Below are 102,112 nucleotides of genomic sequence, written 5' to 3'. Positions count from 1 at the left end.
TTGACCGGATCCGAGCCTGGGAGTACGCTTGGTTCGTCTTCCGACTTCTAGTATAATGGTACGAGTAACCAATCGATAGGACAGGAGACAGGGACATGGAAGCTTTTGACCGAAGTCTGGAAAAATACGCGGAGCTTGTCGTCCGGGTCGGAGCGAACGTTCAGCCCGGACAAGTGCTTCACATCGAATCGCCGCTGGAAGCTGCGCCGTTCACCCGCAAAGTCGTGCAAAAGGCATACGAAGCGGGAGCGAAATACGTGCAGGTTCAATGGGATGACGAGGAAGTGACGAGAAACCGTTTCTTATATGCGCCCGACGAATCGTTCGACTATTACCCGCAGTGGATCCCGGCGATGATGGAGCAGCTCGCGGAGAACGGCGGGGCATTGATCAACATCAAGGTGCCCGACCCGGAATTGTACAAGGGCATCGATTCGGACAAGGTGACGCGGGCGACGAAAGCGATGGCCGTGGCGAGGGAGAAATTCCAAAGCTACGTGCGCAACAAAAAGTTCAGCTGGTGTCTCGTGAAGGCGCCGACGCGCGCTTGGGCGGCCAAGGTGTTCCCCGAGCTTCCGGAGGAAGAGCGGGTCCGGGTGATGTGGGATACAATCTTCCAAATGAACCGGGTCGACGCGGAAGATCCCGTGGCGGCTTGGCAAGAGCACATCGGCCGGCTGAAGCAGGTCAAGGAGAAGCTCAACGAGAAGAAGTACAAAAAGCTGCATTATCGGGCTCCCGGCACCGACTTATCGGTCGAGCTGCCCGAAGGGCATGTTTGGCACGGCGGCGGGACGACGGACGATCAAGGCGTATACTTCGTAGCCAACATGCCGACGGAGGAAGTGTACACGATGCCGCTGCGGACCGGCGTGAACGGAACGGTGACGAGCACGAAGCCGTTAAACTTGAACGGCCGGCTGGTCGACAAGTTTTCGCTCACGTTCGAAGGCGGCAAAGTGGTCAGCTATACGGCAGAGGTCGGGCTTGAATATTTGGATGCCCTGCTGAAGACGGACGAAGGGGCGAAATATTTGGGGGAAGTTGCGCTCGTTCCGCACGATTCTCCGATTTCGAACCTGAACCGCGTGTTTTACAACACCGGTATTGACGAGAACGCGTCCTGCCATTTCGCGGTCGGCAGCGCCTATCCGTTTACGATCGAGAACGGGACGAAGATGAGCAAGGAGGAGCTGCTGGCCAAGGGCGCGAACGTCAGCCTGACGCACGTCGACTTTATGGTCGGCTCGGCGGAGCTGGATATTGACGGCGAGCTGCCGGACGGCACCCGCGAGCCTGTGTTCCGTCAAGGCAACTGGGCGATCGGGTAATCTCCGCCGTAAGAAGCGGAAGGCGGTCAGGGAGCACGAGCAAGAGGAACGAACGGGTTCCATTGTGCCGGCGTTCCGCGGCCGTTCCTCCGGCGGGCAAACGCAAGGGCCTGCACATAAAAAGAACGTCCGACTTAGCGAAGTCGGGCGGTTTTTTTTATGAAATAGGAGTGACATGCATTTTATTTCTTACAATAAATATGGATTTTGAATTAATACCTATAAAAAAGAATATTTCACCTATTCATTTCGGTTAAATATAATCGGATTGTAACCTGAAAGGAGGTAGATCAGATGAACTATCGAAGATTGGGCGCGAGCGGCTTGTCTGTAAGCGAGATTGCTTTTGGAAACTGGATTACCCACGGCGCGCAAGTGGACAACGACACGGCCTATGCTTGTGTCCGAGCCGCGTTGGATGCAGGAATTACGACCTTTGACACAGCGGATGTTTACTCGGATACGAAGGCGGAGACGGTGCTGAGCCAAGCTTTGAGAGGAGTGCGCCGCGAAAGCGTCGAGCTGTGCACCAAGGTTTTCCATCCGACAGGAACCGGACAGAACGACAAAGGGCTTTCCCGCAAGCATATTATGGAAGCCTGCCATGCTTCGTTGAACAGATTGCAGACGGATTATATCGATGTCTATTATGCGCACCGCTTTGATGAGAGGACGCCGCTTGAAGAAACCTTTTTGGCTTTTTCGGATCTGGTTCGGCAAGGAAAAGTGCTGTATATCGGGATAAGCGAGTGGACGGCGGGACAAATTGCGGAGGGGGCGGCATTGGCACGGGAATTGAAGGTTCCGCTGATCGCGAGTCAACCCCAATATTCGATGTTATGGCGCGTTATCGAAGCGGAAGTCGTCCCGGCCTGCGAGCGGGAAGGAATCGGGCAGGTAGTCTGGTCGCCGCTTGCACAAGGAATTCTTTCCGGGAAATATATGCCGGATAAGCCGGTTCCCCAAGGCTCCCGTGCTTCGACGCCGGCCGGTGCTTCCTTTTTCGAGCGATTGGCAGGGCGGTGGATGCGTACCGAAGTGCTGCAGGCTGTCTCCAGGCTCTCTTCCCTTGCGCACGAAGCCGGGTTGACGCTGCCGCAGCTTGCCATAGCATGGGTGCTGCAAAATCCGCAGGTGTCAGCCGCCATTATCGGGGCATCCAAGCCGGAGCAAGTGCAAGAGAACGTCAAGGCTGCAGGGCTTCGTCTTGACCCTGAAATGATGAGGGAAATCGATCATATTTTGGAAGGACTGGTTGAGCGCGATCCAGGAAAAACCGGTTGATTGGCAGGTTATCCGCGAGCCATAGCCGCCGAACATACGGCTTCCATGGTCTCGAGAAAGGCTGACAAGACAGCCTTATCCGTATCGGTTCTCCAAGCGGCATAAAGAGGGACCGGCGGTGCGCTTTCCTTAAAGGGCCGGAATACGACGCCGCTGCGCCGAAATTCGGCAACGGAAGAAGGCACGATGGAAACGCCCAGGTTCGCGGCCACCAAGTTTACAATGGTGTACATCTGAATAGCTTCTTGTACGACATTCGGATAAACGCCATGTTGGGAGCAAAATTCCATGATCAGGCGATGAAAACCGACTCCCAGATGACGCGGAAACAAGACGAACGGTTCACATTCCAACGAGCTGACGGACAGAAGCGGCTGCCTGGCTAACGGATGCTGTTCGGGCAGTACGGCAAAGAGCGATTCTATTGCGAATGTACGATAAGCCAGATGCTTCGCCGGTTCAATGGCGCGGAGAAAGCCGACATGAACGCTTCCGTCAAGTAAGGCCTGCTCTTGCTGGGCGGAAGTCATCTCGCGCAATGTAAGCTGTATTTGCGGGAAATGCTCCCGAAACCCTTTTAGAATATCGATCATTAAACCGCCCGCGGCCGAGTCCACGAACGCAATAACCAAATGACCGCTTATGCCTCGACCCGCAAGCTGCGTCGTCTTAATAGACCGCTCCAATTGAGCTAAAATCGTTTTGGCCTCTTCTAAAAAAACGGCCCCCGCCGGCGTAAGACGAACCTGTCTTTTGCTGCGTTCCAGCAATTTCACGCCAAGTTCCTTTTCCAGCGCTTGAATTTGCTGGCTGAGGGGAGGCTGTGTCATGTTCAATTTTTCCGCGGCACGGTTGAAATGAAGCTCTTCCGCCACGGCAATAAAGTAGCGCAATTTCCGTATATCCATTCTTTTGCTTCCTTCGCACAAAGGATTGTTTCTCCTGATAAGTATACATCAGAATCGCCCGCGCCGGAGCCATGGTTTCCGGCGTTTTTTCGCACGCCTTTCAGAACGCCGCGGGGAGACGGCTTAGAATAACGCGCGGAAGCTTTGCCAAGCTTGCCACATTCGTTCTTATCCCCGATCCGGCCAATGGCCGGTCTGCGCATGGTGCTGGCATAAGAAGCCGATAAACTGCTCCATGATCTGGTTCAGCGACATGTCTTTCAAATAAATCAGCTCGAAATTGCGGTTCAGCTGCGGCAGTCCGGCGACTTCCACCTCGCGCAGCTCGTCCCTCTCTAAATCGTGGAGGATCGAGAAGCGGGGCAGAAACGCGATGCCCAGCCGTTGCTTAACCATCCGCTTGACCACCTCGATGTTATCCGCCTCCATGACCACGTGCCGGTCCAGCCGGAAGTGGCTGAACGCCCCGTTAATCAGCGTCCAATCGAGCGAGCCGCGATTGAATAAAATGAGCCGCTCCTTGGCGACATCTTCAATCGTCACCTGCTTGCGGTCGTGAAACGGATGGCCCGGATAGACCGCCAGCAGCATATCGTCCTTCAGGATCGGAATGCGCCGGATCTGCGGATGATTGACGGCCCGGGCGATCCCGAAGGATACCTCGTGGTTTAACACCATATCAAGCACCTGATGCGAATGCCCGGTCAAAATCGTCAGCTTCACCTTCGGGTAGAGCATTTGGAACTGCTCCACGAGCTGAGGCAGCAGGTAAAAGGCCGCCCCGAAAACGGAAGCGACGGACAGCTCTCCTTCCAATTTCCCGTGAATCCGTTGGATCGCCTGCTGCCCGTCCTGAAGCGATTGCAGCATGCTTTTCGCATAGGGAAGGAAGCTTTCGCCTTCCTCCGTCAAGGCGATGGCATGGCCGGTTCGTTGAAACAGCCTGCAGTTCAGGTCGGCTTCGAGCGCTTTGATCCTCTGGCTTACCGTAGGCTGGGACAAATACAGCAGGTTGGCCGCTTTGCTGAAGCTTCCGGTCAGAGCCACCATGACAAAACATTCAACGTGATCCGTATTCATAAAACGCCTCCCATCCTCGTATTATATTTTTTTATACCCACTATGTCATTATCCTATTGGACCGGCCTGCGGAAATCAATTAGTTTGTTAGTAACATGAGACATTAACCAGGGAGGGCTGCATCATGGCTTTGGCCTATTGTAACGGGAGCTTTATTCAATCGGACGAACCGGCCGTTCCGATCGACGAACGGGGACATCAATTCGGGGACGGCGTATATGAGGTGATCCGCGTTTACCAAGGGCGGCCTTTTATGCTCGACGAGCATTTGGACCGCTTGTTCAAGAGCGCCGCGGCGATCCGTCTGGAAATCGGGCACGACGGCGAGTCGTTGAAGCGAATCATCGGCGAATTGACGCAAAAAAGCGGGCTGTCGGATCTTGATCTTTATGTGCAGGCAACGCGCGGTATCGCCCCCCGCAATCATTTGTTTCCGGCATGCCCGGCGTCCGTCTCGATGACGGCGAAGCCGTTTCGGGAAATACCGGCCGACGCAAGGGCCGCCGGCATCAGCGTCATGCTGCATCCGGACGAGCGCTGGCTGAACTGCTGGATCAAGTCGCTCAACCTGCTGCCCAACATTTTGGCCAAGCAAGCCGCGTCCGAACGCGGATGCCTTGAAGCGGTTCTCGTGCGGGACGGGCAAGTGACGGAAGGAACAAGCTCCAACGTCTACATGGTCAAAGACGGAGCGATCCGGACGGCGCCGCTGTCCAATCAGATTTTGGCAGGCATTACGAGAATGGCGGTGCAGCGGATCGCGCACGAGCTGCGTATCCCGTTCATCGAGCAATCGTTTACGCCGGAGGAGCTGCGGCAGGCGGACGAAGCGTTCATCACCAGTACGACGACGGAAGTGATGCCGGTCGTCCGTTTCGAGGACGGAAGCTTGGTCAGAGACGGCAAGCCGGGACCGGTCGCGCGGGCGCTGTACGAGCGGTTCCGCGCAATGACGGGACAGGACTAGGAAAGGCTGGATGAAAGAAATGGGGCAAAACATCGAAATCATCGACTTTCATTGCGACGCGCTGTATAAGCTCTGGAAAAGCGGCGGACAGCTGTCCTACGGCAGCTCGGAGGAGCTGGCGACGAACAAGGCTAGGCTGCAGCAGGGCGGCGTGAAGGTCCAGTGCTTTGCGGTCTTCGTTCCGCCTCAACTCAAGGCGGAGCAGAAGTTTCAAGCGGCGCTGGATCAGATTCATTATTTCTACGACGAGGTCCTCGGGAAGCATCCGGAAATGAAGCAGATTCGCAGCTGGACCGATTTTGACACGCTCGAACCGGGGCAGATCGGAGCCATGCTGACGCTGGAAGGCGTCGATCCCATCGGCAACGACCTGCGCCAGCTGCACATTTTATACCAGCTTGGCGTGCGTGCGGTCGGCTTGACCTGGAATTACGCCAATCTCGCTGCCGACGGCGTGCTGGAGCCGCGCGGCGCCGGACTTACCACGTTCGGCCGGGACATTGTGCGGTTCAATAACGAGCACCGGCTGCTGACCGATGTGGCTCATTTGTGCGAGCGGGCGTTCTGGGATGTGGTTGAGCTGGCGGAATATCCGATGGCAAGCCACGCCAACGCGCGGGCGGTTTGCGATCACCCGCGCAATTTAACGGACGAACAGGTTAAGGCGCTGTTTGCGAAGGGCGGGACGGTTCACGTTATTTATTGCCCTGCCTTTGTGAAGCGGGAAAGGCATGTAACGATCGCCGATTTGTTAAAGCATATCGATCATTTGTGCGCGCTCGGCGGCGTGCGGCATATCGGGCTCGGTTCGGATTTTGACGGGATTTCCGAGTTTGTCGCAGGCTTGGAGCACGCGGGCAAAAGCCAGAACTTGATCAACGAGCTGCTAAAATATTATAAGGAAGACGAAGTGCGCGGATTTGCCGCAGGGAACTTTTTGCGCAACCGTCCGAAGTAAGAGGACTGCGCAGTCTATGGAGGTGCTGTCATGACCGGCAACTGGTCCGGATTCGAAGCCTATGTGAAAGCGATGATGGAGAAAGAGGCGATCCCCGGCGCAGCCGTGGCCGTCTCGCTGCACGGGGAGACCGTCTACCAGCAGGGGTTCGGCGTTAGAAGCATGGCAACGGGAGAGCCCGTTACCCCGGATACGGTGTTCGGCATCGCGTCGGTCACCAAGTCGTTCACGGCCTTGGCGATCATGCAGCTTGCGGAGGAAGGCAAGCTTTCGTTGGACGATCCTGTCACGAAGCACCTTCCCGGGTTCAAGCTGCGCACTTCCGGCGGCATGCGGAGCGACGGCATCCGCGTGAGGCACCTGCTTTCCCATACGGCGGGCGTCCCGCCGCTGCGCCGCCGGGAGGAGCTTCGGCGGTTCGCCGAGCACCTCGACTATTTGGCGAGCGAAGAGATGGAGCTATTGGGAGCGCCGGGGGAATATTTCAGCTACTGCAACGACACATTCCTGCTGCTCGGGGCGATCATCGAGCGGCTCACGGGCCGCCCGTTCCGAACGGCGATCGCTGAGCGGATTATGGAGCCGCTGCAGCTGAGCCGGTCCACATTCAGCTTGGAAGAGCTGGCCGCTTGGGATAACGTCTCTGTGCCGTATGTGAAGCGCGGCGGCACACGAACGCTGGACGAGGTGCCATGGCCCAAGCTGGGCAACTATGAAGCGGGCGGAGGCATTCGGTCGACGGTGCGCGACCTGCTGAAATACGGGCAAATTTACGTGAACGATGCCGAGCCTTCGAACGGCCGCTCCGTGGCGCGGAGCGAAAGCTTGAGGCAGATGCGGGAGCCGATACACCGGATCGGCAGAAATGTGTTCTACGGCTGTGCGCTGCGGATCATCCCCGACTATTCCGGCGTTACGCTTGTCGAGCACGGAGGCGGCCAGCCCGGGGTATCGTCGTATTTTGGCTTCGTGCCCGAACGCGGGCTGGTGGCCGCCGTCTTGACGAACGTGGCGAACGTGCCCGCAAACGAGCTGTGGTTGGCGGCGGTCAATACGGCGCTCGGCTTCCCCTTGGGGCAAAAGAGCAGCGTGGAGCCGACGTACGAGGCCTCTCCGGAGGAGCTGCTGCGCCTGACCGGCGCTTACCGATCCGCCGAGGGCGGCAGCGTCGACATCGTGCTTGAAGGGCATTCGCCCGTCGCTGTCATTGACGGCAAAGTCTTCGCGCTGCGGGCCAGCGACGACCGTACGCTGGTCATCGCAGAAAGCGGCTATCCGATCCGGTTCTTCTTCAAGGACGAGCCGAAGGCTTGGGCCGCCTTCTACGGCTCACGCATGCTGAAGCGCGTAAACGAATAAAGGGAGAATAGCTTATGAGCAGAAAGCGATTGCGCGATTACGGATTTACCGTCGGAAAGCTTCCGACCGGACAGCTTAACAGTATCGCGGATGTCCCGGGAGTATCCGTAGGGCATGTGACGTTACACGAGGACCGCCCCGACGCTTGCGTCCGGACGGGGGTCACGGCGATTTTGCCCCATCAAGGCGATTGGTTTCGCGAAAAAACGGTTGCTGCGGCGCATGTAATCAACGGCTTCGGCAAAACGGCCGGTCTCGTTCAAGTGGACGAGCTGGGCGTCATCGAATCGCCGATCATGCTGACGAATACGTTCGGCGTACCGGCGGTGACCGAAGGCACGCTTCGTTATATGCTGGCACAGGATGACGGAATCGGAGACCGCGACGGCTCGCTGAACGTCGTCACCGGAGAATGCAACGACTCGTCGCTAAACGACATGAGAGGACTTCATGTCCGTCCGGAGCATGCGATGGAAGCGATCCGGCAGGGATGGGCAGCCAAGGACCGCCGCGTCTTGGAAGGGGCGGTTGGAGCCGGAACCGGGATGGTCTGCTTCGGCTACAAGGGAGGAATCGGGACATCATCCAGACAGGTAGAAGTGGGTGGGGAAACTTACCATTTCGGCGTGTTGGTGCTGACGAACTTCGGCCTTGGGGAAGATTTGACCATCCTTGGGAAGCCTGTGGGCGAGGCCCTTCGTGCGAAGCCGGAGGAGGCACGGGACAATGACGGCTCGATCATCATCGTAGCCGGCACCGACCTGCCGATGGACGCCCGCCAATTGAAGCGGATTGCCAAGCGGGCGGGCTTCGGTTTGGCGCGCACCGGCTCGATCGCGCATCACGGAAGCGGCGACATCGTGATCGCCTTTAGCAACGGCAACCGCATTCCGCATACGCCGGCTTCCGGCGTGCTGGAGCTCCGCGTCGTTCGCGAAGACGGGCGTCTGATGTCCGAATGCTTCCGCGCCGTCGCAGAGGCGACCGAGGAAGCAATCTACAACTCCTTGTTTATGGCGGAGACGACCACGGGGCGCAAAGGAAGAACGGTCGCCGCCTTGCCGGTTGAGGAAGTGCTGGCTGTACTCAGGCGCTGATCGGGTTAAGGCTCATACCCGACCAGCCAGTCCAGCCGGCTGATTTGCATTTGGGCGGGGAGAAGGCGAAGCAGCCGGTTTCGGACGGCCATGGCGGCGGGGTGCGCGAGCTGCACCATCCGGCCCATCCCGCGCGACCTGCGGACGACCAGCGCGGTCCGCCGGAACCGTTCCCGCTCGTATTGACGCAGAGCGGCGGCGGCATCAGGCGTGCCCGGGGTGCCGCATGCCTGCCGCAGGCAGCGGGCTAGCGCAAGGGCGTCTTCCATCGCCTGCGCCCCGCCTTGCCCGAGGTTGGGCAGCATGGGGTGCGCGGCGTCGCCAAGCAAGGTCACGCGTCCCCGGCTCCAGCCGGCGAGCGGCCGGCGGTCGAAAATATCGTGCGAAAGGATGGAGGCCTCGTCGGTCGCGGAGATCAGCGCCTCGATCGGCTCCATCCAGCCGCGAAATTGGCGCAGCGCGGCCGCCTTCCTCTCGGCGGGAGGGAGCTCTTGGCCTTGCGGCGCATTGACGGCAGCGAACCAGAAAATGCGTCCCTGCCCGATCGCCGAGACGCCGAACCGCTTGCCTGGCCCCCAAGCCTCGAAGCCGCCGCCCCGCTCGAACGGAAACCGTTCGTCGTGCCAATGCGCGATGCCTCGCAGCGCGGAATAGCCGGCATAACGAAGCGGGGCGGCCTCGCCGAAGAGCTGCGCCCGAACGGCAGAGTGGAGGCCGTCGGCGCCGATCAGCACGTCTCCTTCCGCGGTGGTGCCGTCCTCGAAGACGGCTTCGATGCGCCGCTCACTCTGCTTCCAGCGGCGCAAACGCTTATCCGTGCGTACTGTCCCGGGCTCCAGGCGGCCGAGCAGAGCGGAATGCAAATCGGCCCGGTGAATCAGGTAGCTCTGCACCCCGTATCGCCGGGCTTGCTCGTCTGTCGGCAGCGATACCAGCAGCCGTCCGTCCGAAGTATAAATGTCCGCTTGCCGTACGGGGGCTCCGAGGCGGCTTACCTGCTGGTCCGCTCCAAGCTGCCGCAGCGCTTTCATGGCATTGGCGGCGAGCACGATGCCTGCGCCGATGCCCGACAGGGCGCGTGTCCTCTCGTAGACCGAGACGTCCCACCCGGCGGATTGCAGCGCAATCGCTGCCGATAATCCGCCGATACCGGCGCCGATAATGACCGCCCGGGGACGGGATGAAGCCGATGCCATGCGGTCACCCTCCTTTCGGGCAGTTAAAGTGTAGGTTGAACGATACCCTGATTATAAGGCGAAGCCTTAGTTCAAACAATGGTACAGGTCCAGCAGGCCCGCCATAGAAAAAAAGCCGTCCTCCGTTGGCTGTTCAACGGAAGAACGGCTTTCGCTTTTTTGGGGCTCGAACTTACTTCACATACGCCCACTTGAGTTCGTATTCAAGCGCATACGGCGGGAAGACCACGCCTTGCAGTTTCGGGTCTTTGAGCCAGCTCAGGGAGCGGAAGTAGTTCGGGATGATCGGCATTTCCTCCATCAGTATTTTTTCGCCGTCAACCATCATCTGCGAACGCTTCGCTTTATCCAACTCGCCCTGCGCGCCTTTAATAAACTTGTCGTACTCGGCATTGGACCAACCCACATCGTTGAATTCATTGCCGGTCACCCACATCTCAAGGAACGTCATCGGATCGTTGTAATCGGCGCTCCAGCCGGAGAGAGACGCTTCGTATTTGTGGTTGTTCTCGTTATCTACGCGCAGCTTGTGCGGAACCGGCTCGCCGATCGCCTCGACGCCGAGATTTTGCTTCCATTGGGCGAGAATGAATTCGACGGATTTCGGTCCGACTCCGTTGTCGTCCGCTTGAAGCTTGAACTTCGGCAGCTGCGCCACGCCCAGCTCCTTCAAGCCTTCTTGCAGCAATTGCTTCGCTTTGGCCGGGTCGAATTTCGGCCGCAGCTCGCCCGCTTTTTTGCGGAACTCTCCGCCGTTGCCGTCGCTCGTTCCGTTCGGTACGAAGCCGGTAGCCGGCACGGGGCCTTTGCCTGTAACGGTTTCGATGAATGCTTTGGTGTCGATGGCAAGCGCAAGCGCTTGACGGATTTTTTTATTCTTGAAGGCCGGGACGTTCTCCTGGCTCAGCTTAATATACCAGGAAGACAGCTCGGGCTGCAGGACGAATTCCGGCTTTCCTTCCCACTGGTTAATGCTCTCGCGGGTGATGTTTTGCAGCTGGGTCGCTCCGGTTTGGAACAGGTTCAGACCGGTGTTCTCGTCTTTGACGATGTTCAGCGTGATTTTTTCCAGCTTGACATTATCTTTGTCCCAATATTTATCGTTTTTGACTAAGACGAGCTGCTGCTCATGATCCCATTGGGCCAGCTTGAACGGTCCCGGTCCGATGGCGGATTCTGCGTCTGCGCCGTTTTTGTCGCCATACTTCTCGACGATATCTTTGCGTTGCGGGAAAAATTGCAGGAAGGATAATTGCTCGGTGAAGAATGGAATCGGGCGTTCCAAGGTGATTTCCACCGTTTTTTCATCCAGTGCCTTAACGCCGAGCGCTTTCTTCGCCGCTTCGAGCTCTTGGGGGGTTTTGGCTTTCTGCACGTCCGCCCCGCCTTTAATCCAAGCTACCATAAATGCATACAGCGCTTTAGTCGAAGGGTCCAGCGTACGCCGGTACGAGTAAACGAAGTCTTCGGCTTTGACCGGCTGGCCGTCGGAATAGACCAAATTGTCTTTCAGCTGGATCGTGTACGTTTTACCGTCCTCCGAAATTTTCGGCATGTCTTTAGCAAGCCCCGGCTCGGCCTTCCCGTCCTTATTCAGACGGTACAGCCCTTCACTGACGGCGTTCATGACGGTAAACGCTGCCACCTGTGTCGATTTGGAGACGTCCATCGCCCCCGGCTCCGTCCTGAAATTAAGGGTGATTTCCTGCTTGGGGGCAGCGCTCTTCTCGCCGCCTTCGGTTCCCGTACCGGGAGTCGTACCGCTGCCGCCGGTACATCCGGCTGCCGTTGCGCCGACAACAGTCAAGATGACCGTTGTAGCCAGCCATTTGCGAATCTTCATAAGCTCGCTCCTTTTTCATGATTTTGTATAATCAAGAACGACGATGAATCGTTCTGTGATTCCGTTGCAAAAATACGCAAGTCGCATCGACTGCTGCGTTGTTATGCAGGTTCAATGAAGTAAGGGAGACAGAGCAGCAGAGTTGGCGGCTCGGGGACGGCGGGAGCATGAGGAAGGCCCGGATGGAAGTGAGTGCTCGTCCCAAATTCTAGGTGTGGTAAAAGATTAATGGATGATTTGTAATATTAAGATTGTAAAAATATATTACCAAGCTACCACAATATACCAGTGTTTTCAATACAATTTTAATAAAATGTATTCGTTTTCAAAAAGAAAATACCGGGAAGGCTGCGAATGAAATAACCATAGGTTAAACCGGTGAAAAGCGGCTGCAGAATTAGTCGGTTGGCGTGCGACCGGGAGGAGGATAGCGTAGGCCAAAAGGACAGCGTTCCCGGGGAAGGTTCGGGAGAAAAGTTGATAGCGGGAGGGTCAATTCAGCTTTTGGGATAAATTGTATAAAAATGTCGAAGGTGACCGTTATTGAAAGTTGCCGCCCGAAAGTGCGACTCGCGCGTATGCATGACGGTAATGGCTGAACGAGGATTTTTTTCGAAACACTGAAACCTAACTGCGCTCTCGCCGGTCTAAAGGGTATACACAGGAGGGGAAACACATGAACCGAAGCGACCGGGCCAGAGCCGCCCAGGCGGGCACTCGCGCAGCCTTCCCGGCTCTGATCGAGGGACAGCAGGACCGCCTGCGGCTGGTTGCCTATTATTACGGCGGCAGGACATGGACGCGGAGGATGTGGTCTATGGGGCTACAAGGTGCTTGTCGGACTGCCGGGGCCGAAGCCGCCGCAGTTTTTTGCTACTTGGCTAATCCGCATCGTCATCAACTGCGTGCTGACGGTGCTGGACAAACGGCAGCGGCTGGCGCCGGACGACGACCGTGCAGCCGAACGTCAGCGGGCTTTCGCGTCCGATTCCGATGACCGTCTCGATCTGCGTTCCGCGGTCCGGCAGGCACGGTCAAAACCATTTTGCCCAGGGGGGTTGAAGGAATTGCGCAAACGATACGCCAATCCGGAAGAACCGGCAGGCTCGGCACCGTCTCCGGCGGCCGGGGCATCCGAATTATCGGCTGAGGAAGCCTTGCGGCACAAGCTGGCCGAATTGAAGCTGCGGACGGAGGAGCTCTTCGATATCCCGGAAGCGTACGAGCTTACGATTGCGGATTATCGCGATGATAAGCGCGAAGGGGGACGGGCGATGTTCGTCTGGACCAAAGCGGGAGAGGATCCCATATGGAGCAAGTCCGGCAAGGATAGCGGCCTGTCCGTGGAGCTTAACGCTCAAGGGGATCTGATTGAGTATACGATCGATGTGGAGGAGTCGGCCGGCGATTTGCCGGAGCTGTCTGTGGAGGAATTGCGGCTCCGGGCGGAGAAGTTTGCGCTCGATCATTATCCGGGCGCGCTGAAGCCGTTTTCCCTGACGGGCACTAAGTTTGCAGAGTCCGGGACGCTTTTCTTCTATGAGCAGGAGGTTATGGGGATGCCGCTGCCGATGTCGGGCTTCCGGGTCAAGGTTCACCGGAGCGGCATAGTCAGCGACTTCCGGTATTTCGGCCGGCAGACGAAGCCGAAAATCCCGGAGTCCCTTGTTCCGAAGGAGCAGCTTCTGCGGCAGATTGCGGATACCGCCAGGCTGGACCTGCGGCTGGCCTTCCTTTACAAGTCCGTTGACGATTCGGATAAGGATGAGCTGAGGCTGGTCTACGAGCCGACAACCCGCTGGATGCATTTCCGCGCGGACGGAGTGGAGGAGGCCCGCGAAGCGGCCGACGAAGACACGGAATCCGAAGAGCCGGCCGTATGGCTGCCCGTTCCGGTGCCGGCGGTCGAGGCCCCGCCCGTCCGGACGGCGGAGGATGCTCTAAAACTGCTCGGCCTCGATCCGGACCGGTATGAGCTGCTGAGGGAAGTGGAAATGGACGACCGCCTGACCGGGTTCGTCTGGCGAAGGCGCGATTGGCAGCCGGATGCGGCAGAGGACCTTTCGCTGGATGCTTTTATGCGGGAGCGGTCGGAGGAGACCGTGAAAGCGAAGATCGATCCGGCCGGCGGGAGGCTGGTGTCGCTTTTTCGTTTTGAAGAGGAGCTTCCGGGGGAGCTGAGGCTGACACGGGACGAATGCTTGGACATCGCGCTTGGATTTATGGCCCGTGCGCAGCCCGGTTTGGCGCCATTTATGCAGCTGAGGCAGCGGGAGGAAGAAGCTGATTCTGGCAGGGAGCATTTCGAATTCCGCATCGGGAAGCAGGGCGTCTGGATGGAATTCGACCATTTCCGGTTATCCGTCAACAAGACGACGGGGCAGATCGGATCCATGATGGGCCCGTCCGTCGACCCGGCGCAATTGCAGGCCGTCGAGGTTACGGCGCTCATGGACGAGCCGGAGGCGCGCCGGATTTATGCGGAAGCGCTGGATCTGAAGCTGGGGTGGGAGACGGATTACTCGGGCAGCGGCAAAAGGCGCCGCTACCGTTTGATGTACCGTCTGGTGCATAAGAAAAAGGGCCGGGAAATTCGTTGGATCGATGCCCGGACGGGCGAGTTGATTTGTTCGAAGCCGGATTAAAGGGGATGGTGCGGCGGGATGAGCAAAAGAACGGGGCAGGGGGACGGCATGCGCTTGCTGAAGCTGTGGATTCGCATGCCCCGGAAGCTTCGTTACTTGGCGATTATCGTGTCTCTGGCCGTCTTGCATTGGTTCTTCAAATGGCTTAACGGGTGATTCTACGGGTTCAAGCGATGCCCTCCCAGGGTAAGGAAGGACACATCTTCCTTTTCCGAAGGAGGGCTTTTTATGGCGGATTTTGCTTATATTACCGTCAAGCTGGCGGCCGGACTTGCAGGGCTGTGGGTCATTACGAGGCTGCTCGGCAAAAAGGAAATTTCCCAGCTTACCGCATTCGACTTCGTCTCCTCGTTAATGCTTAGCGAAATTGTCGGCAATACGCTGTATGACCGCGACGTCGGGCTGGAGCAGCTTCTTTATGCGCTCGCGCTGTGGACCGTGATGTCGCTCGCGCTGGAGAAGCTCGTGCAGTTCGTCCCATGGCTGTCCAAGCCGCTGAACGGAACGGCCGATCTCATTATCGACAACGGCCGAATCGATTGGCAGGCGATGAAGCGCAACAATCTCGATTTCGATCAATTGCTCACGATGCTCCGGGAGCAGAACGTCTTTTCCGTACGGGAAGTCGCTTTCGCCGTGTTCGAGACGAACGGCAGCATCAGCGTGATGAAACGATCCGACGCGGAAAGCGTGACGCGGAAGGATCTGCGCCTGCCTGACGTTCCGGTTTCCCTGCCGGCCATTCTGATCGAGAACGGACGCATCCAGCGGCAAAGGCTCGAAGCTCTGGGCCGCGACGAGTCGTGGCTGCTCGGCGAGCTGCAGGCCGCAGGAATCGGGCGGCCGCAGGAGGTGCTGTACGCCGAATGGACAGACCATGACGGGCTGTATTGCCAGATGAAGCCGGAGACGGGTCAGTAACCGTCCGTTTTCTGCCCCATCCGCTCCGCCAGGTCTGCGCCTTGCTGCGCGGAAACGGATCCGAGATGCGGCGAACCGGCGTCCGCCTGGGCCAATCCTTCCGCAACGCGCCGCCCATACTCGGGATCGGCTTGCGTAAAATAGCCGATCATCCGCTCGCGGACCGGAGGCCGGCACACTTGAAGCGCAGCGACCAGATTGCGGATCAATTCGTCGCGTTCCCAATCCTCGAATTTCCGGTACGTTTCTCCCGCCTGCTTGAAATCGTTCGTCCGGTCGATCTTCTGCCGCACGAGCTTCGCCTGATAAGCGGGCTCGTGGTCTTTGCCCTGCGGCTTCGCTTCGGTCAGCCCGTCCAGCAGCGAGGGCTCGTAGTTCACGTGCGGACTTTGCCCTTCGGCGCGATCCACGTAGTAGGTCATTTGTCCGTCGCGCTGATTGGTGGCGACGTGCTTCTTGGGCGCGTTGATCGGAAGCTGGAGGTAGTTGGTGCCGACCCGGTGGCGCTGCGTATCCGAATAGGAAAACGTTCGTCCCTGCAGCAGCTTGTCATCGGAGAAATCCAGGCCGTCCACCAAGACGCCCGTACCGAAGGCCGCCTGTTCGACCTCTGCGAAGTAGTTCTCGGGATTCCGGTTCAGCACCATTTTTCCGACCGGCAAAAAGGGAAAGCGCTCCTGGTCCCACAGCTTCGTCGGGTCCAGCGGATCGAAGTCGAGCTCGGGATGCTCGTCATCGCTTAAGATTTGGACGCAGAGCTCCCATTCCGGGAAATCGCCGCGCTCGATCGCCTCGTACAAGTCCTGGGTCGCATGGCTGTAGTTTTTCGCTTGAATTTCCTCGGCTTCGCGCTGGGTCAAATTTTTGATGCCCTGCTTCAGCGGTTCCCAATGATACTTGACCAGCACCGCCTCGCCTTCGGCGTTGACCCATTTGTACGTATTGACGCCGGACCCCTGCATCTGTCTGTAATTCGCCGGAATTCCCCAAGGAGAGAAGACGAAGGTCACCATATGGGTCGCTTCCGGCGTGCCCGCGAGAAAATCGAACATGCGCTCCGGGTCGTTCAGATTCGTCACGGGGTCCGGGCGGAACGAATGCACCATGTCGGGAAACTTGAGAGGGTCGCGGATGAAAAAGATTTTCAGGTTGTTCCCGACCAAATCCCAGTTCCCGTCCTCCGTATAAAACTTGGTCGCGAATCCGCGGGGATCGCGAAGCGTCTCCGGCGAATGCCCGCCGTGAACGACGGTGGAGAAGCGGACGAAGACGGGCGTCCGTTTGCCGGCTTCCTGAAACAGCCTCGCCCGCGTGTACTTCGCGACCGGCTCGTCTCCGACTTTGCCGTAGGCCTCGAAATAGCCGTGAGCGCCCGCGCCGCGGGCATGAACGACCCTCTCGGGAATGCGTTCGCGGTCGAAATGCGAGATCTTCTCGAGAAAATGATAGTTTTCGAGTGTGGACGGTCCGCGACTGCCCACGGTTCGGATGTTCTGGTTATCCGTAATAGGATGGCCCTGACGATCCGTCAGCGTCGTATCGGTCTCGCCCGGCGAGCGCCGCCCGTCCAGCGATCCTCCGGCGCCTTCAACCGAGGTTCCGTTCGGATGATGATCCTTCATTGCGCTTTTCCTCCCAGCAGTATAAACTGTTTGCGACATATCCATTATTTGACTTGTTTTCTGAAAATATGCGCATGATCCTGCCTGAAGCGCGGGAGGCTTGCACGACTCGTTCGGGAGAGACGGCAGCGGCTGGACCGAACGGAGCGTTCCACGGTTCTGCAGCCGGGCCTCCTCTTACATACGGCGGCCCGGCCCTGCTGCGGGCTTGCGGTAGGGCGCGATCCACCGGCCGAGCGTAAACCCGATACCGATCAGAAGAAATACGAGTGGGAGGACGATGGCGATGCCGAGCCACAGGGCGGATGTCTCTACCAGGTCCGCCTCATAAAAGCGGTAAAGGGCGTAAGAGGCGTACGGAATTTCCACCAGCGCCGCCGTTACGGCCCCGACGGTGTAGCACCGCTTCTCTAGCGATAAGATGACATGCTTGATGCCGTCCAGCAGCATGACCGCCACCATGCCGACGAAGACGGGGCCCAGCTTCCCGCCGTCCTGCACGGCTGCCGCGGCAATGCCCGTCCCAAGGCAGATGAGCGATCCGATCAGCGTGACCGCTGTCGCGAATTGAACGGTAATGCTTTTGTCCCAGTTCAGCGCCCGCTGTATCAACGGGGATAGCGTGTGCTTGCGCGGCCGTATCCAGCGTTCCACGGCGGCGATTTCCTCGCCGTCATGAAGGAAGAAGGCGACCGGCAGGAGCCAGATCAAGAGGTGCAGGGAAATCCAGTCGTTCAGAAAAGCAAGCATGTGCGGTTCCTCCTTTATTTTGCTTCTAAGATGGAGTCAGAATTGAGTAATCACTCAAAAATTGCGTAAAAAAAATTTGGCCTTTCGATAGAGCGCATTACGCATCAACCTTGTAAAGGCCGTGGAGCAGCAGACCGACCAGTTGGCGAATGTAAGCTTCTTCATCGCCCAGCAGGGCCATCTCGCCGCCGAAGCGGGAATGCAGCGCGAAATAAAGCAGAATCGACGCGTTAAGCATCGTAGCGGCAGCGTGATAGGTCTGCTCGCTTATGAATCCAACGGGGGTTCCCTGCTTCAAAATGCTGCTGCCGGAGGCGCCGATGCTTCCGATGAGCCGGAGCACTTCCTGAGAAACCGCCGTATCCCGCATCATCTCCGGGGACCAAATCAGCAGCAGGTATTCCCGGTTCTCCTTCAAAAATTGCAGGTACCGGCATCCGTATTGGACCAGCGCTTCGTCCAGCGGCAGCCGCTTCCACCGCTCCGAGCCGTCCTGCGCCAGCAGCGCGAAGGAGAAGCTGTGGACGATATGCATGAGCAGCTTGCGCTTGCCGCCGAAGTAGTAGAAGATTAAGCCTTCCGTTACGCCGCTTTCCTCTGCGATCTCCTTGGTCGTTGTCGCATGGTAGCCTTTCCCGGAAAAAAGGCGGAGGGCCGCCGTGACGATTTTTTGTTTTTTCAACTCGGGATCGTTCTTTTCGCCTCTCGCCATGCCATCATCCGCCCTTCCTTCTTGAAATTTGAGTATTTACTCAAAATTATAGTCGAAGCTTCGCGATTGTCAAGCCGTGCAGTGCGCGGGGGCTCTGAAACACAAACGGCGGCAAACCGCCTCCGGAGGAGGGATTGCCGCCGTGCCGTGCCATTTAACTCGAAGTCCGTTACACCGTCTAACCGGCATTTCAAAACGCGCCGTCTGTGCTCAGCCTTTGATGGCCGCGATGACGAGGATCATTCCGACCAGCGCAAGCGGCGCCAGCATAACGACCCAGGCCAGCGGCCGGGCTGCGTTGATGGTCCAGCCGATGCCGACCCGCTTCTCGATAAACAGCGAAGGATCGTCGGGGTTATAGTAGAACGCTCCCAGCTTCCAATACTTGTCGTCGTCGGCTGCGCCAAGCACTGGCTTTTCGCCCGTTGCGCTTGACCCGCCGAGCCGGCTCCCGCCTTGCCCGGTAATGAACGAGACCGCGAGAACCAGAATCAGCGTCAATGCCGGTATCGTGATCGAGACGGTGACGAGTACCGAGCCGTCAAAAGGGAACAGCAAGAAAAACTGGATGAACGAGAACAGCACGAGCATCAAGAAGCCCATGACCATGATCACGAGAGACCAGATCCGGCGGAACCGGATGTTCTGCTCGCGGGATTGCTCGGGCGCACTCGCGTCGATCTGCTGCTTGCTTTTGCGGATCACCGTATTGATGGACGCGAAGATGAAGATCTGGACCAGCTGAATCACGTTCGGGAAAAAGACGTTCCAATACGTTTTCGGCTGGGTTTCTGTCGGGTTGCCCTGCATATCATACCGTGTCACGAGAGTGTCCGGAAGCCGGTCGTAATGCCACAAAGCAATACAGGCGCACAGGACGACGAAGGCCAGATGAATCAGGTACCACCAATCGGAATACGTCGTTTTCCGGCTCCGAAACGAGGTGTCGACGGCAATGAACCGGGCGCTGGCGTTCTCCGCGGGACGCGCGGCCTTCCACTGCTTCATTTTGTTGTAGTAGACGAGAAAGCTTACCGTCGACACCGTAATAAGCGCGAGCGAAAATCCGATGATGAACAGCCCCTGCTGCGTCTCGTCCGTCCGCTGGATGCCGAAAAGCAGAACGATGAGAAGAACGGCTCCGATCGCCCCGTTCCACCAAGCATAGCGGCGGCGCATGGATTGCAGCTCGGGATCGTGATAATGCCGCGAATCGATCGATACGCCGAAGTGATTCGTCGTTCTTGTAAAATACGGCAAGCCGGCCAGCATCACAATGACCGGCACAAAAATGGCCGCAACCAGCAAAGCGATTCCAATATGCATGTAGCCCCCTCCTTAGTTCCCGTTACCTTTGATTCCGCTGAAAATGCTGTGGATAAGCCCGAGCAGTTCCTCCTCGCGCATTCCGCGGCATATGGCTTCGGCGGCGATCGGCGACAACTGCTCGCGCAATTTATGTTTATACGCTTCGGTTACCTGGGGCATGCCGTCCGGTTGGACGACCACCCCTTTTTGGCGGTGAATTTGAATGAAGCCTTCCTGCTTCAGGAGCGTGTAGGCCTTATTCACGGTATGCAGATTGATACCGATATCCGAAGCGAGACTGCGCACGGACGGAAGCGCCTCGCCGGGCTTCAGGGCGCCGCTCGCGATGCCTTCGAGAATCTGATTCATCAGCTGGGCATAAATGGGAGTCTCCGATTGTAAATCCAATTTAATAATCATGGAATCTCCTCGCACCTTGGGGTTCCGGGGTTAACTCCGGAGTCCGTCCTCGAAATTAGTTTTTGCCTGTCAGCCATCCGGCGATATCGTCAATCACGTAGGACGGCACGTTGCCGGGAAGGGCGTATTCCTTACCGGTGGAAGGAAGGTCGGACTCGACGAAATAGTGGTTCAGCTTCGGATAAAGCTTGGAAACGACGTCCCGGCGCGCAGACAGGGCGGATGTCCAGCCGTCCAGATTGCTTGCGGTCACTTGAAAATCGTTGTCGCCCTGCAGGACGAGGAGCGGCGTCGATTGACGCTTGGCGATTTCGCCGCCCCGATAGTTCCGGAAGTCGAACCACCAGACCGGACTGCCCAGCGCAAAATCATTCGGTACGTTCGACGCGGAATATTGCGGGTCTTTCAAAAGAGCGACTTGCTGCTCCATCGCTTTGACCTGCCGCTCCAGCCCTTCGGTCGGCTGTCCCGCTTCCTTCGCCCAGGCGAGCGCTTGTTTATTTTGCTCCAGAATAATGTCCTCTAACGGCCGGGAAGGGCCGGCCATGACAATCGCTCCGGCAATGTTTTTCTGCGTATCGGACTCGATGATGGCCGGGACCAGCATTCCGCCTTGGCTGTGACCAAGGACAAAGATGCGCTTCGCATCGATACGGCGGTCTTTTTCCAGCGCGCGTACTGCGTCGACCGCATCGTCAACCGTTTCTTCCTTGACGGTAAAAGCCGGATCGAACGAGCTCTTGAGCGTGTGTACCCGCGTCCGCTTCTCGTAGCGCAGCACGGCGATGTTTTTGGCGGCCAGACCGACGGCCAGATCACGGAACAGCTTATAGCTGCCGAGCGCTTCGTCGCGATCGTTCGGCCCGGAGCCGTGAACGAGCACGACCGCAGGGAACGGCCCTTCGCCCTTCGGCAGCGTCAGCGTGCCGGGAAGCGGCGCTTCGCCTTCGCCGACCGTCACCTCCTCCTCTGAATAAAGCTCCGGCTTGTCGTACTCCGGCTTGCGGTAATCGCCTGCGGGAGGTAGCGGCAGGAAAATGTCGTCGATTTTGCCGTTCGCGTCGAACCGGACGGCGATGCCCAGCGGCGTCGATTTATCCGTCATATAGCCGAGCAAGGCGTTGCGATGGACCGCCGTGATTTCCCGCTTGAGCGATAGGAGCCGTTTCGGCGCCCCCAAGATGCCGGTATTGCCGGTCCAGTACCCTGCAAGCTTCGCTTCCGGCAGCCGCGCCCGCAGCTTGTCGCTCAGCATCAGGCTTGCCGCTTGAAATTGACCGTTTTGCAGCAGGGAAACGAAATGGCTCCCCGCTGCCGTCACATCGGAAGGATCGACGGTCAGCCCGTTAACGTCGTCCCAATCGATGGAGACTTGAAAGGCTTCCCGGATCGTCTCCAGCGGAATCAGCGTCGTATCGTTAACGATAGCGGCTTCCTCCGTCATGGAGATCGTTGTGGAATCATCGACTTTTGCGTTCCGTTCGCCGATTTTTACGGAGAGCTTGACGATGCCGCGGGTGACGGTAACCAGCCTGTTTTCGGCGTCCCATTCGACTCCCGCGCCAATGGCTTCGGCGACGGCCCGCAGCGGGACCATCCGTGCGAGTGCGCTTGAAAAGCCGGCATCGGCCCCCTTGGCTGCCGCGGAGGCTTGGGTGCTCGTCTGCTCCGCCGGCGCGCTTTCGGCCAAGGCGTGTACCGGTTGGACGATCGTCGCCGCTAGCAGCGAACCGACGGCCAATTGTTGCATGCTGCGATTCCATCGTTTGCTCATGTCCTCTTCCCCCAAGTGTGTAAGTGTGTAGTTATAACTGTTATACTATATATATAACAGATAGAGAGGTGAGTCAAGGGGAGTGCAACGGCACAATGCCCAATTTCCCGCCTTCCTGCAATTCGGAAGGACGGGAGTTCGCGAGCAGGACCGCCGCGTCTCATCAATAAATTGTAATTATTATAATTAAGACCGGAGGAGATCCGGCAACCCGTTCGGTTTTCTGTTATAATGGGATCAACGGATAAGCTTGATTAGGATGAAGGCGGTGTTGTGTCTTGGAAAAAGTGCTGCAAGATCAATGCGATGAGACCTGTGAAGGCACCTCTCAGATCGACGATTTGAAGGAGAGTCTGATCCCGGAAGCGACGGCGGCCGGACTGGCGGACGTATTTAAAGCGCTGGGCGACCCGACGCGGGTGAAGATCATATATACGCTGCTGCAAAAAGAGCTCTGCGTGCACGACCTGACGCTTGTGCTGGAGATGGGGCAGTCCGCGATTTCGCATCAGCTTCGCTATTTGCGCAATTTACGTATCGTGAAGCGGCGCAAGGTAGGGAAAACGGTGTTCTACTCGCTCGACGACGAGCACATCGAGCAAATTTTCGTGCAAATGCTGCAGCACGTCAAGCACGGCTAGCGATAGGGGAGCATAGTAAAGCAGGGGGGGATCCTCCTGCTTTTTATGTTTTCTTTTGATCGTTGCTTCAAAATAAGGGCGGGACGACGGTTGACAGATCTCCAACGGATGACATAAGATGGTAATAAACGTATGAACAATTAATCATGTGTTGTATAGAGGAGATGGAGATATGTCCGGCAAACCATCCTGCTGCGGTGCCGAAGCGTCGCGCAGCAGCAAGCCCGACGTTTGTGGAAACGGCGATCCCCGGCGCGACCAGGAGCTTAAGCACACGCATGATGCCGGGTGCGGACACGAACACAGCCACGATCACACGCATGGTCACGATCACAAGGACAATCACGGCGACGTTTACGATCACGGTCATCACCATGACGCTTGCGGATGCGCGGATCATCACGATCATGACCACAGCCATAGTCATAGCCACGATCACGGCGCCTGCGGCTGCGGAAGCGAGACGGAGGATGCGGCCAACGCCGCCCTGGCCGCGGCGGCGGGAGCGATATCCAGCATGTACCGCATCGAAGGAATGGATTGCGCGGATTGCGCGCGGAAGCTGGAGAAGCGGGTTGGGGCGCTGGCGGCCGTCCGGATCGCTTCGGTCAATTACGGGGCCGCCAAAATGACCGTCATCCACGACGGGACGGCCGGGCAAGCCGTCATGCAGACGGTAAGGCAGGCGGGCTACACGGCCATCGCCGACAACGGTATGCCACGCGGGACCCATGAAGAGCAGCCGTTCTGGAAGCGCAACAAAAAAGCGGTGCCGACGGCGGTGTCCGGAGCGGTATTTTTGTTTGCTTGGATGCTCGCCTTAACCGGCGCTGCGCCGGAGCCGGTCGTTACGCTGCTGTACGCCGCGGCCATGGTGATCGGCGGCTTCCGCATCGCGCGTACCGGCATCTACGGGCTCAAGTCGGGGACGATCGGCATGGATCTGCTCATGACCGTAGCCGCGATCGGCGCCGGTTGCATCGGGCAGTGGGAGGAAGGGGCTGCCGTCGTAGTGCTTTTTTCGCTCGGCGAGACGCTCGAAGCCTACACGATGGACCGGACCCGCAGGTCGATCCGCGGATTGATGGATTTGTCGCCCAAGGAAGCGCTGGTCCGCAGGCAAGGCAGCGAGATGAAGCTGCCGACGGGGCAGATCGAAGTCGGGGATATTCTGCTCGTGAAGCCCGGCGAAAAAATCGCCATGGACGGGATGGTCATCCAGGGGACTTCGTCGGTGAATCAAGCTCCGATTACGGGCGAATCCGTTCCGGTGCTCAAGGAAACGGGCAGCGAAGCGTTCGCCGGCACGATCAACGGGGAAGGAGCGCTGGAAATCCGGGTGACCCGGCGCGTGGAAGACAACACGCTGTCCCGCATCATCCGCATGGTCGAGGACGCTCAGGCGCAGAAAGCGCCGTCGCAGCGGTTCATCGACGCGTTCGCCAAGTACTATACCCCGGCTGTTCTCCTGATTGCGCTTGGCATTGCGGTGATTCCCGCGCTGGCGTTCGGCCAGCCGTTCGAGCCGTGGTTTTACCGCGCGCTGATGATGCTCGTCGTATCTTGCCCGTGCGCCTTGGTCATTTCTACGCCTGTGAGCATCGTATCGGCCATCGGCAATGCGGCAAGACACGGCGTATTGATCAAGGGCGGCGCCTATTTGGAACGGCTCGGCGCCGTAGAGGCCGTCGCCTTTGACAAGACCGGCACGTTGACGGCCGGTGTTCCCGAGGTGACGGAATGCATTCCGCTGGGAGGAAGAACCGCAGAAGAGGTGCTGACGATCGCAGGAGGAATCGAGGCGCGGTCAGGGCACCCCGTCGGCGAGGCGATCGTCAGAAAAGCGAAGCGGGAAGGCGTGCCGCTTGCGGATATCGCGGATTTTGCCGCCGTTCCGGGACGGGGAGCCAAAGCACAAGTCGGAGGCAGCCTATTCTTTATCGGCAGTCCCCGGTGGTTCGTCCAAGAGCTGGGTATTTCCCTGGAACCGCTGCAGGGAGAGCTGCAGCGCCTGGAAAGCCAAGGGAACACCGTTATGGTGCTGGGGACCGAGAAGGAGCCGTGGGCCGTTTTCGCAGCCTCCGACGAGCTTCGTCCGAACAGCCGCACGGCATTGGAGCAGCTTCGCGCCGCAGGCATCCGTCAAGCGGTGATGTTGACCGGCGACAACCGGGGAACGGCGGAGGCGACCGCCTCCAAGCTGGGGGGGATCGCCTACCGCGCCGAGCTGCTGCCCCAGGATAAAGTAACCGCCGTCCGCGAGCTGATGACCGAGCACGGGCATGTCGCGATGGTAGGGGACGGCGTCAACGATGCGCCTGCGCTGGCTACCGCCACCGTAGGCATCGCGATGGGGGCGGCCGGTACCGACACGGCGCTTGAAACGGCCGATGTCGCCCTCATGGCGGACGATCTGTCCAAACTGGCGTACACGGTGCAGCTAAGCCGCCGCGCGCTGCGGATCATTAAGCAAAATATCGCCTTTTCCCTGCTTGTAAAGGCGGTCTTTCTTGCACTCATTTTCTTCGGAGCTTCGACGCTCTGGCTGGCGGTGCTTGCCGATACCGGCAGCTCGCTGATCGTGATCGCCAACGGCATGCGGCTGCTCCGCATCAAGCCGTAAAGCCCCGAGGCTCTTTTTTCGGCCGTCTTTCCCTGCGAAAGACGGTTTTTTATGCTCTTCTTTTTGCTTATCACGATTTAGTAGATGAGACGCCGCGCAGTTCGTTGCCCTCCGCTCCGTCTTTTTCCCGGCCGTCCCGCATAGGCTGTAACAGACGGGCCGTACAGGCCGGGGAAGGGGGAGCCGCGGTGCTGAGGCGCAGATGGAGAAGCAGTCCCTCGGGCAAAAGCAAGCTGAAGCGCACGCTGTTGATCGTGCTCGTCGTTCTGCTGCTTCTCTGCATGCAGGCTTATTTGTACGTCGAGCGAAATTTAAAGGAACCGCTGGTGCATTTAGCGCGGGTGCGCGTGAAACAAATCGCGACGGAAGCGATCAATTCGGCGATCGCGGACCGGATGGCGCAAAACACCAATTTCGAGAAGCTGATCGATTGGCGTACCGACAACAACGGCAAAATTACCGGCTTCATGCTGAATTATGCGGAGCACAGCCGGATTACCGCCGATACGGTCAATATTGTGACCAAGCAGTTGGAAGCCGTAGGCTCCGTTCCCGAGCATATTCCGCTCGGTCAGGCGATGCATTCGCCGCTACTCGCTTCGTTCGGGCCGAATGTTCCGATCCGGCTCGTGCCTGCGGGCACGGCCAAGGTGGAGCTGAATACGCGCTATCAGAGCGCCGGCATCAATATGATTTTGGTGGAGGTATACGTTCATGTGACGGTCGAAATGACGGTCATTATTCCGTTCGATTCCGCACCGGAAGTGGTGGAAACGGAACTGCCCGTTTCCTACTCGCTGGTGGTCGGGGATGTGCCTACCTATTACTTCGACGGCCGTGGCAATCCCGTCGGCCAGTCGGGGCCGCTGCCCCCGGGCATCTCGCTGCCGAATGTAAGCGTTCCGGCGGCAAAGCCGGACGCGTCGGAAGCGCGAAGCCAGGGGACGTCCGCCGAGCCCAAAGCAAAATAAATCCGGTACGGGATTCGCGGAAGCTTCCGCGTTCTCGCACCGGATTAATGGCAAATAGATACCGTCCCGGGCAGAAGGAAGCTCCGTTACGATGCCGGCGTCTTGCGCCGCATGCGTTCTTCCCGCTCCCATTTGCGCAAATGGGGGTAGGGATCGAACGACCATTCCGTCAGCCCATTGTCCCGGTACAACCCGTAATGCAGATGGGGCGGGAACTTACCGGACGTGCCGGGCTTGCCATAGCCGGAGCTGCCGACCCAACCGACCACTTGGCCGGGCTTCACGATACTGCCCTGCTTCACTTCTTTTTTGTTAAAGCCCGACAAATGTGCGTAATAATGATACACGTTGTTTAAATCGCGGATCCCGATGCGCCAGCCGCCGTACGGATTCCAGCCCATCACTTCGACGACGCCGTAAGCGGCGCTGCGCACCGGAACGCCGTGGCCGGCGAAGATGTCGGTTCCTTCGTGGATGCGGTACCCGCCCCAGCCGCGGCTGGCGCCCCATGTGCTGCGGTAGGAATAATCGGCGCCAAGCGGCATCACGAAGCAGTGCTCGTGCAAATCGAGCGTATCGAAATGGGCATAGATCCGGGCGAATTGCTGAATCCGCTCGACGCTCCGGGTATTCTGATAATAGTCCCAGAGTCCGATTCGAAGGTCTTCCTCGGCGCTCCCTTTTTTGAGCAGGTTAGCCGCCATCGAATACAGCCGGTCAAGATCGTTCATCCGGTCTGCCAAGCCATCCCCCGAGCCGTCCCTGCCGATTCCTCCGAACCATTGAATGCTCTTCACATTTTTATCCTCGTGATCGGGGTTAAGTATGCCCCCCCACTGCAGATCGGTAAAATAAATGGCAATCATTCCGTCAGGTGCCGGGCGCTTTTTAGCCAGGTTGATCGTCCGCTCATATTGATCTACCGCTGCCAAATAGTGCCAGGGAATGCCGGTAACCGCACTGACTTTGTCGAACAGATCCTTGCGCTCGGCGAACACGGCTTTCATTCCATTCGCCGTCTTGCTTGCCTTCGACAATGCAGGAGTCTTGGTTGCAGGAGCATGGGCGAACCCCCGGTTTGCCAGTCCTCCCTCTACCGGACCAACGAGGAGCGCGGCACACAGAGCCGCCGCGGTTAACGCTCGTGCTGGGAATGCTGCCATACGATATAGCTGCCTCCTTCGTTCGGGTATCGATACGCTGGGTTCTTTTAACTGTAGCATGTGCGGACGGCTGCCTTTTTATCCCTTGTCCGGTTTGATATGATGGAGACGTGGGGGGATGCCGGATGCCGTTTGATCACCGGGAAGAGCATGTAGATGACCGCATGCTCATTTTGCAGGCCAATATCGACGACATGAATCCGGAATACTGCTCGTACGTGACCGACCTGCTGCTGGAGCAGGGGGCCAACGACGTATACTGGATTCCGATTATTATGAAAAAAGGACGTCCCGGCGTCATGCTGAACGTACTTACCGACGATGAGGGCGCGAAGCGAATGGAGGACGTTATTTTCCGGGAAACGACGACGCTTGGCTTGCGTTACTTGCGGGCCTCTTGCCACCGCTTGGGAAGAGAGCTTCACAAGGTCGATACGCCTTGGGGGCCCATTCAGGTAAAAGCGGGGTTCCACCAAGGACAGCTCGTCCAGTTCGCCCCGGAGTTTAAGGAATGCGAGCAGGCGGCCAAAACGCACGGCGTGCCGCTCAAGCAAGTGTACGACGAGGTGCGGCGGCGGTTTATGGAGCGGGACCGCGGTTAAACAAGCAAACGGACGGATCTCTCGAAGCAGCCCTTGCGGAGCTGCCGGCGGAAGCCGTCCGTTTGAAACGAAAAGCGGCCCTTTCCCGGAGGGAATAGCCGCTCGATGAACCTATTGCCGTATGCAAGTATGGTTCGGACCGTCATTGTCATGCTTGTGATGCACGTGGGGGTGATCCTCCTCGTGCGCGTGATCGTCATGGGCATGTTTTTCGTGCCCGTGCTCATGCTCGTGCGAACGTTCGTGATGATGGTGCCCGTGCTCCTGCTCGTGCGAAGGCCCATGATGATGGTGCCCGTGCTCATGCTCGTGCGAATGCCCATGATGATGGTGCCCGTGCTCGTGCTCGTGCGAATGCCCGTGATGATGGTGCTCCGGCTGATGATGTCCGTGAACGTGCTCGTGCGAGAACTCCTCGTGGTGAACCTGCCACTTGTTCAAGTAGGGATCGGCTTGCCCGACGACGACGCGCAGCACGTTGGGCTGATTCGGCAAATCGCGCGTTCCTGCCCCGTATCCGATCGACTCCACGATCATCGGCGGAAGGCCTTTGGCGAATTCGTCGACGAGTCCGGAGACAATGCCCGCGCCTGTCGGCGTCGTCATCTCCAGCGAATACGAGGTCGGCGCGATGGGAAGCCCTCTCATCATTTCCAGCGTAGCCGGGGCTGGCACCGGATAAATGCCATGATCGCAATGCACCGTGCCGGAGCCGAGAGGTACGGCCGAGGACAAAATTTTCTCGATCTCCAGCGAATCGATGGCCAAAGCCACACCGATGACATCGACAATCGAATCAATCGCGCCTACTTCGTGGAAATGAACGCGTTCGATCGGAATGTTATGGATTTTCGCTTCCGCTACCCCGATCTTCTCGAAAATCGCGAGGCTCAGCTTGACGACGCGCTCATTGAAGCCGGCACGGTGAATCATCTCCACGATTTCCGAGTAATGGCGATGGTGCGCCGGCGGCGTATGCGGATCGAGCACGACGTCGAGCTTCAGCGCGGATATGCCGCGCTTGTTCACGCGTCTCCACTCCAGCGTGAACGGCTCGATCTGAATTTTGCGCAGCTCTTCTTCGATATAGTGACGGTCTGCGCCGGCGTCGACAAGCGCGCCAAGCGTCATATCGCCGCTGATTCCGGAGAAGCAGTCCAAATACAAGATTTTCACTTTTCATCCCTCTTTGTCCCGTTTTGGTGGATTAGTGCGGCGTTATATCCGGCGCCGAAGCCGTTGTCGATGTTGACGACGGAAATGCCGGGCGCACAGGCGTTAAGCATGGATAACAGCGCGGCGACGCCTTGAAAGCTGGCACCGTAGCCGATGCTCGTCGGTACGGCAATGACCGGTACGGCCACCAGGCCGCCCAGGACGCTGGCGAGCGCCCCTTCCATCCCGGCGACGACCACGACCGCGCTCGCTCCCCGGATGACCGGGAGCCGACGGAACAGCCGGTGAATGCCGGCCACGCCGACGTCGTAGACGCGCTCCACGCGGGAGCCCAGGCACTCGGCCGTCACGGCGGCTTCCTCTGCGACAGGCACGTCCGACGTGCCTGCGCAGACAACGGCGATGTAGCTTCCGTCGTCCGGGACGGCTTCGCCGCTCCGCAGCCAGGTCAGCGCCCGCGCCTCGGGGTGATGCTTCACCCCCGGGATGCGCCCCGCGACATAGGCGGCTTTATCCGCATCGACGCGCGTCGCCAGCACGCGGTCCGTATGGGCGGCCAGCCGCTCGAAGATCGCGGCGATTTGCTCCGCCGATTTGCTTTCCCCGTAGATGACCTCGGGGAAGCCGGTCCGCGCCGGACGGCTCAGATCCAGCTGCGCGTAGCCGAGACTGTCGTCAACGGCGTCTTCCGACAGCGGCGGGAAGGAAGCCTTGCGGCGTATCGGCGTTTCTTCGGCCGATTTCTCCCCGGCGTCTGCGCTTGCATCGTTCACTCTTCTATCGTTTGCCCGCTGCTCCGGCGTTCTTCCGGCCAAGGCGGTATGCGCCCCGGATAGCCCTTCCTCCAGCAGCCGTTTGGCTTCGGCGATATCGAGATCGCCGGATTGCACCAGCTTAAGTATGTTGTCGATGTTCATCATCGTGAATGCTCGAACCTCCTGCTCCCAAAAACCTTTCTTCAGTGTACCATATTTCCAAACCCAAAGTAATTTCGAAAGTGGATTGTTGGCCTATTCGTGATATAATAGCTTCAAATCCAAGCGCAAGAAGAAGCTTGTTGCGGAACAGGAGTGCAACCATGGCGACTCATCAAATAGAACGCAAGCCCGACTGGCTGAAAATCAAGCTGACGACGGGAGACAACTACAAAGAGCTGAAAAACATGATGCGCGGCAAAACGCTGCACACGGTATGCGAGGAAGCGAAGTGCCCGAACATCCATGAGTGCTGGGCGGCCCGGACCGCCACCTTTATGATTTTGGGCGACATCTGTACGCGGGCCTGCCGGTTCTGCGCCGTGAATACCGGGATGCCGACGGAGCTGGATTTGCAGGAGCCGGAGCGCGTCGCGGAGGCGTCCGAGCAGATGGGGCTGCGGCATGTCGTCGTCACTTCCGTCGCGCGGGACGATCTGAAGGACGGCGGGGCTTCCGTGTTCGCCGCGACGATCCGGGCGATCCGGGGGCGTCTGCCGCTAGCCGGTGTCGAGGTGCTTATTCCCGATTTTCAAGGGGACGAGGAAGCGCTTCGCACCGTGCTCGATGCGAAGCCCGATATTTTGAACCACAACGTGGAAACGGTGGAGCGGCTGTCCGACAAGGTGCGGGCCAGGGCCAAATACCGCCGTTCGCTGGAGCTGCTTGAGCGCTCCAAGCGGATCGCCCCTTCGATTCCGACGAAATCGAGCATCATGCTCGGCGTTGGCGAGACGTGGGACGAAATTTTGCAGACGATGGACGACTTGCGCGCCGTCGATTGCTCCATTATGACGATCGGCCAATACTTGCAGCCTTCGCTCAAGCATTTGCCGGTATCCAAGTACTATACGCCGGAGCAATTCGCAGAGCTGAAGCAGGAGGGATTGAAGCGCGGGTTCAGCCACGTGGAGTCCGGTCCGCTCGTACGCAGCTCGTATCATGCGCATGAACAGGTCCAATCGGCGAAGCAGTCGTAAAACTCGGGGAGGCTGATACGGTGATTCATATTGCGGGCAAAACGTACGAAGTGGTCGTTGACCATAAGAACGGCTGGCGTTTCGAGGCGTTCCGCGATCGGTACAGCGAGGTGCTGGAGCGGTACGATTACATTGTGGGCGACTGGGGCTACAGCCAGCTCCGGCTGCGCGGTTTTTTTAAGGACAACCATCCGAAAGCGACGAAGGACAGCATGATCTCTACGCTTCAGGATTATTTGAACGAGTACTGCAATTTTGGCTGCGCCTATTTCATCCTTGAGAAGGTGCCGAACAAGAGCGGCGTAGAGCCGACCGGCGGACCGGGGGACTTCTACGAGGATAGACCGGCAGCGGAGGCAGGCGCAGGAGCGGAACAAGACGCGCAGCCCGCTGTAACGGCCGAAGCTTCCGTCCGCCAGCAGGAGGAGACCGCCGTTCAGGCGGCCCCCCGGACGCCGGCGCCCCAGCATCATCGGCATAACCCGTCCGGCAAGACGTATGGTTCCCGGCATGGGCAAGGCCAGCAATCCGGCGGCCAAAGCCAGTCCAAACCGCAGCACGGTTCCGGGCGGCAGGGCGAGGGAAGACCAGGGGGACGGCATCAAGGCCAAGGCCAGAACAGGCAGCAGGGGCAGGGGTCCAAGCCGAAAAGCGGACAGCCCTCCCATAATCCGCCGAAGCCGAAGCCGGAATCGTCCCGCGTGGAAGCGTAAGCTGCCGCAGGTTCGACGACCTTCGTTAACGACAAATAAAGACCCGGTGCTCCCGTCTCCCTGCGAACGCGCGGGGAGGGCGGGGCATCGGGTCTTTTTGCGCCAAGTGCGGCACGACTAGACCATGTCATATCCAATGAACGCTTCGCGTACGCGGCTCCAGAACGGAAACGGGCGGAAGCGGGCGAACTTGACCTTTTTGCCGGCGGCGACCAGGCTGCGGATCGAGATGATATCGTTGCGCTGCATGTACAAGTGATCGAGCGACAGCAAAATATTTTGGTTCTCGCGCGGATAAATATCGCAGTGGTGATGCTTCGGCAGCAGGATCGGCGAACCCAGCGTGCGGAATACGCGGTTGTTGATCGAAGCGATCTCCGCAATCTGAATGGCGTCGAGCGATGGATGCACGATGGCGCCGCCCAGGCTTTTGTTGTAGGCGGTGCTTCCCGACGGCGTGGAGATGCAGATGCCGTCGCCGCGGAACGTCTCGAGCAGCTCGTCGTTAATATGAAGCTGGGCGACCAGCGTGGCGTCGACGCCTTTGAGCGTAAATTCGTTCAGCGCAAGCTCCGTTTCGATCCCCTGAGGTGTCGTAATCTGGATCTCGACCAAGGGATATTTGACGGCGCGCAGGTCGTTTTGATTGGCGCTCTCGCCCATCAGCTGGGCAAGCAGCTCGACTTCATCCGGCTTCCAGTCGGCAAAAAAACCGAGTCTTCCGGTGTGAATTCCGGTAAATGCAATGTGATCGAGCTGGTCCTTATATTGATGAAACGCATGAAGCAGCGTCCCGTCGCCGCCAATAGACAGTACGATATCGGGGGACGCCTCTTCGTGAATGAGCCCGTACTGACGGATCAATTCGTGAAACCTGTGCATCAATTGGATAGAGATGTCATCGCCGCGGTGTATCACATTGTATTTCAACCGGTTATCCTCCTATAACTATCCGCTTCGTCAGCTGTCGGCTCCCGAAGCGGAGCAATACTCCTCCATAAGCGCGGCAGTGCTGTCCGGAACACGATGGAACCGAACGGCGACCCGGTAAGCATCGCTGCTGAAATGGGCTACGCGCACGATTTCCCCATAGACCGTAATCTTCTGGGCAATGCCGGGAAGAACAAAAGATAATTCCAATTCGAGCGGGCAAAATACGCGGGTCGACGTCATAAACGCCATCCCCCCGCCGGACAAATCCAGAATTTGTCCCGTAAACGCCACGTTCTGATGCGATATTTGCTCCCGGACCCCGACGATCCGGGAGGTGACCGGCGTGCGGGTAGGCAGAGCAATACGCGGATGGCGCCTTTTCTGCGACAGCTTCAGCTCCAGCGGCGCGGTTAAGGTTAACGTGCATACATTGCGCTTTGTTTCCAAATGCAGCAGATCAACCAAAGCATAATAAAGAATGCCCTGCTCGCGGAAAGAAAATTCAATAAAGCATACATGATGCAGCTTCTCCAGCGGATGGATCGATGCGGCATCCAGCGTGACCGTCATATCCTCCGCGGAAGCCTTGAGAAGCGTAAAGCTGTCCTCGTAGCAAAAGGGCGAGCCCTCTTTGGTTTCGCCTACGACGATGAGACTGCAGCTTCTGGGGAAAACAACCGTTTCGTTTGCCAAGGCCAAGGTCCAGTTCATCAGTGATCACCACACGGTATGATTTTCTGAAACTTTCATTACCGTTTACATCCATAATAATCAATAATGTAAAATAACACAATGCCGAAGCGCGTAGCCCGAGCTCGATTAAGCGTCTTACCGGCTTTGTGCGCGAGAGCCTGTTCCCTGACTTCCGTCGGAGAGCAGGCTCTATGAATTTGCGCCGTTTTGTACACCGGATGATATTTATCACCCGAAAGAGATGATACGAATAACTACAGCGCCGGACCCCGGCATTATATGATTTAACCAAGGAAGTGATCCCGAACAGACAAAGGTGATGAAATCATGAAGCACGCGATCGAACTCGAACATGTAACCAAGCAATACCGGGACAAAAAAGCCGTGGACGACATGACGCTGCATATCGGGGAAGGAAGCATCGTCGCGCTGCTCGGACCTAACGGCGCGGGCAAATCGACGACCGTCAACATGATGTTGGGACTGACCGCTCCCACGGCCGGCACCGTGCGGTTGATGGGCGGCAGTCCGCGGGATCGGGCCGTCCGCAACCGGATCGGCGCCATACTGCAGGAGGTAAGCGTGATCGACAGCCTGAAGGTGGAGGAGACGATCAATCTGTTCCGCAGCTATTATTCCAACCCGTTATCGACCGGAGAGCTGCTGCGAATGTCCGGACTCGAAGCCGACCGGGACAAGTACGCCACTTCGCTGTCCGGGGGACAGAAGCGGCGTCTGGGCTTCGCGCTGGCGATGGCCGGCGACCCGGAGCTGATTTTCCTGGACGAACCGACGGTGGGGATGGACGTGACGTCGAGGCAGCTGTTTTGGCGGATGATCCGCTCCTTTGCCGGCAGCGGACGGACGATTATTTTGACGACCCACTATCTGGAGGAAGCCGACAGCATCGCCGACCGGGTCGTTGTGGTCAATCAAGGGAAAATCGTCGCCGACGGAACGCTGGCCGAGATTAAGGAAAGCGCCGGCAGCCGGCACGTGTCTTTCACGGCCGGAGCGAATGTCATGACGAGCGAGCTGCTTGATCTCCCCGGCGTCACTGACTTGCAGTGGACCGGCAGCCGCGTGAAGCTGTATGGCAGAGATACGGACGGCCTGCTGTATGCCTTGATTCGCAGCGGTCTGGACATTCAAGATATCGAAACGCACAAGGGCGGGCTGGAAGACGCTTTTCAATCGCTGGTCGGCCCGCCGGAAACGAAAACAATGGACTAAAGCACCCGAAAGCACAGGAGGACTACGGATATGAACATGTTTATTGCCCAATGCAAGGCAGAGCTCTTGCGCTCGCTTCGCAACAAAAAGGTCGTTTTGTTTTCCATCGGATTTCCGATGCTGTTTTATCTTATTTTTACGAATTCCGGCGGGGGAGATGCCGATATGGGCGGTATCGCCTGGAAGACGTACTATCTCATGTCGATGACGGCCTTCGGTCTGCTGTCCGTCAGCATTAATACGCTCGGAGTCCGCATGTCCCAGGAGCGGGCGCAGGGCTGGGTGCGCTGTCTCCATGTGACGCCGCTGCCTTCCGGCGCGTACGTCGGCGCCAAAATCGTCTCCATGTCGCTGGTGAATACGGCGATTATCGTCGTCCTGTTTTTGGCGGGCGGCTTGATCAAAGGGGTGCGGCTCAGCATGGCGCAATGGGTCGGCTGCGGCTTATGGCTTCTGATCGGCTCGCTGACGTTCCTTGCGCTCGGCACGCTTGTCGGCATGGTCAAAAAGGCGGAGCTTGCCCAAGTGATCGCCAGTTTGCTGCAAGTCGGCCTGTCGCTGATCGGCGGCCTATGGCTGCCTGTCGATGCGATGCCGCCGTTCATGAAAACCATTGCCGCGTGGACGCCCTCCTACAATTTCGGAAACGGCACCTGGTCGCTGATTGCCGGCCGCCTGCCCGAATGGACGAGCGTGGCTGTTTTGGCTGCGTATTTGATCGTGTTTGTGATACTATCTTCTTATCTCGCTAAAAAACAGGAAGCGGTGTAAATGAAGCTGCGTTTGCCATTCCGGTTGTTTCCGGACAATCTTAAGCATTTCGGCTTGATTTGGGTCATCAACATGACGGTCCCTGTCTATTTCTTGCTGCAGCTGCCTTTCCGCGAAGCGTGGATCGGATATGTGGCTGTCGCCATCCTGGCGCTTGCCTTCCGGCAGGGGCTTTGGAACACGGACAGGCGCTTCGCCTATGCGTTGATCCAGATTACCTCCGTTGCCGTTTTGGGGTACCTGTACAACCCCTCTTTTTTATATTTCGGCTTCTACTGCATTATGGCGGTCGGCATGCTTCCAACCGTCCGCAAAGTGGCGTTTTCCGTTGCGTACATGGTGATCGCTTTCGTTTTGGTAATGTATTTGTTTTACGAAAAAGCGGGCGAGGCGGTGCATCTCGATTTTATTCCCAGCCTGATCATTCTTGCCGTGCTGCCCTTTGCCATGAACTCCCACCGGAAGGCGGAAGAGCTGCGCAAGCAGCTGCGGTATGCGAACGACGAGATCGAGCGGCTGATCAAAAACGAGGAGCGCCAGCGGATTGCCAGAGACCTGCACGACACGCTCGGCCACACGTTGTCTTTGATTACGCTGAAGGGCGAGCTGGTAGAGCGGCTTATCCCGCACGATCCCGAACGGGCGGTGCGGGAAGCGAAGGATATCCAGACGACGTCGAGAACCGTGCTGAAGCAGGTCCGGGAGCTGATCTCCGATATGCGCTCGGTTCATCTTGCGGACGAGCTGCGGCATGCGGGGCGAATTTTGAGCTCGGCCGGGATCGGCTTCGAGACGGCGGGGGATGCGGAGCGGCTTCGGACGACCCCTGTCGTCATGAACATCTTGAGCATGTGCTTGCGGGAAGCCGTGACCAATGTGGTCAAGCACAGCAGGGCGAAGCGTTGCAAGGTCGAGCTGATTGAGAATGCCGGGACTTATGTGCTTAAGGTGCACGACGACGGCATCGGGATCGACGGAGCGGGAAGCAAGCTCGGACAGGCGGGAAGCGGCCTGCTGGGCATGAAGGAAAGGCTGTCGCTCATTGAAGGGACGCTGGAGTTCTCCAAGCGGGAGGAGACGGGAACGGCGTTGACCATTACTGTTCCGAACGTTGTTAAACGGCAGCAAACGGAGGGAAATCGATGAAAATCATCATTGCGGAAGACCAGGGCATGCTGCGGGGCGCGATGAGCACGCTGCTGTCGATGGAAGAAGATATCGAGGTCGTCGGTCAAGCCGGGGACGGGGAAGAGGCGCTGCGGCTTATTTTGAGCCTGGACCCCGATCTTTGCGTCATGGACATTGAAATGCCGGTGCTCAGCGGACTCGACGTGGCCGAGCGCTTGAAAGCGGAGGGCAGCCGGTGCCGGGTCGTTATCGTGACGACCTTTGCCCGGACCGGCTACTTTCAACGAGCGATCAAAGCTGGGGTGCAGGGATATCTGCTGAAGGACGCTCCCGTATCCGAGCTGGCCGGCGCTCTGCGCACCATTCATGCGGGCGGCCGGGTCGTCAGTCCCGAGCTCGCCTACTCGATGTGGGAACAAGAAAACCCGCTCACGGAGCGGGAGCAGGATATTTTGCGGCACTTGGCTCAAGGATTGACCGTGGGCGAAATTTCCGGCGCCTTATTTTTATCCCAGGGCACGGTGCGCAACTACATCTCGGAAATTATGCAGAAGCTCGAAGCGAAAAACCGGATCGATGCCGTGGCGATCGCCCAAAACAAAGGCTGGATCGAGACTTGACCCGGCGTTCCGCTAAAAGGTCGTAACCAGCGGCAGCTCGAAGCGGCGGGCGAAGTTCGCGCTCACCGGATACACGCGCACGCTGTAATGGGGGCCGTGCTGGAGATGGGGCGGAATGGATGCCCGGTACAGCACGGTATTGTCTCCAAGCTCGCGTACAGGCTCCATCGTTACGGTCACCGGGTCCCAGCGGTCCGCTTTTTCCTCGTAAAAGACGATCTCGACCGCCGTATCTTTATACCAGACCGGTCCGAATTTCACCGTGGCCGTGACCTCCTTGGGGGAGGTCGCATTCGCATGGGCCGGAGGATCGTTCAGCTCGGCGACGCGGACGTGGTGCCAGTTTTTCCGGATAAACCTTTTGTAATCGGCGACTTTGGTCGCTTCGTCATAGCGGTTGGCTACGAAATGCTGGGTCCGCGTCAAGGCGGGGACGTAAAATTCGTTCACATATTCCATGACCATGCGGTCGGAATTGTATACCGGCGCCAAGGTGCGGATCGAGCGCTTCATCCGGGCGACCCATTGGGCGGGCAGCGGGCGCTGATTGTAATAGAGCGGCACGATCTCCGTTTCCAGCAGCCGGTAGATCGATTCGGTGTTCTCGCGCTCCTGCGTACCGGCATCCGCCCCGTCGCTCGCTTCGATGCTCCAGCCGTTGGCGCCGTCGTAGCCTTCCTCCCACCAGCCGTCCAGCACGCTGAAGTTGATGACGCCGTTCATCGCCGCTTTTTGGCCGCTGGTGCCGCTCGCCTCGTACGGCCGCCGCGGGTTGTTGAGCCACACGTCCACCCCTTGCACCAGATGGCGCGCCATGTTCATGTCGTAATTTTCGAGCAGCACGATTTTGCCGCGGAACCGGTCCATCTCGGATACCCTGTAGATCTCACGGATCAGCTCCTGTCCCGGCCGGTCGGCCGGGTGCGCCTTGCCCGCGAACACGAACTGCACCGGCCGGTTCGGATCGTTCACCAGGCGGTCCAGCCGTTCCAAATCGTTGAAGATGAGATTGGCCCGTTTATAGGTCGCGAACCGCCGGGCGAAGCCGATGGTCAGCGCCTCCGGGGACAAGTAATCCCGGACCTCCTCGATCCGGTCCGCAGGCAGGCTGTTGCGGCGGCGCTGCTCGCGCAGGTTGGCGCGGGCAAGCCGGATCATCCGCTGCTTCAGCTCCATATGAACGGACCAGAGCGATTCGCTTGGCACCAGATCGACGGTCTTCCACACGTCTTTATTGGCTTGATGGCTCAGCCAAGTTCCCGGCAAAAAGCGTCCGAACAGCTCCTTGAGCTCGGGAGCGAGCCATGTGTGCAGGTGGACGCCGTTCGTTACATGCCCGATCGGCACTTCCGGGATGTCGATGCCGCCGTGGAACGCCCGGAACATCTCGCGCGACACGTGGCCGTGCAGCTTGCTGACTCCGTTGCGCAGCGCGGAGGTGTTCAAGGCCAGGTAGGTCATGTTGAACAGCTGCTTCGGTTCGTCGAGTCCAAGCTGGGTCCATTCCCGCCGCGCGGACGGATAATCGGCGAACAGGCGGCTGAAATAATATTCGAACATCGGGAGCGGGAACGCATCGTGTCCGGCCGGTACCGGCGTATGCGTCGTAAAGACGGTGCTGGCGCGGATGACTTCCAGCGCGACGTGAAACGGCAGCCCTTTGTCGAGCTGCTCCCGGAGCCGCTCGAACGATAGAAACGCCGCATGCCCTTCGTTGATATGGAACGTGCCGGTCGGAATCCCCAGCGCCCGCAGCGCTTTGACACCCCCGACGCCAAGCAGCACCTCCTGCGCAATCCGGATATCCTGGTTCCCGCCGTACAGCTGCGCCGTCAGCTCGCGGTCCCAGGGGCTGTTTTCCTCCAGGTCGGCGTCGAGCAAATAGACCGGCACGCGGCCGACCTGCACCTGCCATACCTTCAAGCGGACGGTCCGGTCGGCCAACGGCACGTCAACCGTCAATTCCCGCAGCGGAGGCACGCCATCCCCTTCGCCTGCGGCCGGCGTTTGGCCTTCCAGCACCGGAACATAGGCGGGGACGATCGGCAGCTTATTGAAGTCGTAGGCGATGTTTTCGGCCAGCTGCCCTCCTTCCGTATCGAGCTTTTGATCAAAGTATCCCTTCTTGTAAAGCAAACCTATGCCGACGAGCGGTACGCCCAAATCGCTGGCGGATTTGCAGTGGTCGCCGGCCAGCACGCCAAGCCCTCCCGAATAAATCGGAAGCGATTCATGAAAGCCGAATTCCGCCGAGAAATAAGCGATCGCCTGGCGGGCGTACTGCGGGTATTCCCTCTGAAACCATGTCTCCGCTTCGCGGTAAGCGTCCCACTCGGCCATCACGTCACGGTATCGCTGCAGGAAAGCTTCATCCTCCGACCGCTCCTTCAGCACGGCCGCATCCGTTTCCGTCAGCAAGCGCACGGGATTGTGCCGGAACTGGTCCCACAGCTTCGGCTCGATCGCCGCGAACAGCGCCTTGGCCTCGTCGTTCCAGCTGAACCACAGGTTGAAAGCCAGCTCGGTCAATCGCCCAATCGCAGGCGGCAGCGCCAAATCTCTTCGATGGAACATGGTATACATCATTTCACCTCGACCCTGAATTTGTTTCCCCGACTGCGGAAGCAGAGGGAACCGGATACGCTTCTGTTAGCTCCTAGTAGTATCTTATGATCGAATCCGCTTCATACATCTTTTGCCTATGAGAAAGCAGAACGACACGAGCAGCGAAGCGCCCAGCGCCGCAGCGAACGTAAGCCCTGCCGCCGGGAGCGTATGCTGCGCCAGCGTCGACAGAGGTCGGGTCACATCCGGCTCGGGAAAAAAGGCGGCCAGCGCGGCATGATAAGGGGCAAGCGGCCCCCACAGGACGATGACAAGCCCTGCCGCCAGCAGGCCGTGGACGAACCGGGCCAAGGCGAACGGCGCATAGCGCAGGTTCGTATGGTGCAGCAGGCTGATAATTTGCGCATGGACCGAAAGACCCGCCCAGGACAGCACCCAGGCGGCGATCGCTACCTGATACATCAGCGGAACGCCGGCTGCCGCACCGGCGGCTTTCGCCCCAAGCGTCACCTCGAAGAAGCCGCTCGCTACCGCTTCGGCGAGCGGCAGCGGCAGTCCGAAGATGCCCAGCACCGATTCGATGGCCGCGTAGAACAAGCTCATCACCTGCGCGGAAGCCATCACTTCCATGACGACGGAGAAGAAGACGACGAGTCCGCCGATCACGAATATCATCTGCAGCCCCGAGGCGAGCGCCTGCTGCAGCATCGTACCCAGCGTCCGGCCATCTTTCATCCGGGCATGATGCATGGCTTCGAAAGCGCGGCGCCACAGCGGCTGGTCGGGGGTGGCTTCCGGGAGAGCCATAAATGCCGGCTGGCGGTGTTGGCCGGCGTCCTCCCCGGGTCTGCCGTGAAACCGCATCAGGAGGCCGATCAGCAGAGCCGAGCCGTAATGCGCTGCGGCCAGCACGCCCGCAAGCGCGGCATCGTGAAAAAAGCCGACGGCTACGGCGCCGATCAGAAAGATCGGGTCGGATGATGTCGTAAAAGCGACCAGCCGTTCGCCTTCCTCCCGGCTGACGAGCCGCTGCGTCCAGAGCTGCGACGTCAGGCGCGCGCCGATCGGGTAGCCGGAGGCGAAGCCCATAGCCATGACGAAGCCCCCGATGCCGGGAATGCGGAATACGGGCCGCATCATCGGATCGAGCAGCATGCCGAAAAAATGCACGATGCCCAGCCCGAGCATAATTTCGGCAATGACGAAAAACGGGAACAGCGCCGGAAACAGCACGTCCCACCAGATGGACAATCCTTTCAGCGAGGCTTGAAATGCCTCCGCGGGGAAAGCGAGCATCAAGCAGGCCAACAGGAGGGCGAGCGATGCGGCGATATGGACGGATATGCGTTTGCCAAGCAAAGGGATCACTTCCTTTCGAGAAAGGCCTGTCATTCTGATATATGAGCCGCAGCGGGGAGACATGCCTCGCAGACGCGCGGGCACAGGGGCGAAAATATTGCCGGGCCGTCAGAAAAAGGCTGAATTTTCGAGTTATGTATGGTACAATAGTACCAATATGAGAATGGGAGTGATTTCAGATGATGGGTATCATTGCTGGAATTCTCGTATGCGCTTTTGTGTATGTCATTAGGGAGACGTTGATGACGTCGGGCGAAGAGGATGTATAAAGCGTTTTACAAAATAACGATGCTAAGATGCAAGGCAGCTTAGCATCTTTTTTCGTTAGGAGATGAACCGCATGACCCGGGGAGAACGGGAGTTGACTTTTTACGAAGCGATCGGTGGGGAGGCGGCCATCCGCAGCATTGTGGAGGCTTTCTACCCGAAGGTGCAGGCGCATCCGCTGCTGGGGCCGCTGTTCCCGGAAGACATTACGCCGGTCATGGAAAAGCAGTATTTGTTCCTGACGCAGTTTTTCGGCGGACCGCCGCTGTATTCCGCGCAGTACGGACACCCGATGATGCGTGCAAGACATTTGCCGTTCCCGATCACGCCGGAGCGCGCGGACGCCTGGCTCGGCTGTATGGCGGAGGCGCTGGAAGAAACGGGAATGGACCGGGAGCTTCGGCTTGCCGTACTGGAGCGGCTGAAGGGCCCGGCGTATCATTTTATCAACAGCAACGGCTAACGAAGCTTATCGAAACCAGATAACGAAGCTGATCGAAGGAAGTGTGTTCCGTGGTCGAACCTTTATTTCAAGTCAGCGTCAGATGTCATCACTGCGACGCCGTATTTCAAACGTCCCGCGTTCGCCCGAGCTTCAAGAAGGCGTCCGGCACCGACACCGATTTCTGCGTTCATTATAAGGACATTAATCCCGATTTCTATGTCGTGCGTATCTGCCCCCACTGCGGGTTTGCAGGGACGGAGAATTCCAAGGACCGGCTGACGCCCGCGCAAAAAACGGCATTCCGCGAAAAGATCGCCGACCATTGGACGTACAAGGACTACGGGGGCGAACGGACGTGGGAGGATGCGCTCTACGCCTACAAGCTTGCGCTTGTCACGGCCCAGACGGTCAATGACAAAGGACGCATTACCGCAGGGCTGCTGCACCATATCGCCTGGCTTTACCGCTATCGGAACGACCAAGCGCAGGAAACCCGGTTTTTGCAGCATGCGCTGGACGAGTATACGCGGGCGTTCGAAACGGAAGCGGCGGAGATGAACAATGCCCGTCTGATGTACCTGATGGGAGAGCTCAGCCGTCGGCTGAAGCAGTATAACCAAGCGGTCAAATGGTTCTCGCGCGTCATTAACGACAAGCGCATCATGGATGCGGGCATGATCCGGGCATGCCGCGAGCAATGGGCCGTGACCCGTGAGGATATGCTGGCGGATTCGGTCGTTCTCGAACCCGAGGCCCAGGAATCGACCTAACGCCCTCAACTCAAAAACGCTTCAAGCTTCCCGGCATCGATCCGAGAACGCTTCAAGCGTTTTTTTGCCGCATTTGATCCGCCCGATAGAACGTAAAGCGGTTTTTGCCCGATTGCTTGGAGACGTACAGCGCCTGGTCCGCTTCGGCGATGAGCCGGCGGAGCTCGTCTCCCGGCATGCGGGAGATGGAGATGCCGATGGAAATCGTCGTTCCGGCTACGGCATCCCCGTAAAAGCGGTGATCTTCGATGGTCCGCCGCATCCAGTCCGCATAGTGCGACAGCTGGGCTTCGTCTGTCATATGGCTCAAGACAATGAATTCTTCGCCGCCGTATCTGGCGATGTAGTCCTGCTCATGGACGGCCGTTTTCAGCAGCTGTCCGGCCTCCCGAAGAAGCTGATCTCCGTGCAGATGTCCGAACGTATCGTTGTACCGCTTGAAATTGTCGATATCGACCATCATGATGGCGATGCGCCGGCTGCGGACGGTCCGCTTGGCGATATCCATAAAGCCGCGCAGATTCGGCAGCCGGGTCAAGCTGTCCTGCTTCGCTTCCAGCTCCAGCTTCCTTTGCATCATCCAGATTTTGTTCTCATCGTTGAACATATAGATCAAGGCCATGATCGCTAGCCCCGAGAAGACGAGCATCAGCAGCTGCGACAGCCAGAACAGCGAGGTTTCGGCCGTCTCCAGTTGGACATGTGAAGCCAGGCGTGCCACGGTGAGAATCGCGCAGACGCTCCACCCGTCGGTAAGCCGGATGAAAGAATAGCCGGAATCGTATTCTTTCCGATGAAACAGCGAGCTGATGATGGCGGGCAGCAGAAGCCCTTGAACCGCTTCAATGCCCCAGTTCGGCTTGTGCTCCAGCAGCAAGTACCCCGCGGGAAGCAAGGTGGACAGCAGAGAGGAGACCCAGCCGAAGCGAAGGCCGGCCATGACGATCGGCGCGAATTTCAAGTCGCTGAACAGGGATTCCCCCGGCAAGGGCAAGAGCATCATAACGATGCTGGCGAATCCCGTCAGCAAAGGCACGGCTAATGCTTGTAAGCGTTCGATAACCAGCAGATTGCGTATCTTAAGAGCCATATAGCTGAGAGCTATCAAGGTACAAGCATGCGTAAGCGCAGTGAAATCCATGAAGATGTCTCCTGGGAAGGCGGGAACGCTTACTCTTTGCCGTATCGGCGCAGCGGACGGCCCGCAAGCAAATAATCTTGGTCGGCATCGACCAGAGTCTCTTTATTTCGGCAGCAGGGGAAGACGAGCAGTTTTTTGACGCCTTCGCGAAGTTCCGAGAGGTCTTTAGGTTTGAGCGGCAGCAAAACATTGGCAGCGTGGCAAAAGGGGCAGCTTTGCACATACACGTCTTGTCCGATCCGTTCATAGGGCCATGTATTTTCAAATGGAATCATAGGTTTACTCCCGACCGGAATCGCCGGAATCTTTATCCGGTGCCGGGGCGGTGGAATTGTCCTTCGCCTTTTCGGCAAGCTCGGCCAGCTTCTGCAGAAGAATATGCTGAGGCATATGCATCAGGTGTTCGATCGGAACGTTCAATTCCTTCGCGAGTTTCTGCGCCGTCTCGGGTGAAATCTGCAAAGGTCTCATTCGCAGTCCCTCCAGTCTATAGATCTACAGTCTCCATTTAATCATATCCGAGACCTAAAATTCAACCAAAAAATGGAGTCGCGGCATTTTGGTTTTGCTCTAAATTGTGGTTTAATGGAAAGAGATACATAATGTATAAATAAGGAAGGTGTTTAGCCATGCGTAATCCTTTGCCGCAAACTTGGAATTTGGAGCGTTTTTTTCCGGGAGGCAGCGGGTCTGATGCTTTTATTCAATTTTTGAAAGAGCTGCAATCGAACATTGCCGAGCTGGACGAGACGTTAAGCGGGCTGGCCGTACCGGAAACGGCAGAGCAATCGGCATCGCTGCTCCCCATGATCGTGCTGGTGCAAACGGCCTTATTGAAAATACGCGAAGCGGAATCGTTCACCAGCTGCCTGACGGCGGAAAATCAAAACGACAAGCGCGCCGTCCAGCTCACCGGGCAGGTGAAGTCGATTCAAGCCGCTTTCGCCTCCGCCTTGACGCGGTTCGACGATTTCCTGCGGCGTATTCCCGAACCGGCATGGCAAGGCTTGCTTGCTCAAGCGGAGCTTAGTGAAATCGCTTACCCGCTAGAAGAGCGGCGCCGGCTCGCTTCGGAGAAGCTGCCCCCGGAGCAGGAGGCGCTCATCCATGACCTTGCCGTGGACGGGTACCACGGTTGGGGCGAGCTGTACAACACGACCGTGAGCAAGTTCAGCATCCCGTTCGAAGAAAACGGGACCGTTACGGAGCTTTCGGCGGGACAGGCCGCCAACAAAATGTACAGCCCGGACCGCAGCGTACGGCAGCGGGTATTCGAGCTGTGGGAGCGGGAATGGGCGAAGCATGCCGATTACTGCGCCGACGCGCTCAATCACCTGGGCGGCTTCCGGCTTAAGCTGTATGAGCGCCGGGGCTGGGATGAGATTCATCGGGAGCCGCTGGCCATCAACCGGATGTCGAAGGAAACGCTGGATGCGATGTGGGGCGTGATTGAGCAGGGCAAAGACGTGTTCGTCCGTTATCTGGAGCGAAAAGCCAAGCTGCTGGGCGTCGAGAAATTGGCATGGCACGATGTCGATGCGCCGGTCGGCAATGGCAATACGACGTTCAGCTACGACCAAGGCGCGCAGCTCATCGTAGAGCAGTTCCGCCGCTTCAGCCCGAAGATGGCCGAATTCGCCGTCATGGCGTTCGAGAATGGCTGGATCGAAGCGGAGGACCGCGCAGGCAAGCGTCCCGGCGGATTCTGCACGTCGTTTCCGATCTCTGAAGAGACCCGTATTTTTATGACCTATGCGGGCACCGCATCGAATGTATCGACGCTTGCGCATGAGCTCGGGCACGCGTATCATCAGCATGTGATGAACGATCTGCCGGCCCTTGCTCAGGAGTATGCCATGAACGTTGCCGAGACGGCTTCCACGTTCGCCGAGATGGTCGTCTCCGATGCGGCGGTGAAGGGGGCGGCCACCGACGAAGAACGCTTAACGCTGCTGGAGGACAAAATTCAGCGCTCGGTCGCTTTCTATATGAACATTCATGCCCGGTTCTTGTTCGAAACGGACTTTTACGAGGCGCGCCGCCACGGGCTCGTGAGCATCGAGCGCTTGAACGAATTGATGGAGGCCGCTCAGAAAAAAGCGTACCGGAATACGCTAGCCGAGTACCATCCGCACTTCTGGGCGTCCAAAATGCATTTTTACTTAACGGATGTGCCGTTCTACAATTTCCCGTACACCTTCGGCTACATGTTCAGCACCGGTCTGTACGCCGAAGCGCTCCGCCGGGGTGCAGCGTTCGAAGATCAGTACATCGCGCTGCTCCGGGATACTGGGCGGATGACGGTCGAGGACTTGGCGAGCAAGCATCTCGGCATCGACCTCCGCAAGCCGGATTTCTGGCAGCAGGCGATGGACGTCTCCATCGCCGACGTCAACGAGTTCCTGCGCTTGACGGAGTAGTTTTTAGCCCCGCCTATTTTAGGCGGGGTTTGTTATTAATAGGGTCCCTTGAGCTGAAGAATTGGATAAACGGGTCCGCCGGAGAGTTTACGTGCCCCCTTTGATATCGGGTCAATACCTTTAATCTAAAATTGAAATACGCGATATCAACAGCGGCCGGAGGCGGACCTGTTTATCCCTCATTTCCAGCGCAGGCCAATGATCACCCCGGCACAAAAAGCCCCGCTTAACCCTATAATTTAAAGATACTCATCGTCTGCTGGAGCTTCGTCACCAGCTTCGTCATTTCCTCCGACTGAGCCACGATCGCCTGGACGGCCGAAATTTGATCGATCATCGAGGCGGATACTTCCTCGGTCCCGGCGGCGGACTGCTGCGTAATGGCCGAAATATTTTCCATCGTAGCGGAAATGCGCCTGGCTCCGGCCAGCATTTGCTCCGTCCCGTCGGCGAAAGCGGCGATTTGCTCGGAGATGAACCGGACGCTGCCGACGATTTCCGCGAAGACCCGTTCCGTGTCGCCAATAAGCTTCGTCTGCTCCGCGACGATTTGCTCGTTTTCGGCCATGGACGCAAGCGCATGCTGTATGCCTTGTTCGATACTGCGAACAAGGACGAACACCTCTTTGGTCGAGGCGGTGGCTTCCTCCGCCAGCTTACGGACCTCCTGGGCGACGACGGCAAAGCCTTTGCCGTGCTCGCCGGCCCGCGCCGCTTCGATGGAAGCGTTCAGCGACAGCAGATTCGTTTGTTCGGCAATATCCGAGATGGCTCGGTTCATTTGCGAGATGCTGCCGGTCTGCCGGGCGAGCGAATCGATCGTTTGGGATACGTTGGCCGTCGCAACGACATTTTTGCGCATGCCTTCGCTCTGGGTTTCGACCGATTGAAGCCCTTTGTTCACCAGCGCCATCATTTGTCTGGCCCGCGAGTTCATCTCCCGGGTCGATTCCGTATATTCGGTTACCCGCTGCTCGATATCCTTCGTCGCCGAGGAGACGCCGCCGATCTCTTCCGAGATCTGATTGGCTCCGGCCGCAAGCTCTCCGGCGGCGACAGACGCTTCCTCCAGCACCGTCTTCATCTTTTCGTTCTTAAAATAAATATCCCGGCTGGAGTCGAAAACATGCTTCGAGGCCCGTCCCGTTTCCTGCAGAAGCTCGCGAAGCTTCTCCGTCATACGGTTAAAGGCCGTCCCCAGCTCGCCAAGGGCATCGTCGGAGCGGATGTGGATCTTTTGCGAGAAATCGCCTTTGGAGATGCTCAGGGCGGCACGGGAGATGTCGCTAATCGGTTCTGTAAGCGCTCTCTCCAACCAGCGTATAAAAGGATAGCTGAGTCCTGCCATCGCAGCCAGAAACACGAACCCGAGAATGGGACTTAAGGAGGATTCGAACATAAGCAGAAGCATGGCGGCGGAATAGACGACAACGAGGGTGTAGCAGCCGATTTGCAGCTTCCTCTTGAACGAAAGACCCAGAAACCAGTTCATAAATTAACGACTCCTTTGAAGGTATAGGATAAAATGCTTACGTCATCGCCCTGATTGTATGGGTAATTATACCACCTGTGAGAACGCCGGGTCCATACTTTTCCAAAGAGGGAGCCGTTTGTTAGCCGGAATGGAAACGATGTCAATTTTATGGCGTCTTGTAATGTAAAATTTTGTTGAATTATTGTGTATTTTATGAAAAAAATTTGTTGTCAACGTGGTTATATTGTCCTATAATGGGTCTAGAGCCTCAGATATACATAATATTCCAATTATACTACTTGAAAGGAGGAATTCTGTGATTTTAGAACAATTGCCTTTAGCCAGACAGTTGGATTTGGTGTTTCGGGAATTGAGAGAGGAGCTGGCTCAGCTTACCTCGGGGACGGTTTTCGTCCAGATTCGAAATAACATGGTCGGGAAGTTCGGCATCCGGCATTTTCCTCTGGAGAGCAAGGGTACGGAGATCAAGATGGCAGAGCGCGGCTTGTCCGAAAGCCAGCAGCTTTCATTCCGCCAGACCGCTCTGGAATCGTTGAAGCTGAAACGTTGGACGCACGGAGAGATTCAGTTTGAATTCGCGATGCGCCAAGACTTGCTTTGCACCAGCGTGACCTTCGAATCGAATTATAATATGGCGAATTTGATTGGCGAGTCCAATAAAAACAAGCGTGATTTTTGATTGACCAAGCTTACTGCACTCATACCAAGGTTTACCTTTTATCCCAATTGTAACTTTCTTAATTGTTTTGTGTTTCAACTAAATTTAATCCTTCTGATGCTCTAATTGTTCGATATAACTTACAGCCTCCCTCGATCGCTTGATCGGGAGGTTTTTTTGATAAGGATATCATTTCGAGAAAAGCTTCCTCTAGGACACGAATGGTTCTTCTTCGAATTTTAAGAGGGGGGTCGTATGGAACTTTTTGGATTTCGGAGCGTATATTCAGGACAAGAAGAATAACAAGCCTAATCCGCCTGATGACACACCTCGTTAAGCGCTGCGGTGTGTGTTTTTGCGAATGAAGGAAAGGGGAAAATCGATTATGATCGTGCTCGAAACCGACCGGCTGCTCCTTCGCCACCAGACCATAGAGGATGCGGCGTTTATTCTGGAACTGATGAACGATCCTTCCTGGATCCGGTACATTGGCGATAAAGGCGTGAGAACGTTAGATGACGCGCGGAGCTTTATTCGAAAAGTACCGCTGGACATGTATGCCCGTTTGGGGTTCGGATTTTACTTGACTGCATTGAAAGATGAGGGCACGCCGATCGGCATCTGCGGATTTGCAAAACGGGATTTCTTAGAGGACGTGGATATCGGATATGCTTTTCTTCCCGAATTCCGGGGAAAAGGGTACGCCTTCGAGGCCGCTTCCGCCGCAATGGCTTATGCCCAATCCGAACTGGGGCTAAAACGCATCGTGGCGATTACCTCTCAAGATAATCATTCGTCGGCCAAGCTGTTGGAAAAGCTGGGATTGCGTTTTGAAGGCGTGATCCCTTATGCGGGCACGGACGAGGAAGTCCGGCTCTATGCGATTAATGTCTGACAGGTGAGGCCGCCCGATGAACGTTGCGCAGGCGAAATGCAGGCTATAACCATAGAAACGTTCCCCCCACTAATTCTGGCCGGTGGGGGGATCTTGCCATTTGCTGGACAGGCGGGCGTATTCGTTCAAGGCATCGTCCAATTTTTTACTGGCTTCGATTACTTCGGGATCTACCAAGGATGTCTTGTTCCGGGATAGGGCATTGAGCCCTATTCTAAGCTGTTCTATTTCTTTCAGTATGTCTGCAAGCAGCTTATTGATCTCGGACATTGTTACCGTTTTCGGCTCGACTTAAGCTATAGCTTAAGTTTGTGGCCGGAGAATGAGCAAAGCTAATTTGCTCTTTACCGTTTACCTGTCTCCCATTCCCATTCAAAAAGATCATCCATATAACAATTGAGGTAATCCGCCGCCATCTTCATCTTGAGAACGGATAGCTTGCTTTTCCCTTTGATGACTTGTGAAATGTAAGATTCAGTAACTCCCAAATGCTTTGCTAGATCTGCCTGTGTCCTGTTTGTCTGAGCCAGCAATTCAGGCAAACGGCTTCTCCCGAACCGGAGAGCCAAAAGCAATCCTCCTTTTGAGGGACTATGCTTCAATTATACTTAAGTCATAGCTAAAGTGGCAAATAGAAAGCAAATGATAGTTTTGTTATAATGAATGGCAACGGAAAAAGGCGGTCCCAAAGGAGCCGCCCGGTTAAGTATTGAGGTCGTGCATTATCTTGTGAACTTGCCTGCCAGCTGCTGCTCGGCGATTTGAACCAGACGACGAGTGATGTGGCCCCCGATTGCTCCAGTGTCACGGGTTGCCATGAAGCCATAGTAACCGTCTTGAGGAATCTGAATGCCCAGCTCTTGAGCAATTTCATACTTCAGCTGATCCAAAGCTTGGTTCGCTTGAGGTACGACCAATTGGTTGCTGCTGCGGGATTGTCCTGCGCCCATCGATATCACCTCCGTTCACTAGGTAGTATGTTCCACGCGAAAGAATATACACGGACTGAAAATTGGTAAATATGACCACCGGGTCGGGGAGGGATTGTCTTGGGATTTTTGCTAAAGTGCAGCAATTGGTCCTTTGATGCGGACCTGCAAATCGTACATGCCGACGTTAAACTGGAGATTGACGGCGAGTCGCTGATCGACGAACCGCTGTGCATCGACGTAGGGCTTCCGGCGCTGCTGCTCAGCGTCCATGAGGATGTGGAGCCGTTTCGGTGGGCGCCGGCGGACGAGTGGCAGCGCATTCCGTTCTTCTGCTGCGGCTGCGGCGATCCGGAATGCCGGGCGTTCTCGTTTATCGTACGGCACAAGACGGACGGCCGGTTGCAGTTGATTGAAGTAGAGGAGCGGGAAGGGAGAGCCCCCCGCCAATTGGGCACGTATGATATCGATCGGTTGGCTTACGCCAAGCAGGTAAGGGAGATCGGGGAGACGTTTTTGCGTTTTGTCGAGCATTTGGATTACCGGCCGTATTTCAAGAATACCGTCGAAACGGTAAAGCGGCAGCTTGCCCGGGGTTAATCGTTATTTTTCGGCTTCTTGAGCGCTTCCATCTGCTTCATTAAGGCCGTCATTTCTTTTTGCAGTTTTTCCATGTCGCTGAACATGGTCTTCATCGCTTTGTCCTCGGTCAATAATTTGGTAATTCCGTCGAACCAATCGGATTTGCTGATGCTCATCTGTCCACCTGCCTTTCTTCGTTCTTTTTATATATCGTACGAAGAAGAACGGGGCAGGTGTCTGTTTTGGACTTGTAAAGGAGAAAAAGGCTGATGCCCGAATCGGCGGCTCAGCCTTGTCCTTCTTCTTCCGCTTAATCGACGAGCAGGTCCGGGACCCACCGCCGCATATGGCTTGCGATCTCCTCCCGGATGCCGCGCACGCCGGGCAGCTCTGCACCGGAAGCTTGGCTTAACGGAATGACCCGATATCCCCGCCAGTTCTGAAACCGGACATAGGTCGGCAGAAAGCGGACTCCGCCGATCATGACCGACGCTTTGCCGCCGGCCGCTCCGCTTGGCTTCCGAAGCTCCGCCTTCAAAATGCCGCCGATCCGTACATACGGATGGGGCTTTTTTTGCGCAGCCAGAAAGTTGCCGAGGGAGTAAGCGACAAGCGTCCTCCCGCCGCTTCCGTTATCGATCCATTCCGGCGGCTGGAGCACGTGCGGATGATGGCCGAGGATCACGTCGGCACCGGCGGCTGCGGCCAGGCGGGCCCATTTTCGCTGCTGCTCCGACGGAAGCCGGGCATATTCGGTTCCGAAATGAAGGCTTGCTACGACGGCGTCGGCTTGTTTTTTCGCCTCGGCGATTTCTTGCTGGAAGGCCTGCTCTTGTTCGAGCAAATGCACCAAATAAGGCTTGCCCGAAGGCCGGGGAATCCCATTCGTTCCGTAAGTCCAAGCGACGAAAGCAAGCTTCAGCCCGTTGCGCTCCACGATCCGGAGACGCTTGCGGTCCGCCTCGTCTTCGCTCGCGCCTGCATATTCGACTCCAAGCCGTTTCCAATGCCGGATCGCCAGACGCACCGCCTGTTCTCCGCGGTCAAGCGTATGGTTATTGGCCATCGAGACGATATCGACCCCTGCGTCACGAAGAGCGTCGGCTGCCTCGAACGGACTGTTAAAGGCCGGGTAATCGGACAGCCCGAGCCCCGTGCCGCCGGTCATGCTTTCCTGATTGGCGAACGTGACGTCGGCCCCCTCCAAATCCCGCCGCACCGCCTCAAAGATCGGCCGGAAATCGTAGCCAAGCCGCGTACGTGCGTCCTCGTAGATCGTACGGTGAATGAGCACGTCGCCGGCGGCGGCCAAGGTAACCCGGCGTTCCGCAGGGGCAGCCGGTTCGGATGATGGCAGCGGGGGAGGAGCAGGCGCAGGGGGCGCTTTGGTACCGGTCCCCGTCCGGAGGCCGGTTGGAGAAGGCCCCGAAGGCGCGGGTCGGTCGGCCGCAGGAGAGGCGCATGCCCCCGAGAGCAGCACAATCAGTAGAACGGCATAACGGCAATATCGTTTGGTCATCGGGCGGGTCCTCCGGATTGCATTGTCCATGCTATTAGTTACTATTTGCTTACGGACTTGGAATTATAGACCCGCCTGGTTTGATCATTGGAAAAGGCCCGCGTCGTCCGGTTTCGTTCCGGGCTGCCCGCGAGCCTTTTTGCCGTTTGATAAGCAAGTTATTTGTAAGCTACCTCAAGCTTTACTTCCAGCTCCAGCGATCCTCCCGGCTCGATGGCGCGGAAGCCCGTTACCTCGGCCGGCTGATCGATATTCGGCGCGTTGGTGACCCAAGTGTAAGGCTCCAGGCAGATGAAATCCCGGGCTTCGCCCTTCGTATAAATGACCCATTGCTTGAACAGCTCGGAACCGCTGTAACGGATATCCGCCTTAGGGCCGGACAGCACGGCAAGGCAAGGGTAGTCCCCGATTTGGAACACGGTGTCCATGTCGTAGCCTTTCAGCACGTCGCCTTCGGGCAGCTTCCCGTACTTGTCGCCGAGTGGCGCGATATGGCCGAGAGGAACGTTCGTTTCGTCCAGTTCCCAGAAGCCGATCGCGGGCAGCTGCAGCGTCCAGTTCTCCGGCTCGCCGTCGAGCAAAAACCACGTATGCAGCCCGTAGCCGAACGGAGCGGACGTTTCGCCGCGGTTGGTTGCTTTCAGCAGGTGACGGAGCGTGGTCCCCTGCAGCACGTATGTCACTTCAAGCTCGAGCTCGTGCGGGAACTGGTGCTGCACGTGTGCATCGTCGGCCAGACGAAAAACGGACGTGATGTAAAGAGCCCCGTCCTTTTCGCCGGTTGCAAGAACCGTCCAGGGCTGGCTTTTGATCATGCCATGAATATGATTGCCCTGCACGTTGTTGATCTCAAATTGGTAGCTGCGGCCCTCGAACGTGAAGCGGCCTTCGCGAATGCGGTTCGGCGGCATCAGAATCGGCGTGCCGTACTGCACCGGCTCGGCGGCCATTGCGGCCGGAGAGGCCGGGACGCGAAGCATTTCGCGCTCCAGCGTTTTGTCCCAAATGCTGTAGACGTTGTTGCCGACGGCTGGACAAATGCTGACGATCAGGTGGTCGTTTTCGAGCGTGTAGGCCGGCGTTCCCTGCCAGTCGATTTGCTTAATGATCATTCTGTAAGATCTCCTTTGCCCGGTAAAATAATCCGATCGTAAATCGCTTCCATTGTACCAGAGGAGCCGGGGACTGTCACCCCGGGAAAATCGTCGGGATCAGGCGCCGAAATCGAAGTTCGGGTATACGTACGGCGCTTTGGCCGGCTCGGCTTTGGCGATTTTCTCCACCTTCAGCACCATGATGTCGGTATCGTTCAGCTTCGTTTTTTGAATCGTGCCGGTGACCGTGACCCAGCTGTCGTCCGCGAGCGTATTGGCCCGGTCGTATTCGGCCAGCACCCCGAACGGGGCGGCATCCGCGGAGCAGCATTGGATGGAGAAGCGCGCCACGACGAATTGGTTGCTCTTCATCTCTTCCTGCCGGTAAACGAAGCCGGTGAGCTGCAGCTTTTTGCCGACGAACCGGTCGAGATACAGATCGACGGATGTCAGCGTCTCGATGAACAATTCTTCTTTCACCGTAATCAAATCGGATTTATAGAGCTGCTTCGCATACTTGGCGTACTGCTGGGTAAATTTATCCGCGGGAAAAAGTTCCCCGTCCGCAGGCGCTGCCGCTTGGGCCCCGGGTGTTTGAGCGTTTGGAGCAGCGGGGGCTGCATCCGTTCCAGCGGGAGTCGGTGCCGGGGCGCTTCCGGTTCCATTCTCCGCACCGCTTCCTGCGGTGGCTTCGCTGTCTTTTTTGACCGAGCTTGCGCTGCTGAGGTTCATTCCTTTCTTGGCGGCAAGACTGCTGCCCATCGTGCTGTCCGGAAGCAGAAAGCCCAGCAGCAGCGGGAAGAAAAACAACCCGTACACGACGATGTTCTTGAACAGCGACCGCGACGGAGTGTGATCATGGTCGCAATCGCAGACGGCGGCGCCCCGGCCGCGCCAGGCGCGAAGCGTCAAGTAGAGCTGATAGGCGGCGACGGCATACAGGGCGACGGCCGACCATTTGACGTAGTCGACCATACGGGGTGCTATGTACAGCAAAATGGCGTCGGTTTTGACCAGATAGGCGATGTAGACGGCAAAGCCGAGCAGAATAGCGGTTTTCAAAGCATGATGCAGGGCAAGGACCCGGGAATTCACGGCACACACTCCTTTTTGCAGTTGGGTGTCAGCTTACATGAAAAAAATCCGTTCGTACAGCAGCGATGCGGCGAGCACGACCATAACCACCAGTGCGGACAGCAGGAGCACGAAGCGGGCGCGGAAGGCCGACAGCAGCATCAGCGTGCTTTTTAAATCGAGCATCGGGCCGAAGACGAGAAACGTCAGCAGCGAGCCGGTCGAGAAGGTTGCGGAAAACGACGAAGCGACGAAAGCATCCGAGGTGGAGCAGAGCGACAGAACGTACCCCAGCCCCATCATGAACAGATGGGAGGTAAAATCTCCTTGGCCGATCGACACGAGACTTTCGCGCGCGACGAGCGTTTGAATGAGTGCGGTCAGAAACGCGCCGAAAATCAAATATTTGCCCATATCGAAAAACTCGTCCGAGGCGTGTCCGAGCACGCCGAGCAAACGGCCGGCGCGGCTGCGTCCATGCCCGTGGTTGTGCGTATGGTCGTGATGCGTGTGGTCGTGCGCATGACCATGATGCGTGTGGCTATGGAAGTGCATATGATCTTGTGCATGATCATGATGCGCTTGGCTGCGGGCATCCGTATGCTCGCGATGGACATGATCATGGCTGTGGTCATGCTTATGTTTATGCTCGTGCTCATGCGCGCTATGCCGGGGCTCATGCCCGCCTTGAGGAGCGCCGTATCCGTTTGCGCCAAGACCGGTTGCCGCCCCGCGGATCGGATTGCGCTTCACGAACCGGTATACGATAAGGCCGATCGCCGCCGCAACGACGAAGGCGAGCGCCATCCGGGAATAGGCGATCTCCGGACGCGAGCGGAACGCCATGAAGGTCGCCGCGTACACCACGGGATTGATGATCGGACCGGCGAGGATGAAGACGACGGCCACATAGACCGGCATTCCCTTCAGCACCAGCCGGCGGATAACGGGCACCATGCCGCACTCGCACAGCGGAAAAATGATCCCGACAACGCAGGCGAACAGGATGCCGAGCACCGGATTTTTGGGCGTCAGCCGGCGGATGGTCTGCTCGGAAACGAACATTTGCAGCAGGGCGGACACGAGCACGCCGAGCAGGACGAACGGCAGCGCTTCGAGGATAATACTGATGAACAGCGTCTTGAAATTTTGCACGCCCGCGCTGCTTACAAAGGACAAGTCCGGCGGTTGCTTTTGCGTATAAATAAGAACCAGCATCAGAATGCATAAGACGGCGAGAATGTTCGTGACCCACCGTTGGACGATTGTTTGCAAGGGGCATGTCTCCTTCTTGTTCGTAATTATTATTATATAGTATGCTTTCCGCTTCGTACATAGGACAAGATTTTAGAGTTTGTGAAGGCCGGAAAAGCGCATGGCTGCGGCAGTTGTACGCTCCTGTTCCGATTCCGAGGTTGACAAGGGGGAGGGCGTTTAGGTACAATGACGTCTAATAAGAGCGATGACGGGAATAAGTAGGCGGCAGGCAAGCTCTGCAGAGAGCCGGTGGGTGGTGCGAACCGGCGGGCGGCGGCCGAACGAATGGGTCCCTGAGCTGAAGGTTGAACGTGCGCAGATACACCCGGGCCCGGGGAAGCTTAGTCAGCGTTGCGCGCCGGTAGGCCGATCCGGTTTCCTCCCCGTTACAGGAGGCTGAAGGCCCGAGGTGTCTGTCTTGGATAGCACGGTTGGGTAAATTAGGGTGGCACCACGGTCTCTCGTCCCTTGCGGCGGGAGGCCTTTTTGTATTTCGGGATGCTTACAGGCGAGATAAGAAAAGGAGGCGGACAGCGAAATGTCCAAATTAAGAGTATTGTCCGGCATGCAGCCCAGCGGTCAGCTGACGCTCGGCAACTATATCGGCGCATTGAAAAATTACGTGAAGCTTCAACATACGCACGATTGTTATTTTATGGTGGTGGACCTGCACGCCGTCACGGTGCCGCAGGAGCCGGAAAAGCTGAAGGATCAGTCGGAGGCTGTCGCTGCGCTGTACCTGGCGGCAGGCATCGATCCGAACGTAGCGACCGTGTTCCTGCAATCGACCGTTTCTGCGCATGCCGAGCTCGCCTGGCTGATGACGACGCTCACCTATATGGGCGAGCTGGAACGCATGACGCAGTTCAAAGACAAGTCCGCCGGCAAGGAATCCGTCGGAGCCGGTCTGTTCACTTATCCGTCGCTGATGGCTGCCGACATTTTGCTGTATGATACGGCGCTTGTCCCGGTCGGCGACGACCAGACGCAGCACTTGGAGCTGACGCGCGATCTGGCGCACCGGTTCAACCAGCGCTACGGCGACACGTTTACGATTCCGAAGGGCTACTTCCCCGAAGTGGGTGCACGGATCATGTCGCTGGACGACGCGTCCAAGAAGATGAGCAAGAGCAGCCCGAACGCCGGCAGCTACATTGCGATGCTGGATGCCCCGGACGTGATCCGCAAAAAAATAAGCCGGGCCGTGACCGACTCGGGGCGGGAAGTGAAGTTCGACCCGCAAACCAAGCCGGAGGTCAGCAATTTGATCAGCATCTATGCCCAGTGCGCGGACAAGACGATTGCGGAGATCGAAGCGCAGTACGAGGGGCAGGGCTACGGGCCGTTCAAGAAGGATTTGGCCGAAGCGGTCGTGGCCGCCTTGGAGCCGATCCAGCAGCGGTATGCGGAGATCCGCAGCTCGGGCGAGCTGTACGATATTTTGCGTCGAGGCCAAGAGCGGGCGGCTGCGCAAGCGGAGCAAATGCTGAAGCGGGTTAAAGAAAAAATGGGCTACGTGGTTTTGTAGCCCTTTCCTTAGGGCTTGTCCGGACGAACCTTCCTTCGTCCCGGGCAAGCTCTTATTCGTTTCGTTTTCTCAGTTTGGCTTTCACGATAAAGCCGGCTCCGATAAACAGCACCGACAACAAGCCGAACAGTGCAGCCATCCAAGGCTTGCCCGTAGCCATAAAGAAGCTGATGCACGCGAGAAGCGCCGTGCCTCCGAAGGCGAAAAACAATCCTAATCCTTTGGTCATGACGAGACCGCACCTGCCTTTCCGATAACATTTGAAACTGCGATTGATTTTTTCAAAAGGGAGTATAAGTTCAGGCATACGACACATAATAAGCTTGCAAGCTTGCAAATACATCAAAGACATCATCCCGTTGAAAGGAGTGCTGAACATGGGTGCAGGACAATCCCGCAGCAGCAATCAATTAGTTGTACCTCAAGCAAACCAAGCTTTGGAGCAATTGAAATTTGAGGTTGCTCAAGAACTGGGTATTCAAATTCCGCAAGACGGCTACTACGGTTACATGGCTTCCCGCGACACAGGCGCAATCGGTGGTCACATTACCCGCCGTTTGGTCCAAATCGCCGAGCAAGCCATCTCCGGCGGCGCAGTCCGCTAACCGCAAGCTTTGGAACAAAGCTTCATGAATATAAGCTCAAGGAGAAATCCTTGAGCTTTTTTCCGTGGCAGCAAAAAAGAGGAGGATGAGCCCGCTGTTAAGCGCCGCCCATCCGCAGCTTCTTTTCGAGCCGGGAATCGCTGACCCAGCCTACATACGAATCGATCGGATTCAGCTTTTTGTCCAGCAGCAGCACCGCGACGAACGGGTACTGCTTGCGGTGCCGGTAGCGCACGTCGGCCCAGCGCACCTCGTACCCCCAGGCGTGCTCCTTCAGCTCGGCACAGGCAAAGGAGGTAAAGTATAGGAAGCAAGCGACGTTCGGGTGCGTCTTGGACGCCTCCACGGCAGGGTGGACGGCGCAGGAAACCCGGTCGATCCAATTGATTTTGCGGTTTCTGAGCTCGCCCAGCTTGAACGAACCGTCCGGCTTCCGCTTCACGACCTGCCATTGATGGAGATGCACCGTCGGGATCAGCGTATACCGGTCGCCGGGCTCGTAAGTCGAATCCTGCAGGCGCAGCCCCGACTCGAGCCGATAATGGGTCCAGGAGCGCCATATATAATAGAGGGCGATGAATGCGTATAATATAGGAAACAGAATTTCCGGACGCATCAGATGAACCGACCATATAAAAATGGCAAGCACGTGAGAAGAGAAAATGATCGGATCGAAAATGTGAATGATATTCCACGAGACCCATCGCTCGGAAATCGGCCGAAGCGCCTGGGTTCCATACGTATTGAACAAATCGGTGAATACGTGAAACGCGACCGCGATAAACACCCACATCGTCACATGCGCCATAGGCAAATCATCAAAGATAAGCCAGAGAATGCCGGAGATGAGCGCCGTCCAAAGCACCAAAGCAGGCAGCGAGTGGGATAAGCCACGGTGATTTTTAATATAAACGGCGTTGCTTTTCAGCCGCAGCAGCGTATCGGCATCGGGTGCCTGCGAGCCGGCCACCGTTCCGATCAGTACGGCTGTCGAAACCATCGGATCTGCTGCCACAACCGGATCGACATAAGCCAGGCCTGCAAGGCCGAGCCCGATCACTAGGTGTGTTCCGGTGTCCATGGACTAACCTCCTGAACGTCTAATTTTTCAATAGTCTACTCTAGCCCATTACTATTAGTGTATCATTTTCTTGTCCAAAATAAAGCAAAGGCTGTGAAAAAAATGTGTATCGTTTTTGTCGAATACCGAATTGATGCGTCATATCGCCCTCAATACTTGGCATGGTCTCAGCGGCTGCGCGATGATTTCCCCCAGATGGAGCTGTACGAGGGGGCGGATCAGCCGGGGCTGTTCGTGGAGCTGTGGAGCGGGCTTAGCGACGAACAATACCGTTTCATGCGGGCAGTGCGTACCCGCAAGGACGAATATGCCGCTGAACCGGGAGCGTGGAACGGGACCGATCCCGAGCGATGGGCGCCACTCGAACAATGGGTGCCGGGCGGGTGCCCCAAAATTCATATTTGGCAATTCCAAAAAGTCAAATAGTCCATTTTTTAAGATAAACATATCCATGGCTTCTTCTTCCCGATCGCGGTACCCTTACAATAGTCTTCAATTGCGACGGAGGAAAACGGATGGAGAATAACAATATATTCTGGTCTCATATCAAGCGGAACCGTCTGCCTTACCTAATGGGCTTTGCATTATTGTCCATATCGTCCATCCTGCAGCTGATCATTCCCTGGCTGCTCGGACGGTTTACGGACAGCCTCCAAGCGGGAGGGCTGACCTACGATCAGGCGGTCCGTTTCGGCGTCTGGATGATTGCCGCAGGGTTTGGGATCGCTTTCTTCCGGTCCGTCTCCCGTATTTATTTGTTTCGGCTGTCGCGTCAACTGGAGATGCGGGTGCGCGGCGAGCTGTTCGTCCACTGGGAGAAGCTGTCGGCGCAATATTTCAACAATCAGCGGATCGGCGACTTGATGTCGCATGCGATCAGCGATGTCGGGGTCATCCGCGAGGTGACGATGCAGGGGTATTTCAACGTGATGGAAGCGGTGTTTCTGATCGTCGTATCCGTTGCGGCCATGACGAGCTCGGTCAATCCTTGGCTCACGCTCCTGACGATGCTGCCGCTGCCGCTGCTGAGCCTGCTCGCTTACCGGTTCAACAAGCGGATCATGCAGCAGTCGGCGGATATGCAATCCGCCATCTCCGATTTGACGAGCCGCGTGCAGGAGTTTACCGCAGGCATCCGGGTCGTGAAAGCTTTCGTACAGGAAAAAGCGGAGCGGGAGCTGTTCACCCGGGACAACCGGCGGGCCGTCGAAATGAACCGGCGGTACGTGCGCTCGAACTCGTTATTCGGGGCCCTCAGTGCCGGGATTGTTGGGTTCAGCTTTCTCGTTTCGGTCGTGCTCGGCGGCATGATGGTATTGAAGGACATCATTACGCTCGGTGAATTCGTCGCTTTCAATACTTATTTGTCGCTGCTCATGGGACCGATCGAAAGCTTGGGGCGGGTCGTCAATTTGCTTCAGCGCGGGAAGGCTTCGGAGCTGCGGCTGCTGGAAATTTTCAATACGCAGCCGGACGTGGTGGACGACGTGATGGCGAAGCCGGAGATTGAGACGATCGAAGGCGAGATCGATATCCGGGATTTGACGTTCGCTTATCCGGAAGCGAAACGGCCGTCGCTGCGAAACGTTTCGCTCAAGGTGCCGAAGGGCTCCAGTCTCGCCATCGTGGGCCGGGTCGGCAGCGGCAAAAGCACGCTGGTGCATCTGCTTGTCCGGCTGTACAACCCGCCGAAAGGGACGGTGTTTATCGACGGGCATGACATCCACGAAATTCCGCTGCGCACGCTGCGCGGCCAGATCGGCATCGTGCCGCAGGACCAGTTTCTGTTCTCGTCTACGATCCGGGACAACATCGGGTTCGATCCGAAGCCGTACAGCGACGAGCAGGTCGTCGAGGCGGCCAAAATCGCCCAAGTCTACGAAAATATCGTCGAATTTCCGAACCAGTTCGATACGGCGCTCGGCGAGCGCGGTATTTCGCTTTCGGGCGGCCAGCGCCAGCGGGTAAGCATCGCGAGGGCCGTCATCAAGAAACCGTCGGTGCTGATTTTCGACGACAGTTTGTCCGCGGTCGATACGATCACGGAGGATTTGATCCTCGAAGGGCTCAAATCCGTGATGAACCGGCGCACGACGATCATTATCGGGCACCGGATTTCGTCGGTGCAAAGCGCCGACCAAATCGTCGTCATGGACGAAGGCCGCATCGTCGAGCGCGGCAATCACGAGCAATTGCTGGCCGTAAACGGAATTTATGCCGACATGTATCATAAACAGCTGTTGGATCAGGAGGCCGAACGGGAAGACGGACAGGAGCAGGATGCTGCCGCTTCGCGGCTGATGCGGGGAGGGGCGGGCGCATGAATATACACGCGGAGAAAACCGTGAAGACGATGAAGGATACGCAGCTGCTGACGAAGCTGCTGTCCTACGCCAAGCCTTATTGGCGGATGATCGCGCTCTGCGTCGTTCTGGCCTTCCTGATCGTCGTCGCCGACTTGGCGCGTCCTTATCTGATTAAGGTGGCGATCGACGGCCATATCAACGGACTGCACAAGCCGATGCTGTCGGCGGTAGCGTCTCAGTCCGACCGTCTTCGGAGCTACGGAGATGTGACGGAGTGGAACGGCAGGGCCTACGTCCGGCTCGAACCGGATGAAGCCGAACGGGCGGCCCGCGAGCCGGAGCTTGGCATGCGGCAAGCCCAGGTTGTCCGGGTCGACGGCAAAGACTGGCTCATTGCCGGCTGGATCGCCAAGCAGCCGGAGCAGGCGACCGTAGCGGAAGCGGGCGGCAAGGCCGAGCTACGCGCCGGGGGACAGACGTTCGCCGCCGAACCGCTGGACACTGCCGCGCTGGAAGCGTTCCGCAAGCAGGATTACGCCGGATTCCTCTGGCTGGGCGCCGCTTTCCTTAGCGCGGTTGTCATCGCGGCGCTGCTCAGCTATCTGCAAAGCAATCTGCTGCAGTACACGGGGCAGACGATCATTTTCAATATCCGGCAGCAGCTGTTTCAGCATTTAAGCCGTATGTCGATGTCTTACTTCGACCGCAATCCCGTCGGAAGGCTGGTCGTCCGCGTCACGCAGGATACGGAGTCGCTCAACCAACTGTATTCGCAGGTCGTCGTCAACTTGATCAAAGACGTCATCGTGCTGATCGGCATCGTCGCCGTCATGCTTCAGCTCAGCGTCAAGCTGGCGCTGCTGTCGTTTGCGGTGCTGCCGTTTCTGGCCGTGCTGACGTTCTGGTACCGGTCGGTTATCCGGGACGCTCAGCGGAAATCGCGGGTGATTCTGTCGCGGCTCAATTCGTTTCTGGCGGAAAACTTGTCCGGCATCCGGATTACGCAACTGTTTATCCGCGAAGAGCGGCAGTGGGAGCAGTTCGATCATCACAATACGGAATATTACCGGGCAGGCATGCGGGGAACGGTCATCAACTCGATCTTCCAGCCGGCGATCGGGTTCCTCGGCAATTTCGCTATCGCACTGCTTCTCTGGTACGGCGGCGCCAGCGTCATCGACGGCGGCCTGACCTTCGGGGTGGTGTATGCCTTTACGCATTACGTGCGGCAGTTTTTCCAGCCGCTGCAGAGCTTGGCGGAGAAGTACAACCAGATTCAGACGGCGATGGTCGGCGCGGAGCGCATCTTCGAGACGCTCGGCGAGAAGCCGGCGATCGTCGACCCGGAGCAGCCGAAGCCGCTGCCGAAGGAAATCCGCGGCGAAATCGCGTTCGAGAACGTATGGTTCGCCTATAACGGAGAAGATTGGGTGCTGAAGGATGTCAGCTTCACGATCCAGCTGGGGCAGACGGTGGCGTTTGTCGGCGCGACCGGAGCGGGCAAAAGCTCGATCATCCAATTGATCAACCGCTTTTACGACATTCAAAAAGGCAGCATCAAGCTCGACGGCATCGATATCCGCGACATCCCGCTGGACGACCTGCGCCATTACATCGGTATCGTCCAGCAGGACGTGTTCCTGTTCACCGGAGACATCGCTTCGAATATCCGGCTGAACAACCCGGAGATTACGGATGAGCAGGTCGTTGCCGCGGCCCGGATGGTGCATATGGACGAATTTGTCCGCGGCCTGCCCGGCGGCTACAAGACGCTGCTCGGCGAGCGCGGCATCAATCTATCGCTCGGTCAGCGGCAGCTGCTGTCGTTCGCCCGCGCCATCGCGTTCCGGCCGCAGATTCTCATTCTCGACGAGGCAACGTCGAACATCGATACGGAGACCGAGCTTATCGTGCAGGACGCGCTGATGAACATTTCGGAAGGCCGGACAACGCTGATCGTAGCCCACCGGTTGTCGACGATTCAGCATGCTGATCAGATCATCGTCATGCATAAGGGCAAGGTCCGCGAGACCGGAAACCATTACCAGCTTCTCGCGCAGCGGGGGTACTATTACCGACTGTTCGAGCTTCAGTACAAGGAACAGAAGCTGGTGCCGAAGGCGAGGTAAGGGAGCGAAGATGCGCTTCGGTAAATGGGTGTGTGCATGATGATTGAGAAAAATCGCATGAAACGTGAGAGAAAATAGCAAGGTTATTGAAAATATACGTAATAATGTATAAATATACATTTACAATACAGCGAAGACGTACTCAATTTTCATTTTAGTACGTCTTTCTTTTTATTTACTTTATTCAAAAATATAGACGCTTACGATTGTTATTAACTCAACTTTTGGTTGAGCAAACCTTTGATATAGCTGGGCAAACCGGAGATCCACTCGCGGAGTTGACAAAAAACAGTTGATTTATCCTTTATCGTCTTGGCTTCAGCCATCGGAAGAAATAACGTTATCAATTGCTGCAACGCGGTTTGGTAATCTAGGCCACGCACTTCGTCGGCAAATAGGAAAAATAAACCACCCAACGACTTGGGGTCGTTCTCTGCCGGCGGTCGAATTCCATCACCAAGTAGCGGCTGAATACAACCGTTGTATGGCTGATGAGCATGTCGAAGGAACGGCCCTGAAACTCGGTGCCGAGCTTAAGATAACTTTTTGTGAATTTGAAAAATGTCTCAATACTCCACCTCATGCCGTGAATCCGAACAATATTGAAGCCCTTGGTAAAGCGGCCGGTTGTATGGTCGAACACGCGGGCTAAGAGCTCGGCTTTCTTGCTGCGGTTACGGCTTAAGACGGAATCGTCGACGATGAAGACACGCGTGCGCGAAGACGAAATGAGCGACTCGAAGTGCAAAACGATTTTCAAAGCAAAGCGGTGAAGAAACTTCCGCCAGTTAAAAGAAGCCTGATTGAGAAAACGGTAGACAACATCTTTGCGGGGGAGCGACTTTCTGACGAAACCAGTTCCGGCCCTCGAAGACGAGTGAAAACAGATTTTGAAACACGGCCAAGCTGGAATAACCGAATGATTTGGAAATACCAGCCTTACGTAGCAAATGGCCGATTTGCAGGGTGGAAAACACGGCTGAAGTAGTATTAGATGATAAAGGGATTTTATATGGGGGATTTCGCTGAATTGAATATATAGGATTAGGAGCAGTCGAGGTAGGCGTGGCAAAATTGCTGAGCCGCCGGTACTCCGATTAATGAAGCCCTCGGCCAGCTTGTTAAAGGGACCTCTTAATTATTATAAAAAACGCCGACCTTTCTTGAAAGTAAGAGAGGTCGGTTTCTCTAACAGTACGGGTCCGAGTCTTTTGGCGTAACGTCTCTATACTCCGTGCTTCTTGTCATCCTGCGAGATTATCTTCAGTCAGGGCTATGCTACGCAAACCATAGGACTAGTTCCGAATTGAAGAGATTAACTGATATTCGGCGTAGATTCCCTGATAATAGGTTTTGTGTAGATATGGGAAACCTGGTAAGGCTGTTTGGGATCGTGAATGCGGGAGAGAAGCATCTCCGCACCTTTAATGCCCATTTCACTGCTGTAAATGTGGACGGTTGTCAGATGAGGCTCGACAAGGACAGATTCCGGCCCATTGTCAAAGCCGCAAATAACAACATCCCGGGGGACATGAATGTTCCGGTTCCGAAGCGCTTTCATAAAATTTGCGGCAAGGTAATCGTTGGCGCAAACAAAAGCTGCGGGAAGCTCGTTCATTTTGCTGACTCGCTCATCCATCCAGCCGGGCCGCGAGAAAAGGCAGTCATCATCGACGAGGCATTGGGAGAGGTCGAGGTTGATCCTGGCTTCGGCAAGCGCCCGGTTAAAGCCCGTCCATCTTTCGTTAAAGCTTCGGCAGTGGGAGTAGTTTCCGATAAAACCAAAGCTTCTGTAGCCGCCGTCAATAAGCCTCTTGGTAAGCTGATAAGTACTGTGTTCATTCTCCATCAGCAGAACATCGGCTTGAAAGTCGGAATAACAGATGGAGGCGGAGCAGTCGACAAATAGGGTAGGAATACCGAGACCTGTAATGAGCTTGCTGTATTCCATATCAAACAGCTCGATACAAATAATCCCGTCCACATTAGCGGCATCGAAATTGTTAGGCAACGACAAGGTGCTGCGCTCAATGTCTCTGACGATGTGAATGGACAGATTATAGCCTTCGCTGCTGATCCGCTCCTCCAGTCCGCTGATCAGGGCGGACCCGAAATGGGAAGTATTCGGCAGGTTTTCCGTTAAAAGCGCGATGTTCCCCGATTTTTTGGACAACTTGCTTTCGCTTTCCATATACGCAAACTGTTTATATTTTAACTCTATCGCTTTCTTAATGACCTTGTTGCGAGTCTCCTCCGGAATGCTTTTGCTTCCGTTCAACGCCTTGGAGGCGGTGTTGCGCGAAATGCCCAGCGCATCGGCGATGTCTTGTATGGTCACGCGTTCCTTCGTCATTATTTCACCTCAAGTTTCTCTCTACAGATCTCCTTCCAATTTATAATAGTTTGTGAAAAATAGCAACATGAGTTTACAAATGCACAAATAAATTTGCATTTAATAATTTCCTATATTTTTATTAATATGCATTTTTAACTGATTATAGTAGCAGATGAATAGGCAAGAACGTCTCTTTTGAATCGGCATTCCCATAAAATAATAGCTCTTAAACGATCTTCAAGGATTCGATTTGTGCAAATGTAAAGTTAAAACATATGAAATTCACACAAATTTGTAATCAAATTGACTAATATTAATTTACATTTTGTATTGACTTCTGACGAAATGAAGTGCTAAATTGTAAATGGATAGGGAAGCGGAGGGAATGGAACGATGTTGATGAAAGCCTTTACGGTTGGCAAATGTAAACTTTAAGGAGGGACGGAGGGTAAGAAATGCACCATGCACTTGGCTATTTGAAAAAGCATTATTTTCATTACATACTGCTTGCGCCGGCTCTTATATTAACCCTGATCTTCAAGTACGGTCCTATGTACGGAGCCGTTATTGCGTTCAAGAATTTCAGCCCGATCAAAGGGATTATGGGAAGCGAATGGGTCGGATTGAAGCATTTCGAAAAGGTTCTGTCCGCACCGAATTTTGAAGTGATTCTCATAAACACACTCAAGCTAAGTGTGTACGGTCTTCTTCTCGGCTTTCCCGTACCGATTTTGCTGGCGCTCATGTTAAATCAGGTGCGCAGAGCAGGCGTAAAGAAGAATATTCAATTATTTTTGTACGCGCCCAACTTCATCTCCGTCGTTGTCATCGTCGGGATGCTGTTTATTTTCCTATCGCCGACAGGACCCATTAACCAACTGCTTGTCTGGATGACGGGCGAACCGGTCATGTTTATGTCCCGTCCCGAGTACTTTAGGTGGATCTATATTTTGTCCGATATTTGGACCGGGGCCGGCTGGGCATCCATTATCTATGTGGCCGCGCTGGCGAACGTTGACCCCGAGCTGCATAATGCGGCCAGCCTTGACGGAGCAAATCTGATCCAGCGAATTCGACATATCGACCTTCCAACCGTCCGTCCGATTATGGCTATCGTCTTCATTTTGGCTGCCGGCGGGATTATGTCAATCGGATTTGAAAAGGCTTACTTAATGCAAACGGCTATGAATCTGCCAACCTCGGAGATTATTCCGACCTATGTCTACAAAATCGGATTACAGGCAGGGGACTATTCGTATTCCGCCGCCGTAGGGCTGTTCAATTCGGTGATCAATGTCGTCCTGCTCGTTACCGTAAACATTGTCGTCAAGAAGCTGAATGAGGGCGAAGGACTTTACTGAAGAAAGGAGCACCATCATGCCCATCAAACATTCCAGACTGGATCGCTATTTGCTGGTCCTGATCGCCGTTTGCCTGACATTGGCCGTCCTGGTTGTGGTTGTGCCGCTGCTGTACATCGTCGTGGCCTCCTTTATGGACCCTTCCGTTCTGCTTAGCCGGGGGCTATCCTTTAATGTCTCGGATTGGACCTTGGACGGGTACGAGAAGATTTTGACTAACCCGGCGATGGTTCGAGGCTTTGGAAACGCAGTGGTGTACTCGGCCGCTTTTGCCGCTATAACCGTCCTGGTGTCCATCTTTGCGGGATATGCTTTGGCGGATGGCCGCTTAAAAGGGCGCAGATTTATTATGACGCTTTTTCTCATCACGCTGTTCTTTGGCGGAGGACTGGTGCCTACCTATCTTCTTGTCAAAAAATTGGGGATGATCGATACCATTTGGGCGGTACTCCTTCCCGGCGCGGTGAACGTTTGGAACATTATTTTGTCCCGAACCTTCTTCAAAGGCGTGCCCCACGAGCTGAAAGAAGCGGCAAATGTGGATGGCGCCTCCGAAATGAAAATTTTTGCCCGCATTGTTCTGCCGCTCTCCAAACCGATTATTTTCGTACTGGCGCTTTACGCTTTTGTCGGCCAATGGAATTCGTATTTCGACGCCATGATCTATCTCGATAATGCGAAGCTGCATCCGCTGCAGCTCGTGCTCCGCTCTATTCTGATCCAGAATCAGGTTGATCCGGGGATGATTGGCGATCAGCTTGCCATGGCGGAGATGAAGCGATTGTCCGAGATTATTAAATATGCGGCAATCGTCATCTCAAGTCTGCCGCTTATCGTGATGTATCCGTTTTTCCAAAAGTATTTTGAAAAAGGTGTCTTGGTAGGTTCCCTCAAATAGAGGGCCGCATTACATAGATGCGATTTAAAATGGGAGGTCATTAGGATGAAAAAGTTTAAACAACCGAAATCTGCCTTCAAGGCCGCATCCGCATCCGTACTTGCTTCCGCGCTCCTGCTTTCCGCCTGCAGCAATAACGGGAGCGGCGGTTCCGCCAGTCCCGAGCAGGACCCAAGCGGGAAAGTCACGCTGAATGTGATGACGCAAAGCTCTCCGCTTGCCCCGGCCGATCCGAACGAAAAGCTAATCTTTAAGCGTCTTGAGGAAAAAACGAATGTTCACATCAACTGGAAGAACTTCACCCGGGATGTGTTTGTAGAAAAACGAAATCTCGCGATGGCGAGCGGCGACCTGCCCGATGCAATCTTTGACGCGGGGTACGGTGATTATGAGCTGTTGAAGCTGGCGAAGGACGGGGCCATCATCCCGCTGAACGATCTGATTGAGAAGCACATGCCGAACTTAAAGAAAGTGCTGGAGGAAGCGCCTGAATATAAAGCGATGATGACGGCCCCGGACGGTAAAATTTATGCATTCCCTTGGATCGAAGAGCTCGGCGAAGGAAAGGAGCGCATTCAGGCTGTCGACGCGGTTCCCTGGATCAATGTGGCGTGGCTAAAAAAACTGGGACTCCAAATGCCGAAAACGACGGAAGAGCTGAAAAAGGTGCTGATCGCCTTTAAAACGCAGGATCCGAACGGCAATGGAAAGGCGGATGAAATTCCGCTGTCCTTTATTAACAAACCGGGCGCCGAAGATCTCGTCTTCCTGTTCGCGGCATTCGGGCTTGGGGAGAACCCGGACCACGCGGTAGTGACGAACGAGGGCAAAGTCGTCTTTACCCCTGCTGAAGAAGGGTACAAGAATGCGGTAAAGTTCATTAACGAGCTGTATAAGGAAGGGCTTATCGATATTGAAGCGTATACGCAGGACTGGAGCACCTACCTGGCTAAAGGGAAGGATCACAAATACGGCCTTTATTTCTCCTGGGATAAGAGCAATATCTCCGGTGCCAATGACAGCTATGACGTCATGCCTCCTGTAGCCGGGCCAAGCGGTGAAACCAATGTCACCCGGACAAACGCCCTGGGTTTCCACCGCGGCAGAATGGTGATTACGAGCGCCAACAAAAACCTGGAGACGACGGCGAAATGGGTCGATCAAATGTATGACCCGATTCAATCCGTCCAGAATAACTGGGGCACCTATGGCGATGACAAGCAGCAAAATATTTTCGAGTTTGACGCTTCGAACAAGATGCTGAAGCACTTGCCGCTGAACGGTACGGCGCCGGTAGAGCTGCGCGAGAAAACAAGCGTCGGCGGTCCGCTCGCGATCCTGGACAGCTATTACGGCAAATATACAACCTTGCCGGACGACGCCAAAGAAAGAATGCAGATCGTCAAAAAAATTATGGTTCCTCACATGAAAGCGGAAAATGTGATGCCGAGCGTCTTTCATTCGATCGATGAGCTGGATCGCCTGACGACCATCGAAACAGACCTCTTCGCCTACGTGCTTAGAATGCGCACAGAATGGTACCAAAACGGCAAGATTGACGAGCAGTGGGATGCCTATTTGAAAGAGCTTGATCGGCTGGGGCTGAAGGAGTGGATTAAAATTAAACAATCCGGTTACGATCGGGCCGCAAAGCAGTAAGGGATGTCTAAGCGGAGGTTGTGCACCTTGCGGCGATGAAGGCGTTGAAGTGCGCAGCCTCCTACTAAATTGAGATATATAGAGACAAATTCCGGCACGACAGTCGGACGGATTTGATTTCGGAGAGAAAAGGAGAGCTGCACCATGTCTACCACGGTCAAGCACAATTATAGAGGTATGTATCATTTCTCGCCTAACGAGAAGTGGATGAACGATCCGAACGGGATGGTCTATTTTAAGGGCGAATACCATCTGTTCTTTCAGCATCATCCCAACGGGATGACTTGGGGCCCGATGCACTGGGGCCACGCCGTCAGCAAAGACTTGGTCGTCTGGGAGGAGCTTGATATCGCGCTGGCGCCGGATGAGAACGGTATGATTTACTCGGGGAGCGCTGTGGTCGATTGGCGCAATACAACGGGTTTTTTCGGGGATGAGCCCGGACTTGTCGCTATTTTTACGCATCATCTTCCGCAGGAGGGCGAACTCTACCTCCAAACGCAGAGCCTCGCGTACAGCAAGGACAACGGGAGAACCTGGACAAAATTTGAAGGCAATCCGGTATTGAAGCATGAGTCTTATATCGACTTCCGCGATCCGAAAGTATTTTGGCATGAGGACACGAATCGCTGGGTCATGGTCATCGCATGCGGGCAATCGGTATGTATCTACCATTCCCCCGATTTGAAATCGTGGACATTTGGAAGCGAGTTTGGCGCCGGCATCGGCTTCCATGGCGGAGTGTGGGAGTGTCCGGATTTATTCGCGCTGAATCTTGACGGAGATTCGTCCAAGCAAAAGTGGGTGATGCTGGTCAGCATCGGCGATGATCCCGCCTATAAGGAAGGCTCGCGGATCCAGTATTTTACCGGCAGCTTTGACGGCATCACGTTCACGCCGGATGAATCGTCCCATACGGTGCGTTGGCTGGATTATGGCCGCGATAACTATGCGGGTGTAACCTGGTCCGACGTTCCTGCGGAGGATGGAAGACGCCTCTTTATCGGCTGGATGAGCAACTGGAAATACGCCAATCTTACTCCGACGGAGGGATTCCGCGGTGCGATGACGGTACCAAGAGAGCTGCAGCTTCGATCCGGAGCGGACGGCTGCGCAACCTTGGTGCAGAAGCCGGTGCGTGAGCTCGAGTATGCCCGCGTTCAGGCGCTGGAGCTGACGAATGTGTTCTGGAAAGAAGCGGAAGAAGCACTCGCTTCCTTGCGGCTGGAGAGCTATGAAATGAAAGTGGTCGCGTCGTCCGGCTCATCTTATGCATTCAAGGTGAAAAAGGGCGATCAGGGAGAGACTGTAGTCGGGGTGGATGCAGCGCGTGGAGAAGTGTATGTAGACCGGACGAAGTCCGGATTGCACGAGTTCCATGAGCAGTTCCGAGGCGTTCATGCGGCAAAGCTGCAATCTCCGGGAGCGACGATCGATCTTCAAATTTATGTGGACCGTTCCTCCGTCGAAGTATTTGCCAATGGCGGCCAGGCGGTCATTACCGACCTGATTTATCCCGAAGGCGATGCTTTAGGAATTTCGCTGACGGCTGATGATGATCGGCTTCTGCTGGTTTCATTGTCGGTTTATGAAATGGCGCCGTCCGCCAAGGGCTCGAACTAAGTACGGAAGGGGGCAACCCGATATGCTGCGCATTGGAGGAATCGAAGCGGGCGGAACCAAGTTTGTATGCGGGGTCGGAAACGAATGCGGCGAAGTCGTCGACAGCATCAGCTTTCCGACGGAGGATCCCGAGACTACGCTCGGTAAGGCGATTGCTTATTTCAAAGAAAAATCCGTGGATGCGATAGGGATCGGATCTTTCGGTCCGATCGACCTTCGCCTCGGGAGTCCGACCTACGGATATGTCACCACAACGCCAAAGCCGGGCTGGGGGAATGTCAACTTTCTGGGGACTCTGCGGCGCGAATTCGATGTTCCCTGCGGATGGAACACCGATGTGAACGCGGCCGCCTTTGGCGAGGCGACCTGGGGGGCGGCCAAGGGATTAAAAAGCTGCCTCTATTACACGGTTGGGACAGGAATCGGCATTGGCGTCTTTTTGGAAGGCAGGCTTGTCCAGGGGCTGGTCCATCCGGAAGGCGGGCATATGCTAACGAGGCGGCATCCGGGGGATGATTTTGCAGGCTTATGCCCTTATCACGGCGATTGCCTAGAAGGCATGGCGTCCGGGCCGGCGATCGAGGCCCGTTGGAACGTGAAAGGGCATGAGCTCCCGTCGAGCCACCCGGCTTGGGAGATGGAAGCCTACTATATTGCGCAATCGATTACCGGGGCCGTTCTTTTAAATTCGCCGGAAAAGGTCATTCTCGGAGGGGGCGTCATGCAGCAGTCCCAGCTGTTCCCGCTCATCAGGGAAGCGGTGAAAGCGAATTTGAACGGTTATGTGAGCGCCGGCGAAATTGCGGAGCGCATGGACGAATACATCGTACCGCCGGGACTTGGACAGCAGGCCGGCTTATGCGGGGCATTCGCGCTTGGTCTTGCCGCCCTGCAGTCTCAGGTTCCTTCACTTTAACTTGAGGCTGCAGCTATAATGTTCGGCCGATTTGTCAAAAGGGGAGCTGGCTGTGCGGGCAGCTCCTTTATTCCCATGATTCAGGGAAGAGAAGGAAGTGACAGCGGGTTCAATCATAGACCCTTTACGCGATGGCATAGCTTATTGTTACCTTGAAAGAATAGAGGAGGCCTATGGATGAAATTCAAGAAAGGATTGCCAATTCTATTATCCTGTATGCTGCTTTTCACTTCGATTCCGATGTTGACCGCCTTTCCGTCAACGGGCCGGGCGGCCGGGGAGCCATCGGCACTTCAAACCGAAAAGGAGGAAGCTCTCATTTTTGAAAGCGCAACCAAATCGAATAGTGATCTATCGGGCTGGAGAGTCTCCGGGAAAGGGAGGCTGGAGAATACAGAGCAAGGGATTCGGCTGGCCTCCGAACCCCAAGAGAATGTTCTGGCCATCTCGGATACTGTGGCGGATGATTTTATTTATGAGGCGGATATCATGCTGACGGACATGAACGCCGATGCAACGCTGCTCTTCCGCTCCAACGAGGAAGGCTGGTCGTCTTATATGCTGCAGCTTGTGCCTCAAGCCGGTCTGCTCCGTTTGAAGGATGCAAACGGGAAGGGAACGCTAAAGGTGGAACGGCAGGTCGCTCTTGCGGCGGGCGAAATTTATCATATGAAAGTGAAAGTTGAAGGGGACAACATCAAGGTTTATTGGGGAGACCGGTACCAACCGCTCATCGATGTAAAAGATGGTGCCTACAGTTCGGGGTACCTTGGGCTGCATGTCTGGGACGGCTCGGCGCTCTTTCAGAACGTGAAAGTAAGCGGCATGAAAGGGAATCTCGGCACCCCGCAGCACCGTGCAGGAACTTGGCGGCCTGATCTTAGAGGCTATAAAGGAACGGGAGCCGCCGGGCAGCAAGCGCTGCAAATTTTTGGGTTGACCCATGGCGATGTCATGTTTGAAGGGGATATGTCCTTCGGCAGGGATTCGGCAGACGGTGCCATGCTCTTCAGGACCGATAAAACGGGGCATTCGGGCTATGCGGTTTCTTTACGGAAAGACGGCAATCAAGTCCGGGTCCAACTGCGAAAAGCGGACGGTACCGTCATCAAAACTTCAGCACAGTCTTATCTTACGCAACCGGACTCTAGACATCATGTCGAAATCCATGCCGTGGGCAATCGGATTCGGGTATTTGTCGACGGGTACGCCGAGGCAGCTGTCGATGTTACCGACAACAGCTTTAAAAGCGGACACGTCGGAATTTCCGCCTTTAAGGGAAGCGTTTACTTTCAAAATATGTATGCGACTGCGGCAGCCGACTATTACACGGAGCAGTTTCGCCCCGCCTATCACTACTCGCCTGCCCGCGGGTCCGCCAGCGATCCGAACGGGCTTGTCTATTACGAAGGCGAATACCATCTGTTTCATCAGGATGGGGGAACCTGGGCCCATGCAGTCAGTACCGATCTGGTGAATTGGAAGCGGCTTCCGATCGCCTTGCCGTGGAATGATTACGGACACGTATGGTCAGGCTCGGCTGTTGCCGATCTGGAGAATGCGTCCGGGTTATTCACGGAATCGGGAGGCAAAGGGCTGATCGCCTATTATACGTCCTATAATCCGGATTTGCCTGGCGGCAATCAGCGTATCGGGCTCGCTTATAGTACAGATCAAGGGCGCACCTGGAAGTACTCCAAGGAGCGGCCGATCGTGATCGAGAATCCCGGAAAGCAAGGAGATGACCCGGGCGGCTGGGATTTTCGCGATCCCAAGGTTGTCAGGGACGAGGAGAACGGCCGCTGGGTGATGGTCGTATCTGGAGGGGACCACATCCGTTTCTTTACCTCGACGAATCTGCTCGATTGGACGCTGACCGATAATTTCGGCTATGGAAATTATGTTCGCGGCGGGGTATGGGAATGCCCGGACTTGTTTCCTTTAACGGTGGAAGGGACGGGCGAGAAAAAATGGGTGCTCATGATCAGCACGGGCGCCAATCCGAAGACACAGGGCTCGGATGCGGAGTATTTTGTCGGCGAGCTGACTACGGAAGGGAAGTTTATCAACGATAATCCCGCCGGCAAGGTGCTGCGAACGGATTACGGCAAGGAATTTTATGCGTCCATGTCCTTCTCCAATCTGCCGGATCATCGACGGATCATGGTGGCTTGGATGACCAATTGGGATTATCCCTTCGCATTCCCGACCGTAGGCTGGAAGGGAGAAATTACGCTGCCGAGAGAAGTGACGCTAAGGCGGACGGAAGAGGGAATTCGGCTCGCTCAGGCTCCGATCGAAGAGCTTAAGTCTTTGCGAAGCGAGCTTTATACCGCGGTCCATAAAGAAGTGAACCCGAATGGGGCGAATTTGCTTCAGGGTATCGCTTCGGGAGCTTATGAAATCGAAGCCGAAATTGAAATTCCGTTGGGAAGCGGGGTGCGTGAATTCGGGTTTCATCTCCGCGAAGGAAACGACCAAAGAACCATCGTAGGATATCAAGTCGCTGAAAAGCAGATGTTCGTGGATCGTTCGAATTCAGGCGCATCCGATTTTTCACATTTATTTTCAACGGTTCACACAGCTCCGCTTCAGCCGGAGGGCAGACGTGTTAAACTTCATGTTTTCGTGGATGAATCCTCCGTTGAGGTGTTCGGGAATGACGGCAGGGTTGTCTTCACGGATGTCATCTTCCCCGACCCGTCAAGCCGGGGCATGAGCTTTTACACCGATGGCGGCAAGGTGAACGTGCTGTCCATGAAGGTGTATGCGCTTAAGAACGTGTGGAACCAAACGGCGGATGGAACAACCCGAATGTTGGCAGATACAAGCATCCGGGAAATGAATGTCGGGGACAGTCAAATTTTGAATGTCGCAGTAGAGAACGGCAAACGGAACGGGACGATGCCGATCAAATGGAAAACAAGCGACCCCAAAATTGTGAGGATCGAACAAGCCGACCATGCGAAAGCCGTTATTCGGGCGACCGGCAAAGGCGAAGCTGCTATTACCATTACTACTCTAAACGGGAAAGCAGCGGCGACCGTGCCCGTAAAGGTGTATGACGGCAAGTTCATGACGAATCTAACCGGCTGGACTTCCGATCCGGCTTCGTTAAAATGGGTAGCTGCCGAGCGTGGTATCCGTGGCAGTTATCCAAGCGATGCCCATTATATGGCACAGGAAACGGCGGGCAATTTCGTCTACGAAGCGGAGATGATGCTTGCCGAATCCGGCGGGGCAGGTTCCCTTTTGTTCCGGGCGAGCCGGGACGGACGCAGCGGATACTATTTTAATCTGGATCCGAATATGAAGGCCTTCAGGCTCTTCTACAAGATCGACGGAGGCTTTGCGGACAGACAGGTGCTGGCGAAGGTACCGGCTTTTGTACAGCCCGGGAAAACCTACAGCGTCAAAATCGAAGCCGATGGACCGTATATCCAAATCTTCGTGGACGGTACAAGGATCATGGACCTTAAGGACGGCACGTTTGCAGATGGACACTTCGGGCTGCATGTATTCGGAGGCCAGGCTTATTATCAAAATGTTAAAGCCAGCTCGATGCAAGCGGCTAAGCTGCAAAAGGCAAGATTCACGAATATCGCGACTAACGGATTTCTTTATACGTCCAAATCGGAAAACGGGGAGCCGGCCACTCTTAAGGTTGCCGGAGAAGGCGAAGCCGCGCAAACTTGGGTTTTGGTGCCTACAGGCGATGAGCATGGTTCCTACTCTATCCGTACCCTGGAAGGCAAAGCTTTGGATCTCGATACGGGACAAAACAAAATCCAGCTGTATAGCTACCTTGGCTTTAACAATCAGCGATGGCTGCTCCATCGGAACGAAGACGGCACCGTAAGCATATCTTCAGTTCATAACGGGAAAGTGTTTGAGGTTTCAGAAAACGGAAACGGGCTGAGCTTAAGCGAGCCTGATCCCGTACTTGACCGGCAAAAGTGGAGAATGGAAGTCGTCGAATAGCGTATGTCAGACTGTGAGTGTGTTTCCATGAGACATGCTTACAGTCTTTTTCAAATTGCGACGATTATTAACTTTTCCGTAGCAACTTTCCCTGCGCCGGCGCGTCTAGAGGATAAACGTTATCGACCATGAGTTGCGGATAAGTCGTGAATCCGGAGGGGAGAGGAGACAATGCTCCATCTACCGGCGAAAAGCGAGGTGCCGGGATGAAATTGAGTCGCCTTGGTTTGTTAGTTATCGTGAATTGGATCAACAAGCAAGGCAGCTGCATGATATCGCGAATGAAAACAGAACCTGGCGTCATTTGGACTTTTGGCAATATCAGACCATACTCCATGCACGACTGCCACGAATTCATTGTCGGCATTGCGATAAAATCGCGACCGTCAAAGTAAATTGGGCACGGGAACATGCATCGTTCAGTTGGCTGTTTGAGGCCCACGTGATGGCATTAATGACGGAGATGCCTGTTGCAGCTGTAGCTCGAAAAGTAGGCGAGCATGATACAAGGTTATGGCGCATTTTCCACTATTACGTGGAGCGAGCCATGAAGGAAATGGACATGACAAAAAGCGCTTGAACGTTTCGTTTCGACGAATCACTTGAACATTAAGGCGTACCAGTCGGCGTTGGGGAATGCCTATCGGGACGATAAGGTTGTTAATATGGGCGAAAATGTACGAGAAGACAAGAAGATAGTTCGCGACTAACCCGTTCGCGACGACAACGTTAATATCACTTGAACCGATGATGATTGTTCCGACGTTACCCTTCGTTTCGACTAGCGTTTGCATCGAACCGCTTTCGCCGTGGGCGTATTCGCTTGTGTGCTTATAAATGCCGACGCATTCTTCTTCAAACGAGAACTTCGGAAAGCCTTCAATATTCTTATCGGGGAACCCATTTTGAAGTTTCCCGGTATCGTCAAGGGCTTGAGCACGTTTCAATAACGAAGATATTTTTGCCCAATGAACCTTATTGCCCGCATGGGGATATTCGGCTTTAAAGTCACTACCCATGCGTTTCTTTCGACGGTCCTTACATAACCATAGATATGTCATGTCAATTAGCGATTTCAAGAATAGAACGCCCTAACACAAGGGCAGGGCTTCCGAATCCAGTCTTCGTTAATTGGTACGCACCTGCCCCTAACTGGAAAACGTGTGCCATTAGAAAGCGGCTAATTACTTGCAATTGATCGTACTTTTTAGCTTCCTTCCCTTAATCTCTGCGGTTAGGATTTCGCATGTTTGAAGAATCAAGATAAGATTCCGGTATTTGTCCGCATTAGCAAATGGTAAATTCTTTGCCGCTTCGAGTTCTTTTCCCCAACGCTCATATATTTCTTCTTGTTCTAATTGTTTCGCCACATGTATGCCCCCTTAAAGTCGTCTATAAGCCCAAGAATGTGAAAACAGGCGCCCCTCTTGGCGCCCGTACTGCATCGATACTTATTCGTTTGGGGATGGGGAATCTTCCGAAAGGGTCGATCTAGTCCCGGACGCTGGTTCCGCGCACATCGCGGCTATGGGGCGTCGGGCAAAACTGAATATTTCGATTATATACGATCATTAGTATCGAAATTCCGATGCATCTTCGGTCGCCGAAAAAAACGCACAAGGACGTTATCCTGCACGATCCGATCGGGACCGATAAGGAAGGAAACGAGATTACTCTGATTGACTTTGTAAAAACCATCTTCAAAATGATATAGTATTATGACCTAGTTAGAAATTTGTCGATCGATGTCGAATTTTGTGCATAAATACAATAGCTATAAAGGACGATCGATTCTCCGTTTGTGGATGAACAACTCCGGGCTTCGGTATTTTTGAACATTTTTTTTGGAAGACCGTATCGTTTGTTTTCAACAATTCATATCAAATTAAGAGCAATATATGTTAAGTGGGCACAATTTGAGTATGTTATATTTTGAGTGAAAAACATCACTGTAGTTATGCTTGGTGTTGAAAGGAGGCCCCAATTGGTAATTCATACGCCCACGAATCTGGCTCTTCGAAAATTAGGGATGCATGTAAGGGCGGACGCAGATGACTGGCAGTACAACTGGCCTGTTCATACCCATGAAGGACTCGAAGTTTATTATTTCATACGCGGGGATGCGAATTATATTATCGGAGATAATATATACGATCTATCTCCAGGAGATATGCTTCTATTTCGGGGAAGCACCATTCATAGGGTTAATCCGTCGAAAGATGTTCCCTATGTCCGCAGCTATGTAAATTTTACGGAGTCTTTTTTGCAAGAGCAGATGTCGGGAGAGATGTTTGAAAAGCTAATGTCTTTGTTTGAATCGCCCAGCGGAAGGTTAATTCGTTGGTCACTGGAAGAGCGCAAAGAAGTAGAAGCTTATTTCCGGGCACTGCACCGGGAAAACGAACGGGAGTCGTTCGGATACGAACTGATTTTGAAAGCGCTTTTGGTTCAATTGTTGGTTGCAATTTATCGCAAGGCCAAGCGTTTGCATGAAATTGCGCCTGCCGTACAGCCATCGCATAGCCAGGAGAATGTTCGCCGCATTTTGCAATATGTAAATCAGCATTTTACGGAGAATTTCTCGCTTCAGGAATTGTCGGGGGCTCTGCATTTGAACAAATATTATATTTGTCACTGTTTTAAAGAGGTTACGGGATATACGATTAACAACTATATCATCAGTAAAAGGATCGAGGAAGCCAAAAAAATGCTTCGAACGACCGATGAGCCGGTCGGGTTAATATCAGAAAAACTCGGGTTCAACACGGCGGTTCATTTCAGCCGCTCTTTCAAGAAGTACGCCGGAGTGTCACCGCAGAATTACCGTAAAAAAGACTTTGGCGCATAATGCTTTGAGCCGCAGAGAGCAAATGGTTCAATTATCCAGACGAAGAAAAGGGGTAGAAGCGATGAATAAGAAAATGAAAGTGATATCTATTGGCATGGTCATGGTTCTGTTGACGCTTACGAGTGCTGCTTGCGCCAAGAAGGAATCGGGTGGAGAAGCGGAAGCCGGCGGTAAAAACGTAAAGCTGGACTTTGTCTGGTTTTCAGATGGAAATGAAGGCGCAATCATGAAAGATATTATCAAAGATTACGAAGCTAAAAATACGAATGTCAAAGTAAATATGATCGAAGTCCCTTATAAAGATCTATCGACGAAATTGAAAACGATGATCGCAGGCGGAGAGCCTCCGGCATTGGCCCGAATCAGTACGACGGAGCTTGGCGGATTTGCCAAACAGGCGGTGGACTTAAGTGAGAGCAACGGCGGATTGGAGAAGTACACCGGACAGTTCGTCGATTCCCTTAAACCCTTCTATGTGGTGAATAATAAAGCGGTAGCCGCTCCTATGGATGTTACGGCTAACGGATTGATTTACAATAAAACCTTGTTTGATAAAGCCGGAGTGAAGGTGCCGTCATCTCCCGACAATGTCTGGACGTGGGATGAGTTCTCCGCCGCCTTGAAGCAGGTAATGGAAAAAGGCGGGGCTAAATACGGTCTTGTGTGGGATTTTACGCCGCAACGGTGGTCGACTATTCTGTACCAATTCGGAGGCAGCCTCATGAGCCCGGATGGAGCAAAAGCCACAATCAACAATGAAGCGGGTGTACAGGCGGTTGAATATTTCAAAAAGCTGCATACCGACGGCATTGCTCCAACATCCGTATGGCTTGGCGGGGAAAACCCGAATAACTTGTTCCGCAGCGGGACGGTCGCCGCACATTTGGCAGGAAATTGGATGATTAGCAATTATAAAGATATTTCGAACTTCGAATGGGGCGTAACGTACATGCCGAAAGCCAAACAGCGTTCCTCGGTACCGGGCGGCAAATTCGCGATGGCATTCAAAAATTCCGGCGTGGAGAAGGAAGCAACCGATTTCATTAACTATATCACCACGAAAGAAGTAAATGCGAAATATACCCAAGAGGCATTGTTCCTGAGCCCGCGCAAAGACAACGCGAAGCTGGACTATGCTTTCGGTAAAGAGATGATGGAAGTTTTCTCGAACGAACTGAACAACACCGTTCCGGCAGCAGCTGAGGATTGGTCCAAGCAAACGATTGTGCCCAAATTCAGCAATGAGTTGAAGAAGACGATTTCGGAAATTATTGTTGGAAAAATAACGGGACAAGCAGGCTTAGATAAAGTTGCGGGATTAATTGATAAAGCCATCGGCGAAGAGAAGAAATAATCCATGCATCGGTACGGTTGAAGGGAAAGGAGTAAGCCTGATGTCTGTACAAACCTCTGCCGTAAAGACAATAAGGAAGCCGGGACAATCTAAAAAATGGATTCCTTATTTGTTTGTACTGCCTAACTTGTTGATTTTTACCACTTTTATCGTGATTCCCATGGTAATCGGATTCGTTTATTCTTTCCACGAATATGACGGATTGAATCCGATGGAGTTTGTAGGCTTTGACAATTACAAAGAGATCTTTTCGAACAACGAGTTTTGGAGCGCACTGGGAAAAACCGCCCTGTATGCACTCATTGTAGTACCGTCGATTTACTGCCTATCCCTCGCCGTAGCGATGATGCTGATCCAGCAAATCCGGCTTAAAGGACTATTTCGCTCCATATTTTATTGGCCTACGATGATTTCGTATATCATTGTTGGTTTGACGTGGAAGTGGATTTTCGGCGATTTCGGTGTTTTGAATTACTTTATGACGATGTTCGGCCTGGAACCGCTCCATTTTTTATCGGATTCTTTTTTCGCGAATGTATCGGTGGTGATCGCAACGGTTTGGTCGCGTCTTGGCTTTTATATGGTCATTTTCATGGCCGGCTTGCAGGCCATACCGAATGATTATTATGAGGCGGCCAGATTGGACGGGGCATCCAAGCCTCGGGTATTCTGGAGCATTACGCTTCCGCTGCTCAAGCCTACGACCGTACTTGTCGTGATGCTGACGCTGATCGAGGCATTTAAGGCGTATCCGTTACTGTTTGCGCTCACGGGGGGCGGACCGGGTAAAGATACGACTTATATCGTGCAATATATATACGAAACCGGGTTTGCCAAGCAGGAGCTGGGCATGGCCAGCGCAATGTCCATGTTATTGTTTGTTCTTATTTCGCTGTTTACCGCTCTGCAGTTCAAACTGTCAAAGGGAGGCTCCGATTAGCGTGGAATTGAAGGCATCCGCCAAAGCCGTCTTGTATATTCTTCTTATTGTAATGGCTGCCATGTGGTTGTTTCCAGTGCTTTGGATTGTCATCTCGTCCTTCAAGACGAACAATGATTTGTACAGCTTTCCCCCGAGATTTTGGCCGGAGCCGATGACTTTCGAGCACTTTACGGCTGCCTTTCAGAAAGGCAACTTCGGACGATACTTCATCAACAGCGCTATCGTCACGGTCAGCTCAACGATTCTGCTGCTGCTGATCAACTCGATGGCAGGGTTCGCGCTGGCTAAATATAAATTCAGAGGGGCTGCGGTGCTGCTCGTCGGGTTCGTGTCTACCTTGATGATCCCTCTTGAGGTCATTATGATCCCGATCTTTAAGGTGCTCAGCTTCCTCGGATTGTTCAACAGCCTGCTGGCTCTTATCATTCCGCCAGCGGCCACCCCGACAGGCGTTTTCTTGATCAGGCAGTATTTGCTTACCGTACCGGATGAACTGCTTGAGGCAGCCCGGATGGACGGGGCATCGGAATGGCGGATTTATTCGCAAATCATTCTGCCGATCTGCAAGCCGATCTTGGCGGTGCTTGCGATTTTCTCCTTCATGTGGCGATGGGACGATTTCTTGTGGCCTCTTATCGGAATTAGCGATCCGTCCTTATATACGATTCAATTGGCCTTGTCCAACTTTATAGGAGAATTTAACGTTGATTGGGGCAGCTTGCTTGCCATGTCCGTCATTACGATGATTCCGGTGCTTGTGGTTTTCGTCATATTCCAGCGTCAATTCGTCAGCGGTATGGTGACATCCGGGATGAAATAATTGCAAAAATCTAATTCCCTTCCACCACAGGGGCTGGTTGTCTCTGTCGGTGAAGGGATTTTTTAGGGGAGTTTGGGGATGGAACGCTTCATATTGTCATTAGATCAAGGAACCACCAGTTCAAGAGCGATATTGTTCAACCATGACAGCCGGATCGTTTCCGCAGTGCACAAGGAGTTCACCCAGTATTACCCGCAGCCCGGTTGGGTTGAGCAGGATGCAGAAGAAATTTGGGAATCGGTAGTCTCGGTCCTCTCGTTGTGCTTGTCGAAAGCAGGTGTCGGACCGAGTCAAGTGGCGGCAATCGGTATTGCCAACCAGCGTGAAACGACGATCGTATGGGACAAAATGACGGGAAAGCCGATCTACAACGCTATAGTATGGCAATCCAGGCAAACCGCTCCAATCTGCGAGCGGTTAAAATCCCAGGGATGGCAGGACCTGGTCCATGAGAAAACCGGCCTCCTGATCGACGCGTATTTCTCGGCGACTAAAGCAGCCTGGATTCTTGACGAGGTGCCCGGCGCCAGAGCGCGTGCGGAGCGGGGAGAATTATTGTTCGGTACCGTCGATACTTGGCTGATTTGGAAATTGACCGGAGGCAAGGTTCATGTGACGGACTACTCCAACGCTTCCCGTACGATGATGTTTAATATCCGGGAATTGAAGTGGGATACAGAGCTGCTGAAACGGTTAAACATTCCGGAATCGATGCTTCCCGAGGTCAGGCCCTCCTCCTGCATCTACGGCGTAACGGATAAGGAAATCGTTGGCGGGGAGATTGCGATTGCAGGGACGGCCGGCGACCAACAGGCAGCGTTATTCGGACAAGCGTGCTTTGAGGAAGGAGCGGCCAAAAACACCTATGGAACCGGATGCTTCATGCTGATGAATACCGGCAGTAAAGCGGTGTACTCGAAACACGGGCTGCTCACGACCATTGCCTGGGGCATAGGCGGCCGGGTGGAATACGCACTGGAGGGCAGCATCTTTGTGGCGGGCTCCGCGATCCAATGGCTGCGCGACGGGCTTAGGATGATCAAGAGCGCCGAGGAAAGCGAAGCGTTTGCTTCACGTGTGGAATCTGCCGAAGGGGTGTACGTGGTACCGGCGCTCGTCGGGCTCGGACCCCCTTATTGGGACAGCGATGCCAGGGGAGCGGTATTCGGGGTTACCCGCGGAACCACCAAAGAGCATTTCATACGCGCAACCCTGGAAGCTCTCGCTTATCAAACCAAGGACGTACTCGCCGTGATGGAAGAGGAATCGGGGATTACTTTGCATTCGCTGCGTGTGGACGGCGGAGCGGTAAAAAACAATTTATTGATGCAGTTCCAGAGCGATATCCTGAATGTGCCTGTCGACCGCCCGGTAATTAATGAAACCACAGCTTTGGGTGCGGCCTATTTGGCCGGACTGGCCGTAGGGTATTGGGCCGATCAGTCGGACATCGTGAAACAATGGAAACGAGATAAAACCTTCATGCCGAATATGGACGATGCCAAGCGTCGTAACTTGTACGACGGATGGAAAAAAGCCGTTCATGCAACGAGGGCTTTTAAATAACGGATAGGAATGTGGAGGTAAATCATGAGAGTAAGCAGTAAGTTATTGCAGGCCGTGGAAGGTCATCATTATTTGGACCTCGTGACCGATGAAGCCAAGTATCGCATCTATCTGATGAATGATTATGTGATCCGAATCCGCTGCACGTTCGACGAACAGTTTGCCGAAGAAGCTTCGTATACGCTGACCATGACCGCATGGGATGACAAGATGGATGGGATGGTCGAGGATCGCAAGAGAGTGGAGGCTCTCCCGGCTCGGTATGAAGATTTGGGTACCCGCTTGCTGCTCCGCACGAATCAATTACGGCTAATGATACATCGGGAGCCTTTTGCCATTGAAATTACGGATGCGGAAGGCCGAGTGCTCCATGAGGATTTGAAAGAGCGCCCCTATGTGAAAGATAAGCACGGCCGATTGTACCATTATTCAAACCTGACGGATGAAGACCATTACTACGGCTTCGGTGAGAAAAGCGGGCATTTGAATAAAAAGAAGAGAAGGCTGCGGATGCATAATGTGGATACGATCGGTTACGATTCGGAACATACGGATCCGCTGTATAAGCACATCCCGTTCTATATTAAATTTAACGGAAAGACGCAGGCTGCAACGGGTTTGTTCTATCATAACAGCCATGAATCCACTTTTGATATGGGATGCGAACGCAGCGGCTACTGGAACAAGTATAGTTATTTTTGCGCGGACGGCGGGGAATTGGATCTCTTCTTCATGTACGGTCCGCAAATAAAGGATGTCGTCCGCCACTACACGGATCTAACGGGCAAAACGATTTTGCCGGCGCAATACTCGCTTGGATATATGGGCTCCACCATGTACTATACCGAACTGGACCGGGATTCGGATCAAGCGATTTTGAACTTTCTGGACAGATGCAAGGCGGAAGGAATTCCCTGCGACGGATTCTTCATGTCTTCAGGCTACACCTCTGGCGAAGACGGGAAAAGGTATGTCTTTAACTGGAATAATCAACGATTCCCTCATCCGCAAAGCTTTATCGAACAAATGCGAAGCAAGGGAGCGGCATTGGCCCCTAATATAAAGCCGGGTATGCTGCTTACTCACCCGTTATATAAACAATTTGACGAGGCGGGTGCCTATATAAAAGACGATAAGGGGGACAAATCCCAGACCGACCGGTATTGGGGAGGACAAGCTTCTTTCGTCGACTTCACCAACCCTAAAGGGAGACAATTATGGAAGGACCAGCTGAAAGCATCGTTTATTAACTTGGGCGTCACTTCCATCTGGAATGACAATAACGAATATGAAATCAACAATCCGGATGCGTTGTGCGAGTTTGAAGGCGGCAAGAAAGAAATCAGCGCCTTGCGGCCGATTCTTCCCAATCTTATGGCTCAAGCGGCCAAGGAAGCGATCGCCGAAGCTGCGCCGAATACGAGACCTTATATTGTCAACCGCGCCGGATTTGCCGGCATTCAGCGCTATGCCCAAACCTGGGCCGGAGACAACAATACGAGCTGGCACAGCTTAAAATTCAATATTCCTGTTATATTGGGAATGGGACTGTCCGGTGTAGCGAACCAGGGCTGCGATATTGGCGGCTTCTTCGGCCCTGCCCCGGAACCGGAGCTGTTTGTCCGTTGGGTACAGAACGGGATTTTCCAACCGAGGTTCTCCATCCATTCCTGCAACACCGACAATACCGTTACCGAGCCGTGGATGTATCCTTCGTATACTCCTTATATCCGGGAGGCGATTCAGCTTCGTTACCGTTTGATCCCTTATTTCTACTCTTTACTGTACGAAGCTTCCGTCCTGGGCTCTCCGGTCATGCGGCCGATGGTGTATGAATTCCAGCATGACCCCGCCACTTGGGAGGAAAGCTTCGATTTCATGCTGGGAAGGTCGATACTGGTCGCCAATGTTCTGGAAAAAGGGGCGGAAACGCGAACGGTGTATCTGCCGGAAGGCAGCGAATGGGTTGACTGGCATACAAGAGAGCGTTATGCAGGGGGACAGACGATCCAGCTTAAGGTTTCCTTAGATTCGATTCCGATGTTTATCCGCGGCGGAGCTGTTATTCCGCTCGCGCCGCATTTGCAGAACATTCATAACGACCGTATAGAAGAGCTGCATTTGCTGATCGAGCCGTCCGAGAAAGCAAGCTTCGTTCTGTATGAGGACGACGGGGTAACGAACAATTACAAGAACGGCGACTATCTGAAAACAACGATCAACGTCGAAACGGATGGAAACACCGTTATTTCTTTCAAGAAAGACGGAGCTTACGCCAGCACAGTGAAGCGAATCGTCATTGATTTGATATGTAACCAAATTGCTCCGGTTCGAGTGATGCTCCAGGGCAGAAAGCTTCCGATGTTTCTCGATCCCGCCGAGTGGAAAGCGAAGGAAGAGGGCTGGTACTACGATCTGGAGCTTAAAACGGCAAAAATCAAGTACGACAACAGCCAAGCCGATTATGAAATTGCAGTTAACTTCGATATAAAAGACTTGATTTCCATTTAACTCGTGATCATCGAAGGAGGGATGCAAGATGGGGGAAGCCTTTTCAAGTAACAGAAGGACAGAAATATTACAAGCCTTACCCAAGCAAACGTTCGATGTCCTTGTCATCGGGGGCGGGATTACCGGGGCCGGTATTCTGCTTGATGCGACGACCAGGGGCATGAACACGGTGCTGGTGGAAATGCAGGATTTCGCAGCGGGAACCTCCAGCCGATCCACCAAGCTGGTCCATGGAGGGCTGCGTTATTTGAAGCAGCTTGAGGTGAAAATGGTCGCCGAAGTTGGGAAAGAACGCGCGGTTGTGTATGAGAATGGCCCTCATGTGACCACTCCGGAGTGGATGCTGCTTCCGTTCCATCAAGGCGGTACGTTCGGAAAGTTCAGTACTTCTCTGGGACTGAGGCTCTATGATTTTTTGGCGGGAGTTAAGCGGAGCGAGCGGCGGAAAATGCTCGGCGTTCAGGAAACGATACGGCGTGAGCCGCTCGTCAAGCGTGAAGGGCTTAAGGGAAGCGGCCTCTACGTCGAGTATCGTACCGATGACGCCCGCCTCACCATCGAGGTGATGAAAGAAGCGTTCGCGCGTGGAGCGAAGGCTGTAAACTATGCCAAGGTGGAGCAGTTTATTTATCAAAACGGCAAAGTTGTTGGAGTGAAAGTCAGGGATACGATCCACGGAGCATTGTATGAGATCTTTGCCCGCAAAATCGTGAATGCCGCCGGGCCTTGGGTAGATACGCTTCGGGAGATGGATCAATCGAAAACCAAGAAACATTTGCAGCTGACCAAAGGAGTACATTTGGTGATCGACCAATCCCGGTTTCCGCTGCGGCAAGCCGTCTATTTCGATACGCCGGACGGGCGGATGGTATTCGCTATTCCGCGGGACGGTAAAGCGTATGTAGGCACCACGGATACTGTCTTCGAGGGAGATATCGCTCATCCGAGAATGTCTTCAGAAGACCGCAACTATATCATTAATGCCGTTAATTATATGTTTCCCACATTGAACCTTGGCATTCAGGATATTGAATCCAGTTGGACGGGACTTCGCCCGCTTATCTTTGAAGAAGGTAAAACGGCGTCGGAAATATCCCGCAAGGATGAAATCTGGCAGTCGGAGTCCGGATTAATTACCATTGCGGGAGGCAAGCTCACCGGTTATCGCAAAATGGCGGAAATGGTCGTCGATCTTTTGAACGATTTGTTCAAGAAGGAAGGAGTAACCCATTTTACCCCCTGCGTGACCAAAACCATGCCGATCTCCGGCGGACATGTAGGCGGACCGGATCAATTCCCAACCTTTATCGAGCGGAAAACGGCGGAGGGCATAAAGCGGGGGTTCAGCAAGGAGCAAGCGGAGAAGCTTGTTCGAAAATACGGCTCAAATATTGATCGTTTGTACGAGCTGGCTTCTATCCATGGAAAGAACGGTTCGGACTTCGGGCTTCCTTTAGACGTGCTGGCCATGATTGTCTACGCTATTGAAGAGGAAATGACGGTGAAACCGATCGATTTCTTTAACCGGCGTACGGGCGCGCTGCTGTTTAATATCTCATGGGTGCATGAATTCAAGACGACGGTTATTGCATTTATGGAGCAGTATTTGCATTGGAGCGAAGAAGAGACACGGCAGTACAGGGAAGAGCTGGAGAAGCGGCTTCTCGAGGCTGTTGTCCCTGTAGATGTTAGATAACAATTCAGATTGTGCAGTCATGGGCCTCACGTGAAAGCCTGCTTGGGGCTGTCAGTGCGCTGCGGGCGGAACGATTTTCAATGCTCAAACATCGTATATTCCGCTTGGGATCGTGATGATCAACCTACTGTCGTTTGTTCTTGTTGTCGCGGTTGTCCACCGAGAATTGATGCAGTATACTATGCCGCAATGTATAATTTTTATTATGATTATTGCGCTCCAGGCCTGGAGCCCCCCGCAGAAGTGCATCTCTAAAGCTCATCGGTTTGACCCAGAGGGGTTTCCAATACATAGGATGAACGGAGCCCAAACTGCAAGACAAGCAACCGGCATAAGTAATTCCTTGCTCACATATTTTGGATAAAAAGTAAAACTATCTTGTTATTTTTCATTAGTTACAACATGTGGAAGTAGCGTCCTTTGATCTTGGATACGTCTGAAGGCTGCCCTGAAGCAAATAATTGCTCAAGGTGCAGCCTTCTTTCTACTTAGTCGAAGCTGTGCCGGAACAATCCCCTTTTAAAAGTAAAGTAACCCCGCAGCGACCGGAGCAGGATTAATCCAGACTAAAAAAAGGAGTGTACTGTTTCACGAGGGTCTGGCATCATTGCGCGAAAATTCGCGTCATGTCCCCGAATGAAGAATAACTTTGACCGCTGTGGAACAAGGAGTCAGTGCCCGTTTTTGCAGATCGCACCCTAATGTACGGAAAGCTTCTTGGTATTCAGTTAAAGGAAAACGGTGCGTGATAAGCTTACCCACTGGAACGACCTTCCGTTCAATCATGTAATGAGCGGTGGCGAAGGTGCCAAGCGAATCGATGGAGCCGATAATTTTCAGGCTGCGGTCTACGATTTCCTTCGGATTGAAGGACGATTCGCCATCCCGCAGACCGACCAGCATCAAATATCCTCCATGGGCTAACGCGGCAATGGCCTGCGTGGCCATGATTCCGGTCGTGTCAACGATGATATCGACCTGACGATTGTCAGGGGACATGGCCGTCAATGCGTCCTCCATCGAAGCATAGACGTTCCAGCGCTCAGGCGCGACCGATGCAGCGATCTGCAGCCGGTGCTCCGATATTTCGACGATGCTCCCGCTCACGCCTTTGGACGCCAAAGCATAGCTGTACAGCATGCCGATCGGGCCGGCACCGAGGATAACCGCCCGGAAATTGGGCAGCAGCCGCATTTGATCGATGCCCGTCAGCATGCAGCTTAACGGCTCGGTCATCGTCGCTTCCTCATAGCTGACATGATCGGCAAGCTTATACAGGAAGCGGTCTTCCGTGACATAATAGTCCGTGAACGTGCCGTCGCTGCTTACGCCGGTCTCCGTTTCGCCTTTGCGAACGCAGTGATTTTGTCTGCCTGTTCTGCACATCGCGCATTGTCCGCAATAATAAGTCGGATCGATCACGACCCGGTCGCCGGGCCGAAGCGTGGAGACGTCCGGGCCGACGCGCACCACTTCGCCGGCGGATTCGTGACCAAGGATGGTCGAAGGCTTGGCGTGATATTTTCCGCTAATAATGCCCAAATCGGTCCCGCATATTCCCGTCGCCCGAATTCGGACCAGCACCTGGTTATCTTTTATCCGGTCCGGAACGGGTCTTTCCTCCAAAGAAACATCCCAAGCGGATCGATAGACGAGAGAGAGCATATTCTGGCCTCGCTTTCTAAGTTTTTATCCGACCTTTTGCAAAACGGCATCCAATCGTTCGACAATCTCCGCAATCTCGTCGTCCGTGGCGACAAGCGCCGGTCTCACCTTAACGACATTGCCGTAGCCGTACCGTGAATCGCGAAGAATTAAGCGTTGATCGGAAAAAGCGGTTTCGATAATCTCATTGGCTTTGTGGACGTCGGGGGCGCCGTCTTGGTCGACGATTTCAATGCCCCACATTAAACCGACACCTCGCACGTCACCGATGCACTTATGCTTGGAGGGCAGCTCGTTCAACAAGCTTCCCAGAATTTCGCCTTTCAGCTTCACATCATTCAGAAATTCGGGCTGAGCCACGACATCCAACGTAGATTGGGCAGCCGCCAGCGAGATGAGGTTACTGCCGGAAGTGAAGGAATGCTCGTGCTTTTTCAGTACGTTAAGCCGGGATTTCATCAGGACGGCGGCGATCGGGACGCCGATTCCGCCCAAGCCTTTGGCGAGCGTTATGATATCGGGCTGAATATCGAACAGTTCGCTGGCAAACATATAGCCGGTTCTGCCGATCCCCGTCTGCACTTCGTCGGCGATCAGGACCATGCCGTATTCGTTGCAGAGCTTGCGGAGCTGTTGAAAATAGCCCGGCGGAGGCACGATATTTCCCCCGTTGCCAAGAATCGGCTCCACGATCATGCAGGCGACGGAGCCGGAGCTGCCGTATTCGATGTGATCGGCGATCGCTTCCACGCACTGGAAGCCGCAGCCCGGGTAAGACGCTTTATAATGGCATCTGTAACAGTATGGAGCGGGGACGTGAAGGTGGTTGGGGGCCGTCGAATTCGGGAAGCCTTTTCGCCGGAAGGCGTTGCCGGATATTCCGGTGGCGAATTGCGTTTGTCCATGATGGGACAGGAACAAGCTGACGATGTCGGTCGATTCCGTATATTTTTGGGCGATTTTTACCGCACATTCGTTGGCTGTTGAACCGGTAATATCCCTCATCCAGCCTGCGTTCTTGGCCAAACGCCTTCGCTTTACGTTTTTATGATGTATAAAATGAATCAAAATGAACATTATATGGTGCAAGACTTGATCTAACACCCCAGGGGAAGTATGGATGCGAAACAATATGACGAGAATCCCTTTACATAAGAGACCCAAGCAAAACGGTTGTAATGAACCTTCAAAGTACGCTGATGTTGAAGTAACCTCTTCTTTGCATCATAACATCACGAACCTGGAAGCTGTTTTTCATCACTCCTCCGATATCGTTTTTCGAGAGTTTCTCGTTGGAGAACAGCAGATTCGTTCTTATATTGTTTATATCCAAGGCATGACTGATGAAAAGACCGTAAACGAGTATATCCTGGATCCGTTGATGAGGCTGCACCGGATCTATGTGGATGAACCTTCCATGACCGTGACAGCGAAATATTTCATCCGAACAGGGGAAACCAACGAGCTATCCACATTAGCTGAGCTTATTGACGCTCTGCTGGAAGGCAATACCGTCCTGTTGATGGAAGGAGTCCCCAAGGCGTTAGGAATTGGTACGCAGGGTTTTCCATCCAGGGACGTAACGGAACCTGAGACCGAGTCCGTCGTACGCGGTCCCCGTGAATCTTTTACCGAAAATCTGAATGACAATATCGCTTTGATCCGACGACGGGTGAAAACTTCGGATTTAATCATGGAGAAGCTGATCATTGGAAGAATTACAAAAACGAAGGTTACCCTTGCCTATATTTACGGGGTCGTCGATGAAAAATTGATACAGGAAGTAAGAGACAGGTTAAATCGGATCGATGTCGACTCTGTTCTTGATAGCTCGTATATTGAGGAACTCATTGAGGACAACCCCTACTCCCTGTTTCCGCAAGTGGAGAGTACGGAACGGCCTGATAAAGTAGCCGCTGGAATCCTGGAAGGCCGTGTAGCCATATTGGTAGATGGCACCCCGTTTACGTTAATGGCGCCTGCCTTAATGATTCAATTTTTACAGTCAAGCGAAGACTATTACCAACGATATCCGTTTACTACCGCAGTACGTTTCATTCGCTACTTATTCTTTATCATCGCTTTATTGCTTCCTTCGACATTTGTTGCTGTTACCACCTTTCATCATGAGATGATGCCAACTCCTTTGTTGATAAGCTTTACGTCGGCGCATCAGGGGGTTCCGTTTCCTACTGTTGTGGAAGCCTTTATCATGGAAGTCACCTTTGAAGCTCTGAGAGAAGCCGGCGTTCGCTTGCCGCGTACAGTTGGTCAGGCCATTAGTATTGTGGGGGCTTTGGTGATCGGTCAAGCTGCTGTTGAAGCGGGAATTGTTTCTCCGGCTATGGTCATCGTCGTGGCTTTAACCGCCATTGCTTCTTTTTCTATACCCGCGTATAGTTTGGGATTTGCTATACGCTTGCTGCGATTCGGTTTTCTCCTGTTAGGTGCCGTCCTTGGTTTTTACGGAATTTTGTTAGGATTACTGGGCTTGATGATTCATGTTACTTCCCTTCGCTCTTTTGGCGTACCCTACCTGACACCTGTTGCCCCATTCAAAATTCAGGATATGAAGGACGTCATAATGAGAGCGCCTTGGTGGAATATGACAACGAGACCAAGCTTGTTTGGAATGAACAATCGGAGAAGACAGAAATTCTTTTTAAAACCGCGTCCCCCTAAACAAAATCAATAAAGGATAATCGATCATGATGAAAAGGTGGAAAGTACTTCCTATTGTCCTTTCTCTTCTGTTTACCGGCTGCTGGGACAGAACAGATGTGGATGACATCGCCATTGTCGTTGGACTGGGTATCGATAAAATTCCTGAAGAGCATATGATCCTTCTCTCGGCACAGGTTGTGAATCCGGCTTACGGGAAATCCTCGGGCAGCGGGGAGGGAACTTCATTTACGGTGTTGACCAGTCAGGGGAGGACTTTCTCTGATGCCATTATTAATTTTTCCAAGTCGTACTCCAAAAGAATGATCTATTCACACAACAAATTGATAATCATGGGGCGGGATTTTGCCAAATCCGATTTTTCGGAGGTTATGGATTACCTGGAACGGGAGAGACAGTTTCGGGAAAATATGTGGATCTTCACAGCGGACAAATCGGCCAAAGAGTTGCTCCAAACCCAAATGGCTACGGAAAATTTACCGGCAAGCGGACTTGACGATATGATGGGGTTTCTTAGGGAAAACGCATTCACCGTCACCACGCAGCTCTATGATTTCATTTATCGCCTAAGAAGTGACGCGGGAGTCAGCACGTCTCCTTACATCAAGATCGTTGACGAAGAAAAAAGGATAAATGAAAAATTATCCCGAGCAGGTATGAAAATAACCGGATCTGAAGTTGAAATTCCTAAAAAGATCCAAATCGAAGAAACGGCGATTTACAAAGACAACCGTTTAATCGGGACGATTGATAAAAACGAGTCAAGGGGCCTATTATGGTTACGAAATCAATTAAAAGGCGGGTTAGTCATCCTCCTTGGAGAGGGCGGGAATCAGAAGCAAACTTCCATTTATATTAAGGAGGGAAAAAGCAAAGTTACTTCATCGGTAAAAGACGGACAAATTTTTATGAAAATACAATGTGAAGGCCAGGCTGATTTACGTGGTGTGGGGAATTTAACCATTGATGTCTCTGATCCTAAGGTCATGGAAAAACTGGAACGGCAAACCGAAGAAATATTATTGCATAGGGTAAACAAGGTAATTACGAAAGCTACAAAAGAATTCAATGCTGATTTTCTCGGATTTTCCGAGCATCTGCATAATCAGCATCCGGAAGAGTGGCATCGTCTAAAAAAGGGCTGGAATGATATTTTCCCTAACGTCCAATACGAGATCGCATTCCATATTAAAATTCAATCCAATGGTTTAATTAGAAATCCAACACAATAAAGAAAGAAGGAACGAATCATGGTTCTGGCATCCTTTGCCGCTTGCGCTGCCTTGTTTCTCATCGAAGGAGTTTCTCTGATGAAACAGAAGATGTGGAAAGAAACAATCACCCTTTCGTGTATCGTCGGCTTATCGTTTATGCTCATCGTCTTGTTTGCCTACGGCCTCCCTAGTCCATTAAAAATTTTGCATGGTTGGTTACGCCCAATTGGCGAATCCATTTTAAACTTCTAAGGATAAGGTGTTGATTATGTTAGAAAAAGGAATTATTAGTACGAGACAATTTATCTTAATGTTGTTTATCATCATTACATCCTTCACTGCTCTTCAAGTGCCAGGACTGCTCATCTTGACGGCCGGCAGGGACGCATGGTTAAGCACGATTGGCGGATGGCTCCTCGACGTCCTTCTGGCTATTGTATATGCCTATTTAGGCGTGAGGTTTCCCGGTGAAAATTTCGTTCAATACAGCTTGACCATCCTGGGGAAATACATAGGGGGCTTCTTCGGAATGCTGTTTCCGCTGTTTTTCCTTATGGTATGTTCCCTTCTTCAACGCGGGCTTTCGCAATTAATCAATTTTGCGTTCCTGCCAACTACTCCGTTTGCTGTTATATTGATCTCCGGGGCCTTGATCATTGGCTATAGCGCTCGCAAAGGCATTGAGGTCATCGGTCGGGTCTCCGAGGTTCTGGGACCGATTTATTTTTTCAGTATCCTTGTTCTAGTGGGCTTAATCATCCCGTCTGCAGATATACAACGACTGCAGCCTCAATTGGATCAAGGTTTTTATCCATTCTTGATCGGCAGCCCATTCATTTTAACTTTTTATGGCATTTGCATTATAATGGGGATGTTCATTCCTTTAAATAATCGGATTGAAAACGGCTTCCTTTCCAAATTTATAGCTGTCAGCATGGGGGCTTTTGTTGTCGGAGCTACTGTCACATTAGCAGTAGGCGTATTCGGGGATAACATTGCCAAAAACATGATTAGTCCCAGTTTGAACTTGACGAGAATGATCTTTGTCGGCGGGTTTATTGAGCGAATGGAAATCGTATGGATGATGATTGCCGTAGGGGCGGGTATTATGGCTTCCTCGATGATGATCTGGGCTTTCAGCTTAGGGATTTCGCAAATTTTTTCTTTACAATCCTATAAGCCGTTTGTGATACCGGGCGTATTTCTGTCATCCACTCTTGCTCTCACATCTTTTGGGGGCAATGCCGAAAACACCCAGTTTATACATTTTTCCTATCCCTTGATTGCCTTCGCGATTGAAACCGGCCTCATCCTCTTTTTATTACTCATGGCGCTTCTATTAAAAAAGCGAGGAAAAGCTTCATAAGCGATCCCCGCCATCCTTTTCTTGTTCCACCTCCATGCGAACATCCATGGTATTGTGAATTTTATTGCGGAAGCTGTTGAACAGGAGCTTTTGAGCTGCGTAAGCAATGGTACAGCATGATATGAGCATAGATGAACCGATGAGGATACTTAACATGTTCTTTGTCATATCTTTCACCTGTGTAAAGAAAAATTTGGAGCTAATCATACAATGCCCACAGTCCACGACAGGTTATGCAACTTACAGGCGAGTTTTTCTGGCGCAAGGCCGGAGACGCGGACGAGAAGCTGCGGAGCGATAACCAAAAGGCGAAGCTGCCCCCTCAGCCACGCTGGTGGGGGGCCTTTGTCGATGTTATGTATTATGTATTTTGTTTGCTAATACCGGACAGCTTCGCTTTGAAGAGTTTTGGTTTTTTGTTCTGCGAAATTTGATCTGGAGGTTATCCCAATCACAACAGAACCTAAAGTCACCAGAGAAGCTATGGCATATATAGTCTGAATACCGAAAGTGTCGGCTACCCATCCAAGAGAAAGCAAGGAAGCACTGAAAACCACATTGTTTATTACCTCAAGACAAGCCATAACCTTCGGCAGCTTATCCTTTTCAGCATTTTCTTGTATCAAAGTTCTTCTAATTACTGCCGTTACTTGCAGGGGGGGACCCATTATAAACATCAGAGCTATGGCCACAAAAGGGTTTCCATTAAATGCGAATGCTCCTGCTATGACCGCATAAATCGCCAAACCCCATAACATAAAGGGGAATTTCTTATTGTTAAAGTAATTCGACACGGAGACCACAAGCAACCCGCCTATAATGGACCCTGCAAAGAAAGATCCATTTGCTAATCCCCACCAGCTCTCATCTTTATGAAGAACCTGAACGCAAAACGCAAGCACAAAGGCACCAAGCCAAGCCGTTCCGCCAATTGTGTCTATGGCATCAACTATAAAGACAGTTCTGATTCGCTTATCTCGAAATGATGTCTTCCATCCTTCGGCAGCCTGTTTCCATTTTGAATCATATGATTTATTGTCTTGTTCGCTTTTATCTTTGATCAGAGAAGCAAGTATTGTTGCTATAAACAATGAAGCTAAAACGATAATCATGGAATTAAATGTTCCAAGCATAATCACCAAAACGCCGCTAAAAGCCCAACTTGAACATTTGATGATTTGGTCGCTCGTTGATACTAGCCCATTTGCCCTTACCAGCTCCTCTTTGGATACAATCCGAGGCATTAAAGAATTTCTACAGGGCTTCACCCAGCCGTCAAAAAAGGAAATAAAAAAAATCAGCGAAAACATTAGAGCTAAAGGGATTGATTGGCTCAATAAATAAAAAAACATGAAACATGAAAATATCGCAAATTGGGAAAATTGAGCAAATATCAAAATCTTTGCTAGTTTAAATCGTGAAACCACAACTGGAAATATTAGCCCGCTTATGGTCTGCGACCCGAACCGAATCAATGGAACAATGACCGTGGTCAGCAGAGAATGGGTAGTCCCGAACACAAAAGAAATGACTGCCATCAAATAAACGATATCAGCAATGTTAGAAATGACTTGACTACCCCACAACAGATAAAAGTTCCTTTTGATCATTTATTCAACCCATTTCCAAAATTTTTCTCCTTGAGCTACAATAAAACGATCAAGCCATGTTTCAAAGCTGGAAGTCGTCGGATAACTATCCCCCCTGTCATTTTCATTCAACCTATCCCTTAGAGCTTGGATTGTGCCATGGATGCGCATCAAATTAACCCTATTGTGTATTAATATGTAAATTATAACATAAAAACACCAGAAGATTTAACTTCCGGTGACTTTTGGCCGCGTATTCTCAATCTCCACAAACGTCCTGCTTATCCATACCCCAAAATCGTTGACCATAAATAATTTAAATAGTAACAATAAACGATTTCAATTTCTGAATCTGCTGAAGCTATGATACATTCGAGATATCATCGAGCAGCAGGATGACCTAAAAAGAAAGCGCTATTTTTTCTGAAAACATCATATTGTGGAAAAAAACTATATGAAACCGAGGGGTTCTCTATGATTGCTACAAAAAACAGCAACGATATTTCACTTATCGGAGTGCCGCTTCAACTTGGTGCCAATCGTTCTGGTGTAGACATGGGGCCGACTGCGATTCGAAGTTTAAATATTCAAGCAAGGCTGGAAGCGTTGGGTTTCCGCGTCAGGGATTGGGGCGATATCGAGGTTAACCGCTTGCAGAATAGGTGTGATTCCGATGAAAAATTAAAGTATTTGGCGGAAATCGCTCGCGTTAACACGAAATTGGCCGAAGTGGTGGCCCAAGAGATGGGAAAAGGACGGCTTCCTCTCGTTATCGGCGGAGATCACAGTATTGCTATCGGTACAATTAAAGGTGTCCTGCAGCATGTGAATAAGCTTGGTGTCATTTGGTTCGACGCGCATTCTGATGTGAATACGGAATTTACCACCACTTCGGGCAACATTCATGGAATGTCGCTGGCTGTATTGTTAGGTCACGGCCATCCAAGTCTTACTTCCATTGGTGGGGCCCATAAGAAATTAGATCCGCGCAACGTTGTTATTATCGGGGCGAGATCGATCGATCCAGGCGAAAGGCTGTTCTTGAAGGAGCAAGGCATTCGCGTATTTACGATGCATGACATCGACAAATATGGCATGAAAACGGTCATGGATGAGGCGTTAGAGCGGGTTTCGGCAGGCACGGACGGATTTCACCTCAGTCTGGATTTGGACGGGATGGATCCACGGGAAGCGCCTGGTGTTGGAACGCCTGTGGAGGGCGGGATTTCTTATAGAGAGAGTCATTTTGCTATGGAATATCTGCATGAACACGGCGCTCTTGTCTCGGCGGAAATTGTAGAGGTGAATCCGATGCTCGATGTGAACAACAAGACGGCCAAATGCGCTGTTGACTTGGCCGGCTCGCTTTTTGGCGAACGAATTCTATAAATAAAATCATTTTGATCGGGGAGGGGCCCTGCCATGACACAGACAAAACAAATTATTGAACAGACTGAAAAATACGGAGCTGCAAATTACCGTCCGCTGCCTATCGTGATCTCCAGAGCTGAGGGAGTATGGGTTGAAGATCCGGAAGGCAACAAATATATGGATATGCTAAGTGCCTACTCCGCGTTAAACCATGGGCACAGACACCCGAAAATCATTCAAGCGTTGAAGGATCAAGCGGATAAAGTCACTTTGACCTCCCGCGCGTTTCACAATGACCAGCTGGGGATATTTTACGAAAAACTGTCGCAACTGACGGGAAAAAGTATGATCCTTCCGATGAATACAGGTGCAGAGGCCGTGGAAACGGCGATCAAAGCCATTCGGCGCTGGGCGTACGGCGTGAAAAAAGTACCTGCCCATCAAGCTGAAATTATTGTTTGTGAAGGCAATTTCCATGGACGTACAATTACGATTACTTCCTGTTCCTCCGAGGAAGAATATAAGGCTGGATTCGGGCCTTTCACACCCGGGTTCAAAATTATTCCGTACGGCGATTTGGAAGCTTTGAAAAATGCGATCTCGCCGAATACCGCTGCATTTTTGTTCGAGCCGATTCAAGGGGAAGCAGGCATCCGTATTCCGCCAACCGGATTTATCGAAGGAGCGCAAAGGCTTTGCAAGGAAAACCATGTCTTGTTCGTTGCTGATGAAATCCAAACGGGCTTCGGGCGTACAGGCAAGCTTTTTGCTTGCGACTGGGAGAATGTGAAGCCGGATATGTACATTTTGGGTAAAGCATTGGGCGGAGGGGTGTTTCCGATTTCTGCGGTCGCTGCCGACCAAGACATTCTCGGCGTGTTTAACCCGGGGTCTCACGGTTCTACCTTTGGCGGCAATCCGTTAGGCTGTGCGGTTGCAATTACAGCATTGGACGTTCTGCAAGAAGAGGATTTGGTTCGTCGCTCCGAACAATCGGGACAATATTTTATGAATAAGCTAAAAGAGATCAAAAGCAGCAAACTGAAAGAAATTCGCGGCCGCGGCTTATTTATCGGGCTTGAATTGAACGAACCGGCGCGTCCTTATTGCGAAAAGCTGAAAGAGCTGGGCCTGCTGTGCAAAGAAACGCACGAAACGACGATTCGTTTTGCTCCGCCGTTAAATATTTCGCAAGAAAATTTGGATTGGGCGCTTGAACGAATTGGATCGGTTTTTCATGAAGTAGAAGCTGCAGCCCAGTAAGAATGAAACGAGGTTGCTCAAAGCCACCGAACTTGTTACGTCTTGCAGTGGATCACGGCTGTTTCCTGTACGATCTTTCAAGGTTGTACAGGAAAGCCGATTTATAAAAAACAGAAATGGACATGCTTGCCAAGTGAATTGAAAGCGCTATTATCTTTCAATCGCCGAAACCCATGAGTGTATGGTTCAGATTAAGGGGGCGAATTCATGATAGAACAGAAGGTTCATGGTGTGACCGAATTGCAGCGCACGATGAAGAGCAGGCATGTGTATATGATTTCACTCGGTGGAGTTATTGGCACAGGGCTGTTTATCAGTTCAGGCTATACGATTAGTCAGGCGGGACCCGGCGGTTCCATTCTCGCGTATTTGGTGGGCGGACTCATTATGTATCTCGTTATGATGTGCCTTGGCGAATTGTCGGTTGCCATGCCTGAATCAGGCTCTTTTCAAACGTATGCGACCAAATATATCGGACCTGCTACAGGATTTACGGTCGGTTGGTTATATTGGTTTGGTTGGGTGATAACATTAGGCTCTGAGGTTACAGCTTCCGGATTAATCATGCAGCGCTGGTTTCCTGACGTACCGACTTGGATCTGGTGCACCCTCTTTGTTATTGTGCTCTTTTTACTGAATGCGCTTTCGACAAGAGCGTATGCCGAGACGGAATACTGGTTTGCAAGTATTAAACTATTTACGATCATAGGATTTATTGTTTTAGGCGGTGCAGCTATGTTTGGGCTTATTCAGATGAAAGGCTATTCGTCTGCGCCAATGTTTTCTAACTTTACGGGAGAAGGCGGTTTATTTCCTAATGGTTTGAGCGGCGTATTGATGTCGATGGTCACGGTTAATTTTGCTTTTCAGGGCAGCGAGCTCGTTGGAATTGCTGCGGGAGAAAGCAAAGATCCGGAGACTTCCGTGCCTAAAGCAATTCGAAATACAGTCTGGCGAATTATTTTATTTTTCCTGTTATCCATTTTTGTTGTCTCAGGATTAATTTCGTGGAAGCAGGCGGGAGTCGTAGAAAGCCCGTTTGTTATGGTATTTGACAATATCGGTGTTCCTTATTCTGCCGACATTATGAATTTTGTTATCTTAACTGCTCTATTGTCCGTTGCGAATTCGGGATTGTATGCTTCATCCCGTATGCTTTGGGCTCTTTCAAGAAATAAAATGGCCCCTGCAGGTCTAGGAAAATTAACGGCAAGAGGAGTACCGTTAAATGCATTAATCATTAGTGTCGGTATTGCCTGCTTGTCGCTGTTATCCAGTGTTTATGCAGCAGATACCGTTTATTTATGGCTCGTTTCGCTTGCCGGATTGAGCGCTATAATGGCTTGGATGGCTATAGCTGCTTCTCAATATATGTTCCGAAAAAAATTTCTCAAGCAAGGGGGACGTCTTACTGACTTGAAATACCGTACCCCGTTGTATCCCTTTATTCCAATAGCGGCTTTCATTCTATGCACGGTTGCATGCATTGGGCTTGCCTTTGATCCGAACCAACGGCTTGCGCTGTACTGCGCAGTGCCCTTTGTTACTTTTTGTTATGCTATTTATCACGTGAAGTATAAGGAAAAAGCAGACGTCAAGGGTAACAAAATTCGCTGTGAAATTTGAAATCGCTTCCTATGGCTTTGATACATTTGGGCAGAAACAATGGTAGAAGGGAATGCATGCTCCTCCTGCCATTCTTTTTGCCCAAGCTGTTTTTAACCCATTTTTCCTGACCGCTGCATTCCATTTCAATCCTCCAAAGGCTTCCAAGCCTGCTTGAGAAGATCGCTAAAGCTTTGAATATTTGCTTCTTCCGACCTGGATTTGAGGTAAATAAGAGAGGTTTCGACCCGATGTTGAAAACGATGGATCGGGACAAGCTTACCCGTAGCCAGCTCCTCCTTGATTCCGTCCGAGCTTAGCAAAGCGACGCTTGTTTGATTGATGGCCGCATGTTTGATCGCTTCATCGCTGCCGGACTCAATGATGTTCGTAGGTTGATATTGTAATTCAGATAGACAGCCTTTAATGACGTCTTCTAAATTACAGCTTTCTCTATAGGTGATCAGCGGGTAATGGGAGAAAATCGTGGACAAGTCATGTTGTTGGGAGATCTCTTGGGTCGTAACCATCATCACCTCTTCGGTGTCCAGATTAATCGATTCCATTTCAGGCGAGTTATATTTTCCTGCGATGATTCCGATATCGGCTTGATGGGAGCTTACTAGCTTTATTGTTTCTTTACTATTGTAGCAAGCCAAATCTAATTTTACCTTTGGATGGTCTTTAATGAAAGAACTGATTAACAACGAGAGATGTCGGCCGTAGTAATATTCAGGGGCTGCAATTGCAAGTTTACCGTACGGTTCGTCAAGTGTTTTTAAGGCGGTCTCCAAATCGTTTAAAGCGTTCAAAATGATATCCGTATGGTGCTTCACCAATTTTCCGGTAGGGGTTAAAAACGTTTTTTTACCGACACGATTAAATAAGGGATGCCCCAATTCCCGTTCCAATGCTTGAATTTGGACAGAGATCGTAGGCTGTGTATAGGATAAAATTTCGGCTGCTTTGGACAAATTTAATTGGTCAGCGACGACTTGGAAGGTTTTAAGGTTTCTGAGTTCCATTTTATACCTCCAAATGAACTGCGAACAAACAAAAAAACAAGACAATGCCTTTTTTATTATATCAATGAAATACTTCCGTTGCCAGAACTCCGAATACTTGCAAAATTTTCCCTTTGGAATTCCAGTTAAAAAAGCCACTCTGACGTCGGAGTGGCTTTAATATTTCCATATATTTACACTAAGCGACAAGACTAATCAGATTGCCGTCAGGGTCCGTGCTTTTCTTCTTGGCTGCTGCCCGTTAGATCCGCGCCGCTGCGCGAGGAATAGCAATAGACCGGGATCGATTCCTTATCTATCAAGGCA

The 102,112-nt window shown here is 54.0% G+C and carries 87 protein-coding genes and 2 pseudogenes; 51 read left to right on the top strand and 38 right to left on the bottom strand.

Going from position 1 to position 102,112, the window contains the following annotated elements:
* Positions 1 to 95: 95 nt before the first annotated feature.
* Entirely contained in the window at positions 96 to 1,331 is a 1,236-nt protein-coding gene (locus tag PEH01S_RS07430) for an aminopeptidase (RefSeq protein ID WP_127484582.1), read from the top strand.
* A gap of 294 nt (positions 1,332 to 1,625) precedes the next feature.
* Entirely contained in the window at positions 1,626 to 2,615 is a 990-nt protein-coding gene (locus PEH01S_RS07425; RefSeq protein ID WP_025849884.1) for an aldo/keto reductase family protein, read from the top strand.
* Between the two features lie 8 nt (positions 2,616 to 2,623).
* On the opposite strand, the gene PEH01S_RS07420 is transcribed toward PEH01S_RS07425, so the two are convergent.
* Entirely contained in the window at positions 2,624 to 3,523 is a 900-nt protein-coding gene (locus PEH01S_RS07420; RefSeq protein WP_127484580.1) for a LysR substrate-binding domain-containing protein, read from the bottom strand.
* Positions 3,524 to 3,691: 168 nt separating this feature from the next.
* Positions 3,692 to 4,603 (bottom strand): LysR family transcriptional regulator, encoded by a 912-nt coding sequence (locus PEH01S_RS07415; protein ID WP_025849886.1) that lies wholly within the window; start codon positions 4,601 to 4,603, stop codon positions 3,692 to 3,694.
* A gap of 124 nt (positions 4,604 to 4,727) precedes the next feature.
* On the opposite strand from PEH01S_RS07415, the gene dat reads away from it, so the two are divergent.
* From dat to PEH01S_RS07395, 4 genes are read left to right on the top strand one after another with little or no spacing between them, the layout of a single operon-like run.
* Positions 4,728 to 5,570, top strand: a complete 843-nt coding sequence (gene dat, locus PEH01S_RS07410) for a D-amino-acid transaminase (RefSeq protein ID WP_025849887.1) — start codon at positions 4,728 to 4,730, stop codon at positions 5,568 to 5,570.
* A 10-nt stretch (positions 5,571 to 5,580) separates the two neighbouring features.
* Positions 5,581 to 6,528 (top strand): dipeptidase, encoded by a 948-nt coding sequence (locus PEH01S_RS07405; RefSeq protein WP_246062825.1) that lies wholly within the window; start codon positions 5,581 to 5,583, stop codon positions 6,526 to 6,528.
* Between the two features lie 30 nt (positions 6,529 to 6,558).
* Entirely contained in the window at positions 6,559 to 7,887 is a 1,329-nt protein-coding gene (locus PEH01S_RS07400; protein ID WP_127484578.1) for a serine hydrolase domain-containing protein, read from the top strand.
* 14 nt (positions 7,888 to 7,901) lie between these two features.
* Entirely contained in the window at positions 7,902 to 8,984 is a 1,083-nt protein-coding gene (locus PEH01S_RS07395; RefSeq protein WP_127484575.1) for a DmpA family aminopeptidase, read from the top strand.
* A gap of 5 nt (positions 8,985 to 8,989) precedes the next feature.
* On the opposite strand, the gene PEH01S_RS07390 is transcribed toward PEH01S_RS07395, so the two are convergent.
* Together PEH01S_RS07390 and PEH01S_RS07385 are read right to left on the bottom strand one after the other, a co-directional pair.
* The gene (locus tag PEH01S_RS07390) at positions 8,990 to 10,180 is read right to left on the bottom strand and encodes an FAD-dependent monooxygenase (protein WP_127484573.1); all 1,191 of its coding nucleotides are present in this window, start codon (positions 10,178 to 10,180) and stop codon (positions 8,990 to 8,992) included.
* A gap of 172 nt (positions 10,181 to 10,352) precedes the next feature.
* Positions 10,353 to 12,023: a peptide ABC transporter substrate-binding protein gene (locus PEH01S_RS07385; protein WP_127484571.1), complete on the bottom strand. Its 1,671-nt coding sequence runs from the start codon at positions 12,021 to 12,023 to the stop codon at positions 10,353 to 10,355.
* A gap of 770 nt (positions 12,024 to 12,793) precedes the next feature.
* Here PEH01S_RS07385 and PEH01S_RS07380 point away from each other — a divergent pair.
* The 3 genes from PEH01S_RS07380 (at position 12,794) to PEH01S_RS07375 (ending at position 15,589) form a co-directional block, all read left to right on the top strand.
* Positions 12,794 to 14,668: a YcdB/YcdC domain-containing protein gene (locus PEH01S_RS07380; RefSeq protein WP_246062824.1), complete on the top strand. Its 1,875-nt coding sequence runs from the start codon at positions 12,794 to 12,796 to the stop codon at positions 14,666 to 14,668.
* 18 nt (positions 14,669 to 14,686) lie between these two features.
* Positions 14,687 to 14,824: a hypothetical protein gene (locus PEH01S_RS34500; protein WP_164827718.1), complete on the top strand. Its 138-nt coding sequence runs from the start codon at positions 14,687 to 14,689 to the stop codon at positions 14,822 to 14,824.
* 72 nt (positions 14,825 to 14,896) lie between these two features.
* Positions 14,897 to 15,589, top strand: coding sequence for a DUF421 domain-containing protein (locus PEH01S_RS07375; RefSeq protein ID WP_127484570.1), 693 nt, complete (start codon positions 14,897 to 14,899; stop codon positions 15,587 to 15,589).
* Here PEH01S_RS07375 and PEH01S_RS07370 read toward each other — a convergent pair.
* The 6 genes from PEH01S_RS07370 to PEH01S_RS07345 form a co-directional block, all read right to left on the bottom strand.
* Positions 15,583 to 17,211 (bottom strand): catalase, encoded by a 1,629-nt coding sequence (locus PEH01S_RS07370; RefSeq protein WP_127484567.1) that lies wholly within the window; start codon positions 17,209 to 17,211, stop codon positions 15,583 to 15,585. The two genes, PEH01S_RS07375 and PEH01S_RS07370, sit on opposite strands and share 7 nt — an antisense overlap.
* A 177-nt stretch (positions 17,212 to 17,388) precedes the next feature.
* Positions 17,389 to 17,961: an HXXEE domain-containing protein gene (locus PEH01S_RS07365; RefSeq protein WP_127484565.1), complete on the bottom strand. Its 573-nt coding sequence runs from the start codon at positions 17,959 to 17,961 to the stop codon at positions 17,389 to 17,391.
* Between the two features lie 97 nt (positions 17,962 to 18,058).
* Positions 18,059 to 18,673, bottom strand: a complete 615-nt coding sequence (locus tag PEH01S_RS07360; RefSeq protein WP_127484563.1) for a TetR/AcrR family transcriptional regulator — start codon at positions 18,671 to 18,673, stop codon at positions 18,059 to 18,061.
* A 210-nt stretch (positions 18,674 to 18,883) separates the two neighbouring features.
* Positions 18,884 to 19,999 carry a DUF1648 domain-containing protein gene (locus tag PEH01S_RS07355; protein ID WP_127484561.1) on the bottom strand — a complete coding sequence of 372 codons (1,116 nt, stop codon included), beginning with the start codon at positions 19,997 to 19,999 and terminating at the stop codon, positions 18,884 to 18,886.
* A gap of 12 nt (positions 20,000 to 20,011) precedes the next feature.
* The gene (locus PEH01S_RS07350) at positions 20,012 to 20,401 is read right to left on the bottom strand and encodes a GntR family transcriptional regulator (protein WP_127484559.1); all 390 of its coding nucleotides are present in this window, start codon (positions 20,399 to 20,401) and stop codon (positions 20,012 to 20,014) included.
* A 55-nt stretch (positions 20,402 to 20,456) separates the two neighbouring features.
* Positions 20,457 to 22,175 carry an alpha/beta fold hydrolase gene (locus tag PEH01S_RS07345; protein WP_127484557.1) on the bottom strand — a complete coding sequence of 573 codons (1,719 nt, stop codon included), beginning with the start codon at positions 22,173 to 22,175 and terminating at the stop codon, positions 20,457 to 20,459.
* 278 nt (positions 22,176 to 22,453) lie between these two features.
* Between PEH01S_RS07345 and PEH01S_RS07340 the strand changes: the two genes are divergently transcribed.
* The 3 genes from PEH01S_RS07340 (at position 22,454) to yunB (ending at position 26,410) form a co-directional block, all read left to right on the top strand.
* Positions 22,454 to 22,816 carry an ArsR/SmtB family transcription factor gene (locus PEH01S_RS07340; RefSeq protein WP_025849900.1) on the top strand — a complete coding sequence of 121 codons (363 nt, stop codon included), beginning with the start codon at positions 22,454 to 22,456 and terminating at the stop codon, positions 22,814 to 22,816.
* A 517-nt stretch (positions 22,817 to 23,333) separates the two neighbouring features.
* Entirely contained in the window at positions 23,334 to 25,439 is a 2,106-nt protein-coding gene (locus PEH01S_RS07335; protein WP_127484600.1) for a heavy metal translocating P-type ATPase, read from the top strand.
* Between the two features lie 188 nt (positions 25,440 to 25,627).
* Positions 25,628 to 26,410 (top strand): sporulation protein YunB, encoded by a 783-nt coding sequence (gene yunB, locus PEH01S_RS07330; RefSeq protein ID WP_025849902.1) that lies wholly within the window; start codon positions 25,628 to 25,630, stop codon positions 26,408 to 26,410.
* A gap of 86 nt (positions 26,411 to 26,496) precedes the next feature.
* Here the strand turns inward: yunB and PEH01S_RS07325 are convergent, their stop codons facing one another.
* Positions 26,497 to 27,573, bottom strand: coding sequence for a M23 family metallopeptidase (locus tag PEH01S_RS07325; RefSeq protein WP_127484555.1), 1,077 nt, complete (start codon positions 27,571 to 27,573; stop codon positions 26,497 to 26,499).
* 125 nt (positions 27,574 to 27,698) lie between these two features.
* Here PEH01S_RS07325 and larC2 point away from each other — a divergent pair, with 125 nt between their 5' ends.
* Positions 27,699 to 28,175, top strand: coding sequence for a nickel pincer cofactor biosynthesis protein LarC2 (larC2, locus tag PEH01S_RS07320; protein ID WP_127484553.1), 477 nt, complete (start codon positions 27,699 to 27,701; stop codon positions 28,173 to 28,175).
* A gap of 111 nt (positions 28,176 to 28,286) precedes the next feature.
* Here the strand turns inward: larC2 and larC are convergent, their stop codons facing one another.
* A complete protein-coding gene (gene larC, locus PEH01S_RS07315) occupies positions 28,287 to 29,351 on the bottom strand; it encodes a nickel pincer cofactor biosynthesis protein LarC (protein ID WP_025849905.1) in 1,065 nt (354 codons plus the stop codon).
* Positions 29,348 to 30,271, bottom strand: a complete 924-nt coding sequence (larB, locus tag PEH01S_RS07310) for a nickel pincer cofactor biosynthesis protein LarB (protein ID WP_127484551.1) — start codon at positions 30,269 to 30,271, stop codon at positions 29,348 to 29,350. The genes larC and larB overlap by 4 nt, the downstream gene beginning before the upstream one ends.
* Positions 30,272 to 30,429: 158 nt before the next feature.
* Here larB and lipA point away from each other — a divergent pair, with 158 nt between their 5' ends.
* Positions 30,430 to 31,305, top strand: coding sequence for a lipoyl synthase (gene lipA, locus PEH01S_RS07305; protein WP_025849907.1), 876 nt, complete (start codon positions 30,430 to 30,432; stop codon positions 31,303 to 31,305).
* Between the two features lie 20 nt (positions 31,306 to 31,325).
* Complete coding sequence (locus tag PEH01S_RS07300) at positions 31,326 to 32,018, top strand: YutD family protein (protein ID WP_127484549.1); 693 nt, start codon at positions 31,326 to 31,328, stop codon at positions 32,016 to 32,018.
* A gap of 117 nt (positions 32,019 to 32,135) precedes the next feature.
* Here the strand turns inward: PEH01S_RS07300 and PEH01S_RS07295 are convergent, their stop codons facing one another.
* Together PEH01S_RS07295 and PEH01S_RS07290 are read right to left on the bottom strand one after the other, a co-directional pair.
* The gene (locus tag PEH01S_RS07295; protein ID WP_025849908.1) at positions 32,136 to 32,948 is read right to left on the bottom strand and encodes an NAD kinase; all 813 of its coding nucleotides are present in this window, start codon (positions 32,946 to 32,948) and stop codon (positions 32,136 to 32,138) included.
* A gap of 30 nt (positions 32,949 to 32,978) precedes the next feature.
* On the bottom strand, positions 32,979 to 33,662 hold the full coding sequence (locus PEH01S_RS07290; protein WP_025849909.1) for a flagellar brake protein: 684 nt from the start codon (positions 33,660 to 33,662) through the stop codon (positions 32,979 to 32,981).
* A gap of 309 nt (positions 33,663 to 33,971) precedes the next feature.
* Here PEH01S_RS07290 and PEH01S_RS07285 point away from each other — a divergent pair, with 309 nt between their 5' ends.
* From PEH01S_RS07285 to PEH01S_RS07270, 4 genes are read left to right on the top strand one after another with little or no spacing between them, the layout of a single operon-like run.
* On the top strand, positions 33,972 to 34,877 hold the full coding sequence (locus PEH01S_RS07285; protein WP_127484547.1) for an ABC transporter ATP-binding protein: 906 nt from the start codon (positions 33,972 to 33,974) through the stop codon (positions 34,875 to 34,877).
* A gap of 30 nt (positions 34,878 to 34,907) precedes the next feature.
* Entirely contained in the window at positions 34,908 to 35,648 is a 741-nt protein-coding gene (locus PEH01S_RS07280) for an ABC transporter permease (protein WP_127484545.1), read from the top strand.
* Positions 35,649 to 36,794: a sensor histidine kinase gene (locus PEH01S_RS07275; protein ID WP_025849912.1), complete on the top strand. Its 1,146-nt coding sequence runs from the start codon at positions 35,649 to 35,651 to the stop codon at positions 36,792 to 36,794.
* Positions 36,791 to 37,396: a response regulator transcription factor gene (locus tag PEH01S_RS07270; RefSeq protein ID WP_127484543.1), complete on the top strand. Its 606-nt coding sequence runs from the start codon at positions 36,791 to 36,793 to the stop codon at positions 37,394 to 37,396. The genes PEH01S_RS07275 and PEH01S_RS07270 overlap by 4 nt, the downstream gene beginning before the upstream one ends.
* A gap of 12 nt (positions 37,397 to 37,408) precedes the next feature.
* Here the strand turns inward: PEH01S_RS07270 and glgP are convergent, their stop codons facing one another.
* On the bottom strand, positions 37,409 to 39,970 hold the full coding sequence (gene glgP, locus PEH01S_RS07265; protein WP_164827716.1) for an alpha-glucan family phosphorylase: 2,562 nt from the start codon (positions 39,968 to 39,970) through the stop codon (positions 37,409 to 37,411).
* Between the two features lie 93 nt (positions 39,971 to 40,063).
* On the bottom strand, positions 40,064 to 41,320 hold the full coding sequence (ylbJ, locus tag PEH01S_RS07260; protein ID WP_025849915.1) for a sporulation integral membrane protein YlbJ: 1,257 nt from the start codon (positions 41,318 to 41,320) through the stop codon (positions 40,064 to 40,066).
* Positions 41,321 to 41,660: 340 nt separating this feature from the next.
* Here ylbJ and PEH01S_RS07255 point away from each other — a divergent pair, with 340 nt between their 5' ends.
* Together PEH01S_RS07255 and PEH01S_RS07250 are read left to right on the top strand one after the other, a co-directional pair.
* Positions 41,661 to 42,050 carry a globin domain-containing protein gene (locus PEH01S_RS07255; RefSeq protein ID WP_127484541.1) on the top strand — a complete coding sequence of 130 codons (390 nt, stop codon included), beginning with the start codon at positions 41,661 to 41,663 and terminating at the stop codon, positions 42,048 to 42,050.
* A 50-nt stretch (positions 42,051 to 42,100) separates the two neighbouring features.
* Positions 42,101 to 42,802: a DUF2225 domain-containing protein gene (locus PEH01S_RS07250; protein WP_025849917.1), complete on the top strand. Its 702-nt coding sequence runs from the start codon at positions 42,101 to 42,103 to the stop codon at positions 42,800 to 42,802.
* A gap of 52 nt (positions 42,803 to 42,854) precedes the next feature.
* On the opposite strand, the gene PEH01S_RS07245 is transcribed toward PEH01S_RS07250, so the two are convergent.
* The 3 genes from PEH01S_RS07245 to PEH01S_RS07235 are packed head-to-tail and all read right to left on the bottom strand — an operon-like array spanning position 42,855 to position 44,414.
* Positions 42,855 to 43,943, bottom strand: a complete 1,089-nt coding sequence (locus PEH01S_RS07245) for a GGDEF domain-containing protein (protein WP_127484539.1) — start codon at positions 43,941 to 43,943, stop codon at positions 42,855 to 42,857.
* A 29-nt stretch (positions 43,944 to 43,972) separates the two neighbouring features.
* Positions 43,973 to 44,218: a hypothetical protein gene (locus tag PEH01S_RS07240; protein WP_025849919.1), complete on the bottom strand. Its 246-nt coding sequence runs from the start codon at positions 44,216 to 44,218 to the stop codon at positions 43,973 to 43,975.
* A gap of 4 nt (positions 44,219 to 44,222) precedes the next feature.
* Positions 44,223 to 44,414 (bottom strand): YycC family protein, encoded by a 192-nt coding sequence (locus PEH01S_RS07235; protein WP_025849920.1) that lies wholly within the window; start codon positions 44,412 to 44,414, stop codon positions 44,223 to 44,225.
* A 158-nt stretch (positions 44,415 to 44,572) separates the two neighbouring features.
* Here PEH01S_RS07235 and PEH01S_RS07230 point away from each other — a divergent pair, with 158 nt between their 5' ends.
* Entirely contained in the window at positions 44,573 to 46,363 is a 1,791-nt protein-coding gene (locus tag PEH01S_RS07230; RefSeq protein WP_127484537.1) for a M3 family oligoendopeptidase, read from the top strand.
* Positions 46,364 to 46,595: 232 nt separating this feature from the next.
* On the opposite strand, the gene PEH01S_RS07225 is transcribed toward PEH01S_RS07230, so the two are convergent.
* The gene (locus PEH01S_RS07225; protein ID WP_127484534.1) at positions 46,596 to 47,855 is read right to left on the bottom strand and encodes a methyl-accepting chemotaxis protein; all 1,260 of its coding nucleotides are present in this window, start codon (positions 47,853 to 47,855) and stop codon (positions 46,596 to 46,598) included.
* 298 nt (positions 47,856 to 48,153) lie between these two features.
* Between PEH01S_RS07225 and PEH01S_RS07220 the strand changes: the two genes are divergently transcribed.
* Entirely contained in the window at positions 48,154 to 48,537 is a 384-nt protein-coding gene (locus tag PEH01S_RS07220) for a hypothetical protein (protein WP_025849923.1), read from the top strand.
* 364 nt (positions 48,538 to 48,901) lie between these two features.
* The gene (locus tag PEH01S_RS07215) at positions 48,902 to 49,411 is read left to right on the top strand and encodes a GNAT family N-acetyltransferase (RefSeq protein ID WP_127484532.1); all 510 of its coding nucleotides are present in this window, start codon (positions 48,902 to 48,904) and stop codon (positions 49,409 to 49,411) included.
* Between the two features lie 69 nt (positions 49,412 to 49,480).
* On the opposite strand, the gene PEH01S_RS36120 is transcribed toward PEH01S_RS07215, so the two are convergent.
* The 3 genes from PEH01S_RS36120 to PEH01S_RS07200 all read right to left on the bottom strand — a co-directional run bounded on the left by PEH01S_RS36120 (position 49,481) and on the right by PEH01S_RS07200 (position 50,361).
* Positions 49,481 to 49,681 (bottom strand): Spo0E family sporulation regulatory protein-aspartic acid phosphatase, encoded by a 201-nt coding sequence (locus PEH01S_RS36120; protein WP_025849925.1) that lies wholly within the window; start codon positions 49,679 to 49,681, stop codon positions 49,481 to 49,483.
* 74 nt (positions 49,682 to 49,755) lie between these two features.
* Entirely contained in the window at positions 49,756 to 49,953 is a 198-nt protein-coding gene (locus PEH01S_RS07205) for a helix-turn-helix transcriptional regulator (protein ID WP_161782253.1), read from the bottom strand.
* A gap of 180 nt (positions 49,954 to 50,133) precedes the next feature.
* Positions 50,134 to 50,361 carry an alpha/beta-type small acid-soluble spore protein gene (locus PEH01S_RS07200; protein ID WP_025849927.1) on the bottom strand — a complete coding sequence of 76 codons (228 nt, stop codon included), beginning with the start codon at positions 50,359 to 50,361 and terminating at the stop codon, positions 50,134 to 50,136.
* Between the two features lie 99 nt (positions 50,362 to 50,460).
* Here PEH01S_RS07200 and PEH01S_RS07195 point away from each other — a divergent pair, with 99 nt between their 5' ends.
* A complete protein-coding gene (locus tag PEH01S_RS07195) occupies positions 50,461 to 50,940 on the top strand; it encodes a hypothetical protein (RefSeq protein ID WP_127484530.1) in 480 nt (159 codons plus the stop codon).
* On the opposite strand, the gene PEH01S_RS34490 is transcribed toward PEH01S_RS07195, so the two are convergent.
* From PEH01S_RS34490 to PEH01S_RS07175, 5 genes are all read right to left on the bottom strand, one after another.
* Entirely contained in the window at positions 50,937 to 51,098 is a 162-nt protein-coding gene (locus tag PEH01S_RS34490) for a hypothetical protein (RefSeq protein WP_161782254.1), read from the bottom strand. The two genes, PEH01S_RS07195 and PEH01S_RS34490, sit on opposite strands and share 4 nt — an antisense overlap.
* A gap of 134 nt (positions 51,099 to 51,232) precedes the next feature.
* On the bottom strand, positions 51,233 to 52,441 hold the full coding sequence (locus PEH01S_RS07190) for a CapA family protein (protein WP_246062823.1): 1,209 nt from the start codon (positions 52,439 to 52,441) through the stop codon (positions 51,233 to 51,235).
* 158 nt (positions 52,442 to 52,599) lie between these two features.
* Positions 52,600 to 53,553 (bottom strand): aldose 1-epimerase, encoded by a 954-nt coding sequence (locus PEH01S_RS07185; RefSeq protein ID WP_025849930.1) that lies wholly within the window; start codon positions 53,551 to 53,553, stop codon positions 52,600 to 52,602.
* Between the two features lie 99 nt (positions 53,554 to 53,652).
* A complete protein-coding gene (locus PEH01S_RS07180) occupies positions 53,653 to 54,630 on the bottom strand; it encodes a TIGR03943 family putative permease subunit (RefSeq protein WP_025849931.1) in 978 nt (325 codons plus the stop codon).
* Positions 54,631 to 54,663: 33 nt separating this feature from the next.
* Positions 54,664 to 55,884 carry a permease gene (locus tag PEH01S_RS07175; RefSeq protein ID WP_127484526.1) on the bottom strand — a complete coding sequence of 407 codons (1,221 nt, stop codon included), beginning with the start codon at positions 55,882 to 55,884 and terminating at the stop codon, positions 54,664 to 54,666.
* Positions 55,885 to 56,404: 520 nt separating this feature from the next.
* Between PEH01S_RS07175 and trpS the strand changes: the two genes are divergently transcribed.
* Entirely contained in the window at positions 56,405 to 57,394 is a 990-nt protein-coding gene (gene trpS, locus PEH01S_RS07165; protein WP_025849933.1) for a tryptophan--tRNA ligase, read from the top strand.
* Between the two features lie 52 nt (positions 57,395 to 57,446).
* Here the strand turns inward: trpS and PEH01S_RS34485 are convergent, their stop codons facing one another.
* Positions 57,447 to 57,623 carry a DUF5325 family protein gene (locus tag PEH01S_RS34485; RefSeq protein WP_164827714.1) on the bottom strand — a complete coding sequence of 59 codons (177 nt, stop codon included), beginning with the start codon at positions 57,621 to 57,623 and terminating at the stop codon, positions 57,447 to 57,449.
* 148 nt (positions 57,624 to 57,771) lie between these two features.
* On the opposite strand from PEH01S_RS34485, the gene PEH01S_RS07160 reads away from it, so the two are divergent.
* Positions 57,772 to 57,999, top strand: coding sequence for an alpha/beta-type small acid-soluble spore protein (locus PEH01S_RS07160; protein WP_025849934.1), 228 nt, complete (start codon positions 57,772 to 57,774; stop codon positions 57,997 to 57,999).
* 97 nt (positions 58,000 to 58,096) lie between these two features.
* Here PEH01S_RS07160 and PEH01S_RS07155 read toward each other — a convergent pair whose 3' ends face one another.
* A complete protein-coding gene (locus PEH01S_RS07155) occupies positions 58,097 to 59,080 on the bottom strand; it encodes a metal-dependent hydrolase (RefSeq protein ID WP_025849935.1) in 984 nt (327 codons plus the stop codon).
* Positions 59,081 to 59,182: 102 nt separating this feature from the next.
* Here PEH01S_RS07155 and PEH01S_RS07150 point away from each other — a divergent pair, with 102 nt between their 5' ends.
* The 3 genes from PEH01S_RS07150 (at position 59,183) to PEH01S_RS07140 (ending at position 63,515) form a co-directional block, all read left to right on the top strand.
* Positions 59,183 to 59,506: a hypothetical protein gene (locus PEH01S_RS07150; protein WP_025849936.1), complete on the top strand. Its 324-nt coding sequence runs from the start codon at positions 59,183 to 59,185 to the stop codon at positions 59,504 to 59,506.
* Positions 59,507 to 59,595: 89 nt separating this feature from the next.
* A complete protein-coding gene (locus PEH01S_RS07145) occupies positions 59,596 to 61,404 on the top strand; it encodes an ABC transporter ATP-binding protein (RefSeq protein WP_025849937.1) in 1,809 nt (602 codons plus the stop codon).
* Positions 61,401 to 63,515: an ABC transporter ATP-binding protein gene (locus PEH01S_RS07140; protein WP_127484523.1), complete on the top strand. Its 2,115-nt coding sequence runs from the start codon at positions 61,401 to 61,403 to the stop codon at positions 63,513 to 63,515. The genes PEH01S_RS07145 and PEH01S_RS07140 overlap by 4 nt, the downstream gene beginning before the upstream one ends.
* A 212-nt stretch (positions 63,516 to 63,727) precedes the next feature.
* Here the strand turns inward: PEH01S_RS07140 and PEH01S_RS07135 are convergent.
* Together PEH01S_RS07135 and PEH01S_RS07130 are read right to left on the bottom strand one after the other, a co-directional pair.
* Positions 63,728 to 64,522 (bottom strand): annotated as a pseudogene (locus tag PEH01S_RS07135) (hypothetical protein).
* Positions 64,523 to 64,830: 308 nt separating this feature from the next.
* Positions 64,831 to 65,868 carry a LacI family DNA-binding transcriptional regulator gene (locus PEH01S_RS07130; RefSeq protein ID WP_127484521.1) on the bottom strand — a complete coding sequence of 346 codons (1,038 nt, stop codon included), beginning with the start codon at positions 65,866 to 65,868 and terminating at the stop codon, positions 64,831 to 64,833.
* Between the two features lie 437 nt (positions 65,869 to 66,305).
* On the opposite strand from PEH01S_RS07130, the gene PEH01S_RS07125 reads away from it, so the two are divergent.
* The 7 genes and pseudogenes from PEH01S_RS07125 to PEH01S_RS07095 form a co-directional block, all read left to right on the top strand.
* Positions 66,306 to 67,211 (top strand): ABC transporter permease, encoded by a 906-nt coding sequence (locus PEH01S_RS07125; protein ID WP_010495811.1) that lies wholly within the window; start codon positions 66,306 to 66,308, stop codon positions 67,209 to 67,211.
* A gap of 16 nt (positions 67,212 to 67,227) precedes the next feature.
* Positions 67,228 to 68,109, top strand: coding sequence for a carbohydrate ABC transporter permease (locus PEH01S_RS07120; RefSeq protein ID WP_127484519.1), 882 nt, complete (start codon positions 67,228 to 67,230; stop codon positions 68,107 to 68,109).
* 45 nt (positions 68,110 to 68,154) lie between these two features.
* Positions 68,155 to 69,768 (top strand): ABC transporter substrate-binding protein, encoded by a 1,614-nt coding sequence (locus tag PEH01S_RS07115; protein ID WP_174807109.1) that lies wholly within the window; start codon positions 68,155 to 68,157, stop codon positions 69,766 to 69,768.
* Positions 69,769 to 69,912: 144 nt separating this feature from the next.
* Positions 69,913 to 71,391, top strand: coding sequence for a glycoside hydrolase family 32 protein (locus PEH01S_RS07110; protein ID WP_127484515.1), 1,479 nt, complete (start codon positions 69,913 to 69,915; stop codon positions 71,389 to 71,391).
* 22 nt (positions 71,392 to 71,413) lie between these two features.
* Positions 71,414 to 72,307, top strand: coding sequence for an ROK family protein (locus PEH01S_RS07105; RefSeq protein WP_127484512.1), 894 nt, complete (start codon positions 71,414 to 71,416; stop codon positions 72,305 to 72,307).
* A 177-nt stretch (positions 72,308 to 72,484) separates the two neighbouring features.
* Complete coding sequence (locus PEH01S_RS07100; protein WP_127484510.1) at positions 72,485 to 76,288, top strand: GH32 C-terminal domain-containing protein; 3,804 nt, start codon at positions 72,485 to 72,487, stop codon at positions 76,286 to 76,288.
* Positions 76,289 to 76,499: 211 nt separating this feature from the next.
* A pseudogene (locus PEH01S_RS07095) lies at positions 76,500 to 76,856 on the top strand (helix-turn-helix domain-containing protein); the annotation flags it as partial.
* A gap of 616 nt (positions 76,857 to 77,472) precedes the next feature.
* On the opposite strand, the gene PEH01S_RS07090 reads toward PEH01S_RS07095, so the two are convergent.
* Positions 77,473 to 77,658, bottom strand: a complete 186-nt coding sequence (locus PEH01S_RS07090) for a hypothetical protein (RefSeq protein WP_127484508.1) — start codon at positions 77,656 to 77,658, stop codon at positions 77,473 to 77,475.
* A 614-nt stretch (positions 77,659 to 78,272) separates the two neighbouring features.
* Here PEH01S_RS07090 and PEH01S_RS07085 point away from each other — a divergent pair.
* The 7 genes from PEH01S_RS07085 (at position 78,273) to PEH01S_RS07055 (ending at position 88,026) form a co-directional block, all read left to right on the top strand.
* A complete protein-coding gene (locus PEH01S_RS07085) occupies positions 78,273 to 79,136 on the top strand; it encodes an AraC family transcriptional regulator (protein ID WP_127484506.1) in 864 nt (287 codons plus the stop codon).
* Between the two features lie 61 nt (positions 79,137 to 79,197).
* Entirely contained in the window at positions 79,198 to 80,490 is a 1,293-nt protein-coding gene (locus tag PEH01S_RS07080) for an ABC transporter substrate-binding protein (protein ID WP_127484504.1), read from the top strand.
* A gap of 40 nt (positions 80,491 to 80,530) precedes the next feature.
* Complete coding sequence (locus PEH01S_RS07075; RefSeq protein WP_025849950.1) at positions 80,531 to 81,430, top strand: carbohydrate ABC transporter permease; 900 nt, start codon at positions 80,531 to 80,533, stop codon at positions 81,428 to 81,430.
* Between the two features lies 1 nt (position 81,431).
* A complete protein-coding gene (locus tag PEH01S_RS07070) occupies positions 81,432 to 82,253 on the top strand; it encodes a carbohydrate ABC transporter permease (protein WP_025849951.1) in 822 nt (273 codons plus the stop codon).
* Between the two features lie 78 nt (positions 82,254 to 82,331).
* Positions 82,332 to 83,819, top strand: a complete 1,488-nt coding sequence (glpK, locus tag PEH01S_RS07065; RefSeq protein ID WP_127484502.1) for a glycerol kinase GlpK — start codon at positions 82,332 to 82,334, stop codon at positions 83,817 to 83,819.
* A 24-nt stretch (positions 83,820 to 83,843) separates the two neighbouring features.
* A complete protein-coding gene (locus PEH01S_RS07060) occupies positions 83,844 to 86,330 on the top strand; it encodes a glycoside hydrolase family 31 protein (protein WP_127484500.1) in 2,487 nt (828 codons plus the stop codon).
* 28 nt (positions 86,331 to 86,358) lie between these two features.
* Positions 86,359 to 88,026 (top strand): glycerol-3-phosphate dehydrogenase/oxidase, encoded by a 1,668-nt coding sequence (locus tag PEH01S_RS07055; protein ID WP_127484498.1) that lies wholly within the window; start codon positions 86,359 to 86,361, stop codon positions 88,024 to 88,026.
* Between the two features lie 624 nt (positions 88,027 to 88,650).
* Here the strand turns inward: PEH01S_RS07055 and PEH01S_RS07050 are convergent.
* Positions 88,651 to 89,691 (bottom strand): zinc-dependent alcohol dehydrogenase, encoded by a 1,041-nt coding sequence (locus PEH01S_RS07050; protein ID WP_127484496.1) that lies wholly within the window; start codon positions 89,689 to 89,691, stop codon positions 88,651 to 88,653.
* A gap of 24 nt (positions 89,692 to 89,715) precedes the next feature.
* Positions 89,716 to 90,696, bottom strand: a complete 981-nt coding sequence (locus PEH01S_RS07045; RefSeq protein ID WP_407669425.1) for an aspartate aminotransferase family protein — start codon at positions 90,694 to 90,696, stop codon at positions 89,716 to 89,718.
* Between the two features lie 115 nt (positions 90,697 to 90,811).
* On the opposite strand from PEH01S_RS07045, the gene PEH01S_RS07040 reads away from it, so the two are divergent.
* Genes PEH01S_RS07040 through PEH01S_RS07025 form a run of 4 tightly spaced genes read left to right on the top strand, consistent with a single transcriptional unit; the run spans position 90,812 to position 94,953 of the window.
* Positions 90,812 to 92,386, top strand: coding sequence for a spore germination protein (locus tag PEH01S_RS07040; protein ID WP_127484494.1), 1,575 nt, complete (start codon positions 90,812 to 90,814; stop codon positions 92,384 to 92,386).
* Positions 92,387 to 92,399: 13 nt separating this feature from the next.
* Positions 92,400 to 93,605 carry a Ger(x)C family spore germination protein gene (locus tag PEH01S_RS07035; RefSeq protein ID WP_025849957.1) on the top strand — a complete coding sequence of 402 codons (1,206 nt, stop codon included), beginning with the start codon at positions 92,400 to 92,402 and terminating at the stop codon, positions 93,603 to 93,605.
* 18 nt (positions 93,606 to 93,623) lie between these two features.
* Positions 93,624 to 93,839 (top strand): hypothetical protein, encoded by a 216-nt coding sequence (locus PEH01S_RS07030; RefSeq protein ID WP_025849958.1) that lies wholly within the window; start codon positions 93,624 to 93,626, stop codon positions 93,837 to 93,839.
* A gap of 16 nt (positions 93,840 to 93,855) precedes the next feature.
* Complete coding sequence (locus PEH01S_RS07025) at positions 93,856 to 94,953, top strand: GerAB/ArcD/ProY family transporter (RefSeq protein WP_127484492.1); 1,098 nt, start codon at positions 93,856 to 93,858, stop codon at positions 94,951 to 94,953.
* A gap of 377 nt (positions 94,954 to 95,330) precedes the next feature.
* Here the strand turns inward: PEH01S_RS07025 and PEH01S_RS07020 are convergent, their stop codons facing one another.
* Positions 95,331 to 96,563 (bottom strand): MFS transporter, encoded by a 1,233-nt coding sequence (locus PEH01S_RS07020; RefSeq protein WP_127484490.1) that lies wholly within the window; start codon positions 96,561 to 96,563, stop codon positions 95,331 to 95,333.
* 453 nt (positions 96,564 to 97,016) lie between these two features.
* On the opposite strand from PEH01S_RS07020, the gene rocF reads away from it, so the two are divergent.
* The 3 genes from rocF to PEH01S_RS07005 all read left to right on the top strand — a co-directional run bounded on the left by rocF (position 97,017) and on the right by PEH01S_RS07005 (position 100,802).
* On the top strand, positions 97,017 to 97,931 hold the full coding sequence (gene rocF, locus PEH01S_RS07015; RefSeq protein ID WP_127484488.1) for an arginase: 915 nt from the start codon (positions 97,017 to 97,019) through the stop codon (positions 97,929 to 97,931).
* 33 nt (positions 97,932 to 97,964) lie between these two features.
* On the top strand, positions 97,965 to 99,176 hold the full coding sequence (locus PEH01S_RS07010) for an ornithine--oxo-acid transaminase (protein WP_127484486.1): 1,212 nt from the start codon (positions 97,965 to 97,967) through the stop codon (positions 99,174 to 99,176).
* 207 nt (positions 99,177 to 99,383) lie between these two features.
* Positions 99,384 to 100,802: an amino acid permease gene (locus PEH01S_RS07005; protein WP_127484483.1), complete on the top strand. Its 1,419-nt coding sequence runs from the start codon at positions 99,384 to 99,386 to the stop codon at positions 100,800 to 100,802.
* Between the two features lie 125 nt (positions 100,803 to 100,927).
* On the opposite strand, the gene PEH01S_RS07000 is transcribed toward PEH01S_RS07005, so the two are convergent.
* On the bottom strand, positions 100,928 to 101,806 hold the full coding sequence (locus PEH01S_RS07000; RefSeq protein WP_127484481.1) for a LysR family transcriptional regulator: 879 nt from the start codon (positions 101,804 to 101,806) through the stop codon (positions 100,928 to 100,930).
* Positions 101,807 to 102,112: the final 306 nt, after the last annotated feature.

The sequence above is a fragment of the Paenibacillus ehimensis NBRC 15659 genome (assembly GCF_004000785.1).
Lineage (GTDB): Bacteria > Bacillota > Bacilli > Paenibacillales > NBRC-103111 > Paenibacillus_G > Paenibacillus_G ehimensis.
Note: the sequence above shows the minus strand (reverse complement) of the source record. Positions and strands in the feature narration are given on the sequence as shown.

What these genes read in the sequence shown, in the direction of transcription:
- PEH01S_RS07430 (WP_127484582.1), top strand. Translation starts at nt 96, where the DNA reads ATGGAAGCTTTTGACCGAAGTCTGGAAAAATACGCGGAGCTTGTCGTC.
- PEH01S_RS07425 (WP_025849884.1), top strand. Translation starts at nt 1,626, where the DNA reads ATGAACTATCGAAGATTGGGCGCGAGCGGCTTGTCTGTAAGCGAGATT.
- PEH01S_RS07420 (WP_127484580.1), bottom strand. Translation starts at nt 3,523, where the DNA reads ATGGATATACGGAAATTGCGCTACTTTATTGCCGTGGCGGAAGAGCTT.
- PEH01S_RS07415 (WP_025849886.1), bottom strand. Translation starts at nt 4,603, where the DNA reads ATGAATACGGATCACGTTGAATGTTTTGTCATGGTGGCTCTGACCGGA.
- dat (WP_025849887.1), top strand. Translation starts at nt 4,728, where the DNA reads ATGGCTTTGGCCTATTGTAACGGGAGCTTTATTCAATCGGACGAACCG.
- PEH01S_RS07405 (WP_246062825.1), top strand. Translation starts at nt 5,581, where the DNA reads ATGAAAGAAATGGGGCAAAACATCGAAATCATCGACTTTCATTGCGAC.
- PEH01S_RS07400 (WP_127484578.1), top strand. Translation starts at nt 6,559, where the DNA reads ATGACCGGCAACTGGTCCGGATTCGAAGCCTATGTGAAAGCGATGATG.
- PEH01S_RS07395 (WP_127484575.1), top strand. Translation starts at nt 7,902, where the DNA reads ATGAGCAGAAAGCGATTGCGCGATTACGGATTTACCGTCGGAAAGCTT.
- PEH01S_RS07390 (WP_127484573.1), bottom strand. Translation starts at nt 10,180, where the DNA reads ATGGCATCGGCTTCATCCCGTCCCCGGGCGGTCATTATCGGCGCCGGT.
- PEH01S_RS07385 (WP_127484571.1), bottom strand. Translation starts at nt 12,023, where the DNA reads ATGAAGATTCGCAAATGGCTGGCTACAACGGTCATCTTGACTGTTGTC.
- PEH01S_RS34500 (WP_164827718.1), top strand. Translation starts at nt 14,687, where the DNA reads ATGAGCAAAAGAACGGGGCAGGGGGACGGCATGCGCTTGCTGAAGCTG.
- PEH01S_RS07375 (WP_127484570.1), top strand. Translation starts at nt 14,897, where the DNA reads ATGGCGGATTTTGCTTATATTACCGTCAAGCTGGCGGCCGGACTTGCA.
- PEH01S_RS07370 (WP_127484567.1), bottom strand. Translation starts at nt 17,211, where the DNA reads ATGAAGGATCATCATCCGAACGGAACCTCGGTTGAAGGCGCCGGAGGA.
- PEH01S_RS07365 (WP_127484565.1), bottom strand. Translation starts at nt 17,961, where the DNA reads ATGCTTGCTTTTCTGAACGACTGGATTTCCCTGCACCTCTTGATCTGG.
- PEH01S_RS07360 (WP_127484563.1), bottom strand. Translation starts at nt 18,673, where the DNA reads ATGGCGAGAGGCGAAAAGAACGATCCCGAGTTGAAAAAACAAAAAATC.
- PEH01S_RS07355 (WP_127484561.1), bottom strand. Translation starts at nt 19,999, where the DNA reads ATGCATATTGGAATCGCTTTGCTGGTTGCGGCCATTTTTGTGCCGGTC.
- PEH01S_RS07350 (WP_127484559.1), bottom strand. Translation starts at nt 20,401, where the DNA reads ATGATTATTAAATTGGATTTACAATCGGAGACTCCCATTTATGCCCAG.
- PEH01S_RS07345 (WP_127484557.1), bottom strand. Translation starts at nt 22,175, where the DNA reads ATGAGCAAACGATGGAATCGCAGCATGCAACAATTGGCCGTCGGTTCG.
- PEH01S_RS07335 (WP_127484600.1), top strand. Translation starts at nt 23,334, where the DNA reads ATGTACCGCATCGAAGGAATGGATTGCGCGGATTGCGCGCGGAAGCTG.
- PEH01S_RS07325 (WP_127484555.1), bottom strand. Translation starts at nt 27,573, where the DNA reads ATGGCAGCATTCCCAGCACGAGCGTTAACCGCGGCGGCTCTGTGTGCC.
- larC2 (WP_127484553.1), top strand. Translation starts at nt 27,699, where the DNA reads ATGCCGTTTGATCACCGGGAAGAGCATGTAGATGACCGCATGCTCATT.
- larB (WP_127484551.1), bottom strand. Translation starts at nt 30,271, where the DNA reads ATGATGAACATCGACAACATACTTAAGCTGGTGCAATCCGGCGATCTC.
- lipA (WP_025849907.1), top strand. Translation starts at nt 30,430, where the DNA reads ATGGCGACTCATCAAATAGAACGCAAGCCCGACTGGCTGAAAATCAAG.
- PEH01S_RS07290 (WP_025849909.1), bottom strand. Translation starts at nt 33,662, where the DNA reads ATGAACTGGACCTTGGCCTTGGCAAACGAAACGGTTGTTTTCCCCAGA.
- PEH01S_RS07285 (WP_127484547.1), top strand. Translation starts at nt 33,972, where the DNA reads ATGAAGCACGCGATCGAACTCGAACATGTAACCAAGCAATACCGGGAC.
- PEH01S_RS07280 (WP_127484545.1), top strand. Translation starts at nt 34,908, where the DNA reads ATGAACATGTTTATTGCCCAATGCAAGGCAGAGCTCTTGCGCTCGCTT.
- PEH01S_RS07275 (WP_025849912.1), top strand. Translation starts at nt 35,649, where the DNA reads ATGAAGCTGCGTTTGCCATTCCGGTTGTTTCCGGACAATCTTAAGCAT.
- PEH01S_RS07270 (WP_127484543.1), top strand. Translation starts at nt 36,791, where the DNA reads ATGAAAATCATCATTGCGGAAGACCAGGGCATGCTGCGGGGCGCGATG.
- glgP (WP_164827716.1), bottom strand. Translation starts at nt 39,970, where the DNA reads ATGTTCCATCGAAGAGATTTGGCGCTGCCGCCTGCGATTGGGCGATTG.
- PEH01S_RS07255 (WP_127484541.1), top strand. Translation starts at nt 41,661, where the DNA reads ATGACCCGGGGAGAACGGGAGTTGACTTTTTACGAAGCGATCGGTGGG.
- PEH01S_RS07245 (WP_127484539.1), bottom strand. Translation starts at nt 43,943, where the DNA reads ATGGATTTCACTGCGCTTACGCATGCTTGTACCTTGATAGCTCTCAGC.
- PEH01S_RS07240 (WP_025849919.1), bottom strand. Translation starts at nt 44,218, where the DNA reads ATGATTCCATTTGAAAATACATGGCCCTATGAACGGATCGGACAAGAC.
- PEH01S_RS07235 (WP_025849920.1), bottom strand. Translation starts at nt 44,414, where the DNA reads ATGAGACCTTTGCAGATTTCACCCGAGACGGCGCAGAAACTCGCGAAG.
- PEH01S_RS07230 (WP_127484537.1), top strand. Translation starts at nt 44,573, where the DNA reads ATGCGTAATCCTTTGCCGCAAACTTGGAATTTGGAGCGTTTTTTTCCG.
- PEH01S_RS07225 (WP_127484534.1), bottom strand. Translation starts at nt 47,855, where the DNA reads ATGAACTGGTTTCTGGGTCTTTCGTTCAAGAGGAAGCTGCAAATCGGC.
- PEH01S_RS07215 (WP_127484532.1), top strand. Translation starts at nt 48,902, where the DNA reads ATGATCGTGCTCGAAACCGACCGGCTGCTCCTTCGCCACCAGACCATA.
- PEH01S_RS36120 (WP_025849925.1), bottom strand. Translation starts at nt 49,681, where the DNA reads ATGTCCGAGATCAATAAGCTGCTTGCAGACATACTGAAAGAAATAGAA.
- PEH01S_RS07200 (WP_025849927.1), bottom strand. Translation starts at nt 50,361, where the DNA reads ATGGGCGCAGGACAATCCCGCAGCAGCAACCAATTGGTCGTACCTCAA.
- PEH01S_RS34490 (WP_161782254.1), bottom strand. Translation starts at nt 51,098, where the DNA reads ATGAGCATCAGCAAATCCGATTGGTTCGACGGAATTACCAAATTATTG.
- PEH01S_RS07190 (WP_246062823.1), bottom strand. Translation starts at nt 52,441, where the DNA reads ATGACCAAACGATATTGCCGTTATGCCGTTCTACTGATTGTGCTGCTC.
- PEH01S_RS07185 (WP_025849930.1), bottom strand. Translation starts at nt 53,553, where the DNA reads ATGATCATTAAGCAAATCGACTGGCAGGGAACGCCGGCCTACACGCTC.
- trpS (WP_025849933.1), top strand. Translation starts at nt 56,405, where the DNA reads ATGTCCAAATTAAGAGTATTGTCCGGCATGCAGCCCAGCGGTCAGCTG.
- PEH01S_RS34485 (WP_164827714.1), bottom strand. Translation starts at nt 57,623, where the DNA reads ATGACCAAAGGATTAGGATTGTTTTTCGCCTTCGGAGGCACGGCGCTT.
- PEH01S_RS07160 (WP_025849934.1), top strand. Translation starts at nt 57,772, where the DNA reads ATGGGTGCAGGACAATCCCGCAGCAGCAATCAATTAGTTGTACCTCAA.
- PEH01S_RS07155 (WP_025849935.1), bottom strand. Translation starts at nt 59,080, where the DNA reads ATGGACACCGGAACACACCTAGTGATCGGGCTCGGCCTTGCAGGCCTG.
- PEH01S_RS07150 (WP_025849936.1), top strand. Translation starts at nt 59,183, where the DNA reads ATGTGTATCGTTTTTGTCGAATACCGAATTGATGCGTCATATCGCCCT.
- PEH01S_RS07145 (WP_025849937.1), top strand. Translation starts at nt 59,596, where the DNA reads ATGGAGAATAACAATATATTCTGGTCTCATATCAAGCGGAACCGTCTG.
- PEH01S_RS07140 (WP_127484523.1), top strand. Translation starts at nt 61,401, where the DNA reads ATGAATATACACGCGGAGAAAACCGTGAAGACGATGAAGGATACGCAG.
- PEH01S_RS07130 (WP_127484521.1), bottom strand. Translation starts at nt 65,868, where the DNA reads ATGACGAAGGAACGCGTGACCATACAAGACATCGCCGATGCGCTGGGC.
- PEH01S_RS07125 (WP_010495811.1), top strand. Translation starts at nt 66,306, where the DNA reads ATGCACCATGCACTTGGCTATTTGAAAAAGCATTATTTTCATTACATA.
- PEH01S_RS07120 (WP_127484519.1), top strand. Translation starts at nt 67,228, where the DNA reads ATGCCCATCAAACATTCCAGACTGGATCGCTATTTGCTGGTCCTGATC.
- PEH01S_RS07115 (WP_174807109.1), top strand. Translation starts at nt 68,155, where the DNA reads ATGAAAAAGTTTAAACAACCGAAATCTGCCTTCAAGGCCGCATCCGCA.
- PEH01S_RS07110 (WP_127484515.1), top strand. Translation starts at nt 69,913, where the DNA reads ATGTCTACCACGGTCAAGCACAATTATAGAGGTATGTATCATTTCTCG.
- PEH01S_RS07105 (WP_127484512.1), top strand. Translation starts at nt 71,414, where the DNA reads ATGCTGCGCATTGGAGGAATCGAAGCGGGCGGAACCAAGTTTGTATGC.
- PEH01S_RS07100 (WP_127484510.1), top strand. Translation starts at nt 72,485, where the DNA reads ATGAAATTCAAGAAAGGATTGCCAATTCTATTATCCTGTATGCTGCTT.
- PEH01S_RS07080 (WP_127484504.1), top strand. Translation starts at nt 79,198, where the DNA reads ATGAATAAGAAAATGAAAGTGATATCTATTGGCATGGTCATGGTTCTG.
- PEH01S_RS07075 (WP_025849950.1), top strand. Translation starts at nt 80,531, where the DNA reads ATGTCTGTACAAACCTCTGCCGTAAAGACAATAAGGAAGCCGGGACAA.
- glpK (WP_127484502.1), top strand. Translation starts at nt 82,332, where the DNA reads ATGGAACGCTTCATATTGTCATTAGATCAAGGAACCACCAGTTCAAGA.
- PEH01S_RS07060 (WP_127484500.1), top strand. Translation starts at nt 83,844, where the DNA reads ATGAGAGTAAGCAGTAAGTTATTGCAGGCCGTGGAAGGTCATCATTAT.
- PEH01S_RS07055 (WP_127484498.1), top strand. Translation starts at nt 86,359, where the DNA reads ATGGGGGAAGCCTTTTCAAGTAACAGAAGGACAGAAATATTACAAGCC.
- PEH01S_RS07050 (WP_127484496.1), bottom strand. Translation starts at nt 89,691, where the DNA reads ATGCTCTCTCTCGTCTATCGATCCGCTTGGGATGTTTCTTTGGAGGAA.
- PEH01S_RS07045 (WP_407669425.1), bottom strand. Translation starts at nt 90,696, where the DNA reads ATGAGGGATATTACCGGTTCAACAGCCAACGAATGTGCGGTAAAAATC.
- PEH01S_RS07040 (WP_127484494.1), top strand. Translation starts at nt 90,812, where the DNA reads ATGCGAAACAATATGACGAGAATCCCTTTACATAAGAGACCCAAGCAA.
- PEH01S_RS07035 (WP_025849957.1), top strand. Translation starts at nt 92,400, where the DNA reads ATGATGAAAAGGTGGAAAGTACTTCCTATTGTCCTTTCTCTTCTGTTT.
- PEH01S_RS07030 (WP_025849958.1), top strand. Translation starts at nt 93,624, where the DNA reads ATGGTTCTGGCATCCTTTGCCGCTTGCGCTGCCTTGTTTCTCATCGAA.
- PEH01S_RS07025 (WP_127484492.1), top strand. Translation starts at nt 93,856, where the DNA reads ATGTTAGAAAAAGGAATTATTAGTACGAGACAATTTATCTTAATGTTG.
- PEH01S_RS07020 (WP_127484490.1), bottom strand. Translation starts at nt 96,563, where the DNA reads ATGATCAAAAGGAACTTTTATCTGTTGTGGGGTAGTCAAGTCATTTCT.
- rocF (WP_127484488.1), top strand. Translation starts at nt 97,017, where the DNA reads ATGATTGCTACAAAAAACAGCAACGATATTTCACTTATCGGAGTGCCG.
- PEH01S_RS07010 (WP_127484486.1), top strand. Translation starts at nt 97,965, where the DNA reads ATGACACAGACAAAACAAATTATTGAACAGACTGAAAAATACGGAGCT.
- PEH01S_RS07005 (WP_127484483.1), top strand. Translation starts at nt 99,384, where the DNA reads ATGATAGAACAGAAGGTTCATGGTGTGACCGAATTGCAGCGCACGATG.
- PEH01S_RS07000 (WP_127484481.1), bottom strand. Translation starts at nt 101,806, where the DNA reads ATGGAACTCAGAAACCTTAAAACCTTCCAAGTCGTCGCTGACCAATTA.